We start from the raw sequence: 115,343 nt of genomic DNA, 5'->3' as shown, positions 1-115,343 counted from the left end.
CACAACGCTGGTGCCGTCAAGCAAATGTGCTCGCGATGCATCTGGCTCCGAGACGGATCCGTCCACGGCGATGGTGACCCGCAATCAGTCCTCAACGATTACATGTCTCCCGACCAGGGAGATCTTTACCACTTGCCTGTGAAGGGGAAACTCGGTGTCGAGGTTCGCTCGATTTCATTGAACGACACGCCCGTCAGCGTTGATCGTCGTGTCCGCTTTTCGTCCCACTTCCATTTGAAGTTTGAGATCGGGGCCGATTCCCCCATTCCCAACCTCCAATTAACGGCACGCATCGCCCAGCGCGGAAACGCCCTTTGCGAACTCAATACCTCTTACAACGGAATGAATGTATCGGTTGACCAGGGCGAAGAGATTTCTGTTTCGTGCGATATCGAGTCCCTCCCCTTGCTCCCAGGCACGTACGATCTGCTGCTTCAGCTTCGCGGAGCAGGGATGCGAAGAGATTTGCTTTCCTGGACCCCAGTCGGGCAGATCGAGATCATCCCCAACATCGACCTGGAGCATGACGACCATGGCCAGTTTCATCAGTCGTTTGAGTTGCGGCCACCGGTGCTTTGCCCCCAGAAGTGGACCGTGCAGCGTGCCGAACAGGTTCACGCAGGCACAAGACCTCCCAGGTGAAAGCCTCCTGAAATCGCCAAAAACCAAAGCAGCCATTCCTTAAAGACACCCCTGGTACCTCATGACCTTGATTGAAATTACCGCCGGCATAGGAGAGCGATAAGTCGATGAACGACTCGCCTCCGTCCCAGGTAGGTGCCGTGGTATTGGCACGGACCGACTCGACACGGTTTCCTCGGAAAGTCTTCACGGACTTTATGGGACAGCCGATGCTGGGGTACCTGCTTGAGCGTCTGACACATTGCTTTCCGAAACAGCAGATCGTCGTTGCGACTTCGGATCGGACGATCGACGACGACATCACTCGGTTTTGTGAAGAATATCAAGTTCCCTGTTTCCGCGGAGATCTCAACAACGTTTGCCATCGAGCCATCAGCGCTGCGAAGTCGCAAGGCTGGCAGTGGTTCGCCAGAGTCAATGGAGACAGCCCTCTGTTTGACGAGTCCTTGACTAGGCGCGCCATCGACGTCTGCCTAACCAAACAGCTCGATCTGGTGACGAACCTGGTTCCGCGTTCGTTTCCCTACGGGATCAGTAGCGAAATCGTTCGCACGTCCACCTTGGAACGAATGATGCCTCTGGCCGAAGAATGCGAACTGGAACACGTCACCAAAGTGCTTTATGAGCATCTCGATTCGATTCATTGGGAGAACATCTCCCTGGACGAAGACGTAAGTTCCATCCGGATGACCGTCGACACCCCCGACGATTTACGCCAGTTAACCGAGCGCATTACGCGCTGCGGAGTCGGATCCTCCGCCGTTACCTTTCGAGACCTGATTCCTACTTAATCTTAGAAACACGTCATGTACACCATTTTCAATATCCGACCGGTTGGCTTTAACATCGGCAACGATGCGATTCATCTAGGGATCCGGTCGTTTCTGGAAAAGGCCTTAGATAGCCACGTTAACCTGATTACCATTCCTGCCGTTTCGCATTACGAATCCCATGCGAAAGCGGGGCTGACTGCCAGAACTATTTTCGAAATCAATCAGTTTGGCGATGGCGTGATCGTGGGAGGGGGTAACCTCTTTGAGAACGGCGAGATTTCCGTATCACCGCAAGCATTGCCCTCACTTGAACCGCCACTGATGATCTACTCGGTCTCGCGCGGTCGCATTTACAATCGCCGAATGGAGCTTGTCGATCGAACCGACGTGATCACCGATCATGTCTTGAAGGCGCTCTCGGAAAGAGCCGATCTGAGCTATCTGCGCGACCAGGCGACGGTTGATTATCTGCATTCCATCGGCTGCACCAAAACTCGGCTTGGCGGCTGCCCGACTATATTTCTCAATCAAATTAAGTCGCAATTGCCACCGCTATCACCTGAAATGCAGAACGAAGTCCTGATCTCAATTCGTAACCCGAATCTGATGAACATTCCACTCGGGCTTCAGGCACGGGTTCGTGATGACCTGCAACGACTGATTCGACTGTGCCAAGAGCGATTCGACAAGCCGGTTCGACTACTGTGTCACGACCATCGTGATATTCCTTTTGCGGCATCTTTGGGGCAGATCGAATACATCTATACAAGCGACATTTACTACTACTTGTCGCTGCTGGCGAACACGTTTCTGAATGTTTCGTATCGACTCCACGCGACGCTTCCGACGCTGTCCTTTGGGAAGCCAAGCGTCAGCATCGTCTATGACGAACGGGCCAGCAGTTTGTTCCAGACCTTGGGACTCGAAGACTTCTACGTCGACATCAACACCTCGTCGGACATTTGCGAAGACGTGATTCAAAAAAGCGAGGCGCTGCTGAGCAATAACGACCTGATGTCCCAGCTTCCAGAGAAGTGGGCAAAGTTTCAAGACATTTCCGAAACGGCATTCGGCGGGTTTGCTCAAAGAGTTCGCGATTATCAGGCCAGTTGCACGTACTAACGTTCCCCGACGTTTCATTCACGCGCGATTCAGGCCGTTGAGAACTAAAAAACATTCCACTGTCCCATCGAGAAATCCATGAAAACGAATCGAGACAACCTACACATCATTGCGGAAGCAGGAACCAATCACGGTGGAAAACTGGAAACGGCAAAATCTCTTGTCGATATCGCCGTCGATGCCAAGGCAGACTCGGTGAAGTTTCAGATGATCTATCCGGAAGGCCTGTATATTTCCAAACTTCTCAAGGATGGCGAACTTCAAGAAAACGAAGTGCTTGAGATTCGACGCAAAGGGATGCTCTCCGACGACGAGTACCGGGAACTGGCCAAGTATTGTCGCGAAAAGTCCATGCCGATGTCCGCTTCGGTTTTCGACCGTCAAGGGTTGGACCTACTCTCGGAGCTGGATCCACCCTATATCAAATTGGCATCCTGTGATCTCAACAATTATCCCTTGATCTCCCAGGCCTCGGAACTGGGAACGCGGCTTATCATTTCCACCGGGATGGCTTCCCTGATGGAAGTCGAACGCGCGGTGGATACCGCGGTGAAACACGGCGTCGGCGAACTCGTCATCCTGCACTGCGTGTCCTCGTATCCGGCTCCGCTCTCGATCATGAATCTGAATATGATCGATGTCCTGCGAACGGCTTTCGGAATGCCGGTGGGGCTCTCCGATCATACCGAATCGAGCATCGCAGCCGCCATCGCCATCAGCAAAGGGGCGACTTGGGTCGAAAAGCACTACACGTATGACCGCGGCGCGGAGGGATTCGACCACGTCTATGCCATGGAGCCTGAACCCATGAAGCAGTACATTGCCGACCTCAGAGCGACCCAAGAAGCCCTTCAGGCTCCCCTTCCCCGACATCGCTCGGAACAAGAGGCCAGCGTCATGCCGCGTGCTCGACGAGGTCTTTACGCAGCCCGCCCACTGGAACCGGGACAAGAAATTACTGCCGACGACGTCCTCATCGTCCGTCCCCAGAACTCCATGACGCCTGGCGACCTCGATTCGGTGGTAGGACGCAAGCTGACCGAAGCGGTTGCCCAGTACTTTCCTCTCGACTGGGAGTTGTTCCGTTGAACTCCAACCTGCGAGGAAAACGATTGGCGCGCGTCGTTGTCGTCTGCAAAGGCTCGGTAAAATCAGGTCTCGGGCACGTCATGCGCAGCCGCACATTTGCGAAACACGCCAGCCGCTGCTGCGAAGTCCATTTGATCGTGATCGGAGATCATTACCTTGATGCACTGCTCTCCGGGCTGGTGATCAAACATCACCTGTTTCGTGACGAAGCGGAGGCGATCGAAGCGATTCAGCAAATCTCGCCGGACCTCGTTTTCCTAGACATGCTCGAGTGTTCGGACGAGTTTTTCGCAGTCGTCAAACGATCAGAGGCCACGTTTTCACTGTCCCCGATCTTTTCGCATCTCAACAAAGTCGACTTGGTTTTCCATCGCACGTCCGTCCTGAACCCGAGATGGAGCGACGAAGGCCTGACGGACTCCCTACGTTGTGGCCTGCAATACAACATCATTCGAGAAAGCTGCGAGTCGATCCCCACCGAAGTTTATCTCCAAAATGCACAGCAGTTTCCCCTGGCAGTTGCTATTTCGATGGGTGGGACGGACGCCAGTAACAACACCTTAAAATTGCTGCAAGCAATCCGCGACATCCCGCGTCCGATTCTCTTCTGGGTACTGCTGGGCGAAGGCTACGGTCACTCCTACGAGGAGTTGGTTGAAGCGGTCAAACAAGATACCAATCACGAGATCATTTTGGCCAAAACAAGTGATTCGATGTGGCGGATCATGCGCAATTGTGCTCTGGCGATTCTTGCCGGCGGCACGGTTACCTACGAGTCCGCGTTCGCAGGTCTTCCCTCGATCAATTTGTTTCATTCGCCGGACAACTATTTTCTGGTGGAAGAATTAGCGGAAAAGGGAGCTTGCCTTTCTGCTGGGTATCCGATGGATGCGGCGGTTCACGTGGCCGCCGCCAATCTGGAATTCCTGGAATCCAATCGTGATTTGCTCGTTCAAATGCACACGGCCAGCAAGGACCTGATCGATAAGTCAGGCGCTCAGCGAATTATCGCCGAAGCATTGAATCACTATTGGTCACGCCAAGCTTCCTGAAGGTCTGTTAGCCATGATGACGTCGCTTGAGTTTTCTGATGAAAAGGAACTGGCGTGGCTTATCGAGAGGCTGCCTCCCATCGTGACGGTGCATCCTCGCTCGGAAGCGCAGTACTACGGAGCCGCCTGGGAGATTGCCCGTGCCCTTCATGATCCCCCCAAGCCAATCCATTCCGGGGCGTCGTGGGTCCACGGTTGGCGCATCGAGCCTAATACGTTCTGGCAGCAAGTCACCTCCATCGAGATTCGCAGTTTTCGCCACCTGGTCGCCACGCAAAAACAAGCCGATCTGTTGACCAGCTTTGGCTTCAAGGATGTCCATGCCGTTGGCTCGCCCTATATCTACGCGACGCCCCTGCCAACGACGCGCGTGCCTAATTCGCTGCTGGTGATGCCAACACACGCGCTTGCCCACACGATCCACAACTTCGACGAGGATATCTATGCCCAGGAAATCGCCGCGTTGAAGAGCCAGTTCGACGTGATAGTAGTCTGTATATCCGGAAACTGTCTCAAGCGAGGCATGTGGCACAAAGCCTTCGAGAAACATGGAATTCCATGGATCCGCGGTGCAAAAGTCGACGACCAAAATGCGTTGTGCCGCATGGCGACACTGTTCCAGTCGTTCGAGGCGATGACGACGCACGTCCTGGGATCGCATGTCCCTTACGCAGGCTACTCGGGTTGCCGGGTGTCCATCTTTGGAACCTATAACCATTTAGATTCCAGCGCATTGCGATACGATCCGAACTACAACAAGAATCCCCAACTGCTGCATGCAAACGTCCAGAAGCATGAGTTGGAATGGGTTCAATCCCAGTTTCCGCAACTGTTTACCGATCCCAAACAAGGCTATTGGAACCCCGAGTGGTACGGGGACCTGCTGGGTGAGCCATTCCGCCGACCTCCAGAAGAAGTCGCCCAATTACTGCAGTGGCAACCTTCTTTGGCTACCTACCTGCGAAGTCGTGCAGAGTGGGTATCCAACGACCTGCGAGCATCCACCAAGCGGATGTGGCACCGGATTGTCGGCACTCCCACGACATGATCGCGTGGAAGTTTACGGCGAAGCGGTCGATTGTAGATTCGCCGTGCCGTTAGCATCCGAAGGGGAATCCGCCAGGCCCCGATAGAGATTCTCCAAGTCGTCTACCACTTTGTCTAACGAGAATCGTTCCACGGCCAGCCGTCTCGCATTCTGCTGGCAGTTGGCTCTCTGCTGGGCATCTTCAAGAAGTTTCCTGAGCGCCTGCTCGATCGGTTCGACTTCGGCCTCCACGACGTGCCCTGCATTGTAGTCCGCAACCTCAGGCACGTTGCATCGATGGGTCAACAGCATCGCCAAACCATACCCTAGCCCTTCAATCACCGCGTTCGGCAAGCCTTCGGAATGACTCGTAAGCGCGAAAATATCAGCGGACCGCAGTGCATTCGTTTTTTCTTCGCCGGCGATGATGCCAGGAAACCGAACTCGCTTTTCAAGCCCATGTTTGCGTACGAACTGTGTTAGTGCGGCCTGAATCCCTTCGTCGGGTCCGGCAACAATCATTTGGGCCTGGGGAAACTCGTTACGAATCCGCTCAAAAGCGGTGAGCAGCAAGTCAATTCCCTTGATCTGGGATATCCTTCCCATGAACAGAATCACGACGTCGTCGTCAGCGTAGCCTAACTGTTGGCGACTTGCCTGTTTGGCTTCCTCGGAAACGACCGGCGGCAACGAAAAGCCGTTGGGAATCACCGCGATTCGTTCCGGGTGAACGCCCCACTCAAGCAACGTATCTCGTTCGTATTGTGAAACAGCCTGGCAGGCAGCTGCCTCGCGGACAATTCGGTTTTCATAGAAGTACCGAAAGAGCTTCTTCTCGAATGATTTGATTTGTAGTCGCTTGGGACAAAGTGCCCCTTCCGCGTTGTAGACGTAGGGAACCCCAGCTCGCCTGGCCAGTTTCCGCACCATGTCATTGGTTAACGTCAGGCCAATGTTGGTTTGAACAACATCCGCGGTTTTTAGCGTTTCTTGCAGCGGCCGACGAATGCCCGGCGTGTAATAGGGTGGCATTCGATGGTGCGGCGACGTCGAGCTGTAGCAGACGTGATAACCATCGTTCTCAAGCCACTGATCGCGAGGAATATCCGCGGGAAGATCAATATCCGTCGTCACGACGCGTACTTCATGCCCTCGGGCCGCGAGTTCCCGACAAACGACTTGGGCCTGAACGACCGGGCCACCAAATCGTAGGACCGGCAACGGATAAGGGATGACTTTGACGATATTTAAAGGACGATCCACAACGAAAACCTGAGATTTTTGGTCGATTCGAAACGGGACCACTAACTTATCAGACGCGGACCGAAGCATGCCAATCCCTCAGTATACTAAGCTGCCCCAGTACAACGCGTTAAGCAACTGGTAAGAAACCGTTAACTCGCAATTGGCTGGAATCAAGCAAGCCAATCGGCTGGCCACGATATTTTACTTGCCAAATGACCTCGATACGTGGCAAACTTGAATACTGAAAGGCCCTCAGGGCCTTCTTCTTCGACACAAAGTCGAAGCCCCTGCCTTAAGAGCCCGCCTATGTTACGTCTATTTTCCCAATTCGTTCGAGCAGCCAGTCTCTTCCTATTGTTCCCCCTTGGCGGCTGGACTTACGCCCAGGAAGCGAACTTGCCGCAAGGCTTTTTCCAAGATTCGGTCGCACCGATCCTCTCCGCCAACTGCGTCACATGCCACAATGACCAAAGGACGGAGGGAGGCCTTTCGCTCTCGAATAGCCTATCAGCCCTACGCGGGGGTGATAGCGGCGAGTCGATCGTTCCTGGAGACCCCACTGCGAGCTTCCTGCTCGAATACATCACCGGCGACCCACCTGAGATGCCTCAAGGTGGGCAACCCCTCTCACAGCAAGAGATTGCCATGATTCGCCGTTGGATTGCCAGCGGCGCCACTTGGCCCCGTGATCTGAAGTTGAAGGCTCAAGATAATTGGTGGTCTCGCAAAGCATTAAGTCGGCCTCCCGTCCCGGAGATCCCCGAGACGTCCCAGGCACGTGTCAGAACTCCCATCGACGCGTTCATCCTGACTCAGCTTCTTGAGCGCGGCATGAACTTTTCCCCCGAGGCCGATTCAAGAACGCTTGTACGGCGTTTGTACTATGACCTGATCGGCCTTCCTCCGACGCCTGAGGAAATGCGTCAATGGATGGCGAAACTCGATGAAGGAGAACACGGATACCAACAGTTGGTCGAACACCTGTTGGCTTCGCCTCATTATGGTGAACGATGGGCCCGGCACTGGCTCGACGTGGTGAAGTACGCCGACACCTGCGGCTACGACAAGGACAAGCTCCGCCGCAACGCGTGGCCGTATCGAGACTACGTCATCCGATCTTTCAACGAGGACAAACCGTATGCCCGCTTCGTCGAAGAGCAGATCGCTGGAGATGCCCTGTACCCGGGAGAACAGGATGGGATCTTGGGACTTGGCTTCATCGCGGCAGGGCCTTGGGATTTTATCGGGCACGTCGAGGTCCCGGCCAGCAAAATCGATGGCAAGAATGCTCGCAACCTCGATCGTGACGAGATGGTTTCGAACACGCTCAACACGTTTTGCAGCGTAACGATTCAGTGTGCCCGATGCCATGATCACAAGTTCGACCCATATACGCAGCAGCACTACTACGGTATTCAAGCGGTATTCGCAGCGGTCGATCGGGCCGAGCGTCCTTACGACATTGATCCTCAAATCGAGAAAAAGCGATTACAGCTTACCGACGACAAGCAATCTGCCGAAAAGCAACTAGCCAACCTGCAACGGGAAATCGCCGCGGCGGGTGGTAAGCAGTTAGTGGAGTTACGCACCAAGATTCAGACGCTTCGACAACAGGCAAAGCCCGAGACAACGGTTCCCCAACATGGTTACCACAGCCACATCGAAAAGACGATCGATCAGGTCAAATGGGTGCAAATTGATTTAGGAGATCCCACCGAGATCACCAAAGTCGTATTGCATCCCTGCTACGATGATTACGCAGGAATCGGTCCCGGCTTCGGATTCCCGCTTCGTTTCAAGATCGAAGCCGCCAGCGATGCCGCTTTCAGCGATTCTCAAGTAATGGCGGATGAAACGACCGAGGACTATCCCAACCCACTTTTGGCAAGCTATCAAGTCGAAGTCCCTGTTACCGCCAGGTTCGTCCGTATCACGGCGACGAAGCTGGCCCCGCGGCAGAACGACTTTATCTTCGCGCTATCGGAACTGGAGGTTTTTGACAAGCACAACAAAAACGTTGCTCTCAACAAGAACATCCAGTCGCTTGACTCCATTGAAGCCCCCATCCGCTGGCGACGCACCAACCTTGTCGATGGTCTTTGGCCCAAGTCCATTTCAGCCAACGTCTCCCAGGAGCTTAACCAAGCCAGGCAGTCCTTGGCGCTTCTAGAAAAGCAGATCGAAACGCCGGAGCGGATTGCCCAGCAGGCCAAGTTCAAGAGCCGTATAAACGCACTCGAAGCACAACTCAAATCATTGCCTTCCGGTAAAATGGTCTACGCGGCGGCAACTCATTTCAAGCCACAAGGATCGTTTCAACCGACCCAAGGCATCCCGCGTGAAATCCACGTTCTCCATCGAGGCAACGTAACGGACCCACGCGAGGAAGCATTGCCAGGCACTTTACCACTACCAGGGCAAGATGCTTACGCATTAAATCTTCCGACCGATCACGATGAATCGGAGCGGCGTGCGGCATTGGCCCAATGGATCACGTCCCGCGATCACCCCCTAACCTGGCGTAGCATCGTCAATCGGATTTGGTACTACCATTTCGATCAGGCCATCGTCGGCTCACCCAATGATTTTGGACGCATGGGGCAGATGCCAACGCACCCAGAACTGCTTGACTGGTTGGCCGTCGAGTTCCGAGACCACGATCAGTCTTTCAAACACCTGCACCGACTCATCGTCACCAGCAGCGTCTATCGCCAGTCGTCTCGGCATCATGAAGCGTATGATGCGAAAGACAGCAGCAACCAGTTTCTGTGGCGCATGAACCGTCGACGACTGGAGGCCGAAGAGATTCGCGATTCCATTCTTTCGGTAAGCGGAAAGCTCGACAAAACGATGGGCGGCCCAGGCTTCTTCGTCTTTAAATTGGAAAAGGAAGCCCATTCTCCTCATTACGAATACCACAAGTTCGATCCGCGTGACCCGGCAACCCACCGGCGAAGCATCTATCGGTTCATTGTCCGTTCGCAGCCCGATCCCTACATGACCACCCTTGACTGTGCCGACTCGTCTCAAAGTACGCCGAAACGAAGCGAGACGCTCACGGCACTTCAGGCCTTGTCCATGCTCAACAACCCATTTCAGTTGGTCATGGCAGAATCATTCGCCGAGCGACTTGAGCAACAAGCAGTAACCTTGCCGGAGCAGGTCGAACTCGGCGTTCAATTGACGCTCGGGCGCGCACCAACCGATTTCGAGCGAGAGAAGTTCGCCGAATTTGCCCAAGAGCACGGGCTCGCCAATTTGTGCCGGGTGCTCTTCAATCAAAGTGAATTTCTCTACCTCGACTGACGCAGGGTAACCCTATGTTTTCCACACGACGCGAGTTCTTGCAGCAAAATGCCTGGGGGTTTGGAGCCTTGGCCCTGTCCTCGCTGCTCATGCGCGAGGATGCCCAAGCCGGCCCTGGTCAGGATGGCGCGCTGGCGGCACTCCACCATCCGCCCAAAGCGAAACGCGTGATTCAGCTCTTCATGAGTGGAGCGGCAAGCCCGATCGATACGTTTGATCACAAGCCGATGCTCGACAAACACCATGGAGAAGCATCGGATTTTGGCGAGCACGTCGAGGCCTTCCAGAATGGTCTCGGACCATGGATGAAGTCCCCCTTCAAGTTCTCGCCGCATGGTCAGTCAGGCAAGATGCTCAGCGAAGTCGTTGCTCCGCTGGGTGCGTGCGTCGACGAGATGACTTTTGTTCATAACATGGTCGGGAAGAGTGGCGTCCACTCGCAAGCAACCTATCTTCAAGCGACCGGTTTCGATACGCCCGGTTTCCCAGGCATGGGGGCATGGGTCAGCTATGGCCTGGGGAGTATCAGCGATAACTTGCCGGCGTTCGTCGTACTTCCCGATCACCGCGGTTTTGCCAGCAATGGCCCCAAAAACTGGAGCAGTGCCTTCCTACCGGCCAGTACCCAGGGAACGGCAATCTTCCCACAACGAGAGAACCCGATCGAAGACCTGACGCCCAAGTCATCCTATACTTCCGCCTCGGGTGACGATGCCAGTCTGCGTCTTCTCGAGCAAATCAATGGCCGCTACCAACAACAGCGCCCTGGCGACTCGAGACTCGAGGCGCGGATCCGCAGCTACGAACTCGCGGCGAAGATGCAGTTGAGCGCTCCGCAGGCCATGGATATCTCCAACGAACCCAGCCACATTCTCAAGATGTACGGGCTCGATCGGATGGGAGCTGAGTATCCTTCCGAAATCAATGCCCCGGAAGAAGCGGAATACTTCGGCCGTAAGTGTCTCATCGCGCGTCGACTGATCGAACGGGGCGTCCGTTTTATCCAGATTTGGTCCGGGAACGACAATGGCTTCCCTCGGCGCAATTGGGACAGCCATGAAGACATCCGCCGAGACCACGGCCCATTGGCCACCGGCATGGCGGTCGGCACGGCCGCGCTGATCCAAGATCTCAAGCAGCGTGGTCTGCTGGACGACACGATCATCCTTTGGACGACTGAATTCGGTCGGATGCCCTCAACCCAGGGAAGCAAGGGACGTGATCACAATCCGTACGTTTTCACCAATTGGCTCTGCGGAGGAGGTATCAAGCCGGGCATCACCCATGGCCAGTCAGACCAATGGGGCTACAAGCCGCTCGATCGCGATCACCCCACGCAGGTCTACGACATTCACGCCACAATTCTCCACCTACTAGGGATCAATCACGAGAAGCTGACCGTCCGCCACAACGGCATCGATCGCCGGCTCACGGACGTTCATGGTCATGTCATCCGCGAAATCCTAGCGTAACGTGACACATTTCTCAGCCGAATTCCATTTTTGCACATTGGGCAAACTGGTACTCTCCAGATATAATAGAGGTTCCTACCTAATGCCCTGACCTTAGTATTCTCATGAAATCATTCCTCGTTGTAGCCTTCGCGTTCGCGTTTCCATGCATCGCTCTTGGCGAAGAGATCGACTTCGCTCATCAGATTGTCCCTTTGCTCAAGCAGCAATGCGGCAAATGCCATAGTGGTACGCAAAAAGAAGGGGGATTCTCGCTGAATACCCGTGAGGCGTTGCTGGCTGGGGGTGAATCAGGCGAAGCTATTGTTCCTCGAAATGGGAGTCAGGGCGAGTTGATCGCGCGGGTCACAACCGAGGACGAATTCACCCGCATGCCGCCAGAAGGGGCCCCGCTCTCCAGCGAACAGATCAAGCTCTTGAAGCGCTGGATCGAATCGGGCGTTCCCTGGGAACCAGGCTTCACGTTCGGAGAGAAAATCTACGAACCGCCACTCAAGCCGCGTCATCCAGAATTGCCGCCCGTCGTTGCAGGCCGTTCGAACCCGATTGATAGAATCCTGGATGCCCAGTTAGCTGAGCAAGACGCGCCCCCGTTACCGCCACTGGATGACGATGCGTTTTTACGTCGCGTCTATTTGGATCTTATCGGGCTATTGCCGACGCCTGACGAGCGAGAGGCCTTCTTGCGCGATGCTTCGCCTGATAAACGCGCCACTTTAGTGCGAGAACTACTGGATCGTGACGTCGAATATGCGGAACACTGGCTCACCTTCTGGAATGACCTGCTGCGGAACGACTATGCAGGCACCGGCTTCATCACCGGCGGCCGCAAGCAAATCTCCCGTTGGCTATACGAGGCACTCGTTACCAATAAGCCATACGACCAATTCACTCGAGAGCTAATCGCCCCGCCCACACCAGAAAGTGCCGGATTCGGCCAAGGCATCAAATGGCGTGGGGAAGTCAGTGCCGGGCAAACGGTTGAAATCCAATTCGCTCAGAACGTCGGCCAGTCTTTCCTGGGAATCAACTTGAAGTGTGCGTCATGCCACGACAGTTTCATCGATCGATGGAAGCTCAAGGACGCTTACGGTCTCGCGGCGATCTACGCTGAGCGATCACTCGAGCTCCACCGCTGCGATAAACCCATTGGTGAAACAGCCGAAGCATCGTGGCTCTTTCCTGAATTGGGACAGGTCGATGCCGCCGCCCCACAACCGCAACGATTACAACAGTTGGCACGCCTGATGACTCATCGCGAGAACGGGCGATTTACGCGAACGATCGTCAATCGCCTGTGGCATCGCATGATGGGTCACGGGATCGTCCACCCGACCGATGCCATGCAGAATCCACCATGGAATGCCGATCTGCTTGACTATCTGGCCGAACATCTGGTCGAGAATAACTATGACCTTAAACAAACGCTCCAGTTGATCGCTACTTCGCACGCCTATCAAACACAAGCCGAACGGGTCTCCGAACAAATTGACGCGGGTAGTTACCAATATGCCGGCCCCCGTAGCAAGCGAATGACGGCGGAACAGTTCGTCGATTGCGTGTGGCAAGTGACTGAGACGTCTCCGAAGAACTTCGATGCTCCTGTCATACGAGGCAATCTCTCAACGGACGCGGCCAGTCGCATTACCATCGCTGGTCAGTGGATCTGGAATCAAGCCGATGTTTCCCAGGCCGCAGCCGGCGAAACCATCACACTCCGGAAACAATTCGAGCTTTCCGAGGTGCCGACGGATGGGTTTGCACTGATAACCTGCGACAATGAATACACGCTTTACGTCAATGGAAAGAAGCTGGCTGCTGGCAATAATTGGATGGAACCGGATCTTGTTCGACTCACCTCGCTCAAAAAGGGAGCGAATGAAATCCTGATCGTGGCCAAGAATGCTGGTAGCGGTCCCAACGCCGCGGGAATGCTCTTTGAGGCACGTCTCGACGACCAGGTCATTGCGTCGGATGAAACCTGGCAGTGGACGGCCCAGGTGCCCAAGGGGTCTGGGAAGTTCGAGAAGTTGCCTGACGATTGGCAACCTGCCGCCGTTACGAAAGCACAGGAGGTATGGATGGCCCGCCTACGCCCGGTCATGGCTCAGATGCTTTCGCAGGGGATCGACGGTCAGCGTTACATGGTTCGGGCATCGCTGTTGAAGAGCGACTTTTTGATGCGTTCGCTGGGGCGTCCTAATCGAGACCAGGTCGTCAGTGTTCGGCCTTTGGAACTCACCACGCTCGAAGCGATCGACCTCTCAAACGGAGAAGCCTTGGCCAACACGCTTCGACAGGGGGCCAAGCGACTCAGCCAGCGAGAATGGGAGTCGCCACGGCAATTCGTTACGTGGCTGTATCACTTCGCCTTGAGTCGAGATCCCACCGAAGCGGAATTGGCGACGCTCGTGGACTCCCTTGGCCCCGAGATGCCTGCCGAGGCCATGGAGGACGTCCTGTGGGCGGTCTTCATGCTTCCAGAATTTCAACTCGTTCATTAAGTAAGGTTCCCCATGGACCGCGCACGAATACGACGACAATTCTTGAAACAAATGGCTGCCGCATCGACAGCAACCATGATGGCCGGCGCGCCGCGTCTGGTCACCGCCAATGATGCACCGGTCGAGCACCCAGCCGCAAAGGCCGATTCCTGCATCCTGATCTGGATGGCCGGAGGCATGGCTGCGCCCGATACGTTTGATCCTAAGAAGTATGTCCCATTTGAGGTTGGCCTGCCGGTTGCCGACGTCGAGAGCACGTTTCCGGCAATCGATACCAACGTCGACAACATCAAGATCTCGCAAGGGATGGAAAACATCGCCCAGGTCATGGATCGAGCCACGCTGATTCGCTCGCATGTCCTGCCAGACCTGGGAAGCATTCTTCATTCTCGTCATCAATATCACTGGCATACCGGGTACGTTCCTCCGCAAACGGTGGCTTGTCCCCATATCGGGGCGTGGATGGCCAAGGTCCTCGGCCCTTTGAATCCCGTGATGCCGGCCTTTATTAACATTGGTCAGCGTCTGGAAGGTGTCGGCGAACAGGAAGAATTGAAAGCATTCACCACGGCAGGTTTCTTCGGCAGTGAATTCGGTCCGATGAACCTGCCTTACCCGGAACAGGCCGCTCAGTCAGTGCGTCCTCCGGAAGGCATGAAGTCGGAACGATTCGCCAATCGCAATAGGCTCTTTCAGAAGCTGATCGACCAGTCACCGCAGCGCAACTTTATCGGCGACTTCCAGCGCGAGTCGCAGCTTCGCTCGATGGAGAACGCTTATCGACTTCTATCCGCCAAAGAACGTGAAGCGTTTGATATTTCGTTGGAACCGAAAGAGTCGTACGAAAAATACGATACCGGTCGATTTGGCCGTGGATGCCTGCTGGCGAGACGCCTGGTCGAAAATGGGGCCCGTTTCGTCGAAGTCACGACCGAATACGTTCCGTTTCTCAACTGGGACACGCATGCCAACGGCTTCACGACCCTGCAGCGCATGAAGCAGGAAGTCGATCGACCGATTGCGCAGTTGATTCTCGACCTGGAAAGCCGCGGCCTGCTCGATCGCACGCTCGTCATTCTGGCCAGCGAATTCAGCCGCGACATGATCATGGAAGGCAAGCCTGGCTCGAATGCTCGCGATCAAGCCACCGAAAAGGTCGACGTCTTGAAAGAACTGAAGCACTACGGACAGCATCGCCACTTCACCGGCGGCTCGTGCGTGGCGATGTGGGGAGGCGGTGTGAAAAAGGGACAGCTATACGGCAAGACCGCCAACGAACGTCCTTTTGTTGCCACCGAAAACCCAATCTCGGTGACCGACCTCCATGCAACTATCTTCACGGCCATGGGCATCAGTCCGAAGACAGTATACGAGGTCGAACGCCGACCGTTCTATGCAACCGAAGATGGCAAAGGCAAACCGGTCATGGACATCTTTGCCTAGAAACAAAAAAACCGCCGATTCGATTGAATCGGCGGTTTTTTTCTATTGGTTCAAACGTCAGTGGCAATCCTAGTTAAGGATCGACTCCAGACCCTTTACGACAGCGTCGACCTTCAGGTCTTTCGCGGAAGCGGCAGCGTAGTTACCCTTCACTTCACCACCCTTGGCCAGGATGACGGTCACTTCGGCATTCGGATTGATGCCGTAGTCTTCTGGGCCGTTTTCATATTCGTTCGGCAGCACGAAAGGAACGTTCTCGGTCTTGGCGGTCTTGGCCAGCTTTTCAGCGGCGGCCTTGGCAGCGGCCTTGTTTTCGCCGAGGTAGTTCACGAACGTACGAAGTTGCTTCTCTTCGTTCTTGGCGATTGCCTTGTCCAGTTGTTGCACCAGATCCACGACTGCCTTGTCACCACTACGGGTGAAGATGATCACCTGAGGACGACCGCCGTTTTTGCAGCGATAACACAGGTTCTTGCCGACTTCGACGCCATCTTCGGACGCACCTGCCAGCTTGGTCACGTAGAAAGCACCAATCATTTCGCCTTCTTGCAGACCGCTCTTGGTTTCTTCGGCCATCAGCAGCGAAGAACCAACCATCAAAGCGACCGCAGTCAAAGCCATTGTCAAAAATTTCATTGAGAGTCTCCTGGGACAAACCAAGGGGAAACAAAACGGGGGAGGTAACGGAAGGGATAAACGCCCCTATTTGGGCGTCGAGGTTGACCGGGGAGTTTTTCCCGATCAAATGCAGTATCCGCAATCCGGAGTCACGCTACAAGTCTTGGAAATGATTATCCTATAGATTCCGCAAATCTGTTATGCTGCTAACAAACCCCGAAAATGCCTGCTGGTTCTCCTCAAACAGGGCCATTATTCGATGAAGTTCCGCCATCTGATCTACCTCGGCATTGCCCTCTGCGTCGCAAGTGTCCCGGTGCTAGCCGTTCCGGCCCCTCCCCTTACGGCCGAATACCGCTCGCCGGTCGATGTCGTTTTGATGAAGAACGACACTTGGTTAGTTGTCGCCAATCAAGCATCCGACAGCGTCAGCCTGATCGAGACCGAAAGTGGCGAAATTCTCGATGAAATTCCCTGCGGTGATCATCCCACCTCCATTATGGCCTGCCTGGACGGAAAATACGTACTTGTCAGCTGTGCTTACAGCGGCCAGATCTCCCTCATTCAGGTAGAAGGGGGAAAGCTGCGCGAAACACAATCGATTGACGTCGGCTTTGAACCGACAGGCCTGGCCGTTGCTCCCGATGGTCAGACCGCTTACGTGGGCCTCGTCGCGACAGGCGAAGTCGCCCAACTCGACCTGAAGGAAGCCAAGGTCGCTCGCAAGTTCTCGGTGGGTGCCTGGCCCCGCTATCTTGCCGTGTCCCCAAACGGCGAGCGACTGGCAGTCGGCTGCAGTGGCGAAAGTAAGATCGTCGTCATAGACCTAATCAAGGGGGAGGTCGATTTCTCGTCGAAACTTTCCGGCGGGATCAATATTGGCCACATGCAATGTTCGGCTGATGGAAAATACGTCTACTTCCCCTGGATGATTTATCGCAGCAACCCGATCAATCGAGACAACATCCGACGTGGCTGGGTACTGGGAAGTCGCATCGGCCGTGTTCGCCTCGACAAGCAGGAATACCGCGAAGCCATCACGCTCGACGTGCCAGGCACGGCAGTCGCCGATCCCCATGGGATTGTCATGAACCGTTCCAACAAACGACTGGTCGTCTCAGCATCCGGTTCGCACGACCTTTTAATCTATCGAAAGGATGACTTACCTTGGGAAGGAGTCGGCGGCCCAGGCGATCTGATAGACCCGAAGCTGATGCGGGACCGCGACCTCTTCCAACGCATGGACCTTGGCGGCCGTCCCATGGGGCTCGCCATGGCTCAGGATGATCGCACCGTTTATGTCGCCGATTACCTGCGAGACGTGATCCAGGTGGTCGACATTGAAGATCGACACGTCCTTCGTCATATCCCCTTGGGCAAGCGTCCTCGTCCTTCCCAGGTTCGTCACGGAGAAGAGCTTTTCTACGATGCTCGTAGAAGTCTCGATCAGTGGTACAGCTGCCACACGTGCCATTACAACGGCGGCGTGAATTCCAAAGCCATGGATACCTGGAATGATGGTTCTGCTTTAACGATGAAGACCGTCTTGCCGCTGGAACACGTCGACAAGACAGGCCCCTGGACCTGGCATGGTTGGCAAGAAGATCTCCACGATGCCATGCACAAGTCGTTCACGACAACGATGCAAGGACGGCCTGCGAGTCCCCGAGAAGCCGACGCAATATTGGCCTACCTGAGAACCCGTCGCACTCCGCCCAATCCGTTTCGCGAAGAAGATGGTTCGTTAAGCGCGGCGGCGAATCGCGGACAAAAAGTCTTCGAAAGTGCCGATGCCAATTGTTCCAGTTGCCACAGCGGAAGGTACTTCACCGACGGCAAAATCCACGACGTGGGACTTGGCTCGCAAGAGGATGAATACGAAGGATACAACACGCCGAGCTTAACCGGCATCTATCGCAAAGTACGTTTTCTCCACGATGGCCGAGCTGGCAGCCTGGAGGAAGTCCTTGTGGACTATCATTCTCCGGAAGAGGTCTCCGGTACGCGGGCCCTGACCGATAGCGAAGTGACCGATCTGATTTCGTATTTGAAATCACTGTAAGCAAATGCCCTGGCCAGGAATCGAACCTGGTCTACGACCACTATCGCGCACATGGACGAACCGGCGGCCACGAAAACTACCGAGAGCCGTGGGAAGAAACTTCATGTTGTCTGCCGTTAGATTATGGAGGCCCTCGTCCTTGGATGCGTTTCCAAGTGCGCAGCCGGCGCTGACACGATGGCGTAGCAGACTTTCGATGCCAGCGAGTTAGAACTCCGATCGCTTGGGATGCCATGCTAACGTGTGCGTGGGCATCACTTTGCCGGGCACGTACGGACGATCTCCTGGCACGCCCAAGAAGACTTGGGCGTGGCACCCGTGAATGTTTCTGGAGATCAGCTCGGTCCAGGATTGCATGGTCGGTCGCTGCCCTGCCGTGTTGCCCGCGTTGTTTCTTGAGTAGCTTTCTGAGCCGATTGAATTCGGTCCCTTGCCGGTCGAGCACCGTCAGGTGAAAAGTAACCCAGGAAAGCGCGCGATCGAGCTTCGCGGCCGCGGGAACGATCAGACCGTCGATCGTTTGGCCGGTGTAGCTGTCGCGCAGTGGCGTCTTGGGACGTCGGGGCCTTGCCGGTTTCGGCCGCTGGGTGATCGGCGCGAAACACGAAGCAGACGTAGCGCGACCACCACCGCCATTAGGAGAAACCCATGAGGATGCCCATCGCGGCGTGTTTGCGGGAACTTGCGGCTTGTCGACTGAGGCACCCTCTTTTTCCGCGTCTTCCTGGGGCGGATCGCCCTGGCTTGGCTGGTCTGGCTGTGGTGAAGAATCGACCGCGATGACCCACTGACCCACGACGTCAGCCGGAATCTCAACCCACGTCCCACAGGCCGAGCACACATAGTGCCTGCCGGCGCGCACCACGACCTGCGACCTGCGCTCGGTCGAGCGCTGATCGCTGGTTTTTGGTTGTGCAGGGGACGAGGACATGGCGAACTTTCTGGGAGAAAACAACCACCGCGTGCGAGCCAGTTGCTCGAGAAACCACGCGACAAAAAGAAGGTAAACGGGGAACGTCTCCGGGCATGATCTAGATATACCAGCCTGGTGCCGCCTGAAGATAGTGCGCGCGCCATTTTTTTGAAGCGGCCCCCGTGGAAGCAACGCAGGCTGGGTCGAGACCCAGCGATATCTATCCAGGGTGTCATTCCGATCGGAGGTTCGTCGTATCGCGTCGGTTGAAGTCGGGGAGCTGCTATCCGCCGATTCTCTTTCGCTGGTTCTCGACCCAGCCTAGATGCTGACTTCGTATTTGAAATCACTGTAAGCAAATGCCCTCGCCAGGAATCGAACCTGGTCTACGAGCGTCGCAGGCTCGCGTGCCAATCCATCACACTCCGAGGTCAAAACAGTAGCCTGTCCAGGAATCGAACCTGGTCCGACAGCTTCGGAAGCTGCTATGCCAGTCCAGCACACTCACAGGCCATGGAGGGGTAACTGAGGAGATTCGAACTCCTTCTTCCTGCTTCACAGGCAGGCGTGCTTACCGAGTACACTTCAGTCACCAAAATGGGGCGGCCAGGGCCCTATGCCGAGGAGTCCCCTCCACTTCCGTGGACTCGACTCGGCAATCAATCCCCAGGGCTGCGGCCCCGGCCACCCATACGCGTCTAGTCGATAAACGCCACGTGACGCATGGCTACCGATTCGGTCTCGGTATTCATGATCACTTGATGCCATCCATCCAGGCAGATCGTCTTGTGATCGGCATGGCGAACCTTGCCGCGGACGAAAACGCCTGGGTTACGACGCTGCGTAATCCACGAAAGCTTCTTCAGCTTCGGCTTCTTACTGATCAGCTTTTCGTATTGCCGCTCGGTCAATCCGTTGGGATGTTGCGGACTTACGTAAACCAATTCGCCGCCTTGGCGGACCAGCTCTTCACAGATGTGAGGCTTTCCGCCGCCGCGATTAATCGGCTCGTTCCGCAGTACCCACCGCAGATCGATGCGCTGCCACGGCTGGACAGGCACAAAGAACCATTCGCCTTGGCGAACGAACGCATCGTTCTTCCGGCGATTCCGCTTCTTCGGCTTTACCTTCAACTGACGCTCACGGATGTGAACATCACGTGGCTTCAGTGCGTCGAAGGCGGTGATTACGTTGGAGACGGTTGCCCGCTCCGGCACGGCAGCGACGAACCAATGGCGTTCGTCATGACCGCACAGGAACTTGTGCTTTCCGTCCTCTTGTTCCGTCAAGAGCAGCAAGTGGCGAATATCAGGCCGTACATCGATCACGCGCAAGTCGGGTTCCGCCTGGGACCCGAGCGAGATCTCGAAGAACTCTCCCTCGGCGTCGTGACCAACGTCGATGGAGACGTCGCTTCGTACGTTGCGACCGCGGGCCGGAACGAGCTTTACCCGTCCGCCCATTCGCTCGAACTGCCGCTCGATAACATGAGCGTCCATCGTCGAGTCTCCTTCAAAAACAAATACTTGGCGATCACACTATGTGATCACCTCAGTGGACCGACTGGGAATCGAACCCAGATTTCTGCCCCGCCAGAGCAGTGTCGTCCCTTTGGACCATCAGCCCTTGAATGGAAAGTGGACCTGATCGGAGTCGAACCGATCGCACCGATCTTGCAAGGATCAGTCGCCTCCATCGGCATGCAGGCCCATACCGTTAACAAGGTCCGTTCGGGAATCGAACCCGATCCGCGTCCTTACCACGGACGTGTGCCGCCAGAACACCTACAGACCAAAAAAGTAGCGGGTCCGGGAGTCGCACCCGACCGTCCAGGCTTATGAGGCCCGAATGAGCACTGGCTCACCCGCGTCAAAAAGTTAAGTAGCCAAGGGGAGACTGGCACTCCCACGCCCTCCAGGCACGACGTTCTAAGCGTCGCGCGTCTTCTGATTCCGCCACTTGGCCAGGTTGTTCTATCGCTCGGAAATTCGGTGTTCGATCTCATCGGTTTGATCAACGATCAAAGCTTTTTGGTCGAACTGGTAAATCTCCAGCTTCTCATTGACCAGCACCGACGGGAGATCGAGGGTCACATAGTTCTGAATCCGCTTTCGCAAGCCAATCTTTCCCCGAGGGGGAATGTTTCGTGGTACGATCAACCAGGCCGTACCATCGGAATCCAATTGCTGCTCAATCGCTGAAAGCACTTGGTTTCGCGACGAGCGTGTAAGCATATTCAAAACGTGATTACACACGATCGTATCGTAACCACCTTGTGGGGGAGTTGGCCGATAGTAGGGATCGAACGCGTCCCATCCGAAGTAATCCGCATCGAATCCAAATCCGCACCCATAGTCGAGTACTCGACCGCGAATCAAATCGGACTCCACCAACCAGGTTGCAGCGAAGCTAATCGACTGACGCCGTATCGCTCCTCCCAACTCTTTGATGTATCGGTAACCGCGCGAACACTTAAGCTTGGGCACACTTCGTCTTTCCGAATGCAGTCCATTGAGTGGGCCGTGAAGGAATTGAACCTCTCGTCGCCCACCTCGCTTCTTTTATGACGGCGGCTTTACAGGCCGCTGCGAGGAGCACAACCCTATTTCATTTCAGTGGCACGCGAGGGATTCGAACCCCCATCCACCTGGGTTTGAGCCAGGTCGCTCTGCCTTATTGGCGTAGCGTGCCATCCTTAAAAAGCGTTCCCGACCGGATTCGAACCGGCGATCTCTTGCGTGACAGGCAAGCGAGCACTCCGCTGCTCCACGAGAACTTTTGATGCGCGATGACTCGCGAAATACTATTGAAAAAAATCGCCAGGATCGCAGCTTACGCGTGCCAAGGATGGCACTTCGAAACAACGACGACAGTCGTTTTTCGGAGCCGCGAAGAGCTTGGCGAGGGCACACTGGCGGCATGATGCCGCCAGCGCCCCAGTAAAGTAGTCCTGGAGGGACTCGAACCCCCGATCGACTCTTTGTAAGAGAGTTGCCGTCGCCGCTGGGCCACAGGACTATTGGTTGAACTAAGCACGCCCCCAAGGATTTGAACCCTGACCTGACTGGGTTGGAACCAGTAGTGCTGCCGTTACACCAGAGACGTATTTCAAAAAGGTTGCGAGGGTTGGAATCGAACCAACGACCTCCTGGTTCAGAGCCAGGCGATACTACCAACAGCGTCTACCTCGCAGTGCTGCCAGAAAGAGACTCTTCGTTTCGAGCAAGGTTCGCTCTAATTCATCGTTTCTTTCTGGAAAGGAGTGCTCTGCGGGAATCGAACCCGCCTCGCCAGGTTGGAGGCCTGGAACCTTTGCCGCTCGGCCAAGAGCACAAAATCTTAAAGCTGTGGAGGCAGGAATCGAACCTGCGACGAAACGGTTAACAGCCGCCTTCCCGTACCAACACAGGACCCACCACAAAGTTAAAAGTCAGGATGGCTGGATTCGAACCAGCGTTCTCATACTCCCGAAGTATGCGGATTAGACCAAGCTTTCCCACACCCTGAATGATTTAGAGCGCCCAGTGGGAGTCGAACCCACACATCCGCCATGGCAAGGCAGTAGGCTGCCGCTACATCATGGGCGCTGATAGTTTGTTTTCGATTGTCAAAGAACGGCGAGTCTATGGAGACTCGAAGAGCACCGGGAGGGACTCGAACCCTCGTAGCCGCATTACGAATGCGGTGTCTTTGCCGCTGGACGACCAGTGCTTGTTGGTAAAGTGGGATCGGAAGGACTCGAACCTTCACCCGCCTGGTTAAGAGCCAGGGATGCTGCCGTAACACCTCGGTCCCATGTTGTTTGGTTTGGTCGGAGCGGTGGGGTTTGAACCCACGACTCACGTCTTATAAGGACGTCGCTCTCACCACTGAGCTACGCGCCGTATAAAAAGTGAGGCCGGTAGGATTCGAACCTACGCCCACCTGATTAAAAGTCGGGGATGCTGCCGTTACACCACAACCTCAATTTGAGTTTGTGCTATGCGTTTACAGCGATTTGCATCGTTCATGTGACTTTTCCTTTTCCTGATCAGTGGTAGCCCTGGGAATCGAACTCAGCGCGGCCTGAGTATCAGTCAGGCATGGACAACCAGTCCTCGACTACCCTACTAATGCACCATCTCTTCTCGCGACACAAAGCAGCCCGTGTGAGAGTCGAACTCAACCTGCACGGTGTGAAAGACCGCGGACCTCACCCGAAGTCGAACGGGCCAAATAGTTTGGATATGGGCACAAAAAAAGCCCGGCGTCGCTTATGACACCGGGCTTGAAAAGCCGTCAGGGATAGTTTCCCTAAGTCATAAGCGCAGAGGATGAGCCGCATAACCGCTGCCTGCCTGCCCAGGCAATCGCTTACCAGCTTCATTTTGATTTCGATCGTTGTGGTTTTTGATCAACATCGAAGGTTATTAGCTCACACTCTTAAATGGTTTGGGTTTCAAACGTCTGTGTGTTTAGACGAGCCACTCAGGAAATGGTTCGCTGAAAACTTAGCATTCTTGAAAAAAGAATGGGCCCACTCAATCACGGAGGATGCGTTTTGACTTGAAGTTGGCGACTTGAACCTTACTCACGCCACTCAAAGAACCCCAACTTTTTCAAGTCGCCTTCCAAAGTTCTCTTCTCCTGTGCCGTCAAATCGCGCCAAGGCAAACGCGGAGGACCAACCGGCAAGCCAACCATTTCCATGATCGCTTTCTGAGCCGGCAATGCCGGATAGCGCACGAAAGCTTGGACCATTTCGACGGAAAGCAATTGTAGATCTTGCGCCGCTTCGTTTTCGCCTTGTCGGTAGGCTTCGATCAAGCGGCGATAGAGTCCCGGTGCGAAGTTATAGGTACTACCGACGGCCCCGCTCGCTCCCGCGGCAAGACCGCAAAGCAGCATTTCATCACAGCCATATAGCAGATCGAACTGGCCGGCAAAGTGTGCTCGACAGGCCTGGAACTCATGGATCGACTGGGCCGTGTATTTCACGCCATTGAGTTCCGGTAGATCCTTTGCCGCATGCGTCAGCAGTGCGTGCAGATCGAAGTCGACGCCTGTGATCCGTGGGATGTGATAGTAGTAAAACGGCAACCCAGGCGCGCCGCGCATGATCTCTCGTAACGAATCGAGAAGCAGTTCGATACTCGCCGGCTTGAAGTAAGTGGGCGGTGTCGCACTGATGGCATCGGCACCGATCGCTTGAGCATGTTCGGCCAGTTCGCGTGCTTCTCGCACGCTGTTATGCCCAACCTGAACAATGACCTTAATCCGCCTGGACGCCGCTTCGACAAACGCTTCGGCCATCTGCCGACGTTCCTTGCCGGTCAGCGAAACGCCTTCCCCGGTGCTTCCGTTGACGTATAGGCCAGCCATGCCCGATGCAACGAGCACGTCGACCATCGCGCCGATCGGCTCGCGGTTGATTTCTCCCTCAGCGGTAAGAGGAGTGAACGTGGCCGCGACCAGCCCTTCCAATTGCATGGGACGTGGTTCCTGCGTTTTCGGCAACGGCTCTGTCGTTTGCCCGCAGAGCGTTACCGCTTTCATGGTGTCTGAATTCATCGATTCTTCGCTTCCGATTTTGGCAGGTCGAACAGGAAAAGGGAAATCGTCTCGTAGGGGTTATTCTCGCCGACTTCGGCCAAACACCCCACCTGACCGGCACCCGCTGGAGCCAGGCACGAATAGGCCGTGTGGCTGGGGTACAGGGTCTTCTTCCAGGGCCAGGTCTTGTTGTCGTCGAAACTGGCAAGCACTGTCAGGTTTCGACGTTTGGAGGGATCGCGAGGACTAGAGAATAGTAATATGCCAGGGTCGTCGGTTGTTGGCCATCGGTAACGAACCAGGCTGGCCTGACAGACGGGGGAAACCAACTCACGGGCATCCGTAATCTCAGACCAGGTCTGTCCGCCGTCGTTGCTGATCGACTGGGCTCGGCACCCCTGACCGCGATAGGATCGCATATCGATAACCATCTGTCCCTGGTCGCCGATCTCGACGATCTGACATTCGTTCATATTCGGATGAATCGTTCCACCCAGTTGCCATGACTTGCCGTGGTCATCGCTGAAAATCACATGCGAGCCAAAACCGTAGCCCTTCTTGTCCACTGCGGGGTCGATCGAATAGCTATGGTCGCATGGAATGACCAGGCGGCCCTTGTGGGGACCATGCTTAAGTTGAATGCCGACGCCTGGGCCGGTGGCGTACCATCCCCAGTCAGGGTTCTTCGCCGTGTCGGTAATTTCCACCGGATCGGTCCAGGTTTGGCCGTTGTCGTCAGAGTGACATACCCAGACGGTCCGCGTTCCCTTGGCTTTCTTCAGCTTAATGGCCGACTCGTGATCTTCACCCAGGTTATGTGTTAGCAACAAGTGAATGCGCCCCGTCGCTTCATCCACTACAGGACAGGGATTTCCGCAGGTGTTGTCTTTATCTTTCCATACGACGACCTGATCACTCCAGGTCTTTCCCTGATCGACCGAGCGTTTCATCACAAGATCGATGGCCCCAGTGTCACTTCGCGAATGGCGGCGTCCTTCGCAGAATGCCAACAGCGTCCCGTCTTGCGCTGGTATCAGTGCCGGGATGCGGTAGGTGTCGTACCCATCGTCACCACTCTTCCAAACGGTGACTGGCTGAAGTTCCTTCGCGAGACGATCGAGTTCATCGACCATGAATCTCACCGAGACGACTGAATTCCTTTCGCCACGCCGGTAACCGACATAGGTCGTCGCGACAAACGTTCCGTCCGGCAGTCGTTCGAGACCGGGATAACCGGTGTCGAGTGGCCGGCCGTGATGTTCCAGCAGGCGAGCCCGGTATTGCCCCGGTTTGCCGGCGAGGATGTCAGCATACTTTCCGACCCAGACAACAAAGTGCCCGTAGGTCGGGCTTTTCTTAACGACGTCTCGAAACGCAATGACTAACCGGCCATCTTCGGTATATCTGGCACAGTGTCGATCACCGGTCAGAGCCGCATTCACTTCCTGGGGATCTGACCAGGTTTCGCCTTCATCATCCGAGGCCATCACCAGCGAGTTGAGTCGTCGAGCATTTTCCCGCATCAGGCACATGAGCTGCTTCCCGTCGGGCGACCGTAGGAGGAATGGCTCGCAGGGATTGGCTCCTTCGACTGCGGCCACCATGCGTTGATCTTCCCAAGTAAGTCCGCCATCGGAAGAGATTGCTTGCCAGATCTGTAGCGGCGGGCGGTCCCGGTCCCCTGCCCCGCGATGATAGATGGCCAGGTGCTTGGTGCCATCGTTGATTGGCAGGATCGTAATGGGCGCGACAATGCATTTCAGGCCGTTCTTCTGCATCGGCGACCAGGTTTTGCCTTGGTCGAGAGAAACGGACTGGGTCATATCGCCGCGACCGGCAAATACGAACAGGCGTGCCGTACCGTCGGCATCGACCAAACGATGGAGGCATGGGCAATTCTGGACGTCGCTCCAGTTTTCTGGAACGTCGATCAGCTCGCTCCAAGTCAAACCACCGTCATCGCTCCGCTTTAAAGGACCACATCGACCACCGTGATTGTAGGTCCATGCGGCGAAAATCGTTTTGCCGTCTGGCATCAAGAGTGTCGTGGGATGCCCTTGGTATATATCCTTGGTTCCCCTGGCGATCACCGTCTGGCGTGAGACGTCCTGAGCGAGATCGATGGTGGGAACTGCGATCTCATCGCCAAGCTTTTTAGGCAACCAGGCTCCCTCACTGAGATCTCCTTCGATCGTAAATTGCTGGACGGTCATCGTAGAACGCCAAGGTCGTAGGCCAACCAGGCCAAGTGGTCCTTTCAAAGGGCCTTCGTAAACCTGTTTGCCATCGATCGCGATATTCAAGCGACCATCGGAAGTCATCAACTCGACCAGAAACATCTTTCCAGGCTGAATCTCAGTAGTGGCCGAATCCAGAAATCTGGTTTCACCACCAAACACAGGTCCTTGGAGAAACAGCCGCTTGCCTGACCCGTCAAAACCAAATTGACTGCCAGGCCCTAGAGAAATCGACGCAGCGGTATGGTTTAATTCATTAAGAGCCAGTTGGATCTGCACTTTGGCATTGGGGCCAGTGATTCCGCGAGCTGCCCATGCGACGTTGCCGACCCCTTTTCCTTGCAGGCCTTCCTCTTTGGCAATCCATGCCGGACCGTCAAATCGCAGCTGCTGCGCGACGCCACTCTCAACAGCGTGAAGCACCTCTGCGGACAAAGGAAAGAAAAGAACGCCAACGCTTAAAAGCGCCGCACAGCAACTCGTGATGAAGTGAGTCGGACGCATGGGCGGAAGGATCTCGAAGAAGGAAAGGAAATGGCAGGAATACAGAGGCAATCTCTGGTTGGTGACATTTCGCCACCTTAGAACAATCTAGTGTCCCAGATAAATATTTTCAATCCACATAGAAATATTCTGGTGATTTAGGGAAATAAATATTGCAATCCTCGAACTCGGCGATAATCTTAGAAGCATGGACAGTTCAACCACACCTCGCGTAATTCAGTTGGCCGAACAGATCATGGCCGATATCGCCGGTCGCGGCCTTCAATCGGGCGACCCCTATCTGGGTACCGCCGATGCCGCACGCATGCTCGGCGTTAGCACCACGTCCGCCAATCGCGCTATGCAGTTGCTTGTCCAGCGGAATGTCCTGAGTCGACGGCAAAAAAGAGGGACGTTCGTCGCCGATGGCATTCACGGGGAAACGCAGCGGACCATCGATCGTGTGCATCTTGTCGTCAACAACACGTATCTCGCCACCGAGGGCATGATGGCCGATGGGGTGATCGTTGGAATTCAAAGCGTGCTTCCCCATGCTGAGATCGAATTCAATCACCTTCCCGGTAGTGATGATACGGCATGGGTTTCCGAACTGATCGCCAAGACGGCCCGTTCGCAGCAGGCCGAGGGGTTCGTCCTGGCCCGCTCTTCCCTTACCTCGCAGCGGCTGTTTCAAGCGAGTGGCCTTCCGACGGTCATTTTCGGTTCGCGATTTCCTTCAATTCAAGCGCTGCCGTCAGTCGATCGTGATCATATTGCTGCAGGCAGGTTGCTCACTACGTCACTGATCGAGCAAGGCGTGAAAAAGCTGGGCGTGCTCATGCGTAGCCAGGTCCTCCCAGGCGACCACCCATTTCTGGATTCGATCTGGCGGACTGCCGCCGAGTTGGGACTGACGCCAAGCGACCTGACGATCCGTTTTTTGCCGACGGATGATCAGGCCGTCCAGCATGCCACGCGTGACCTTCTTCACCAGCAAGGTGCCAATGGGCTCATCTGCCGTTCACAACCCCTCGCTGAATCGGCCTCCAAGACAATCAAGGCCTCCAAACAGAAAAGAATTCAAGCGACGCCAATCGTCGTTTCCGACGTCTATAGCCGGAACCAGGCCAAGCTTCCTTGGGCAACAATACGTACGGTTGATTCTTCAGAATCAATCGGGGCGAAACTAGCGGAAATCTTAGTCGAACAAGCTCAGGGAAATGCCCCCGAAATTGCCGTCCGGCGCCTCGATGTTCAATTGAGCAATCCCCCTACGTAGTCACGCGATCAGGATACATTACTTCTCCGCTATCTTTTCTAATCATCCCCTAAGAGGCTGCGTCATGCAAAAACGAACCGGATTTACACTCGTCGAACTCCTTGTGGTGATCGCGATCATCGGAGTTTTGATTGCACTTTTGTTGCCCGCCGTGCAGCAAGCACGCGAAGCGGCTCGCCGGATGCAGTGCTCCAATAACATGAAGCAGCTCGCGTTGGGGCTACACAACTATCACGATACGTTTGGAACGCTTCCACCAGGGGCGCTTAACGACAACACCCTTGGTTGGCACTCTTTTATTCTTCCGTTCATCGAACAGGGGGCCCTGCATGACCAGTTCAATTTCAACGCGGGTGCCTGGAATGCCGGTACCAACAAGGAAGGTCCCAACAAAAACATCCATGGTTTGTTGGAAATCGACATGTTCATGTGCCCCAGTTCCCCACGCCTGCTGACCACTCACGGCAGCAGTACGCTGGGCGATGGACGCAAGACCTACACAACTCACTACTATGGCGTCATGGGGCCCTACGGCACGAATCCCGTTTCCGGCACTGCCTATCCCCATGAACCCAACCCTTCGGGGCATGGTGGTTTCTGCGAAGGGGGAATGATGATGCTAGATAAGAGCGTCAGGTTCCGAGACGCAACGGATGGGTTATCCAACACCTACGCACTGAGCGAGATTGGGGGAGAGAACGGTAGCTATGCCAGTTGGGTTCGCGGTGTTTATGGCAACGGCATGGCTGCATCCAAGAACATTCGCTACGGCATTGGCCTCCAGAACGAGTCCGGCGGAAACTTCAACAACATCAGTTTCAGCAGCGAACATCCAGGCGGGGTCATGTTCACGATGTCGGATGCTTCGGTTCGATTCGTTCCGGAAACGATCGACTTCGAAGTCTATCAATCTGCGGCGAGTAAATCCGGCGGCGAGACCAGTGGCCAATAACCTTGAGTCTCAGAGTGTTAACCGAACCGTGAAAGCATTCATAATGCCCCAATCCTGCTGCTCCCTTCGTTTCCTCATCTTCGCGGCCGCATTGCTCGCGGGACTGACAGGCTGTTCCGGCAACAATGAAAGTGCAACCGCCTTTCATGTTCGTGGACAGGTCCAATTCGATGGTAAACCGCTTCCTGCCGGTAAGATCTACTTCACCCCAGATGCTTCTCAGGGAAACCAAGGTCCCCAGGGAACCGCGACGATCGAAGATGGAAAGTACGATACTGAAGAATCTCGCTTCGGTATCGTCGGTGGCCCCTACATCATAAGAATCGAGGGATACGACGGAATCCAGCCACCCAATGATGAAGATGGCCTGTTTCCCGACGGACAAGTCATTTTTCGTGACTACGAAATCAAGCTCAACTTCCCGAAAGCCGATCATGTCGAAGATCTGGATGTCCCGGCATCGGCCTCTAAGCGGAAATAGCCATCTCCTCTCGCTCAATCCCAATCGAAGGCTTTTCCATTTTGCTCCGTCGAGCCTTCAATCATCGCTGAACGAAAAGAACGACTTCAACGATCAGGAAAGGTCCGAGAAAAGGGAAGACTTCACCGTCCGTTGGAAGCTCGTGGCCCTATCACCTGGCAAAGCGGTGTCAACTGGCAGTCGCCGAAGTTTCCCATGACTTGGGATTATCTGTTGCCTGAGACCGCTCGGACGTTGCCAGCTTCATCTCTTCTGCCTTAAATTAATACAGGCTCTTGGATGTCGCGTATCACGATTTCCTATCTGCGAGATTGTGTGACTATTCTCTCCCAACGACTTGTCTGACTACTGCATGCGTATCGTCCATAAGTTGCTGTTGGCGACGGTTCTGCCTGCCCTGTTAATTTGGGTCGTTGGCTACTACGCGGTTGCCGTGAGCGAACGCAGCCTCACGAAAGTGATTGAGGCCCGATCGGCGGCTCGAGCAGCGGCTGTGATGGATGAAATCGATCGTGCCCTGCGTTCCCACATTGCCAACCTTCAAGCGCTCGCGCGCAGCAAACAGGTTCGCGAAACGCTTGCGGAGTCGAACGCGACCTTTGCCGAGTTGGCCGATCCCGCGGCGGAGGTCGAGAACTTGGACCAGATCTGGCAAACCGGTGACATCCGTCAACAGCAGGAGCTACTTGCCGGAATCATTGATAACGACCTGTCGCAGGAACTTCGACTGCGTAATGCGAAACTGCAAGAGGCGACTGGCTACCAGGTATACGGCGAGATCTTTGTTACCAACCGCTACGGGGCTATTGCCGCGTTGACAAGTCGCACGTCCGATTTCCGCCAGGATGATGAACTATGGTGGCAGGAAGCCGTGCAGAATCATATTTACGTGGGCGACGTCGCATTTGACGATAGCGCGCATGTCTACTCGGTGGATATCTGCATCGCGATTGAATCACCCGATGGAAGACTGGCTGGCGTGATGAAGGCGGTTCTGAACATTCAAGATGTCTTCAGCATCATTGACGGTCAGTCGCGGGCGGACAGCAATGCTTACACCGAGTTCTTTCTCTTTACGCAGGACTATCGAATCGTTCGCGGACCGGCCGGGCATTCCGAACCTCTTTCCGACGGCAGTCGGTATTTTGAAGACCTCGAGCAAGACTTCACACAAAAGGGAGTCATCGCGACCAGGCATCGCCCCGATGGAAACGGAGAAGTCCTTGCCGCCTACGCAACTTCCATTGGCGAAGGGGACCAACGTCATAATCTGCATTGGATTGTGATGGTTCAACAGGAAGCAGCACTCGTATTTGCCCCGATTCATGCGATGCGGCAGAACATCTGGTCGCTGGCCTTGTTTGCGACACTACTCACATTGGCCGTCGCCGGAGGGTTCTCCTGGTCTTTGTCTCGTCGCATTCGCGAAATCACCGACGCATCGGTCGCAATCGGTGAAGGTGACTGGGAGGCCAAGGTTCCAGTAAGAGGGAGCGACGAAGCAACGCAGCTCGCGCGGCAGTTTAACTTGATGACGGATCAATTGACCGAGATGAATCGGCAACTGGTCTCTGCCAAAGAGCAAGCCGAATCGGCCAATCGCTCGAAGAGCGACTTCCTTGCCAACATGAGCCACGAAATCCGCACGCCCATGAACGGCATCATCGGCATGACGGAGTTGCTGCTCAACACGAACCTGACAAGTGAACAGCGGGAGTATCAGAAGCTTGTCCAGAGTTCAGCCGATGCCTTGTTGGTCTTGCTGAATGACATTCTCGATTTCTCGAAGATCGAAGCCGGCAAAATGGAGTTGGAAGAACTGCCCTTCCGCCTGCGAGACACGCTTGGATCGACACTACACACACTTGCCGGAAGAGCGTCGAAAAAGGGGGTGGAACTGGCCGCTCGAATCTTGCCAGAAGTACCCGATGAACTGACCGGTGATGCCGGTCGCTTGCGGCAAATCATTGTGAACCTGGTTGGCAATGCCATCAAGTTTACCGAACATGGCGAAGTCGTCATGAAAGTCGAGAACAAGTCGTTCTCTGGAGATATGATCACGCTACACTTCTCCATTCGTGACACTGGCATTGGCATCTCGCAAGAAAAGCAAACTCAAATATTCGAAGCGTTTACGCAAGCGGACGCATCGACGACGCGGCAATATGGGGGCACCGGACTTGGACTGGCCATCTGCTCTCAGCTGACGAAGATGATGGGGGGCAGAATCTGGGTCGAAAGCTCGCCAGGCCTAGGGAGTACCTTCCACTTCACCGCGAAGTTCAAGAGATCTGAACAACAGCCTGATTCAATGCCAGCAGCGGTCGACACGCTCTACGACCTCCGCGTGCTTGTCGTCGACGACAATTCCACGAATCGCGTCATCTGCGAAGAAATGCTTAACAATTGGGGCATGAAACCTACCGTGGTAGGTAGTGGCTCCGAAGCCCTGAAAGAATTGCAACTCGCCTTCCAATCCGATAGCCCGTACCAGCTTGCTCTGGTGGATGTGATGATGCCTGAGATGGACGGCATCGAATTGGTCCGTCACATTCGACAATTTACCGATAGCTCCTCTTTGACGATCGTAATGCTTTCATCAGCCGATCGTCCCACCGACCCTGATTTTGCCCGAACTCTGGGCGTGGCCAAATGCATCAGCAAGCCCATTACCCAATCGATGCTCCTCAATGGAATTGCATCGGCCATGGGAACCTCACGATCCGATTCAGTCCACGGCGGAAATATTGCCTCGGATCCATCTCAACGCTTTATTCCCCGCAACATTCTTCTGGCCGAAGATGGCGCCGTGAATCGCAAGGTCGCCCAAAGTCTCTTGGAGAATCGCGGGCATCATGTGACCGCCGTTGAAAACGGACAACAGGCAGTCGACGCGTTTCGTAGTGGGACCTTCGACCTGATTCTCATGGACGTCCAGATGCCGGTGCTGGACGGGTTTGCCGCCACCGAAGAGATCCGCCGTCTGGAAGAAGGCGTTTCCCAAAAGATTCCGATCATTGCTCTCACCGCCCATGCCATGAAGGGGGATCGCGAACGCTGTCTTGATGGAGGCATGAATGATTATGTTTCCAAGCCATTTCGCCCCGAAGAACTTTTCGGTGCGGTCGAGCGCGTTCGGCCGATTGTCGTTTCGTCTCAAAATGAGGAGGGCGCCCCGGAAAATCACTCCGAAGAAAACCTTCTCCCATTTCATCGTGCAAGAGCACTCGAAAACGTCGGAGGCAGTGAAGAGATCCTCGATGAAATGATCGATCTGTTTACGACAGAATGTCCCAAGCAGTTAAACGATATCCAAGCCGCGTTTGCATCCGGTGATAATGAAAAATTCATTCGTTCCGCGCATACTCTGAAGGGATCCGTCTCGTTATTCGCGGCTGATGCGGCGACGGCTGCTGCCCGACGCATCGAGTTCATGGGGCGAGATAACGAGTTGGGCGACTTTCAGGATGCCTGGGATGACCTAAAACAAAACATCAACGAGTTAATGTCCGCACTTGCGGATACAAAAGCACACCGTCATAGACACTCCTCGTGAAACCGATTTCACGCCGCATCCTGCAGACGCCGCCTGATTTCTGATGCGAGCGATGAAAACCCACCAGAAGACGATTGCGTTTGTCATTGAACCCAGGAAGATGGACCAGGGACTGTTGAGACGAGAATTGCATGAGAGTACTTGTTGCCGAAGATGGAATGATGATGCGACGGATTCTCGTCCGGGCGCTCGAAGGCTGGAAGTACGAAGTCACGGAAGTCGAAAACGGTGCTCAGGCCTGGGAGGCATTTGAGGCCGAACCCTTTCGTATGGTGCTCACCGATTGGGTTATGCCGGAGATGGACGGTTTGGATCTGATACGTCGGATTCGTTCGGCCAATCTGCCGTTCTATGTTTACATCATCTTGCTGACCGCCAAGAGCGAAAAGGAAGATCTTGTCGTCGGCATGGAAGCCGGAGCGGATGACTTTCTGGTCAAACCAGTCGACCACAATGAACTGCGTGTCCGGCTTCGCGAGGGAGAGCGTATTGTTCGTCTGGAACAAGAACTGGCCGAGCAGAATCGTCAACTGCGTGAAACCCAAGCCGCCCTGGTGCAGAGTGAGAAGTTGGCAAGCTTAGGCCAAATGGCTGCCGGCATGGCCCACGAGATTAACAATCCAATCGCCCTGGTAGCCAACAACCTGGCGGTACTCAAGCGGGACGTCTCTTCGGCGCTGGAACTCTTGGATATGTACCGTTCGATTCATGAGAAGATCGCCCAAATTGATCCGGAATTAGCCAAGAAGGCGGCCGAACTGGAAGAAGAGTGCGACTACCAATGGATTCGAGACGAGTCGCCAGAGTTGTTCAATCGCTCGTTAACCGGTCTCCAAAGAGTCCGGGACATCGTCCAGAACTTGCGTTCCTTCGCCCGTTTGGATGAGGCGGAGCTCGATCATATGGACGTCAACGCGGCCTTATTCGCCGTCTCGCAAGTGCTGCACCATGAGATCGAGGCTCGACAAATCGAACTAATCGTCGACCCCGGAGACGTTCCTTCGATTCTCTGCGAACCGGTCAAAATACAACAAGTACTTCACCACTTGCTTTTGAACGCGATTCAAGCCAGTGACGTCGGTGGAAAAGTCACTCTCAGTTCCTCACGCTGCGACGAAGGTGTCCAAATTGACGTCCAGGACTATGGATGTGGCATGTCAGGAAGCGATTTGGCCCATATTTTTGAGCCTTTTTTCACAACTCGTGCCGTGGGTAGCGGCCAAGGCTTAGGGCTCGCGGTCAGCTATGGAATTGTTCGGGACCATGGCGGATCGATTCAAGTCCGCAGCCAATTGGGCCGCGGCACCACTTTTAGTGTACAATTGCCCGTACGACCGCTCGATAATCAATCACCGGGAGGTAGTCATGAAAGCTAAGCCAGCAATTCTGTTGGTCGACGATGAACCGGACATCTTGCATTCCCTCATTGGCTTGTTGCGGCGCCAATTCACGGTGCACACGGCTCAGTCCGGAGAAGAAGCTCTGCAGATCATGGCCGAGCACTCCATTGCCGTGCTGATGACCGACCAGCGGATGCCAGAAATGACAGGCGCCGAACTGGCACGACACTGCTGCCGTCGATTCCCCAACACGACTCGCATCTTGTTCACCGGATATGCCGATATCAAGTCGGTCGTCGAAGCCATCAATACCGGCGGCCTCTACCGTTACGTTACCAAGCCTTGGGATCCTGACGATCTGATTGACTTGCTGACCGAAGCGGCTGAAGTTTACGAGAAGGAAGCAGCCCACCAGAAACTGATGCATGAGATACAGCGATACGTCTCGATGGGTCAACAGATTTCACAGCAGCTTCGCCTAGGCAACGATGGTCACCAGGTCGACCCTGACCTACTTCAGCAGTTCCATCAATCTGGGAACCTGCTGGAGGATTTGACCAACGATACCTGTAAGCCTGCCGCTGGAGACTAGCGCCCTTGCCTAACAAACAACCCGTACTTCTAACCGTGCTTATCGAAACGGCCACACTCCGTTGGTACGTCGCCGGCATCGACCAGGAAGGCACCACCACCCCCCTGCTCTGCTCTCAAGAAGGAGACTTGTCTCCTTACATTGGAGAATCCTTCGACGAGCAAGCCAGCTTTCTCCGCCATCGGCTTTCAGGCGTCCTTCAACGTGGCTGTGATCGGCTATGGGGCAAGATGATGAAACCGTTCGAGATTGTCTTTGTCGCAGACAATCCTTTCCCTGAAGCCGATGAAGATCTGACCCAAAGGGTCGCCGATCATTTTGACCAGTGGATGACGAGCCCACCGGTCGTTTTCTTTTTGATCGAAGCCGAATCAAAACCATGCAGCCCCAAGCTTTCGACGGTCGCAGGGCAAATCCCTGCCCAGTGGCGAGAGGCGCTCGACAAAGGCTTCCCTTCAATGATCACCAAGTGCGGTGAGAAAGATCCGTGGGAATTGGTCGTCTCGAAGCCTCACGCTACCTGACGGAAGTCAGGCAGCCTCCAGGCCGCGCATCGTCCCGGTGCTCGTGGCAAACTGATCGACTTCCAGACCCGATTGTTGAAGTACCGACAGAAATAGGTTCGGCAACGGGTAATTGTTCTTCTTGTCGAACGCCAAGTGCTGGCCATGTTTAAATCCACCACCAGCAAACAGAACAGGCATGTTGCGGTTGTCGTGACTGGAGGCATTTCCCAGGTTACTCGTCAGCAACACGGAGGTATTCTCGAGCAAACTGCCCTCTTCTTCCTGAATGCCATCGAGACCTCGCAGGAAGTCCGCCCAGGCATGAATGATGGCCGTCTCAATGAGTGCTAGTTGCTCCAGCTTTTCTTCATCGAGACCATGATGACTCAATGAGTGGTAACCTTCATCGACCCCTTCAATCGGAACCACGCCGCCACTTCCACCCAGGTGAAAAGAAACAAAACGCGTCGAGTCCGTCGAGAGGGCCAAGCGAATCATGTCACTCATCAGACGCTGGCGACCAATGAAGTCATTGGGGTTACTGATATCGATGGGCTTCTTCGCATCGATCTTGGGCTTGGGTAAGTGGGCCCACTGCTCAGCCTCGACCATGCGTTTTTCCAGTTCCCGAACGCTATTAAAGTACGCGGCCAGACGATCTCGGTCGCCTGCCCCGAGCTCTCGCGACAGCGACTTCGCATCTTCGGCAACCAGGTCCATGATGCTCTTACCTTGACGAGCACGGTGCAGTTGTTTCGCCTGTTCTTCTGGCGAATCGTTAACAAACAGCTGCATGAACAAGCGTGCCGGCGAGCTTTCCGCCGGTATCATCGATCCGTTTTCTGTGTACGAAGGACTATTGTTTCCGGACGAGCTGAGCACCAGCGAAGGAAACCGGGTGTGATGTCCCATGTGCTTGGCCAACAACTGATCAATCGAGATCGTCGTCCGTGCCTGGGCTCCCTTACCCATTGGGGTGGCTGATAGAAGACTCGCTTCGGCGCGGTGACCGCCAGAAACGTCGGGGTGCGACGTGCCAGACACCACGGTGTACTTGTCACGGATATCTTGTAGCTTTTCCAAGTACCGCGATGGCTTATAGTCGCGACCCGCTTTTTCTGGATTAAGGTTCTCGGCATGCAGACCTAGCCCCAACGTCATCGCGACGAACCGCTTGGGGGCCTTTGGCTGTTCACTTCCGGCAAATGCCTTTTGCATGGCGCTCAGCCATGGAATGGCCATCCCGACACCGGCGGTGCTACGCAAGACGGTCCGGCGATTCAGCTTCTTCCCGAAGTTGAAATGAACTTGGCGCGACATGACTTGTCTCTTTCCGTTTTTGGTGAGGATGGTTATTTGCTTAGGAATAGATCGCTGGTGACAACGTGCTCGATAATCGAGCGGAACCCATATCCGTCCGCGGCAGCCTTATTGGCGATCGTTTCAACTTGCGGTCGATCGGCGAACTCAATCGTCGCCCCCGTTCCATACACCAAGAGGTGTTCGGCTACGTTGGCGGCGAGCCGATGCGGATGGCTGGTCACGATCTTCTGAAAGCCTTCGATGTTTTTGAACTCCTGCCCGCTGGGCAATTCATAACTGGCGTCGATCGCAGGACCATTCTTGACGCCACGCCCCGAAACCTGCGGATAATAGTCTCGCCACTTGCCAGTCGGATCAAAATTCTCGAGTGCAAATCCGGCCGGGTCGATTTTCTTGTGACAACTGGCACACTCGCCTTGACTACGGTGCTTGGCCAACTGTTCGCGAATCGTCTTGGCACCGCGGATGTCTGGCTCGACCGCGGGAACATTGCTCGGTGGCGGTGGCACGTCGACACCCAGCAAACGCTCGGAGACCCAGACTCCACGAATCACCGGCGAGGTGTTCGAGCCGTTGGCGGTCACTTTCATGATCGCGCCCTGGGTGATCAGACCGCCACGTCGACTTTGGGGCTTCAGCTTGATGCGTTGCAGTTCGTCCCCAGTGATGTCATCAATTCCATAGTAGCGGGCCAGCCGACTATTGAGGTAGGTAAAGTCAGAATCTATCAGGTGCGAAACGTGGAGATTCTCTTTCAGCATTTCACCGAGATAGGTCTCTGTTTCGTTGAGCATGGCCTGTTCGACGATCGGGTCGAAGTCCCGGTATAGCTTGGAATCAGGCTGGGTGAAGTCGATCTGATCCAGGTCGAGCCATTCGGCCGCCCAATCGTGAAGAAACTTCGTGCCGTTGCTGCCGGACAACAGCCGTCGTGTTTGCTGCTTCAGAGTTTCGGTGTCACGCATCTTACCGGCCGCGGCCAACTGCATCAGCTGATCATCCGGCGTACTGCCGGTCAGAAGATAGCTGAGGCGAGTAGCGATCTCGTAATCGTCGAGCGAGCCCGGTTCTTCCGCAAAATAGATAAACCGAGGCGAGCACAAGAGCGCACGGTAACCCAGACGAATCGCGTTGACAAAATCGGCTTTGCCATCGATCGCTGCATTGACCTCGGCAAGATACGGCTGCATCTCGTCGGAGGTAACCGGACGCCGGAAGGCACGGCTGGCAAATCGCGTCAGCAGGCGTTCCGCGTCTGCCTTGGGGTTCGAGCTCGTCACCTTCCATGGCTTACGTTTATCTTTCTGCGGCTCGACCTTCAAGTCACCAAATAAGAATTCGCGAACCTGATTGTCGTCACCGTTCAGGTGAATCTGTTTCATGGTCACGCGATCAAACGCGATACCGGGAAGGTCTTGTGGTTCCCCTTCGCCGACACCTACCTGACCGCCAGCGAAACGTCCCTTCTTTAAGGTCGTGTCTCCTGGGCGAATCTCGAGCATGTGCCCCTTGGGAAGCCATGTCGTGAACTTGACCACCTTAGGCTCTTCCATCGCCTCGAACGTTGTCACATTAGCAAGCAGCGGAGCACTCGAAACGCACGGGCCACTACGAACGGTCGACCAGACGCCGCCTGTCTTTGGCAACTTGACCCCGGAAACGGTCACTTCAAATTCAAACCATCCATCGGTTTTCGCCGTAGTGGCCGGCAGACGGCCGTAGTAGATTAGGCCTGAACTCCATATGACCGCCTTGCCCTTTCGCATTTCCGGCTCGCGGCAGCGTCGTTGAGGGCTCGTTCGAGCAACCCCTTGAGCATCGAAGTCCCGTTCGTATTCATCTTCAGGACTAAGTGCGCGGCGAAACGCCTCATCGAGCGCCACATCGACTGTCTCAAGATGAGCAGCCAACTGAAAATGTGACATCCCTTGTCCTGAGGCAACGGTCGTGAATCCTTCCGTCTTTTGCTCTTCCGGCAGATAGTCCAATAGCGGAATGTCGATGCCCAGTAGATCTTGCATCGAGCGTTCAATTTGCTTTCGGGTCAGACGGCGTCCGCGAACACGTCCATACTTGGCATGGATGCTCTTTTGAAAATTGGTCAGTCCATGAAAGGTGGCCGCCAGGAATGCTTGGCGCTGTTTTGGGTCCGCCTCGCCGTAATCGGCGGGAGGCATCTCGCCCTGGTGAACTCGATCGTAGATACGAACCCACCGCTGCAGATTGCTGCTATCTCCCAGGTCAAAAGAAAGCTTCTCAAGATCGAGTGCCGCCTCTGCTGAATCGCCTTGGTGGCAATCGTAACAACTATTTTCCAGGAAGCTTCGGACCGCATTGGGCGAGGTCGATTCGGCGGCATGTAGTGCGATGGTTGACGTCAGCAATAGAATCAGACCCGTCACACCAGCAATGTACGTGTGATGCGCGCATGTCGAAGCACGTAGGGAAAGTTTCATGGCAGTCGCTAAGCAGGTAGGAAGGGGCCGCAATGCGTGGTCACGGCAGGTATTGGGAGGGTGTCGATACCGGGGGTAGGCCTCTCTATTCCTTCGGCATCTCCCGTGAATTCTAGCCAATATGTTCAAGAAAAGCGAGAAGCTTTGCGGCAGCTAACAGGTAATTCCAGCCCCATACAGCCCAATCGGGTGGACTACTCAGCCAGGTACAAATCATGCGCCGGAGGCAGATCGACCGATGGGAATATGTCCATGTCTCGCAAAGTGATAATTCGCAAAGCGTCCAAGGCAATCAGCGTCGAAAACTTGCGGCACGCTGAACTGGTTGTCAAACTGGGGAAGAGAACTTGGCATCCGCACTTATCCTGCAAGTCAGTTTTCAGGCATTCCAACGACCGTTCCCCCAAGACTCGGGACACTCCCAACTGTGCGTCATCTTCATCTGGTTACAGCGACCGTTTTATTCACGATAACCTTCCTTGGCTCACTCGCGGCTGCCGATTGGCCTGGGAAAGAGTCCCAGTGGAACGGGTACGCCAAGGTTGACTTCACCGTCGATCAGCGGCCCGCCTATGTTGTCGTCCCCAAGCAAGCGGCTGAGGGTAACCCCTGGGTATGGCGAGCCCGCTTCCCTGGCTTTCACGCGGAGGCTGACTTGCTGTTATTGGAACGAGGTTTCCACGTCGCTTACATCAACACGAATGACATGCTTGGTAGCCCGAAAGCAATGAAGCACTGGGACAACTTCTACGATTTCGTGACCGAAAAGGGACTTGCTAAGCATGTCGCCTTGGAAGGTGTCAGCCGCGGTGGTTTGTTCGTCTACGGCTGGGCATCCCGACATCCCGATCGTGTTACGTGCATTTACGCGGACACGCCAGTCTGTGACGTCAAAAGCTGGCCCGGCGGCAAGGGAAAGGGAGTCGGAAGCAGTGGGACCTGGCAACGTTTGCTGAAGGAATATGACTTCACGGAAGCGGAAGCCCTGGCATATGACAAGAATCCGATCGATGTTCTAGCCCCAATCGCCGAGGCTAAGATTCCCATCCTGCACATTGTTTCGCTGAACGACGTCGTTGTTCCCCCAGCAGAAAATACCTTCATTCTGGCCGAGCGATATCGCAAACTAGGTGGAAATATCGAGATTATTGAAGTCCAAGAGGGGACCGAAAAGTCGCAAGGACACCATTTTACTCATCCCGACCCCAAACGGGTTGCCGACTTCATTGAGAAGTATGAAGCCAAGCCATAGGGCAGCGGCGTCGTTTTTTGACCAGCGGCTACCTTTCCGCTGGGACGAGATAATTTGACGGGGTGATCGATAGCGAGGACAATACAGGTCCGCGCTATCACTCCCCTTGCCTTCTAATCCGGCTTCCCAAAGCACTGGAATCAATCATGCTAAACCGGTTCGCCCTGCGCGCGCTGCCACTAGCGGCTGTCTTTTTACTGGCATCCGTCGCACCTTCGCTTGTCATTGCTCAAGAGAAGCCCAACATCGTTTTAATGATGGCCGATGACATGGGCTTTTCGGATCTCGGTTGCTACGGCGGCGAAATCGAAACACCCAATCTCGATCAACTGGCGGACAGCGGCATTCGCTTCACGCAGTTCTATAACACGGCTCGCTGCTGTCCGACGCGGGCCGCCTTGCTGACCGGCCTCTACCAACACCAGGCCGGTATCGGTCACATGGTAGGCGACTATGGTGTTCCGTCTTACCAAGGCTATCTGAACGACCAATGCGTCACGATTGCCGAAGCACTTCGTGGGGCAGGATATACGACCCTCATGACCGGCAAGTGGCATGTGGGGTCGAAACCGGAACACTGGCCGACCAAGCGAGGTTTTGATCGCTACTGGGGAACGCCGTCAGGCGGTGGTGTCTACTTTAAAGACACGCTTGAGATCCGGAACACCGTATTCTTCGTCGACAACGAGGAAAAGATCGAGCTACCAGACGACTTTTACATCACCGATGACCTGACCAATCGTGCGATGGAGTTCATCGACGAAGCAGTCAACGAGACCCAAAAGCCGTTCTTTCTTTACCTGGCACACATTGCTCCCCATTGGCCACTACAGGCAAAGCCGGAAGACATCGCTCGCTACGAAGGCAAGTACGATCAAGGATGGGATGCAACCCGTGACGCACGATTCACTCGACAAACGAAAATGGGACTTTTCCCAAGCGGCACCAAATTGAGCGATCGCGACAAAGACGCCAAAGCGTGGGAAAAGATGCCCCAGTCTGCTCAAGAAGATCTGGCACATCGCATGGAAATCTATGCCGCCCAGATCACTTGCATTGATGAAAACGTTGGCAAGTTGATCGCCAAGCTCAAAGAGTTGGAGCAGTACGAGAACACGCTATTCGTCTTTCTTTCCGACAATGGCTGCTCGGCCGAAGGGGGACCAGGCGGCTTCAGTCGCGGTAAGAAGGACGCTCCGATCGGAACTGGTCTCTCGTACGCCAGTGTCGGTCTAGAATGGGCAAATGCCAACGATACTCCGTTTCGCAAGTTCAAGATGGACACGCGCGAAGGAGGAATTTCTTCGCCGCTGATCATTCACTGGCCGCGGGGCGTACGAAACGACGGACGCCTGGTTAGTGCTCCCAGTCACGTCATTGACGTCATGCCAACCCTTTTGGAAGTTGCCGGAGCGACCTATCCGGACAAGCGAAACGGCAAGACGACGATTCCTCTAGAAGGGCAAAGCTTCGCCAATCAATTCTCGTCGACCAAAGCTGTCCCGTCTCGCGATCTGTTTTGGGAACACGAAGGAAACCAGGCCATTCGTCGAGGCGACTGGAAAGCCGTTCGAATCAAGAATGGCCCCTGGTCGCTGTACAACCTGAAAGATGATCGTACGGAAACGACCAACCTCAACCAGTCTCATCCAGAGAAAACGCAGGAGCTTGCCGAAGCATGGGAGGCTTGGGCCGAGCGATGCGGAGTTTGGGATTGGAATCAGCTTCAGAAACAGCGCCGCGGAAAATAATCTCACCCATCGATTTCACCCTAGGGTTTTCCATTATGAAACAGCTATTCCTGGCCGCATTCATCGCGGCATTCAGTTGTACCAGCCTGTCAGCAGCCAAGCCTAATGTCGTCCTTGTGATCACCGATGACCAAGGCTATGGCGACTTGGCCTGCCATGGCAATCCGGTCATCAAGACTCCTAACATCGACCAGCTTGCTTCCGAGTCGTCTCAGCTATCGAATTATCATGTCGCCCCGACTTGTTCACCGACGCGTGCCGCGCTTCAATCGGGTCACTGGACCGACCGGGCTGGTGCCTGGCACACCATCATGGGACGTTCGATGCTTCGCGCTGAAGAGACGACGCTTGGACAGCTCATGAAAGACAACGGCTACGTCACCGGCATGTTCGGCAAATGGCATCTTGGAGATAACTATCCTTATCGCCCCGAAGACCGCGGCTACGACGAAGTTTATCGTCACGGCGGAGGGGGCGTCGGTCAGACGCCTGACCTTTGGGACAACGCCTACTTTGACGGCCAATACTTCCACAACGGCAAGATTGCTCCGGCCAAGGGTTTTTGTACCGATGTGTTCTTCCGCCAAGCCAATCAGTTCATTCGCGACAGCGCCAAGGCGAACAAACCGTTCTTTGCCTACATTTCTACCAATGCCCCCCACGGTCCGCTGCACTGTCCTCAGAACTACATGGATATGTATGCCGATCAAAAGGCGGGGATCGCTGCATTTTTTGGAATGATCACCAACGTCGACGATAACGTCGGCAAAACACGAAAGCTACTCGACAACCTCGGCATCGCCGACAACACCATCTTCATTTTCACGACCGACAACGGAACCGCGACGGGTGGATCCGTTTTCAACGCTGGCATGCGAGGCAAAAAAGGGAGCGAGTACGACGGCGGCCATCGTGTGCCGTTCATGTGCTACTGGCCGGCGGCTGGAATGAACAAGAAGCACGTGAGTGATCGCCTGACCCACGCGGTCGATATCGCCCCCACGCTACTCGAACTGACCGGTGGATCGGCCCCTGAGAACTATAAGTTCGATGGAAAGTCGATTCGTGCTCTTCTCGATCCCGCGGCGACTGTCGACTGGGAAGACCGCTACCTGGTAACCGATTCGCAGCGAGTCCGAGACCCACGCAAGTGGAAGCAAACGGCCGTCATGTCGCAGCAGTGGCGACTGATCAACGGCAAGGAGCTTTACGACATCCAGAAAGATCCAGGCCAGAAGAATAACGTCGCCAAGGACCACCCGGACGTAGTCGCCAAGATGACCGCTTTCTACGACAAGTGGTGGGCGGAGCTTGAACCAACCTTTGCAGAGCCTACTGAAATCTACATCGGACATCCTGCCGCTCCTGAGGCATCGTTGACCGCGCACGATTGGATCCAGGACGCTTATCCTCCATGGAACCAAGGTCACATCCGCAATGGCGACGGCTACAACGCGAAGAAGCAAAACGTCAAGCACAAGGGGCACTGGGCGGTAAAAGTCATTCGTGACGGCACCTACGAAGTGAGCCTCCGACGCTGGCCGGCAGAAGCGGATCAATCGATCCTGACCGACTTGCCACCAGGAACGGACGTACCTGGGGCCAGCAAAGCGATGCGTGCCCGCCCAGGCGTCGCCTTGCCGATCGAATCCGCCACGTTGAGAATTGACGGGAAAGACCTGGAGTCCAAGCCCGTCTCCCCCAATGCTCATGAAGTAACGTTTACGACCAAGCTCAAGTCAGGCTCACGCCAGTTGTCTCCCCTGTTCGTCATGGACGATGGTAGTGAACTGGGAGCCTACTATGTCGTGGTTCGTTACGTGGGAGACTAACGTGAAGCGACTTCTTTTTGCTGCGATTTTTTCGATCTGGCTCGCTGGGTCGATATACGCCGCTGAGCTGCCCAACATTGTCATCCTCTACGCGGATGATATGGGCTTTGGCGACTTAGGTGCCAACAATCCCGATTCTAAGATTCCCACGCCAAACTTAGATCGGTTGGCACAAGAAGGGCTACGATTGACAGACGGGCACAGTTCGTCCGGTATCTGTACACCAAGTCGCTATGCCCTTCTAACAGGGCGATATCACTGGCGAAAGTTTCATGGAATTGTCCAGGCGTTCGGTTCACCAGTCATCGACCAAGACGAACTGACGCTGGCCGAAATCCTGAAGGCAAAGGGATACAAAACGGCATGCATCGGCAAGTGGCACTTAGGTTGGAACTGGGATGAAATCCTCCGACCAGATGCCAATGTCAAATCAAATCGCGGCAACCGGGTCATCCAACCAGAAGCGTTCGATTGGTCGAAGCCCATCTCGGGTGGACCCACCTCGCACGGCTTCGACGAATATTTCGGCGACGACGTCCCCAACTTTCCGCCCTATGCCTGGTTCAAGAATGATCGAGTCGTTGATCAACCCTCGGTCATGTTGACGGAAACTCCCAAGACACCTGAAGGCAGCTGGAGTGCGCGACCTGGTCCGGCCGTTAAAGATTGGGACTTCTGGGCGGTCGTGCCAAGGCTGGCCGAGGAAGCCGTCGACTGGATCGCCCACCAAAAAGGTAAGCAAGAACCCTTCTTCTTGTACGTGCCATTCAACTCGCCTCATTCACCGATTGTCCCGACCAAAGAGTTCGTTGGCAGTTCCCAGGCAGGGCCCTTCGGTGACTTCGTTCACATGACGGATGCGATGGCCGGCAAGATCCTCAGCGCGCTTCAAGAGAATGGCTTGGAAGACAATACGCTTGTGATTTTCACGGCCGACAACGGCGCGGAACATTATGCGTACGAGCGAGTCAAAAACTTCAACCACTGGAGTTCCGCCCCGTTTCGAGGCGTGAAACGCGACCTTTACGAAGGCGGACATCATGTCCCTTTTGTCGTGAAGTGGCCAGGGAAGATCAAGCCGGGCAGTACCAGCGATGCCCTGATCAGCCAGGTCGATTTGATGGGGACGATCGCCGCGATCGTCGACTACCAACTGCCGGAAGATACCGCGCACGACAGCTACAATCAGTTGCCGGTCTGGCTATCCAATGAAGCGAGCCCGCGCGAAACGATCGTTCACAACACAGCCGCCAAGGCTTACGCGATCCGTGACGGCGACTGGCTTCTGGTCGATGCCCGGTCTGGCTCACACAATCGAATCCCCAAATGGTTCGACGAAGAGCGCGGCTACAAGGAAGACGACCTGCCTGGTGAACTTTATGATTTGAAAAATGATCCGGCTGAGAAGAAGAATCTATACGGAAGCAAGCCGGAACTTGTGCAACAATTGAAGCAGAAGCTGAAATCAATCCAGGCCCGTGGCCAGGTTCGCTAGTTTCCTTTTGGACTTATCAACGACGAAGAGTGCTCCTCATGATGCGCATCGCAGTTCTTGCCGTAGCTTTCCTGGTTTCGTCTGGCTTGTCCGTTGCCAACGCGCAGACGGGTGATTCTGAAAAGAGGCCTCACATCATTTTCGTGATGGCGGATGACATGGGCTGGGGGCAAACCGGATATCGAAATCATCCCGTTTTGAAGACACCCAACCTCGACCTGATGGCCGCCAATGGCCTTCGACTGGAACGGTTCTACGCTGGCTGCTGTGTTTGCTCGCCTACCCGGGCGAGTGTGCTTACCGGTCGTTCACCGGTCCGTTGCGGCGTTCTGACGCACGGTTACGCTTTGCGACACCAGGAAAAGACACTTGCCCAGGCACTCAAAGATGCCGGGTATGTCACCGGGCACTTCGGCAAGTGGCACCTTAATGGCCTCCGCGGGCCTGGTGCGCCAATCCTCGCGGAAGACACTTATGGCCCAGGGCACTTCGGCTTCGATGAGTGGGTCTCAGTCACGAACTTCTTTGACGTCGATCCACTGATGAGCCGACAAGGCAAATTCGAGCAAATGGAAGGAGACTCATCGGAAGTGGCTATGGCCGAGGCCATCAAATTCCTCGAGAAACACAAAGACGGTGACAAACCGATGTTCGCAGTCGTATGGTTTGGTACGCCTCATAGCCCCTTCAAAGCACTCGACGACGACAAGATTCCTTTCGGCAATCTCAAAGCCGACTCCGAAAACCACTATGGCGAACTCGTTGCCATGGATCGCAGCATCGGTACGCTGCGTTCGGCTCTGCGTGAAATGAAGATCGCCGACGATACCTTGTTTGTCTTCTGCAGCGATAACGGTGGGCTACCGCGAATTGAGCCTGACACGGTCGGTGGATTGCGAGGCAATAAAGGGAACGTCTACGAAGGGGGGCTCCGCGTCCCGGCCATCATCGAATGGCCGTCGATGATTCAGCCACGAATCAGCAGCTATCCAGCATGCACCATGGACCTCTTCCCCACGGTTGCGGACGTGCTTGGTCTTCCGGAAGACGTCTTCGTTAAACCACTGGACGGCGTCAGTCTAAAGCCGCTTTTTACGGATGAGATCGGGCCTCGCGAGCAACCGATTGGCTTCCGATTCCAGAAACAAGCTGCCTTGGTTGACAACGACTGGAAATTGGTGACGTCCAACCGAGAACAAGACAACAAGTTTGAGCTTTATAACCTGAAGGACGATCCGCACGAAGAGAAGGACCTTGCCAAAGCGAAGCCTGACCAACTCGCGAAACTCAAGTCGGCCTACCAGGCCTGGGACGCCGCCGTCGAAGCAAGCTTTGCGGGTAAAGACTACGCAGCCGGTAAGCTGACCGAGCCTGACCCCGAACCTCACTACTGGACGATCGATCCCCGGTACGAGAAGTATCTCCCAGAGTGGAAAGACCGCTGGGAATATCGATCTTACATCCAAAAAGTCTTGAAAAAGTGAGGATGCCTGATCGCCCGCTACACTAGCTGAATGCCCTATTAAGGGCACATGGGAAACATTACCCTGAGAGGTGCGATCTTTTTTTCTTCGTTTCCCCAAGAAATTATAGTAAAGCCTCCATTCGACGTACGACTAGGTTATGGAGAGTGTTGCCTCGTCATGTTCCCACCCTCCTCAAGTTCGCCGTAAGCTCTTTTCTCTAATGCAGTTACAGTCCCTGCACGCACTTGTTGGCCAGCGCATGCGGCTTTAGTCAGGGACCCTTGATCTGCGAGAATGCTCTCGCTTCACCCCTCATTTCTCATCCATCTATTTTCTATTCAGGAAACGCACTATGGCTCTTCGATCTCCCACGGTCATCAAGGGTGGGTTTACACTTGTCGAACTCTTGGTGGTCATTGCAATTATTGGCGTTTTGATCGCCTTGTTGCTTCCTGCGGTTCAGCAAGCGCGCGAATCCGCTCGCCGTACTCAGTGCGTCAACAACTTGAAACAGGTCGGACTCGCCGTCCATAACTTCCACGACACTTACGGCGAACTGCCTCCTTCGCGGATTCAATATGAGTACCTTGGCTGGTCCGCCTTGCTGCTGCCCTTCATGGAACAAAACAATCTCTTCGATCAACTCGATCTGAAAAAGAAGTACAAAGATCAAACGACGGCTGCCCAACAAGCCAGTGTTGCCGGTTACGTTTGTCCGAGTCGCCATCAGGAAGGTGATTTGACGAAAGTCGTTCAGTCCATCAACGCCGACAATGGTGCCGTCTGGGACTATGCCACCGTCAGCGGCCCAAGTGGCGACAACTCCATCATTCGCCAACTGGGCAAGGAAAAGGGCATGCTCATTGTGGCCAAGGGCAATAAGGACAAATACAGCAGTCAGACGAACTTCGCTTCGGTCACCGACGGCCTGACCAATACGATCATGATCGGCGAACGACATGTTCAAATCGACAACCTGAAAGACGAAACGACCGGCCACGACGGCCCCATTCTTAGTGGCTGGGCCTATACGACCATGCGAGCAGCCGGCCCAGACTACCCGCTGGCCAGCAATATGAGAGATGACGTCGATGGAGTTGCACATCTGGTATTTGGCAGCTTTCATCCAGGCATCACCAATTTTGTCATGGGAGATGCAAGTGTACGCCCCATCCAGGTCAATATCGATGAAGACAATCTCGGGCGACTGGCGAGCCGCGATGACGGTGAAGTGATTAGCGTCGAATTCTAATCGATTGACAACCTCTTCTCTTTACAATCCCGCATCGGAGGCAAGCCACACCGTGAAAACCTCAACACCTCGTCTCGCTCTTTGCATTGGGATGGTTGCCCTGGTCTTGATGCCCCTTGCTGGTTGCGAAACGCCGGTCGCCACCCATCCTGTTACCGGCACGGTCATGCTTGCCAATGGATCGCCGGCGGGGGGCGGTATTATCAAGTTTCGCACGACGTCCGAAGATGGCGAAATCGTCAAAGCTCACGGGCAAATTCAATCGGACGGTTCCTTTCGGCTCACTACCTTTCAGGATGGTGACGGAGCCCTGGAAGGAGACCACGAAGTGATCCTTTTCAGCCCAGCGACCGGAGATGGCGGCGGCGCGGTGGCCGTCCCGAATTTCCCCAACAGATACCGAAAGTATGAAACGTCCGGACTCAAATTTCACGTGAGTCCAGGCGAGAACGATTTCGTGATTCAACTGGAAACCCGCTAACGAGGTTTCCCAGTACTGCCGCCCCTTAAGGTGCGGGGATGCCCCTTTATTCAATCGGTTTCATCGAGATTTCCGTAGTAAACTAACCATTAGGCGTACGATTAGAGGGTAAGAGCCCCGTGAAGCTATTGGCTGCTTCATACCCTTCCCCCATAAAACGCCTGCCTTAGCAATATGTCTTACGAGTTTTCAGAACGTTCTCCGCTCGACGACGAATCGCAAGATCAGCGATACGCGGACTTTCTGGCGTATTTCTCGGCAGACTGCGACCGGCTGCATGCCTATATTTATTCATTGCTGCCGCATCACGCGGACGCCGACGACGTTTTCCAACGCTGTAGTCTGCTGCTTTGGAAGAAGTTTGACACGTTCGATCAGCAGCGAGACTTTCTGTCGTGGGCATGCGGCGTCGCCTTTTACGAAGTGAAGAATTTCCTGCGAACGGCTCAGAGAGACCGCCTGCAATTCAGTGAAACGCTGTTAGACCTTCTAGCAGAGCAGCGAAGCGAGGATTTGGGGAGCGTCCCCGATCACCTGGCCGCACTCCGCCTGTGCGTCAAAAAACTGACCGATCATCAACAGCAATTAGTCTGGAAAGCATACGGCGGCGCCACTACCGTCGCCGACCTGGCGGCCGCCACCGGTCGTTCGGCCCAGACGCTTTACAATCAGTTGGCAACCATTCGCCGCAAGCTGGCCCACTGTGTCCAGATGCGACTCGCCGCCACAGGAGAGGACGCATGACAATCGAACCCAACAAACGACTCGCGGAATTAGCACATCGCAGTGTTCACGAGAGCCTGACGGCAGAAGAGCACGCGGAGTTGGAAGCAATGCTCTTGGCCAGTCCCGAAGCACGGGAAGAGTACTTCCTTTTCCTGGACCTGGAGTATGGCCTGGCCAAACTTGCGGCCGAAGAAACCGGACGCCAAACGCTTAGCTTACCACAGGCCGTAGTTCGCCCTGCGAAGCAGCTCAATCAGCCAACACGTACGCCTAGCCTGATTGGTTACTGGCCGCTATTGGCGCTAACGCTACTCGGAATGATTACTCTTCCCATGGTGTATTGGATCGCCAACCAGAATCCGGTCGCCCAGAGTGATCCTCCGGTAGAAGTAAAACCAGAAGACGATCAACCAGGACCTGAGGCCAACCCGGAAATGCAGATCATGCAACTGGCGCGAAGCCGCTTCTTTGGCGAGCCAGAAGCATTCGCTCCCGGGGATACGCTTGCCCTGGATCACGACTACGCCCTGGTCGAAGGAAGCGTTCAGCTTCGTAGCCGCACCGGGGCCGAGATGATCGTCCAGGCACCTGCCGTTTTTGCGGTTCAGTCTGCCGAACGCGTGCTTTTGAAAGTAGGCCAGTGCTCGGTCTACGCTCCCGATGGCGCCGAAGGTTTTCGCGTCCTGACTCCTCAGGCCGAAGTAGTCGATAAAGGAACGCGGTTCTCCATTAGCGTCAATGAATCAGGCGAAGCGGACGTTGAAGTCATCGAAGGAGCCGCCGAGGTATTTACCGCCGAGCAGGCCAGCAAGCCGATTCATGGAGGCCTTCTTCTCGAAGCGGGGGAAGGACGCGTCATCAACTCGATGGGTGAAGTCGCCGCCGGCGATGCCTCGCAGTTCGGTCGCACCTACAAGTCGATCCTGCCTGACCGAATCATCTCGTTCGACGTTTCTCCCCAAGGAGATCCCGAGCCTGACAAGCTGTTGGCGGTCACTGCCCAGCGGGGTGGTAAGACCGTGACCTACGACGTCGACCAACTCATTGGCTTCGATTTGATTCACTTTAAGGTCAACAAGAACATCAACAATCTGACGACTCCTCTTCTTAGTATTGATCCCAAGAGCGGTGATGACACACGTCGCCGCGCAGAATACTTGGATCGCGATCATTGTCTTTGCACTGGCATCCTGAACCCAGGTGGTAGCGAAATCCCGTTGACTTCAGATCCCGATATCAGCAACGAAGACCTGGGCAAACGGACGCCAGGCCTGGCGGTTCGCTTCCACGAGCCAATCGTGAATGCTCCCGGCCCGGACATCATCTTCTTTGATCTGCACGTGGTCGTTCATCCGGAAGACGGCGATCCATTCCACGTTTCCCCTACCCACTTCGAGCCTGGTCTGAAGTCTCATACCATTCGTGAGTACGACATCTCGCTCGTCGATCATGGTTCGCATCAACTAAGCAACTTTCGTTTGTACGGATTCGACCGACGCATTCGTAGCGTGGACGAACTTTGCCAATCGAATCACAACGGTGGTGTCCCTCATGCGGTTCCTGCCAAAGTGATCGCCGCCGGTATTGATCTTTCGGATCTTGGCTATCCGGAAGGTGCCGAAGTTCACGAATTGTTCATTCAAGATGCCATGGACGACGAGAACTTAATTGACCCCGTTTTTATCGGGGGCTTCCCGCCTGTTTTCTCCGCCTCGCCCGAAGAGCCCACCTCAACGGAAGAGTAAGTTATGCCAATTTCCCTTCGCCCACTCACGTCACTGGCACTGCTGCTTTTGACGGGACTGATTTCACCCGCAATTGCTGCGGATGACAATAAGCAAGCGATCTTTTTCGAAACGAAAGTTCGCCCTTTATTGGCTCAGCACTGCTTTGAGTGTCATGGTGCGAAAGAGCAAAAGTCAGACCTGCGTCTCGACCGCCGCAACCACTTCATGAAAGGTGGCAGCAGCGGTCCGATTGTGGTCCCCGGCAAGCCGGACGAAAGCGAACTCCTAGCTGCGGTGAAGTACGAAAGCTACGAGATGCCCCCTTCGGCTCCGCTCCCAGACGAGCAGATCGCCATCCTCGAGACATGGATTAAGAATGGTGCCTACTGGCCTGAACACCCAGGCGAAACGCGAGAGGACGAACTGTTCACCGAGGAAGACCGTGCCTGGTGGGCATTCCAGCCGGTCGAACAGCCTGACGTTCCTCAGGTCGCCCCAGAAGCAATCACCCACAACCCGATCGACAATTTCATTCTCGCCAAATTGAAAGATCAAAAGCTGTCCGCGGCACCGCCAGCCGAGCCGCGAGACCTGATCCGGCGTCTCTATTTCGACATGCTCGGCGTACCGCCGACTCCGGAAGAAGTGAGTACATTCGTCAGCGACCCGAGCCCTGCGGCATACGAAGAGCTGGTCGACAAGGTCTTGGCCGATCCCCGTTATGGACAACGCTGGGCGACCCATTGGCTGGACGTCGTTCGCTATGCCGACTCCGATGGTTATCGCCAGGATGCCTATCGGCCGCTGGCGTACCGCTACCGCGACTACGTGATCAAGAGTCTGAATGAAGACAAGACGTACAAGCAGTTCATGACCGAACAGTTAGCTGGGGATGAGGTTGCCCCGGACGATCCGGATGCCCTTGTCGCCACGTACTTTCTGCGCGGCGGTGTGTACGAGTACAACAGTCGCGACGCTGAAGGGCAACAGGTCCTCATCAATGATGAACTGACCGATACCGTGGGCGATGTGTTTCTGGGGATGGGCATTGCTTGTGCTCACTGCCACAACCACAAATTCGATCCGATCTTGCGGGATGACTACTATCGTCTGCAGGCGTTCTTCAAGCCGTTGGTCTGGAAAGATTCACACCCATTGGCCACCGACGAAGAACTTAAGAAGTATCAGGACGAGTTGGCTAAATGGGAGGCCAAGCATCGGGATCTATTGGACCAGATTGCCGAGATCGAAAAGAAACCGCGCGAAAGTGCCCGGCGAAAAGCAGTCGAGATGTTTCCTGAAGAAGTCCAGGAAATGTACTGGAAACCGGCTGACCAGCGGACTACGTACGAAAACCAAATCTTTTACCTTGTCGAAAAACAGGTCGAGTTTGAGTACGACCGCCTGCAAGGCCGAATTCCCAAGGATAAGCAACAGACATGGGAAGACCTGAAAAAGAAGCTACAGGATGTCGTCGGTAGCAAGCCCAAGCGACCTCCCGTCGCCGACATTGCCGGGGATGCTGAAGGGACGATCGCTGCGACGACCATCCCAGACGAACGTTCGCAACGCGAGATCAAGCCCGGCTTCTTGACCATTTTGGAACCTGGCGACGCAGAGATTGATCGTTCTTCGATTGCTAACGCGAAAAGTAGTGGACGACGTGCCGCGCTCGCCAAGTGGCTTTGCCGAGACGACAACCCTCTTTCGCCGCGAGTCATCGTCAATCGGGTTTGGCAATATCACTTTGGCATGGGTCTCTCTTCCAATGCCAGCGACTTCGGTCGCCTGGGCGAACCCCCCACGCACCCTCAGCTGTTGGACTGGCTGACAAGCCAATTTATCGAGAACGGCTGGCGACTCAAACCAATTCATCGCCAGATCCTGCTATCGGCGACTTATCGTCAGTCCTCGTTGATTGAAGTTCCGGAAGTCGCCAAAATGGTCGATCCGAAGAATCGGTTGCTGTGGCGATTCCCTGCCCATCGTTTGGAAGCCGAACAGATTCGCGACGCGATGCTGGCCGTCAGTGGCGAACTTCAAAACAAGACCGGAGGCCCAGCATCGTCCAGCAACAGTGCCGTGCGTACCGTCTTCACCAAGAAGATGCGTAATTCTCCGGACGCACTGCTGGAAAGCTTCGATTCCCCCACCGGGTTTGCCAGTGTTACCCAGCGGAATGCCACCACCACCGCGACCCAATCGCTGTTGATGTTCAATGGCGACTGGACTCTGAAACGATCGGAAGCGATGGCGAGGCGACTCAACCGCGAGCATGGCACCGACTACGAAGCCATCGTTCGTGAAAGCTTCCGAGAGTGCTTCGGTAGAATGCCCCGGCCTGAGGAACTTGAAGCGGCTGTGTCATTCATCGAAGAGCAAGTCGCCTACAACCGCGACCTCACCAAGGCTAAAGATGGCAAGCTCCCTTCCACGGCGTTGCTTGATGAACCTCAGATGCAGCGCTGGAGTACGGCGTTCAATATTAGCGATGAAACGCCTCATCAGTTTTTGACGCTCCCGGACACCAAGGCTCTCCCTTCGCACAACTTTACGATCGAAGCGTTGGTTTTCAATCGAACCCTATTCAAGGATGCCTCGGTTCGTACGATCGCGGCTCATTGGAATGGATCGCAATCGACGCCTGGCTGGAACTTTGGAATCACCAGTGACAAGTCAGCGTATCGCCCCCGAAACCTGATCCTGCAACTGATCGGCAAGGATAAGAGCGGCAAGGTGAAGTACGAAGTAGTTCCGTCCAATATTCGTATCCCTTCCGACAAGCCCTACTATGTTGCTGCTTCGGTCGACTTTGACGCCGGCACGGCCACGTTCTACGCACGCGACATGTCGTATGACGAATCGGAACTGGAAACGGTTGTCGTCAAGCATTCCATCGTGGGCGACTGTGGTTCCGATTCGCTTCGCTTCAGTGTCGGCGGCCGCGATGCCCAGAGCCCGCACAATTGGGACGGTCTTATCGATGACGTTCGATTGACGCGAAATGCAATCAACGAGGAATCTCAAATCCTGATCAATACTCCGAATGATCCTGTCACCGACGATACGGTCGGCATGTGGCAATTCGTTCGCTCCAATCCCAACGGTCCGTTGGCCGACACCGCCAATGCAGAGCGAGAACTGGAACTTTCGCGACGCTCTGATCGACGCGGCCTGGGGCCGATTCTGATTGCGTTGAGCGACTACTGCCACGTTTTATTGAATTCCGGCGAATTCCAATTCGTCGACTAGCCCGCTTAGTTCGTGCCTTATACCGAAACTCCGGAGGGAGAATCGCCATGAACAATCAACCTCATATTGAAGTCCCAACCACTCGCCGCGAATTTTTGGCCAAGTCGGGCGGTGGCTTTGGCGCGATGGCTCTGGCCGCCCTTATGGCGCAATCCGCTTCTGCCGCGCCGGCCGATCCCCGGGCTCCGAAGACGACCCACTTTCCCGCCAAGGCGAAGAATGTGATCTTCCTGTTCATGGAAGGTGGCCCGAGCCATATCGACCTGTTCGATCCAAAGCCCCTGCTCAATGAACTGGCCGGCCAGAAGCTTCCCGAAAGCTTCGGGAAGGTGATCCTGGCGATGGGAGAAAACGATGCTCCCTTGATGCGTTGCCCTCGCAAGTGGAAGCAGCACGGAGAAAGTGGCTTGTGGGTTTCGGACTGGTTCCCTGAAATTGCGACCTGCGCCGATGACCTGTGCGTGATTCGATCGTGCGTATCGGACGGCATCAACCACTCGTCCGGCGTTTGTCAGATGAATACCGGTCACGTCATTGGTGGTCGCCCTTCCCTGGGTGCCTGGGCAACATATGGCCTGGGAACGGAAAACCAGGACATGCCTGCTTTCGTAGTACTGACCGACGGCAAAGGCCAACCGGTCAACGGGTCGCGAAACTGGGGCAGCGGCTTCATGCCGGCCGCCTATCAGGGCGTTCAGTTCAAGTCAGGCGCCGATCCAATCTTGAACCTGAATCCGCCCAGCCACATCACATCCAAACGTCAGAAGGCGAAACTCGATTTCCTCAGTCAGTTAGATCGCGAGCACGCCGCGGAGCGAGAAGACTACTCGGAGCTGGAAGCTCGAATCAAGTCGTACGAGCTAGCCTTTCGCATGCAGTCTGCAGCACCGGACATTGTCGACCTGAGCAGCGAAACAGAAGAGACCAAGCAGCTTTACGGTATCGACCAGAAGGAAACGAACGTTTTCGGCAACAACTGCCTGCTGGCTCGTCGGCTCGTCGAAAATGGAGTTCGTTTCGTTCAACTCTACAGCGGAGCTGGAAGCGGCTGGGATGCCCATTCCAATATCGAAGGCAACCATGGCAAGCTCTGCAAGGAGGTCGACAAGCCTATTGCCGGCTTGCTGAAAGACCTCAAACGTCGAGGTCTCTGGGATGAAACGCTTGTGATCTGGGGGGGGGAGTTCGGTCGTACTCCCATGTCGGAAAAAGGGAATGGTCGGGATCACAACCCGACTGGGTTCACCATGTGGATGGCCGGTGGCGCCATACCAGGCGGTCGCACCATTGGTGCCACGGATGATCTCGGGCTGAAAGCGGTCGAGAATCCGCTACACGTTCACGATCTTCATGCAACCATCATGCGTGTGCTTGGTGTCGACCACACCAAGCTCATCTATCGCCACAAGGGTCGACCTGAACGAATCGACATGAACGAAGGACGGGCAGAAATGAAAGTCCTTGGGCTCGGTTAAGTCGCTAACGGAAAACCTCTCGCAGAGTCCGCTCAGACTTATGCACCTGGACTCTGCTGGCAGCCGCATGCAGGCACTTTGCGACGTGGCCAATTTCTTTCCAACCATGTCCTCAGTCCGTATCGTTTTGCGCGAGGGTGACTACAAGATAGCCACCTTTTGTTCAGTCTCGATGAATATCAGACATTGTGAAATTTTTCCCATTTACAGTTTCTCTGGCAGCTGAGAAACTACCGAGATAAGGAGTATTCGTCGCAAGGAAATAGCGACGATGTCGCAACGTTCTAGGCGGAAATTGGGACGCTCGGCATTTGGATTTGATTGTGCATCTGTTCTCACAAAGGAGTCCAACATGGTCCGTTTTGCCATCATCGAGGTGAATCAAAGCCTCACCATTGCCCAAGTCACGCCAGGACAACTGCCGGAAGATACGGCTCGCCAAGAGCGCGGTTATCTGATCGATCCCGCCACCTACCGGTCCTACGATCAGGCTCGTGAAGCATTATTCAAGATGCTGCCCGAGAATGCTGACCAAACTCTCCTTCAGGCTTAACAACCCAAGACTAATTGCCCTGGTTGATGTCCTTTCGGCAATTGGTTTTCCCGAAAAAATTCACCGCGACAGTCGCGTTTCTACCACATCCCTCAAGGCAACTCTGGTCCAACGGAAGAGGGATGATCTTCCGTGCAATCGATTCAGACGGAACGGAACTACTCAGATTGTCGCGGGTACCCGCTGGACAACTACTTCGACATTCCTCGCCTGGCTTGCCTCTCTCAGGGATACGTGCGGGGAATCAAGTTGGAACTGGTCATCACGCTGATTACGATGACATTCGTTCGCGCATCGCTGGCATTCAATCCTCGGCCAGCTTGGCCGTGGAAACGATTTCCGACGCCGACAATGTCGTGAAGCAAGTTCACAACATTTCGACCACGATCGCAGCCGCCGTGGAAGAACAACGTTGCGTCGCTCAGAGCATCTCCGAGCAGTGAACCGCGGTCGCTGGCGGAGTTCAGTCGGTCTCGCACAGCCTCGATCAGTCGACGGAAGCCCGTGCCGAGGTCAGCCGCAACATCGCCCAAGTAGAAGACGTCGCCAAGCGAACGTCGAGCGATGCCGCCAAGACGGGCAGCGTCGGAACTCGCATGACCTCGCTGGCTTCGAAACTGAACGAGACGTTGAGCGAGTTCAGCTACTAATCGTCACCAGCGAGAAGAGCATCACCTTGAAGACTCGATCGGCATGCCGATCGAGTCTTTCCGTTTCTTGTTCGCGTCAGTCGCTATTTGGCACTAAATCGAAATGCCGCGAATCCGACCTTCTCCAACAAGCACTCCCAACGCACCCATTGCCCAGGCACTCGTTTGATCCGCCAAAGGTAGTGCGCACTGGGAAAGCAGAACATTTCCCGACAACTCGACATGCAGATCGCCTGTTACTTCTTTCGGAGTTCCCAGTCGTATCACGGCAAACGCCGAGTCCTCCGCATGCTGGTATTGAACAATGGCCGCGTGCGCTAGTGCATCCCAACGTGCCTGCAGATTGGCGCCGGCGAAGAGTCCCTGTTTCTTCCACGTCTTGCGAAGACGAATCAATTCACGATACCACTGAAGCGTCTCCTCACTCCCTTTCTCTCGCGGGCCGATCTGCGATTTCCTAAACGCTGCTTTGGACAAACAAGATACCGTGTCGGTCCAGTCGTGCTGCGGGTACTCACGACGACGCCCTTTCTCAACCGCATCGCGAAGGTGTGCGTCGCCAAAGTCGGCAAAGAAGTAGAAGGGCTTATCACAGGCAAACTCCTCTCCCATGAACAGCATGGGGATCGCCGGAATCAGACACATCAAAGCGGCCGCCGCGCGGTGGGCTTCGTGAGAGGTGACCTGATGCAAACGCAGACCATCGGGATGGTTGCCAATGAAGTCGTGATTCTGAATGGAAAAGATCAACGACTCCCAGTCCGCCGCCGCGTCATCTTCTGCCAGTGGTATGCGTCGTCGTTTTTCTTCAAACGTTCCCCGAAACACATACCCACGGCGCAGAACCATATCGATATCTTCGCCAGCGAGGTAACGACGATCGGACATATGTTCGTCGGGGCGCGTCTCCGCGGCGACTGCATGCAGAAAGTCGTCACACCAGATCGCACCAAAGCCATATCCACCTTCGTCGAGCGGACGCAGGAGTTCCGGATCGTAGACGTTGCTTTCGGCAATCAGATGCAGCTTACGCCCTAACTCCACTTGCATCTCGGCGAAGGCTTTACCAACATCGGCGACAATGTGCGATTCCGATTCGTCCAGAATACAATGCGTCGCATCTAGCCGGAGTCCATCGAAGTGAAATTCTTCAATCCAGTACCGGACGTTCGCGACAATATAATCTCGCATCATCGCACTGCCATCGCCGTCCAAGTGCGGAGCATCTCCCCACACCGTTTGATGCCTCGGCGAGACATAGCCTCCGAAAGGATGCAGATAGTTGCCCTCGGCACCGAAGTGGTTGTAAACCACGTCCAGAATCACCGCGATTTCGCGTTGATGGGCCGCGTCGACCAGTTGCTTCAGCTCGTCCGGTGTGCCAAATGTGTTTCGCGGCGCGAAGAAGTTCGTTCCGTCGTAGCCCCAGTTCCATCTGCCCGCCGACTGCGCTAAGGGCATGATTTCAATCGCGGTAACTCCAAGATCGACGAGCTCTGCCAATCGATCGATCGCGGCCAGGTACGTTCCTTCCTTGGTAAACGTGCCAATGTGGAGTTCGTACAGAATCATTTCATCCTTGGGCAGGCCGTGCCATGCTTCATCCTTCCAACAATAAGCGGCAGGATCGATCCACTGCGAAGGGCCGTGAACACCATCCGGTTGAAATCGGCTGGCCGGATCTGGGCGAGGATTTCCGTCCGGCACACGAAACCAATAACGCGTCCCAGGAGGCACCTTTGCGATAGCAGTGAACTCGCGATCCTCTGTCGCGTTCATTGGCAGTTCTTGCTCATGGTCCCCTTCAATCCGCAGAGTAAGCTTCTCGCACGCTGGTGCATGAACCGTAAATAGAACGTTGCCATCTTCCAGACGACGGGGACCAAAGGTACGAAGCATAGCGAACTCAATTCCAGTGCAAAGGATTTCAACGGCCGCAAAATCTCTAAAATCACGAGTCGATTATTTCGCGGCTCAGTCGATTCGACAAGGATTCGTTTTCTCGACAATTTGTGGTTCGTGTTTTGGTTTTGTTTCGGCTACAATCAGAGCCACCACTCTCAACTCTGCTTTTCGAGAACTCACCATGCCTAAGCTTTCCACCTGGGTCCCTACGTGGACTTTCGCCCTGATTGCCTTCTCGACCGCTGCACTGTCTGCTGCTGATAAGCCGAACATCATCGTCATTCTTTCCGACGACATGGGCTACTCGGACATAGGCTGCTACGGAAGCGAAATTCAAACGCCAACACTCGACACCTTGGCCGATAACGGCTTGCGATTCTCGCAATTCTATAACACGGCCCGCTGTTGTCCGACGCGTGCATCGCTGCTGACCGGTCTTTACCCGCACCAGGCTGGCATCGGACATATGGTGACTGGTAACTACGACATCAGCAAGTTCCCTGGTTTTCAGATGGGCTTGAACCAGCGCTGTCAAACGATTGCCGAAGTCCTGAAGCCAGCAGGCTACAAAACCTACATGACCGGCAAGTGGCACGTCTGCAATAACATTCGGCCTGAAGGTACCAAGAAGAACTGGCCGCGTCAGCGTGGCTTCGACCACTTCTATGGCACCATCACCGGAGCCGGTAGTTTTTATGATCCCGCTGCTTTGTGTCGCGACAATACGCTGATCACCCCAGAAAACGACACCGAGTATCAACCCGAGACGTTCTACTACACCGATGCCATCGGCGACAACGCGGTGCGCTTTCTCAAGCAGCATCACGAGCAATCCGCCGATGCTCCCTTCTTCCTTTACGTCGCTTTCACGTCCGCCCATTGGCCTATGCATGCGTTGCCCGAAGACGTCGCCAAGTATGACGGATTCTACGACAACGGCTTTACCGAGATCCGTGAGAATCGTCTCGCTAAGCTAAAGCAACTCGGCCTGATTGATGCCTCGTGGGAAATGTCGGAACAGGCCGGCGACTGGGACAGCCTTAAGCACAAAGAGTGGGAAATTCGCAACATGGAAGTCTACGCGGCGATGATCGACCGCATGGACCAAAACATCGCGAAGATCACTGCCCGACTAAAAGACTCAGGCGACTTCGACGACACGGTCATCTTCTTCATGCAAGACAACGGCGGCTGTGCCGAAGGGGTCGGACGTGCCAAAGACAAGAATTTACCGGCCCCACGTCCGGCTATGGCAAGCGACGAGTTGCAGTTGGATATCATCCCCAAGTTCACACGTGACGGTCGACCTGTTCGTCATGGGCCAGAAACCATGCCAGGAGCCGACGACACCTACATTGCTTACGGTCGTGATTGGGCGAATGTTTCCAATACGCCTTTCCGTGAATACAAGCACTGGGTTCACGAAGGAGGAATCTCAACGCCATTGATCGTCCATTGGCCCAAAGGTATCGCGGCTTCGCAAAACGGTAAGCTGAATCACACCCCCAGCCACCTGATCGACATCATGGCAACCTGTGTCGATGTCGCGAAAGCCGACTACCCCAAACAGATCAACGGCACCGATATCACTCCACTTCCAGGCATTAGCTTGGCGCCAGCGTTTGCCGGCAACCAGCCACAGCGGAAGACACCAATCTTTTGGGAACATGAAGCGAACTGCGCCGTTCGAGACGGCAAATGGAAAATCGTTCGCTACGGCAAGATGGGCTCTGGCGAGACCACGCCGTGGGAACTGTACGACATGGAGGCAGATCGTACCGAACAACACGACCTGGCCAGCCAACATCCCGAACGCGTCCAGAAAATGGCCGACCAATGGCAAGCCTGGGCAGAAGCCTCCGATGTCCTTCCGTGGCCTTGGGGTCATCTTGGTAAAAAGTAACGTCCCTCGAGAACACCCCCGATGAAGTTCCGTTTTCCCTTCGCCTGCCTGTGCGTTCTATTTCTTACCGCAATCGTACAAGCCGACGATCGCCCTAATATCGTCGTGATCATGCTCGACGACTTGGGGTATTCCGATCTCGGCTGTTACGGCGGCGAAATCCAAACGCCCAACATCGATGCGCTGGCTCACAATGGCCTGCGTTTCACCTCCTTTTACAATTGTGCCCGCTGCTGTCCGACGCGTGCGGCTCTGCTCACCGGTCTGTATCCACATCAAGTTGGTCTCATCCGCAATGGACGTTCGCTTACCAAGAACGGCGTCACCATCGCCGAGGCTCTGGGGCAAGCAGGCTACCAAACCGCCATGGCGGGAAAGTGGCACCTAAGTCAAACCAACCCGATCGACGATCGCCAAAAGCAACTCGACTGGCTCAATCATCAAGCCGACTTCGATCGCCCGTTCGCTCCGCTGGATACCTATCCGGCCAAGCGAGGTTTTCAACATCACTTTGGGCCGGTCTGGGGCGTGGTGAATTACTTCGATCCGTTTTCCTTGGTCGACGATACCAAGATCGTGAAAGATGTTCCTGATGACTTCTACATGACTGATGCCATCACCGACAAGGCCGTTGAGTACATCGAGACGATGTCGAAGAAGGACACTCCCTTCTTTCTTTACGTCGCTCATACGGCCCCACATTGGCCCCTGCATGCCAAGCCAGAGGACATCGCCAAGTATGAGAAGACCTACACCGAAGGCTGGCAGAAGCTACGCGACGATCGCTATGACCGCATGCTTGAAATGGGATTAATCGATCCCCAGACCTTCCCCAAGCCACGGCTTCAAGGAGATGGCCCCGACTGGCAGGCCCTGGACGACGAGCACCGCAAACACATGGCCCAACTGATGGCCGTCCACGCCGCCATGGTCGATTGCGTCGACCAAGGCATCGGGCGAATTATGGCGACACTCAAGACGACTCAACGGTTTGATAATACACTGATTCTGGTCATGGCCGACAACGGGGCATCGCCCGAACGTTATCTCAACCCTGGATTCGACCGACCGAACGAAACGCGAGACGGCCGCAGCATTCAGTACGAGGGCCTCTTCAACCCCGGCAGCGAAACCACCTGGGGCTATATTGGCTCGTACTGGGCCAATGCCGCCAATACGCCATTTCGCTACTGGAAGGCGCAGTCGTTCGAAGGCGGGACCCATACGCCGATGATCGCTCATTGGCCCAGTGGCTTGAAAACAAAGCCGGGTTCGCTGACCGATCAACCGGGCCATGTGATAGACGTCATGCCGACCTGTCTCGAAATCGCTGGGGCCGAATACCCCAAGAGTTACGACGGCCACGACATCACGCCCCTGGAGGGCCAGTCCCTTTCGGCGATCCTCCGCGGCGAGAAGCGTGATGGTCACGACCAACTCTTCTTCGAGCACGAAGGAGGCAAAGCCGTGATTGCCGATGGCTGGAAGCTCGTTCAGCCCAAGCAAAATGGCAAATGGGAACTTTACCATCTGGCAGAAGACCGTACAGAAACCAAGAACCTTGCTGGCGACCACCCCCAGCGGCTAAAAGACATGAAGCAGCATTGGCAAACCTGGTTCGACCGGGTGAAACCAGCCAACTAGCTTCCTACCTCATCCTCGAATTGATTCTCCCTGCAAGGAGCCTCTTCATGCGCAGCGTTCTTCTCAGCCTTTTGGCAATCGGCTGCTCGGCCAGCCAACTTTTGGCAGCTGAGCTTCCCGATATCGTGGTGTTTCTTTCGGATGACCACACCATCGTCGATTCATCGTTGTATGGATCGCCCGACTTGAAGACCCCCAACATGGAGCGCGTCGCCAAGCAGGGCCTCACGTTTGACCGGGCCTTTGTGGCCTCTCCGTCGTGTGCTCCCAGCCGTGCGGCACTGCTGACCGGGTTGATGCCTTCACGAAACGGAGCCGAGCCGAATCACTCGCGTCCTAAGGAAGAGATCAAGAAGCTACCGGCCTATTTTCAAGAGCTGGGGTACGAGGTCGTTTCGTTTGGCAAGGTGGGGCACTATCGCCAGACGCCTGAGTATGGTTTCGATATCGCCCGGCATTTTAATTACCACGAAGACGTCGCCGTGCCAGAAGCGTTGAAGTGGCTCGATGCACGCGAAAGTGACAAACCGCTCCTCCTTTTCGTCGGCACTAACTGGCCGCATGTCCCCTGGCCCGAACCGGAAGACATTGATCCCGAATCGATCAAAATTCCGCTGCACCATGTTCATACGCCCCAGACTTGCATAGCTCGTGCGCGCTATTATCAGGCCATCAAAACGATGGATCGTGAACTGGGCGAAGTCTTCGACGCGGCATACAAAAAGCTCGGAGACGATACTCTGTTTTTACACACCAGCGATCACGGTGCTCAGTGGCCCTTTGGCAAGTGGACCCTCTACGACGAAGGAATTCGCACGCCCATGATCGCTGTCTGGCCAGGCAAGATCACCCCTGGCAAGCGTACCGAGGCGATGGTTTCGTGGATCGATATTCTGCCGACCCTCTACGCCGCCGTCGGCCAAACGGCGCCAAAAGAACTAGACGGGCAGTCTTTCCTGCCGGTCCTCCTTGGCGAAACGGATCATCATCGCGACGTCATTTTCACCGTCCACAGTGGCGACGGAAATAAGAACGTCTATCCCACACGCAGCATCCGTACGACGCGTTGGAAGTACATTCGCAACCTTCACCCTGAGTTCAAGTTCACGTCCCATATTCTGGGGGACAACCGTCCTCAACCGTACTGGGGCAGTTGGGTCGCGAAGGCCAAGACGGTCCCCGAGGCAGCCCGTAAGGTCAAACGATACCTGCAAAGGCCGGCGGTAGAACTCTACGATTTGGATGCTGATCCGACCGAGCAAAACAATCTGGCCACCGATCCCCAATACGCAGTAACCCTGGCCAAGCTGAGCGACCAGCTTGATGCCTGGATGAAGGAGCAAGGGGATCCGCAGAAGGTTTACGGGGAACCGATACTACTCAGTGCTGAATAACGTTGACGCCTTGCCTGATTACCGCATGCTCAAGACGTTCGCCAAGATGATCGACCCCAACGGGATAAAGATGAACCCGCGGGAACACGTCTCGCAAACGGAAGCAACAGCCATCGGCAGGTTATCCAGTCCATAGATCGCCCCCACGCCAAAACCCACCGACATGGCAAACGCGGCCACGGTAACAAGCGCCATCACCTTGCGTGGCGTCCCCTCCCTTGATTGGAACATCATCGCCATCGGAATCGCCGGGAAGCCAACACACATCGCGAGTATGATGCCGACTTCATTTTGAAGAACGATTTCGCCGGCAAGCGCTGCCAACGTGAGTACGATCGCCGCGCCGACGGCTAGTCCGCCAAAGCGTTCCCACGGCGTCAACACCAGACGACCAAAAGGGTGCAAGACGAGAAACGCATCTGAAATGGGGCCGGCAAACCAGGTCGTTACGCAGAACAACAGGTACAACGCCATGAACGCGTAGGCAAGCCCCTGCGTCGCTGGATTGGCAGCCAAGGTCAAATAGATGACCTTGTAGCCCAAGTAAAGCCCGATGATGATCACCCACTGCATTCCAGCTGTCTTGGTGGCCATCCAGATGAAGTAGCCCAAGATCCAGCGATAGATCGGCACCTTGGCTTTGAGCGTTTCCAATGCTCCTTGGCGTGCCCAATCCAACTCGGGATTGATCCGCAGCGCCTCGCGAAAGTGAGTTTCGGCTTTGTCTAGCTCCCCCTTTTGCAGATAGGTCCATCCCAGGTTGGCATGCGACGTGGCATCTTCCGCGTCGACCTGCAGCGAACGCTTCAGCTCTTCAACCGAAGCCCCGGCTTTGCCTTGGCTACGCAGGGCGAGAGCCCGGATGTTCATCGCTTCGGTATCGTCCGGGTCATGGGAAAGGGTCATTTCCGCTGCCCGGAGTGCCCCCTCCCAATCCTTTTTATCGGCGCAGACCATGGCGATCACGTTGGATGCCATCGTGTCGGCCGGGTCTAACTGCAGCGCGTGCTCGGCGCCGAGTCTGGCATCTTTGTACTTGTGCGCCTTCATGTAGATCCAAGCGAGCATCGAGTGGCTCTTCGCCCAGTCCGGAGCCATTCGTACGGCTAACTCGCCATGCTCGATCGCTGGTTCGTTCTCCTTAAGCTCACTATGGCAAAGCCCCATCAGCATGTGGTTGCTGGGATTCTCGGGGTCTTCCGCCATGCTCAGGGTAAGTTCGCGCTTCGCTTCATCGTAGCGACGCATCTGGATCAGCATGGTAGCACGCTGGAGTCGTTGGCTCATTTCAATTTCATGTAGCTAAGGATGTCGTCGTACAGCCCGCCTTCGTTGGCATACAGGGCATAGTTTCTCGCCGTCGCAAACCACTCCTTGGTGGTTGGTCTATGCCGTTTGGCCGCCGCGAGCAAATCCTTGCCAGACACGGGCACCGGCTTACCGGTCTTGAGCGCTTCGCTCAATTTCGATTCCACGGCCAGGTCGACGACCGCCTTCATATCGGCCCCAGAAAACTGATCGGTCTTCTTGGCCAGGTAGGCGTAGTCGACATCCTTGGTCGGTTTGCCCTGGCAAAGAACCTGCAAGATCTCAGTCCTCGATGGCTGGTCAGGCGGTGGGACGAAGATCACGCGATCGAAACGTCCTGGTCGGCGAAACGCGGAATCGACGTGCCACGGAGCGTTCGTGGCAGCCAGAATCAGCACCCCTTCGTTGGAATGCTCGGCGCCATCCATCTCGGCCAGAAACTGATTGATCAGTTGCCGGGCACTGCCTCCGTTCATATCGCTACGACGCCCCCCCAGTGCGTCGACCTCGTCAAAGAAGATCACGCAGGGGCTGCTATTACGGGCAAGCTGAAACAGCTGATGCAAGTTGCGCTCGCTGTTTCCCATCCACATATCCAAGACATCATTGATGCCGATGCTGATGAAGTTCGCGTTGATCTCGCCAGCGGTGGCCCGAGCCAAGTGCGTCTTGCCACAGCCTGGCGGACCATACATCATGATGCCGCCTCCGATCGTCTTCCCGTAGGCCTTGTAGATCTCGGGGTTCTGCATCGGGTAAATGATCTTCATGCGGATCTCTTCCTTGAGATCCTCCATGCCGCCGACATCGGCGAACTTGATCTTGGGACGCTCTACCGAGGCACCGACATCCCCCTGGGCGTCACCCGATCCGACACGAATTCGCCCGTCGACGACTTCGCTCTCCTCGAACTGAGCCCCCACGCCCAGGCGTTCGCTGAGTTCCTCATCCTCAAGTTCCGGATCGAGATCGATCGCCGTTTTATAGTGATATACGGCCGAAGATGTGTTGCCTTCCGCCATCGCTATTCGCGATGCCAACAGATGTGCCGCTGCTGACGCGTCTTTTCCATGAACTACGCGTTCGATGACGACGGCGGCTTCACCGATTTGATTGTTTTGCAGGAAAGAGTCAGCCAGACGAAGCGGCCAGTCGCGATTGTGGGGCTCGATCCGCGACAACTCTTTGAAATGGTCAATCGCCGACTCAAATTTCCCCAAGCGGTAAAGCGTGTCGGCCAGGTGAGACCGCAAAGGGATGTTATCCGGGCTAAAACGCAACGCCTCTTCCAGCGCGCGGAGCGATTCTTCAGAAGAACTCATAGACACCCATCATCTGCAGCGAAAAGTCAGTTCCGTAAGACTCCCCTATCATGCCACGTGGGGGATGTCTTGCCCACTCTCCCTCGGGCACTTTTTCCAAGAACATCGCCGCGAGTACCGGTCAGCTCAATGCTGCTTGGATCCTCTGGACAAGCCGGTTATCGGCCCGCTGCGAGTCCCGCAGCAGGAAGATATTCGAGGCGAGGTACGTATCGCGCCATTGAGGTGACACGTGATAGTAGTCCTCTAAGATCGCGGAACTGAACTTGTAATCGTGGGCATTGTCTCCCTTGCGGAAAACGAGCACCCGGGCCGCATCGATCAGTTGCTTGGCCTTGGCCGCGTGGTTTTCCTTGTCTTGGAGATACCCCAGCGTCATTTTCGCCGCGTTAAATGGGTTGCTCCCGAGTTCCGCGAAAATGTTTTCGACTGCCTCGGCCGCATCTCCTTCTGGCTGCTGCGGATCAAGCGTCGCGATGCTGACATCTTGGACGCCACCTCGCCCCCGCATGCCACCACGGAACATCGGCAGGAACGCGGCGTTTTGCAGCAGCAATAGTCGACGCGTCTCATCATCGCCGCATGTCTCGTAGGCATAACGCAGGGCATTGGTCGTGGTGACGCTGTGCAAAGGAACAATTGCCGGCTGCTGCATGACCATCTCGCCTGCCACCACATGCAAGGCATCCCAGATCGATTGAGGATGGGCTCCTCCATTGATCAGCTGAACGACCTGATCGCAGGCATCGTCGTTGGACCCGCTACGTAGCGTCTCGATCATCGTCTGCGTCGCGTCCGCGTCGAGCTTCCCGGTGGTCCAATCGTCCCGCATCTTCGCGGCGATCTCTTCGTTGCGCCGGAATGGGCGATCGGCTTCATCGTCTCGCTTAGCCGGGTTACTTCCTTCGTGCATCAAAAGTGCATAGGTCAAACTGCGAAGGACCGGCTCGGCATGTTGCCAGCCGATACAACCCAATGTGCGATAGCTGTTGGCTACGTAGATTGCCTTGTGACCGATGCTGCGATAGTCGCGCGATCCATAGCGAAACAGCAATCGGTAGATCTCGTTCGCGCCTCCAGTACGTGCCAGGCTGGCAGCGGCAACGTCCGCTTTCTCTTCATCCCAGTCGTCCATTGCTTCGATGAACTGAGCCCTGGCCTTGCCGTGCGGAAGGATCTTGCTGTCGTCCATGGCCGACATCGTCCAGTCACCCCGCTCTTCGACGTCGCGCTGCGCGGCCGACTTGTAGTGATCCAGCGCCCAGAAGATCGGCAACCAGCGGTGTTCATCCGGCGAGGACATGCTCGCGAGGTGAGCTGAGTTGACGACCAACACCGCGTGGAATTTGTGCCCGACGCTTGGTCGCGGTTCGACGTTCTTCACCCCCACCAGCAGCAACGCCGCCATCACTTCACGGTAGCTGGTCCCCTTCTTCACCTTCGACGCGATCTCTTCCAGCAAGGCTTCCCGCGGCGTCTCTTCAATCAGCCGGACCAGGGGCTCAATACTCGAGTCAAGCCGCACAACCTTGGGATCCAACTTCGCTTCCTCGGCCGATACCGGACGAAGTTGCGAGAGGAGACCGAGGTCTCCCAGCGAAAGCAAACCACCGGCAACTGCCGTTGACTGAAGCATCTGGCGACGAGATAGGGACATGACGTTTCCTCCGGAAACTGAGGACGGGTGGGGCATCCGCGCACTTATCTTTGTATCGCGCCACGATTCGAAAACAAAACGAATTCAGTGACGTGACTCCCAGGACGATGCCGTCGTGGGAGTCGGGTTTGCATCCGCAAATGCTTATTTCAATTGCAGCGTGACCGCTTTCGTCTGTGTGTACAGCTGAATCGCTTCGTGCCCCATCTCGCGGCCCCAGCCTGATTGCTTGTAGCCACCGAAGGGAAGCGAGGCATCGAACACGTTGTAGCAGTTCATCCAGACGGTGCCTGCCTTGATCCGTTTGGCGATCCGGTGTCCCAGACTGATATCCTTGGTCCAAACGGCCGCAGCCAGCCCATAGATGCTGTCGTTAGCGGTGGCGATGACTTCCTCGATGTCGTCAAATGCCACCGCGGCAACTACCGGACCGAAGATCTCCTCCTGAATTACTTTCATGTTGGGATGGGTATCGATCAGAACGGTTGGCTCGACGAAGTAGCCTTCGCTTTCGGCCCGCTTACCACCGCAGACGGCTGTCGCTCCTTCCTTTGCTCCAATGTCGAGATAGCTGCAAACTCGATCTTGCTGAATCTGAGATACCATCGGCCCCATGTTCGAATCGGGATGCATACCGGGGCCGAGCTTGATCTTCTTCGCTTCTTCGGCCACCCCTTCGACGACTTGATCGAAGTGCTGGCGGTGAACGAACAAGCGGGAACCGGCACAGCAGCACTGGCCATGGTTAAAGAAGATCGCGTTAGCCGCCCCAGCAATCGCGGCCGGAATGTCGGCATCCGGCATGATGATGTTGGGACTCTTACCACCCAGTTCAAGCGAGATCTTTTTCAAGTTGGTTTCGCCCGCCGCTTTGACGATCAGCTTGCCGACTTCGGTCGAGCCGGTGAACGCCACCTTGTCGACGTCGGGATGGGCCGAGAGGGCAGCCCCGGCGGTTTCGCCAAAGCCTGTAATCACGTTCACGACGCCTGGTGGGAAGCCAGCCTCTTGGACCAAGTGAGCGAGACGCAGGGCGCTGAGCGGCGTTTCTTCCGCCACCTTAAGCACGACGGTGCATCCCGCGGCCAGTGCTGGCCCCAGTTTCCAGGCCGCCATCAACAAGGGGAAGTTCCAAGGGATGATCTGTCCGACCACGCCAACCGGTTCCCGAAGGGTGTAGCTGTGGAACTCTGCCCCGTCGAGATACGGGACCGAGATTGGAATGGTCGTTCCTTCGATCTTGGTGGCCCAGCCGGCCATGTATCGAAACAGATCGATTGCCAGAGGAACGTCCGCCGCAGCGGCAACTGCTTTCGGTTTTCCATTGTCGAGCGATTCGATCTCTGCGAACTCTTCGATGTGCTGCTCCATCAGGTCGGCCAGACGCCACAGCATTTTACCTCGCTCGGAGGCGGTCATCGCTGGCCAAGGTCCGCTCTCGAATGCCTTACGAGCGGCGGCCACAGCGTTGTTGACGTCTTGCTGGCCACCTTCGGCTACCTGGGCAATCACCTTGCCATCAGCCGGGTTCACGACATCAAACTTCTTTCCGTTTACCGCAGGTACCCACTGTCCGTCGATGAGCAGTTGATGGTCCTGGTCGATAAATGCTTGCGTTTCAGGACGCGCGACCGGGGCAGTCGTCGTCAAAATCATAGATCTCTCCTTAGTCGATGGGGGAAGCAGCTTGGGTAGTGCTTGCTTGAAATTCTTTTTATTGACTCGCTGCACCAGGCACGCAAGCCTCATCTCATTCTACGCGTTTATGGCAAACGCCAGAAATATTTGCTTTTCCAGGTTGTGGACGATCTCTGCCAGTCGGTCTACCTCTTGTGAGCTAAGAAACATCCCACGCATTTCTCGAAGAACGAGGTTCAGGGCTATGGAAACGCTTGCCCAACTGAAGCGCACCTATGACGCGTTTCACGCCGAAGCCGTCCGTCTTGCTGGTACGACACGGCAGCTATCACAACGTGCCGCCACCTATCATCACGTTTACGAAGACTCCGGTCGCAATCACATCTTTCCCTTGATCGCCGCCCATGGTGCCTTGTGGGCAAGAGGTTATTTCGCCTTCGGCATGCGACTTGGTGGCATGCTCTCCCTACAATACTGTCTCACACCATCACGACGAAAGCAAAAGCTCGACGCACTAGAAGCATTCGCCGAAGCATTTCGCGAGGTCAACCGCCTAGTATGCGTGCAGATCTACACGACCTACCACTTCACGAAGCTTCACGGCGATCATCCGGATGCGGAAAAGCTGGTAGCTCCCCACTTACTTGCCTCATTAAATCGAGTCCACGAAGCCAACCGCAACGGCGAGCAACTCTCCGATCAGGCGAAGCGAAACATTTTTGAAACGCACTTTCTGGACGAACAGGACACCGTGGTCGGGCCGCGAATCGAAAAGGCGGTCGATCAATTCGACTGGCCTCTGATGAAATCACTAGCCTTGATGCCGGCGGTTCGCTTTGCCTACTTTCCGCCTGGCTACTGGCTTCAATTCTGGAAGTTTGACCGAAAAGGGGAACGCATCGATCGAGGGCTCAAGGCGTTCGATATTGCCGCCGGCATGGGCTGGAAACACACTGAGGCAACTCTTGACCGCTATGCGATCCTTCCCGAGGAATTCTTTGCCGACTCCATCGGACATTTTTCACATTTGAAAAACGAGATCCTGGCCGCGGCCTAAACGAAAGCTTGTTTCGTCCACCAGAACCGCTATTCTGAAACGCACCTACCTGAATTCATCCTCCCCTTTTCCGAGATGGCTTCCATGCGTGCGTTGATGGGAATTGTTCTGCTACTTCTGCCTAACGTTTTGCTGGCTGCCGAGCGTCCGGCCAATGTCGTGTTGATCGTCTCCGACGACCAAGGCTACCACGACTTGGGATCGTTCGGAGCGACCGATGTCCGCACGCCCCACTTGGATCGACTCGCCCAGCAGGGAACACGGCTTACCAGCTTCTATGTCGCTTGGAATGCCTGTACGCCATCGCGGGCCGCTTTCCTGACGGGACGCTATCCCCAGCGCAATGGCACCTACGACATGATCCGCAACGATCGCGTCGATGACGGGTATCTTTACTCGCCCGAAGAATATGCCGTGTCGCCGGAGCACATCCTGGGGATGGACGAGCGGGAGGTCTTTTTATCGAACGTACTAAGCGATGCCGGCTACGCATGTGGGTGTTATGGCAAATGGGATGGCGGCCAATTGAAGCGGTTCCTGCCGCTGCAGCGCGGGTTCGACGACTTCTATGGCTTCTGTAATACCGGCATCGACTACTTCACCCACGAGCGATATGGTGTGCCTTCGATGTTCGCGGGGAATGAGCCCACGACCAAAGACAAAGGGACTTACTGCACGACTCTGTTTCGAGACCATGCGCTCAAGTTTATCGATCAGAATTACGAGCGACCGTTTTTTCTCTACGTGCCGTTCAATGCCCCTCATAGTGCTTCCAATCTTGATCCTGAGATTCGCGGCAGCGTGCAGGCTTCTCCTGAGTATCTGGCCATGTATCCCGAAGGCAAGAGTCGATCCGAGAAGCGGAGACGCGGGTACATGGCCGCCGTCACCGAAATGGACGCGGCCATCGGCGCGATCTTCGAACGACTCGACCGCTATGAAATCTCCGACAACACTTTGGTGATCTTCTTTTCCGATAACGGCGGAAGCGGCACGGCCGACAATCAACCCTTGCAAGGTCGCAAGTCGACCATGTGGGAAGGGGGCAACCGGGTTCCCTGCCTTGTCCGTTGGCCAGGGCAAGTTCCCGCGGGAAAGACGAGCGATGCCTTTCTTACGTCCCTGGAAGTCTTCCCTACCGCCTGCGCGGCCACTGGTACATCTCTTCCCAGTGGAGTGACCCTCGATGGCTTTGACATGCTGCCGGTGCTTCAAGGCAAAGTCGATTCGCCTCGAAAGGAAATGTTCTGGCAACGGCGAGACGAGGTTGCCGTTCGCTTAGGCGACTGGAAATGGATCGACAGCAAGAAAGCCAAAGGCCTGTACTACTTGCCGGACGACATCGGGGAAGAGAACGATCTGTCTGAAAAGCATCCCGACAAAGTCCTGACGCTGAAGCGGCGGCTAACCGAGTGGCAGCAGGAAATGGAAGCCGCCGAGCCTCGTCGGCCATTTCGAGACTTCTAGGCGATTCGGTCACTTCCTTAGCTTGCAAAGCAAAAAACGAAAAACTTGCGATTCTCCCAGCCTTTAACTCATTGACATATCGCGAACTGACGATATATTTAAGACAGGAGTCTCGAATATGGCAAAGAAAACCACCAATAAACCCCCTCTGGAAATGGATGCCCTGGGCCAAGCGGCCGAGTGCTTAAAAGCATTGGCGCATCCGGTACGCCTGAGAATGGTCCAGCTTTTGCTTCATGGTAGGTATACCGTCGGCGAGATTGCCGAGGATTGTGGCATCGCCGAGAACCTGGCGTCCGAGCATCTTCGATTGATGCAACGATGCGGTTTCTTCACAAGTGAAAGAGATGGTCGACGAGTTTACTACTCGGTCGCTGAACCCCACTTGGAAGACATTATGAATTGTATCGAAAGTCGATTTCTGACAGAGGCTGGCAAGTAGCTCGCCTTTTTTTACCCAAACATATCGTCACATCACGATAATACAAACAAAATATTAAAGGAGGGAATGATGAGCGTTAATAAGATTTCTCCCCAAGAACTAAACAAACTCTGTGAGTCGGGCAACTGCGACTTGATCGATGTACGTACCCCGGCAGAATATGAGGAAGTACACGCAACCAAGGCCGTGAATGAACCGCTTGATCGTCTCGCTCCCAAAGAGATTATGGATGCCCGCAACGGTTCGGCAGACCAGCCATTGTACGTGATCTGCAAGTCCGGTAATCGCGCCGGAAAGGCCTGCGAAAAGTTCATTGCTGCCGGGTACGAGAACGTCGTCAACGTCGAAGGAGGAACCGATGCCTGGGCCTCGGCAGGGCTCCCGGTCGTTCGCGGTAAGAAGACGATCTCTCTGGAACGCCAAGTACGAATTACGGCAGGCTTCCTCGTACTGGTGGGCGCACTGCTCGGTATGTTCGTCCACCCTTACTTCGCCGGACTCTCGGCGTTTGTTGGTGCAGGACTAATGTTCGCAGGCATCACCGACACCTGCGGAATGGCGATGCTGTTGGCCAAGATGCCTTGGAACCAAGGTCCGAGTTGTTCGAAGTAGCGTTCAGCTAGGGGGCAGCGGAGCAGCAAACGTTATGAGCAATACCACCCATCGCTCACTCGTCCTGTTTCGCTGCCCTTCCCTCCCTTCACGCTACTTCACGTCATAACACCAGAGCGTCCCATGCTGACGTAGATAGAGCTTACCATTGGCCAGCACCGGATACGCCCACTCTTTGCCGGTTCCTTCGGGTTGGTCGGGCAAAGTGAACTCGCTGACGATCTCCATCTTCTCTGGCGTTGCAGCAACCATCATCACTTTGCCATCTTCCGTATGCAGATAGAGCCTCCCATCTGCGTAAAGGATGGAAGCAGCCGCGCTGATACGTTCCTGCCACTCGATCTCACCGGTCAAAAAGTTAACACATAAAAGAGTTGAACCACTGCAGCCATAGAGATAGTCGTCGACCTTGACCGATCCGCCAATCGCATTGGGCAGCTTGGGATTGAAGTATAGTTCTTCCGGTAAAACGCCCAGTTGTTTAGCAATCAGACGGACGGCACCTCCGCCTGTCCGTGAACCGCCGCTGTAGACGATATCGCCAGCGATCACCGGCGTGGGCATATTCGCAATTCCTTTAGTACGCTTATAAGACCAGAGAAACGTCCCATCTTCAGCGTCGACGCCAGCGAGACCATTTGCCATGAACGCGACATACTGCTTTTTGCCGGCGGCAGTCACCTTCTGGATCGAGGCATAGGCGGCAGCCCCCATCTCTGGCGTCTTCGCTTCCCAGATCGTCTTGCCGTTCGACTTATCGACGGCCACGATTCCTACCTCGGGGCCACCTGGGGTCACGATTACCTTGCTCCCATCGACCAGGGGCGACTCCGAATAGGCCCATGTGCCAGGCTTGCCATCGTAGTCTTGGCGAACGTTCTTTTGCCAAACGACTTCACCACTTTTCGCCTTTAGGCAAACCAAGTCGCCGTCCGAGCCGAGTACGTACACCATCTCGCCATCGACTGTCGGAGTGCTGCGAGCGGCTGGGTAGCTGGGCTTTTGATTGGGATTACCCACTTTTCCGATTCGGGTCGCCCAAAGCACCTGCCCGTTGGTCGCGTCGAGCGCCTTCACGGACTCGTCATCCAGTCCCTCGTTCACCACCAGAAAAATCACGCCATCGGCAACCGAGACTGCACCATACCCATCCCCTAAGTCATTCACTTGCCATGCAAGGTGTGGACCTTCTTCTGGCCATGTAGCCTTTAACTGAGTCTCGTTGGACACGCTGTCGCGGTTTGGACCTTGCCATTGCGGCCAGTCTTCGGCATGAAGACCGGTGCAGGAGATTGCCAACATGGTAGTGCAAAGCAAAAATCGATATGAAGCGGACATCGGATGCTTTCCCTGATTAAGAAATTGCGAGGATACGCTGCTCAGAACTCATTCTAACGGCCTGACGATGGGATTCTCAAACTTTGCCAGGCTTCCCTTAGTTGCAGAGGACCGCTTGGCAACCTAGGGTGATGGTTAGTTGCTTTCGCCGTTTCGACGAAACCTGCCTTTCCCACAACTTTTGCATGACGCATTCACCCCCCTTAATCATTGGCGCAGGCCCGGTCGGCATGGCTGCCGCCTCTTTTTTGTCACGGCACGATATCGTACCGAGGATTGTGGACAAGCGTGCCGAACCGTCGAAATATTCGAAGGCGCTCGCCGTCAACCCACGCACGCTGGAACTGCTCGAGGCCTCCGGAATAACGGACAAGCTTTTGGCGTTGGGGCGCAAGATTCACGGAACCACCATTCATCGTAATGGCCGTATCGTCGCGGAAGTCGATTTCGAGGATCTTGAGCACCGCTTCCCTTTTATGCTCGCCCTATCCCAGGCAGCAACCGAACGTGTCTTGCGCGAAGATCTTGCTGAGCGGGGGATCGAGATCGAGCGTCAAATCGAATTGGTCGACTCCCCGAATCTGACCGAAGGAAAAGCAGAACTGGTCCATGTCGAAACGCAGGCCAACGAGTCGGTAACGGCTCCCTGGATTTTGGCGACGGACGGGGCACACAGCATGGCCCGCAAGTCGGTTCATGTTCCCTTTCCAGGAGACACCTACGATCGCGCGTGGGTACTTGACGACATTCCGCTGGCGACCGACTTCGCCCCCGACCGAGCCCATATCAAGCTGCAGGACGATGGCTTTCTTTTCTTGATGCCCATCTATACAGGGGAAGAAAAACCGGGCGAGCCAACCGTTTGGCGGGTCATGGGCAACTACCCCGAACCCCTCGCCCAGTTGAGCGAATCCAATCCGATTGGCGAATCGCTATGGAACTCTTCCTTTCATATTGCCCATCGGTTGGTGGAAGCCATGAACGTGGGCAAGGTTTACTTCGCCGGAGATGCCGCTCATCTTCACTCGCCGGTGGGCGCGCGTGGGATGAATCTTGGAATTGAAGATGCCTGGGTATTCGCGGAATTGGCCAAACGGGACGAGCTTTCCCTCTACCATCAACAACGATGGCCGGTCGATCATTCGATCGTGCAGCGCATCCGCACGATCACCGGTTTCGTCAAGGCCGAGTCATTTGTCAAACGAAAACTTCGAAACTTTCTCGCGCCCAAGATGCTCCACTGGAAAGGGGTACGGGAAACGATGCTTAAGACCGTTAGCGGACTCGACCACCCCCTTCCGCTGTTCCACTCCGAGCCCACAGGGCCACCCGCCGAAGAGCGACCACGCTCGAGACGGCGGGAACGAAACTAATACCTTGGCCACTTGTCGGTATCTACTCGGCCGGCAAGCACATACACGCCGAGCTCATCTTCACATCGGCGTCTTTCCAGGCAAGCTCGAATTTCGCTTGAACTTTCTCGGCTTCATCGAACTTGCCTTGCATCCGCAGGCTACGTGCCAGGTCGTACAATGCCCAGCCATTGTGTGGATGGACTTGCAAGTCGCTTCGCAGGACCGTTTCTGCCGCTTCGTAGCGTTTTGCATCCATCAAGGTGGCTGCCAGCGCATGGCGCACCGGCTGAATCCAATCGGGTGGCTCCGTATAACGCAGCGAGTCTTCCAGTTCGACGGCTTTCTCCAAACTGGCAATCGCTTCGTTGGTCTTCCCCTCCCGATAAAGGATCTCCCCTTCGAGCATATTGTCGGCAATGTCCAGCACCACCGATGCCGGGTTCTGAGCGAAGAACGCCTCTTCCGGAATCGCCGCTTTCAGCTCGCGAAAAGTTGCTTGCTCTTCACGCGCTTTCGCGGGCTTTTTCTTGGCAGCATAAGCTATCCCACGAGCAAAATGCCGCATTGCCCGACAGATGGGAAATTGCTCGGCCGGTTCCGGTTCCTCGAGGATCGCGTCCCAACGCCCAAAGCGAATATGCATCTCGTAGGGCATGCTATGCATTCCATCGACGAACGGAGCATTCGCGACCACCCAGTTCTCAGGCATTTCCGCAAGCATCAGGTTGATTTGCTCAGTGGCGACTTTCTCCTGCCCGATCATCATCGCGGCGAATGCCAGCATATGACGATTGTGGGCCATGTAGATTCGGAAGAAGTCCTGCTCCGGTGATTGCTGCTTATAGGCAGTGTCGGCATTAATAGCCTTTTCATTGGCTGCAATTGCTTTGCGCCAAGCCCCCAAACGAACATCGATGTGGCTGGGCATGTGAACCATGTGCCCTAGCCCAGGCTGCAAATTGCGGAGACGATCGGCTTCGTCGGCAGCTTTCGCGACCTCGCCTGAGGCCTCAAGCGTGTGGATGTACAGATGCAATGCCAATGGATGGTTAGGCGACTTCTTGAGGACGGCTTCGAGCGTCTCCATGACCTCTCGGGTATCTGGGTTGGCCGTCCCTGCTTTCTGCCAGAGGTCCCAGGGCCAAAGATCCATTAAACTTTCGGCAAACATGGCCCCTACGTCAGGCTCGTCCGGGTATTTCTCCCAAAGCTTTCGCATCGCATCGGCATAGGCCTGATCCAAGGGCTTACGATCCTCTGGCGGTGGCTGGGCATAGCGTTTTTCGAGTGCCGCGATCAGATCCTGCTCAAGGGGCGATCCATTGCTGGAGAGTTGTTTCGCCTTCTGCAACGCTTCCCAGGCCAGTGGGGCGTGCTTTTCGTCAAGCAACGGATAGTTGATGTTGGGTCCGTTGGCCAGCGCGATGGCCCACCAAGGCGCAGGACAACTCGGATCGAGCCTGGCGGCCTCGTGAAAGCTCCGGATCGCTTCGTCATGGTTAAAGCCGTACATGAACGCCAGCCCCTGATTGAAGTACGCTTGGGCCTGAGGGCTGTCGCTGGAAATCTCCCAGCGATGTTCTCCCAAACCGGAAAACAGTGGGACTTCGGAACTTGGCTTGGCGGCCAGGGCGCAAAAGCAGACGGTCAACGACATCGCCAGAGCCAGGCCCAAAGTGGTGGGCGGTGAATAGCAAACTTTCATCGATTTGATCCCCCGAGATAGTTTAGCCCCTTAAGCCATTTGGCTGATTTGCCTACTTCACAGTTGGTGGTAGGCGCTTTAAGTTTAGCGAACGTGGCCGTTGAATATAGAGTTTTCAGCGGCGGGAATGTTCGGTCTGAATTATGACTTTGCAGAGATGTAGGTCTATCGCTTACGGAAAGTGGGCAAAAAATGATCTCCCTCGCTAGTGCTATCGGCACCTTATTTGCAAAGTTTAAAAAACAGGCCTCGGCAAGTCTTTTTTGCTACATTTCTATGCAGGTCACGCTGCTTTTGCGCGCAGACGATGCCCCCAATGGGGTCATTTTCTAGGGATTTTACGTCTTATAGTGACGCGGCACGGTAATTGCTATCAGTCCGCACCATGCTTTCGCAGGGATCGCGAAGCGAAAGATCGTAAGGGAATTTCAACAACGAAAAGCGTGAAGCGGATCCCTGATGGGGCTCGCCGTTCGCGCTAGGCTTTGGAGGTCACACACTAGTGAGTACGGTATCGAAAGGTAAGGCGGGTTCCAACGGAACAACTACCACAGGCAACGGTAGCGGGTACGCTGGCGGATCGGCGCGAATGGCAGCCATCGCGGCGGTTACCAACTACAAGCCCTCCGCCCCTGCCATGAACTTCTTGGAGACGCCAACCCAAGAGCTTTTCAGCGCGAACGTCTTCAGCAAATCGGTCATGAAGGACCGTCTTCCTAAGCCAATCTTCAAGACGCTGATGAAGACGATCGAAACGGGCGAAAAGCTCGACACGACCGTCGCCGACTACGTTGCTTCCGCAATGAAGGATTGGGCCATCGAAAAGGGTGCTACCCACTATGCCCACGTCTTCTATCCGCTGACCGGCTTCACCGCGGAAAAGCACGATAGCTTCCTAAGCCCAGATGGCAGCGGTAGCGCGGTTGCTGAATTCAGCGGCTCGCAGCTGATTCAGGGCGAACCAGACGGTTCCAGCTTCCCATCGGGCGGTATTCGCCAGACGTTTGAAGCTCGCGGTTACACCGCTTGGGACGTTACCAGCCCTGCCTACATTATGGAAAACCCGAACGGAACTACGCTGTGCATTCCCACTGCGTTCGTCTCGTGGACTGGCGAAGCTCTCGATAAGAAGACCCCGGTTCTGCGTTCGATGCAGGCTTTAAACAAGCAAGCTCAACGTATCCTGGCCCTCTTCGGTCACACCGACGGCGCAATGGTCAGCTCGACCGCCGGTCCTGAACAGGAATACTTCCTGGTCGATCGCAATTTCTTCTTCGCTCGTCCTGACCTTTTGAACGCCGGTCGCACCTTGTTTGGTGCCAAGCCACCAAAGGGGCAGGAATTTGACGATCACTACTTCGGTGCGATCCCAGATCGCGTCCTGGCATTCATGCTGGAAACCGAACGTGAACTGTTCAAGCTGGGCATCCCAGTCAAGACACGTCACAACGAAGTGGCTCCAGGCCAGTACGAAATCGCCCCGATGTTCGAGTTCGCCAACGTTGCGACCGACCATCAGCAGATGATCATGATCACGCTGAAGCGAGTCGCCGAGAAGTACGGCATGGCCTGCTTGACCCACGAAAAGCCATTCGCTGGCGTCAACGGTAGCGGTAAGCACGTCAACTGGTCGATGGGTAGCTCCTCGCAGGGCAATCTGCTGGATCCAGGCGACACGCCACACGAAAACGCTCAGTTCCTGGTCTTCTGTGCCGCCGTTATTCGTGCCGTACACAAGTTCCAAGGCCTGCTGCGTGCTGTGGTTGCTTCGGCCTCCAACGATCACCGTTTGGGTGCCAACGAAGCTCCTCCGGCGATTATCTCGATCTTCCTGGGCGACCAGTTGACGGACGTCTTCGAGCAGATCAAGGGTGGCGGTGCCAGTAGCTCGATTCCTAAGGGCACCCTGGAAATCGGCGCCGACGTTCTCCCACCTTTGCCAAAGGATGCTGGCGACCGTAACCGAACCAGCCCGTTCGCGTTTACGGGTAACCGCTTCGAATTCCGCGCTGTTGGTTCTAACCAGTCGATCGCTGGTCCGCTCGTTGCGATGAACACCATCGTTGCCGAATCGCTGGACTACTGTGCGACCAAGCTGGAAGAAGCCACCGGCGGTGACCCCTCGAAGCTGAACGCTGCCCTGACCAAGCTCATGACCGACATCATCAACGAGCACGGCGCGATCATCTTCAATGGCGACGGTTACTCGGAAGAATGGCACCAGGAAGCTGAAAAGCGTGGCCTTCTGAACCTGAAGACCACCGCGGATGCTCTACCATTTTTGGAGAAGCCAGAAGTCAAAGAACTGTTCACGAAGTACAACGTGCTTTCCGAACGCGAGTTGGAAAGCCGCCTGGAAACTTACCTGGAACAGTACTGCAAGTCGATCGCGGTCGAGACCAATCTCACCATCGAAATGGCTCGCACGATGATCTTCCCAGCTGCGGTCCGCTATCAGAATGAACTCGCTTCGACTTGTGCGAACCTGCAGGCCCTCGGCTACGAATTCGACAAGGACACCCTGGACAAGGTGACCTCGCTGGTCAAGTCGCTCCAGGACAGCATCGCGACCCTCGCATCCCTCGCCGTCAAAGCCGAAGAAATTGAATGCTGGCACAAGAAGTCCGAATGCTGCTGCAAGGAAGTTTTGCCAGCGATGAACGAAGTTCGCAAGTACGCCGACGAACTGGAAGATTACGTGGCTGATGACCTGTGGCCATTGCCAACCTACCAGGAAATGCTCTTCATCCGCTAAGCGGTTGACAGCATTCGCTGATTCAAACTTTCCCTAGAGAGCGGACCAAGACTTTACATCTTGGCCCGCTTTTTTTGTCTTTAGGGAAGGTGGGCTGTCGGTCGGCTCTGAATAACCCGAGGGTCGTCGTTTCCATCAAATTCCAGTGACTGGAAAACGACAAATCGCTGGAAAACTCGATCGCGACGAAGGGGCTGATCGAGCGAATGACGACTTTTGCTTGTCGTTGACGGAGGGTTTCCTATACTGCACCTTTATTGGCTTCGTGCAGTTCTCCTCCTCATCATCAGGCTCGTATCATGCAACATGACGTTTCTAGCCTCGGGTTCGTCAAAACGTATGTCTATCCGGCACTGGCCCTTTTCCTGATTCCGGTCGCTTGCCTCTTCTTCTACGAATACGTCCAGTCGAGCTATGATCAAGAGTTTCTTGATGCGGCGATCGCTGAAATCAATGCGAACGCGCAAATGACCCCCGAGGAGAAAGCGCAAAGCATCGAGGGGGCTCGAAACATGCCGTTATCATGGCTACTGGTCAACGACGACCCAGAAGTAGCCGCCTGGCGAAACCAGCTTCCCACAGAATACCTCTACTACAACCTGTCGCTTATCTGGGCGATTCGTATCTCTTGGTTCTGTATTCTCGCCGGCATTGGCGCATTCGTGCTGACGGGGCTGACCGTCCTCCTGTCACTCAAATCTCAGTGGATGCAGTACTACAGCCTGTTGATTGGTTGGCATACGTTGCGTATCTTCTGCACGCTGGAGGTCATCGCTCAGGCACTGCTTGTGTTTTCCCTTTCCTTCTGGATACCTGCATTCTTCTTCAACATCTTCATCGTAAAATTGCTGTTTATCATTGGTCTCATTGGTCTGTGTGCCGTGGGTGCCGTGATCGCAGCCATTTTTAAGAAGGTCGACGATGATTTCGTGATCGAAGGAGAAGAAATCACGCGGGAGATGGCGCCAGCCTTGTGGCATGATTTGGAGCGGCTGAGTGACTCGATGGGAACCGCTCCGCCAGATCATGTGATCGCGGGAATCGATGACAACTTCTTCGTCACCCAGATGCCGGTTCAAGTTACCGGCCATGAAGATCACCAGCCACGTACGGTGACCGGCCGGACCCTGTTCGTCAGTCTTTCTCTTCTCAAGAAACTACCCCACCAGGAAGCGGATGCGGTACTCCTGCACGAGTTGGCCCATTTCAGTGGAAACGACACTACCTACACGCAAAAGATCGCTCCACTCTTGTCAAGATATGGCCATTACCTTCAAGGACTTTACGAAGGAGGCATTTCGCGACCGATCTTCTACTTCGCCGTCATGTTCCGGGCTTTGTACGAGTTGTCGCTGGGCAAGCTGAGCCGCCAACGTGAGTTCAGGGCCGACCACCTCGCGTCGGAAAAGACTTCGCCTGAGTCGATGGCGCATGCGTTGCTCCGCATTACGGCGTACTCTCAGTATCGTAACGAACTCGAACAGGAGTTCTTCGAGGCCGAAGAGGCCCACGAGCAAGTGAATCTGTCGCAGCGAATTGATGGCGGCTTCCAGAGCTTTACCACAGCCTTCGTCGACAAGCGAGACGTGGGACAGTTGGCCACCGCGCATCCCTTCGACTCGCATCCACCACTTCAACAACGCCTGGAAGCTCTTGGATTCCGAGCATCTCCTGATGCGATGCGTGACGTCCTGTACGACGATTCACCAGGCCCTTGGTTCGAGAAGATTGACGGAGCCGACGCACTTGAGCGTGCCCAGTGGGACCATTACGAAGAACGCTTCCGTCAGTTCCACGAACAGGTCCTGGCCTACCGCTACATTCCCTCGAACGAATCGGAACAGGAACTCGTGGAGAAGTTCTTCCCGCCTGTCGAGCGGACCGCCGCGAAAGACCGCCCGGTCCGCTTTGACTTCGAGAAGGTCGTCTACGAGGACTGGGACCAACCTCTGTTCTACCGAGAGATCGAAGGAATTACCCTGGAAACGGAATGGGGAACGCGCCTTGATATTACGGTGAAGCGGGACGGAAAAAGTAAGACGATCAAGCTGCCCGTCAGCAAAAAGCAAATCGAGATGAATGAATTAATTGGGACCATGGAGCAGTATTATGGTCGCGCGGCCACGGCGATCGCCTACCAGGCAAGCCTGCAACAACAGGACAATCCTTTGCCTGAGGAACCACTGAGCAACGAAACCTTTTCCATGGAGTGAGGGGTATCAAGAGACTTGCGAAGGCTCTTTCACGTCGATCTTCAAGAAGCTCATATGCATCTCGCAGTGTCGCAAATGGAATTGCGTCCACTCATCTTGTGTGAGATTGCCCAGAAGCGGATGTTTCGCTCGCTGCGGCTCGACAAGATACCGCCCAACGGCATCCTCGAAGTGCGTTAGTCCGTCCTCAACTGCTACTTCACCCGGCATGACATGGCCGTTGGCCTTGAAGCCTGTAGGGACACCTTTGTTCAGCAGGCTCTTCTTTAGAAACGTCTGGGCAACCCATCGCAGCGGAAAGGGTGCCTGAAACGTGGCTCCATCAAGCGACATCTCCACCGTTTTGGCCAAGTGTTCGAAAACCTGCCCTGGCGTCCAGTTTCCCAGCGATTGAACCGAGTCAGCCGCGGCAAGTTCCTGTGCGTCTTTCAGAACCTCCTGAAGCGTCGAGTATCGCATCTCTCGACGTCCTACCACGGACTTCGTATTGATTGCCATAACTTTTCTTCCCCGAACCAAGAAACGCCTTGCCCATTGATTTCAGGATCGCCAGGAGTCGCCCAATCGTCTGTTACCCAAGATACATTTCTCGACGAACTAAGCGGGGCGAGAGCCGTCTATCGTGGTGAAATTGTCTGGGCATCCCACACCATTCTTGTCGCTAGTTCGCGACGATATTCGATTGGGTAAATAGCTCGTTCGGCCATTTCTGGATCGTAAGCTGTCCACGTTTCGCGGCGCTGAGCGGCAACCACTTTGCGCAGCAATTCTGCGTCGAACCAGCGAGACACGTAGACTCTTCGATTCCAATCATACCAAGGAAACTGACCAGGCGATCGCAACAGACGCCAGGCAATCACCTGGTAACGGGCATCGGCGCGACTCCACTGATAAAAGATGACCTGATCCAAAACGGGACGCCCCGAACGGTCATAAACATGATTCACTTCGACAAGATCGACCTGGTCCAACAGAGCAGGATCGGTGGGAACGACACCCAACCAGGCACAAACTAAAAACAGGGGAACCATGACAGAGCCTCACGAAGATGAGCGTGTCTGTTGAATTTTCCCCCTTACCTAGGAATTCTTCGTCACTGCCCCATTCAAATCAATTGTCGGCAATGGACGGGGGCGCATAAAAAAAGCGAGGATGCCAGTGGCAACCTCGCTTCGTTGTTTATCCAACCAATGATCGGGCGATCATTAATACTCTGGAATGACGGTGCCGTCTTGGCGGTTGGCCAGGCTGACGAGGACCTGGTTAGCAACCGTTTCCGAGATGAACTGACACGAACCGTCGGTTAGAACGGTCAGCACGCCGCCTGGGTGAGCGGAGGTCAATGGAATGGAAACTTCGGTAGCGGCACCATTTGCTGGAGCGGTGCCGTTGTTGGCCGAGTTGATCCCACCGGTATAGGGCGTGGTAAAGCTCGGATCGACATCGATCGTGGTCACGTTCTGGGCGGTTCCAAAGTCACCAGCGGTCGAGTTGTCTTGCCAGGCAACACCGTTCCAGGCACCACCACCGGACGCGCCGCCGGCACCGTAGCTGGTACGGATGTTTGCGGACTGCTTAACACGGGCATTGTCGTAGAAGTAGTTGCTGCATTCGCTGATCATCATGGTGTTGCTCGTACCATCGGTAGCGGCAGCCATGTTGATCGGGTTCGAGCCGTCACCGCGGGCGACAACCATACCGTTGTAGTACTGTGCCTTCTTGGTCGAGTCGATGTTGACGACGGCCGTACCGTTCCACTTCTGAGCCGTACCACCGATACCGGTGTAGCTGGTCAGCTGGAAGTTGTTGTCCAGTTCCGGCAGTGGGCTGGAAGGACAGTACAGACCATCAACACGCAACGTGACCAGCACTTCGTTCGTGCCTGCGTTGTCAGCGATGAAGGTACCGTTGTTGAAGCCGCTCCAATCGAGTTGATCGTAAGCAGCGCCCTGTTCGATGAACGGCAGAAGGCGGACGAAGAACGATGGGGACGTGCTGCCCGAGCCGGTAGCACAAGCATTGAACGGCATCTTCAAGTAGGTGTCGTGGTAGTTGTGCATTGCCAAGCCAAGTTGCTTCAGCTGGTTGTTGCACTGGATACGACGAGCGGCTTCACGAGCCTGCTGAACCGCCGGCAGAAGCAAAGCGATCAGCACGCCAATAATGGCGATCACAACGAGTAGTTCCACCAGGGTAAAACCCCGGCGGGCATTCCAAGAATGAGTCACGTACGTCTCCTTCTCTGTTCCCAGAGAGATACAAGAAAATAGGACTGAGATGTGGAAATGAGTCCTCGCGAAAACATGTGCGAGAACCGGCGTTCCGACCACGAAAGTCAAAAAACTTTCGTGCCTCTATTGGCCGGTCAACCCAGCGAAAAGCAGCTAGATTGATAAGGAATCTTACTGCATGAAAAGCGCTGCGTGATTCTTTATACTCGAGTTTCTTATCTTATCGAGTAGCAATCAGCCAACTATAAAAAACTATTTTCCCTAACACTCCGACTAACCGCCTAATGGAGAAGTTGCCCTCTTAAATGCGATCCTTGGCGTTTCCTAAGATGGTTGTGAATTCTTGCGACGGCTTTCTTGCTAATCGTTACGATTTTCACCTTACACCAGCAAAGCCGCTTTTTGGACTATTCTTCATGATATCCCACTATCTATGGAATGACAGCAATTAAGGAAGCAGAATACCTCATTGACAACATTGCGCATCTGCGACAGCGAGCTTCTCCCGACGCCGAAACACGTCGAAACAAGCATTGGGAAGAGCCTTTAGTCGACGACCTGCTTAATGACCAATCACGCACCCTTCGATCCTTTGCGATCACGGGGCGTCACACTCCTTAAATCGAGCGCGTCGAGCACACAGGGAGAGCACTCTTTCATGAGGTGTACTCATAATGCCGCCCCCCAACCAAGACACCACCCGGAGGTACTGCAAGGCGGTCTCTGGCGCCTCATGGAACATCGGCAGATAAGCTTTCTGCAGAACCCAATACCCTATGAAGACAATCGCCGCCGCCGGAAGCACGCGCACAAAGAATGGGGTCGCGACGATCGTCGTCGTACTCAGTGCCAACAGAAAGATCGGGATCAACAGGTACATCACGGCCCCGCCAAACAGGTCTCGCAGTTCGGCTTCTACCTGGGGCAGGTTCATCATATCGACCGGCCGGCGATACGGCTCGTCCGGCTCAGGGACATCCGGAAGAGGCTCTTGTTCTTCAATCATTGGCAATCCATGCAACGGCTTTACGAGTTCGCTCCATCCTAATACCCATGGGCAAGAAAGAGAAAGACGCCTTGGCAACAAAGGCCAAGACGTCTTCGTTAGTGGACGCCCATCATTGCAGGCTTTTTATTTGGAGGTCAGTTCAAAGTCAAACTCGTTGACTCCCAACTGCACAGTCCGACTCAACTCGCTACGGCGGTTGTACCGCACCGGAATTGGATCCTTGAACTTGGGACCTTGATAGCTATCATCAACCGTCGGTGGTTGCGTCGAAATGGTAACCTGATGCTCGCCAGGCTCCGCTCCTTTTGTGGTACGGATGTAAACGAGTTCATAATTTCCCATTTCATCGGTTAGCGCGGTCGAAGGACGTCCTTTCTGTGGCGAGAACGTAACAATGGCATTCGCGTATGGTTCGCCATCCAAAGTCACTGTGCCGGTGACCTTACCAAGATCTCCGTAGTCTTCTTGGCTGCATCCCGCAACGAATGAGACCATCGCCAACGCCGCACATAATCCGAATCGACTAAACGAAAATTGCATGTTGTTCAATTGACTCCCTCGCAACCTCAGCTTTAATACTCGCCCAGAACGTTTCCATCCTGGCGATCTGCCAGGCCCGTCAAAACTGCAAAATCAACAGTTTCTGCGAGAAAACTGACCGAGGCATCACCCAGCGTCATTAGGACGCCCCCGGGATGAGCCGAGACTAGGGCGACGTTCACATTGTAGTTTGCCGCGTTACCGGTACCGCCTTCGGTTGCAATTGGATAACGAATGGTCGTGACGTTCGAAGTCCAGGTTCCCGCACCGCCACCGTTGGCCCACGTGCGTCCCGCATGCCCCGAACTGCGGCGATAGACCTGGCTGCCTGAGGAGTTGTAGAAATAGTCGCTCTGTTCGCTCACCATCATGGTGTTGCTGGTCCCGTCCGTTACTGATTCAAGACCGATCGCGTTGCTTTTGCTGTTGAGCGGAACGATCATCCCGTTGTAGACCGAATCGCCATAGCTGCTGTCTTGTGGAGAGGTAGAAACGGTTGTCGTCGTTCCGCCCTGGTAGTAGGAACCTGTGATGCCAACATAGTTGGTCAACTGCAGTTCCACGCTTCCATTCGCATTGGTGGACTGCGTTTCCACGGTCGGTAGAGGACTGGAAGGACAGTTATACCCCGGCACGCGCAGTTGTCCGAGAATCGCCGCATTGGGACTCGGTCCGTCTTGCATGGTCCAGTCGCCGGTGAACTCGAACTGATCGTAGGCTGCATTCTGCTCCATGAACGGTAGCAATCGAGTCAACCAAGAAGGTCCACGTTGACGATCACCCACGCTTCCCGATTGCGGGATAGCGTTGTACGGCAGCTTGCCGTACGTGTCGTGATAGTTGTGCAGCGCCAAACCAAGCTGCTTCTGATGATTGGTGCATTGAATGCGGCGGGCTGCTTCGCGAGCTTGCTGAACGGCTGGCAACAGCAACGCAATCAAAACGCCGATGATGGCGATCACCACCAACAGTTCAACGAGCGTGAAGCCTTTGCGGCTTCGCTTGAAGTGGGACATGTCTCTTCTCCGGATGTAGGAATAATGGCGAGAACTCAATGGCGGACGCGGATCCCAAGAGGGGATCAGCTGTTTTCTCAGTATTCAAATCTCGTACCTTAGAGAAAAAACATCCTTACAACTTGAGGAATCCCGCAGAGACAACTCGCCAAAGAGCAAAAGGCTGTCCCTAAAGCACCATTAGAGGACGCCAAGACTCCATTACTGTTACACAAATCACAACAAATTTCCCAAAGAACTCTTAATAACAACACTTGCCAGCGCGAGGCATGCATAGGACAAAAGCACCAACCGTAGACGACTGCCCAAAAACAATGCTTCCCCGAGATATCATCGAGGGAAAAACAGTTCCTAAGCGGGGGACAGGCCCATCCGCAGCCTCATAAACCGAGGTTGCGAGACGTATTTTCCAAAGGAGGGGCCATGGAAGGTCTGTACCCTCTGGAGAATCACACGGATCGGTAAGTGAACGGATCTTATGCGCGTGCTTACGCAGTACCACCGTTGACCGGAATGACCTGCCCCGTGATCCAACCACTATCTTCACTGGCCAGGAAAACGATGACCGGTCCCATGTCTTCCGGCTTTCCAAGTCGACCGAGCGCGGCCAGCTTTCGCATGCGATCGATCTTTTCCTCCTTATTGTTGCCAAGAAACATTTCCGTCTCGGTCGGCCCTGGCGAAACGATATTCGAAGTGATCCGGCGTGGCCCCAACTCCTTGGCCAAGCTTCGTGAGAGCTGTTCGATTGCTCCCTTCGATGCACAGTAGGGACCATACGTCGGCAGAAACATGAGTGCGGCGGAGGTCGAAATGGAGATCACCCTTCCCCCATCCGCCAGACGCTGGGAGGCTTCTCGCATGCCATAGAAAACGCCGTTGACGTTGATCCGCATGATTCGAGCAAACTCGTCATCAGTGGTGTCCTCGATGGTCTTGTAATGCACGACGCCAGCATTGTTGACCAGAATGTCGACTTTCCCGAACGTCTCTTCGGCAACGTCAAACAACTTCCTCACGTCCGCAGACTCCGCGACGTCTGCTTGAACAGCCAAGGCCTTGCCGCCAGCCGATTCGATCTGCGAGACTACTTCCGCAGCTGCGCTCGCGTTGCTGGCGTAGTTAACTACCACACTTGCGCCCGCGGCCGCCAGGCTCGTGCACAAATTCGCTCCGATCCCACGTGAACCACCGGTGACGATTGCCGTTTTGTTCTCCAACTTGCGCATTGCCAACATTTCCTTGCTTCGGGATCGTGAGCTATTTTCAGAATAATGGACTTTGCGGATGACGAATCAACCCATGTCGTAGGTCTCGTACCCGCCGCATCGAATCACAGCCTGGACACGAAAGAAGACACTTTCTTCGTAGTCTTCGGAGTCGTTTGTCGGCATATACACCGTCATCGGCGGATCGGTATAGAAGCGGAAGTAGCGATCTTTCGGCGGATGAAACCAATCGCGATCGGCTACCAGCATGCCAAACGGCTTTGCTCCGCCGAGCCGCCTCATGAAACGCATGATCTCAGACTCTTGGATTTTGCCGATTTCCTCGAAACGGAACTCTTGCGTTCCATCAGCCGTTTCCACCTCCAACTTATTTGGCCATACGGTCACGGAACTCACTTCCGTCATCCCATCGACTCGCGAGGGGGTAAACGTGATCTTGAATGCTGGTTCGTGGGACAGGTGCTCCACTGGCTTTGAATCCTTAACAAACTGCTAGTCTATATCCATGGGCACCTCGTCCCACGGTTCCTCACAGAAAAGCCATTCCAGCGCATGCCTCCGGTTGATGAGGATGTACGGACGCAGTCGCTTGGGCTTCTTGGGCAGTTCCAGCTTGTTTTCGGTCTCGTGCTGAATTGCCCAGTGGATGCAGTAAGCCAGGTCAAGCTTCGGTGCGATCTCTTCCACCGATCGCATCTGACATTGATGGCGAAACCGTTCACTCGATGCCGACGCCTTCAAATTGGGAAACAGGTTCACCATATCGTTGGTGCACGTCTGATTGAACTCCAAGGTGTCGTGAACTTTTCCGATCCAGGCCAGCGTCCAAACCGTCTCGACGTGCGGTGCGTACTTATCAAGGTCACTGTTATCCTTGTTTCGCAAGTACAGCGATTCGTCTGGCGTGACCCTCTCGAGCAGCCCTTCCTGGGCCAGCCACGACCATCCCAACTGTTTGGGAAACCCAAACGAACACGCCACGCAGGTAAACAAGCACAGCATCCGATCGAGCAGTTCCTCTTGAGATCGACGGATTTCGATATCGCCTAACAGCGGCAACTCCGGGTTGATCGGATAGCCCAGTTTCTTTGCCTTGGACAGGCTTTGCTTGCGGATGGTCTCAGGTTCCATAGGTCGTTCCATCTTCGGGAATTGAGAAAGCAAGGGGCGTGAACAGGCAATCATCCATTGGCCATACAATACTTCGCTTGAAGCAGGACCTGCGGCGAGGTCGGCAATGCCCGGAAACATGCTATCAGAGCGATCCGTTTCTTGTAAGATCGCTAGAGCGTGATCCGGTGCTCACTAACCCCAACAGAAACCGCAGCAAGCGACACCGATATTTGATCGCTTTTGCACAGCAGTAGCTCTGCTGGTCAGTTTTCGTGCGTCAGCCCCTTCAGATAGGCATGAAGCTGCCGACTGAATTCAGCGACACGGTCGGCGTGCGCCGCTTCATCCGCCAGGTTCTTCGCTTCGATCGAGTCAGAATTCAGATCGTAGAGTTCGCGAAAAACGTCACCGCCGCCCAAATCGGTTTCGATGTATTTCCACTGCCTGTCGCGCACCGCCCACAGCGGCTTGCTCCCCAATTGCGGCGTGGGGGCTTCGTAGAGAAAACTGGTTCGCCAGTCGCTGGGGGACTTCCCTTGCACGATCGGCAACATGCTGCGGCCATGCAAAGACCCCGGCACTTCCAGGCCAGCAAGCTCGTAGATCATCGCGGTCAGGTCGATGTTCAGCACCAGTTCGTCGCGAACCTGGGCCGGAAGTCCCGGCCCGACGACCGCCATGGGGACGCGCATCGATTCTTCGTAGGCGAGCACCTTGCTCGTGAAGCCGTGTTCCCCCAGCATCCAGCCGTTGTCTCCCATCAGAATGATCCACGTGTTCTCGCGCAGACCACGTCGATCGAGTTCATCCAAGAACTTCCCCACGGCGGCATCCATTTGCTGGACGCTCGCGTAGTAGTCTCGGGTATGCTTCCGAATATTCTCAGGGTCGTCGTAGCCGTAGCTCAGTGCCTGAGTACGGCTGCGCGAGGTCGCCAGGTACTGCGGCTTGCCCGACAGATCATCATTCCAGGTTTCCGCCAGCGGCATGGCTTCTGCGTCGTATTGATCCAGATACTCCTGTTTCGCCGGCCAGGTATGCTTGTGATCCATATGCGGAACCTGAGTACACAGCCAAAGGGCAAACGGCTGATTGGACTGGGCAGCTTGATCTAGAAATCGCAACGACTCATCGACCGTGACGTCATCGACAAAGCCCGGCATCTTACGCTTCTTACCGTCGATCGTGAACTCGCGGTCGTACCAGGTGCCGTTCGACCAACAGGTAGAAGCAAAGTCGAAGCCGCACGATTTGGGCGAATTCCCCAAATGCCACTTCCCAGTCACACCGGTCGCGTAGCCTGCCTCATTGAGAGCCCGTGCGAATGTCGGTTCCCCCTTCTTCAAAGAGGCATGCCCCACGGCGGTTACTCCATTCTGGCTCCCATAACGCCCTGTCAAACAAGCAGCCCGACTCGGCGAGCAAATGGCCAGCGTGACAAAAGCGTTTTCAAAGCGAGTCCCCGCCTCGCACAGCTTGTCGAGATTGGGTGTCTTGATCTTCTCGTTCCCGGCCGTAGAAAGCCCGTCCCAGCGATGGTCGTCGGTGAGGATGAAAACGACGTTGGGCTTGGCATTCTCGGCACGCAAAGAGCCTGTGATCAACAGACAGAGAACAAGAATGGACAAACGGAATGCGTTGGAAAAGTAGAACATGGCAAGGCTGGGAAACGGAGGTGCGAAGAGAACTTAGGGGCATTGTAGTTCTAGAGCGTGAATTCGCCGAATTGGACATAATTCAGCCCGAAAAATGGAGATTCAGCGATGAAGAGCATACTTCCGTTATTCCCTTTCCCAGCAATTTACTTTCAACGCAATTGCGTGTCTCGCGAGATCTCACTTACCACATGAAACACCGACAATAGAATGTCCTGTTTGAATCAAAGAGCAAAATGAGAGACACGCGCAGTGGACGCCCCTTAGAATAAACCTTTCCTGCGATCGCAGCCAACGTTATGCCAATCGCGAGAGCAACAGACGCACATGTCGATATCTGAAGAAGTCTTCCAGCCCTACAACGCGCAAATCACGGAAGCCCTCGGGCTTTCCGAGCTGCGTCTCGGGCGCTGGAAAGTCCCGAACTCTGACCACCACTGGCTGATGTACTTCTGGCAAGCGGCGATCAGGCCGACCTTTCACGGCATGGGAATCTTGACGGTCATTCATACTCAGCGATTCGATGACTCCGGCGAACTGGGGCGAGGCAAATGGAAAGGTTTGTTTGCCATACCCAACAGCCAACGACAAGAGCTTGAAGAAATTGCCGTGGCCACCATCCCGAATGATTCGCTCTGGGCGGAACTCAATCAGATGGACCTGACCGAGAACACCGGTACCTATTCACTCGACGGCATCAGTTACCACCTCGCAGTTACGAACAACGACTTCCAGGCCGAGTTCACTTTCAGCAACCCAGAATCCCTTTCGCTAAAACGAATTGAGCGAGCCCTGCTGCATCAGATGGAACGCATCGCGAAGACGTCGCAAAGCCATGCCGCGCTTAAGTATCTTGCGATGTGGAATGAGTACGCTGCAAGATAAGCAAAGGATTAGCACTTCTTTCGCCTAAGAAGAAAAGAAACATCCCCAAAAAGAGCAAGTGGCTTCCTTGCCACTTGATCCAGGTATGCAGGCAGATCGGTGGCAGCGAGGTTACTTCTATCATTACGAAAAACGGGTGCCGGGTCGACTTTTTTGACAGTCATCCCGACACCCGGATATGGTAAATCGACCTTTGCGTGGGTCGTTACTTGCAAGTTCGCATGGCTTCGAAGCCGGACTGCGTCAGGCTGTAAGCGCCCTTGAAAGATTCAGGAACCAAGTATTCCCGTTTGACCAGCTTGGTAAGTGAATTCTTGTGAGTGGCCAGCATGGGCCCGGTGAAGCAGAGCATTCGGCCTGGATCCATCAAATACTGGCGGAATGTTCTGAGGACTTTCTTTTCGCCTTCGGTCAGCATGGGAAGCTCCTATGAGAAGGATTCGAAGAGCTCAGCCTCCTGCTATTAAATTGGCGACTTTCTCCGTAAAGTCGAGGTTGCTGCTGCCAAGCAATCAACAAGAAGCATCAAGCGACTGCAAGCAGGACCCAAAGAACGCCGCACCCCCAAGTTAGCTTCGTGCCTTTGGTAGGAAAGCGCCAGTTTTTCCACAGCAACTTGTATCGTACCATTTTTCACAGGCAAACGCCAGTACCCCGAAAGGGTGAAGACCTCAATCCAGGGCAATCTGGCCACGAGAAAGCTACTTGAGTTTCTCGTTTTCCTGGTGCCGCGTCGCGTCGCGGTGCGTTTTTTTTTCGAGGTTTCGACGAAGCGCTTCGGTCAGATCGACACCTGTTTGATTAGCCAGGCAGATCACCACGAATAACACGTCGGCAAGTTCGTCGGACAGTTCGACCTTCTTGTCCGATGCTTTGAAGCTTTGCTCGCCATAGGTCCGCGAAATGACGCGGGCCACCTCCCCCACTTCCTCCATCAACTGGGCCAGGTTCGTCAGCTCTGAAAAATACCGTACGCCGATCGTCTGAATCCACTGATCGACGTCTTCCTGGGCCTGGCGAAGCGTTAAAGAGTTTTCCGTCTGTGTCACTGGGCAATCAGTTTCGCAAAGGTTTTCTGAGCATATTCCCGGCCGACCGTGTGGGCCTCGACCGCATCCATGGTATTAGGCGATTTCCCTTCGACGGCTTGTTCCAACACCAGCAGTGGTGGAGTCTCCAGGTCCAATAGCATCTCGGCCAGTTGATCGTAGTCAATGTCGCCAGCGCCGAATGCTTCGTCCCATATGCCGTCGTGCGATTGCCGCAGATGCAGTTCGACGATGCGGTCCTTGTAAAGCCGAGCCACGTCAAACACGGCCACTTCGGAGTTGCCGCAGCCTCGAAAGACCCAGTGGGCATCCAGGCAGAACTTCACGTTGTTCGGGTCGGTCGATGCCAGCATGTGATGCAGTTCCCGGGCACCCTCACGCAGTTCAATATCGTGGTTGTGATATGCCAATTGCTGTCCCTGCTTCCGCAGTTGAGCCCCCAGCAAGTCAAGTGCTTTGGCCTGGGTTCGCAACTGCTCGTCCGACTTGTTTTGGCTGCCGCCCCATTGAATAGGACTCGGGTTGGTCACGATGATCCGCGTCCCACAGGCCTCGTTCGCGGCGGCGGCGATATCGAGAACCGCTCGAATGCTCGCCGCTGCTTGGGCTGGGTCGTGAAGCGTACTGTTGACGTACAGCGACTTGATTTGCAGGTCATGCTTCTTCGCTGAGTCCGCGATCGTTTTGATCTGCTGAGGTGAACCAGCGATCGGTTCGTAACCGACCAGCCCGCACGATTTCACTTCGCCCAGCAACGCGTCCAGATCGCCAGCGTCCCGATTGCTGCGACGATAAAACGTGCCCCAAGGATATTGCTGCGTAATGATAGGCACATTAGCCGCTTTGGCTGCCTGCAGCAAAGAACTCGTGGCAAGAAACGGAGAACAAGCTGCCAGGGCGGCAGCTTGCCTGGTGAATGCACGACGACTGAGCATGGGCTTCTCAATCTTGGTGAGAGGTGAGCAAGACGCCTAAGGAACCATACCGCCAGGAATCCCTTTGACGACGATCGCAACCGCGTCGTGAGGGTGAAGACTTTCAAAGTGGCTGGCCTGAATGCGGTAGTCGACGACGCCGGGCATGGGGTCGATAGCGGACTTCATGCGTCGGGCCGCGTCTTCGCAAAACATGAGATTCTCGCCATTGAGCCGGGCAAACTCTTGCTCGTCGGCTCGCTTCACGGCGGCTTGGACGGCCGTATTCAGGACGCCTTCGACGCGCTGGATGATCTCGTCGATCGGCAAGTCTTCACGCGTGTCGTCCAGGTCGACCGTAATATCGGCGTGGCTGCGCTGGCTGTGAGGAACCGCGATCAACGTACTGTTCGAGCCCAGCCAGTTGAGCACGGTCGCGGCACTCATCCAGTTGTGCCCGTAGAACTGCTCTTCAAACTGCTGTTGCAGCAGTTGTCGCGAAAGCGCCGCGGAGCACGGACAGGCACTCGAATAAGTCAAACGCACGTGAACGCGATACTTGACCGTGTTACCCTGCCTCAGCGCCTCGACCTGAACCGGATAGCTTCGCCACGCGGTGTTTTCCGAAAGGAGCGAGGCCCGCTGGATCATGTGCTCGAACGAGAACTGCAAGTAAGCCGACTGGCTCATCTCGCTGTGCGTTTCCAGGAAGCGTCCCAGGATGCGTTCGAGCTGCTTGCGAGAGAATTCCGTGTGCAGTTCATTCTGCAGGCTCAAGTAGAGCCGAGACATGTGGATGCCTTTGGTTTGTGGGTCGTCGAGACTCACGTACGCATCGACCTTGGCCGGGGTGCGCATCAGCACGTCATCTTCTCCGCGAATCAGAATGGCGACCTCGATGCCGGACATTCCCACGCGATCGATCGACGATTGAAACTGCGGAGCGGTGTCGTTGGCGACATCCGGCAGTAGTCTCGGGGAAGTATTCATAGCCAGTGGCCTGGTCCCTTCGGTAGCCAGTGGGGTGGCCGAAGGCGATTGCGAAGGCATGGGCGAGTCGGTGGACATCTACGTTTCCTTAGCGGAGTATATTCGTATGCGGTCGGACTATTCCAAGTGCAAGACCGGGAATTTCAAGTTGGGGTAACCGCTAATTCTCGGGAGTTCGCTCAGATGGCAGCCTGGGCCAGGCGGGGCTCTATGATAACCAATTCCAGGCAACCCATGTTAGGATGCCGACCCCAATCCGTGCGTTACAAGGTAGTAATGCTGCCCGACGAGTGAAAACTGAGTACACTAAGCAGTATCCCAGCTCCAACCTACGATTGTTGCCTGCGGCCCGGCTGGGCTCAACAATTCCTTTCGTGGCCGAACAGCTGAATTGTCGATAACTTATTTATTGACAATCGTTTCCAACCAGCCGCAAAAGTCAATCCACCCCTGATAACCTCACGCACAAGATCGCCATTATGACTGCCACGGGCCCGCTCGGAGATTACCCCCACTATCGCCCTCGCCGGAACCGGCAAACCGAATGGTCGCGGCGACTCGTGCGGGAAAACCACCTGACCGTCGACGATCTGATTTGGCCCATCTTCGTTCAACCCGGGAAGACCACGCGAACGCCGATCCCGTCGCTGCCAGGCGTCGACCGGGTTACGATCGACCTCGCCGTCGAAGAAGCCCAGCGTGCCAAAGAGCTAGGCATTCCGGTGATCGCATTGTTTCCGGCAACTCCCCACGAACTGAAGACGCCGCAGTGCCAGGAAGCAATCAACCCGGACAATCTCGTCTGCCAGTCGGTTCGAGCGATCAAAGAGCTAAAGCTGAACCTGGGCATCTTGTGCGACGTCGCGCTCGATCCCTATTCCAGCCACGGGCAAGATGGGCTGGTCAAAAACGGCTACGTGGTCAATGACGAAACGGTCGAGATGTTGTGCCAACAGTCGATCGTCCAGGCAATGGCCGGCTGCGACATCATCGCCCCCAGCGACATGATGGACGGACGCATCGGCGCCATCCGTAAAGCCCTCGATCACGACGGCTACCAGCACGTGCAAATCATGTCGTACGCTGCCAAGTATGCTTCGGCCTTCTATGGCCCATTCCGCGATGCGGTGGGATCTTCCGGCAATCTGGGAAGTGGCGACAAGAAGACGTACCAGATGGATCCGGCCAACACCGACGAGGCGCTGCGTGAAGTGGCCCTCGACATCAAAGAAGGGGCCGACATGGTGATGGTTAAACCAGGGATGCCTTACCTCGACATCGTGCAGCGTGTGAAGGAAACGTTCGGGCAACCCACGTACGTCTATCAGGTCTCGGGCGAGTACGCCATGCTGCACGCCGCGGCCGGCAACGGCTGGCTCGACCTCGACAAGACGATGCTGGAAAGCCTGATGGCATTCAAGCGTGCCGGAGCCGATGGCATCCTGACTTACTTCGCCCCCAAAGCAGCAGAAATGCTAAAGAAGGGTTAGGCATTTCACATCCGGCAATGGGAACTCACGCAGCATCCGCTTACGACCTTGCTTTGTGGAGTTTCAAGATTTAGGCTAAATGAGATGCCCCGACGCTGACCGTAGCGGCAAGGGAATCATCATATGACGATCAGGGCAACCCTATGTCTTACACCCCAGTTCAATTGTTAGAGAATTGGATTCTGCGTCAGGCTTCTGATGCGGGCCAAGCTTGGCTCGATACGCAGCGCGAAGCGGTCGCCACTAGCGATCTCAAATCGTTGTACATGGCCTTTGGTTTCGCTCCGCGGAAGGTTGGCAAGGCCGATCTTCAGTTGACCGAGCGCGACTTGAACGATGCTGCCGAAGCTCGCCCAGGCTGGATGCCGCATGCATGGACGATCGACCAGGCGGCCCGCGTTCTGCTGCTGATGTCGCTTCCATCCGAAGATGACGCGGCATTTCATGCCACGCTGGAGAAGCTGTTTCAAACGGCTGAGATTCGCGAACAGATTTGCCTGTACCAGGCCTTGCAGCTATTGCCCCACCAAGAGCTGTTTGACGATCGCTTGTCCGAAGGCATCCGCACCAACATCAAGTCGATCTTCGAGTCGATCGCCCACAACAACCCGTTGCCGATGGAACTGATGTCGGAACAGGCCTGGAATCAGATGGTTCTCAAGGCACTGTTCATTGGGGCGGCGCTCGATCCGATCGAAGGGCTCGATCGTCGCGTGAATCCGGACCTGGCCCGCATGCTGATCGATTTCGCCCACGAGCGCCGCGCCGCCAAACGTCCGATTCCCGTAGAGTTGTGGCGAGTGGCCGCTCCGTTTGCCGATGAAGTAGCATTAGAAGACATGAGAGCGTTGTTCGCCTCCGGCGAGCAGCTTGAACAATCGGCCATTGCGTTGGCCCTGGTTTCAACGGCATGCGACGAAGCCGACGTCATCCTGAAAACGAATCCCGAGATTGCCAAGCGTGCTGAAAGTGGCGAGATCACCTGGCGCGAGATTGCCCAGCAAGCGTACTAGCATTGGCAGGCAACCACTGCCAATGCATTTTCTTGCTGAAAACTGAACACTGACAACTGAAAATCAACCATGAAATTCATCGACCCCCACATTCACGTTACCTCGCGTACGACCGACGACTACGAAGCGATGGCCAAAGCTGGCGTGGCGGCGATTATTGAGCCGGCTTTCTGGCTGGGCCAGCCGCGAACCAACGTGGGCTCTTTCCAGGATTACTTCAGCAGCCTGGTGGGCTTCGAGAAGTTCCGCGCGGCCCAGTTTGGCATTCGTCACTACTGCACGATCGGGCTGAACTCGAAAGAAGCCAACAACGAAGCCCTGGCCGAACAGGTCATGGAGATCATGCCGCTGTTTCTGGCCAAAGAGAACGTCGTGGCCGTGGGTGAAATCGGCTTCGACGACATGACCGCCCTGGAAGAGAAGTATCTGCGTCTGCAGCTGGAGATGGCCAAAGAAGTCGATCTGCCGGTGCTGATCCACACGCCCCACCGCAACAAAAAGCAGGGCACCTACCGCAGCATGGACATCATCGAAGAGCACGAGATCCCACCTCATTTAGTGGTAATCGACCACAACAATGAGGAAACCTGCGAAGAGGTTCTGCGGCGTGGCTACTGGGCTGCATTCACCATCTACCCCAAGACGAAAATGGGGAACGAACGCATGGTAGAGATCGTAAAGAAATATGGTCCGGAGAGAATCATTGTCGATTCATCCGCCGATTGGGGTGTTTCGGATCCGTTAGCCGTCCCCAAAACTGGCAATTTGATGCTAGAGCGGGGTGTCCCTGAAGAGCACGTTGAGTTAACCTGTTACAAGAACGCTTTGGCTGCTTATGGTCAGAGCGGTCAGTTCGAGGAATCGGATTGGTTAAACCCAGAGCCCATCGATCAACGTACGTTGTTCGAAGGGAATAGCGTTCTGCGGGGTGGCCAGACTCCTCGAGTCGATAAGCCAGAAGACGATCGTATCATTCAATAAGCTCATACGTCTTTTAGCTTCAAGAGGAACGGTTTCCTACAAGGGAACCAGCAGAACAGAGACGCCAGGCACCAAAGTAAAGCAAGCGCGTTCGGAACCGCGCCCGCTTTCGCTATCCAGAGGCACCCAGCACTTTGCCTAGGGGATCGCAACGTTTGCGACCCCACGACTGGACCAGCTTACTTACGGTGTGTTATGAGCTTTCATCGCAATGGCGCAAGCGACAAGTTGTCGCGGCGCGAACTTCATTTCGAGAACTTCGAAGACGTTCTTGGTGAAACCAGAAGTCTTTCTCGTGTCGGGTACCACCGGGTTTCCAAGTGGTCGCTTGGGCAAATCTGCGACCACCTATCGCGATTCATGGATGCGTCGCTCGACGGATTTCCGCCGGCACCTTTCTATGCTGCGATCATTCGTCCGTTTGCCCGCATGATGTATCTTGGCAAGATCCTGCGGAACGAGCATTTGCCGGCTAAGATGCCAACACTCCGGGAATTTACGCCTGGGGAGTGGTCCGAGGATCAAAAGGCGATTGCTCAACTTGAAGCCGCAATCGCCCGCATCACGGACCCTAGCGCCCAGTTTTTACCGTCACCACTTTTTGGCAATTTGACAGTCGAAGAGTGGCGCAAGGTTCACCTGTGGCACTGTCAGCACCACCTGGAATTTCTTATTCCAGCCGCCAAAGACTCCTCCGCCTAGGCGGACCGGACGTTTTGATTTGACTCGATTGACCAACATGCGCGGCACAACGAATCGCGCGCTATTCGTTGTGCCGTTATTCAGGTTGATCCCCCTTCGGACCTTGCCATTTGGCAAGGAGCGTCGTATCCTGCGCGACAAACCTTGTTCTGTCGTTTCCGGAAAGACCCCACTCATGTCCGAAGATATGCAAACCCCTGAGCCTGCCTGGCGTCCCCTTTCCAAAATCCAGCGCCGCGTGCTCGGCGTGCTGATCGAGAAAGCCAAGACGACGCCGGATGCCTACCCGATGTCGCTCAATGGCCTGACGACCGGCAGCAATCAGAAGAGCAATCGCGATCCTCAGCTGAACCTGGAAAGCTGGGAAATCGAAGAAGCCCTGGAGCAGCTTCGCGACATGGGGGCCGTGGCCGAAGTCCATGGAGACGGGCGAGTCGTCAAGTTTCGGCACTACGCCAAGGATTGGCTGGGCTGCGATGGAAATGAACTCGCCGTAATGGCCGAACTGCTTCTGCGCGGCACTCAAACCGTGGGTGAGCTGCGCGGCCGCGCGGCGCGCATGGGCAAGATTCCGGACATGGGCTCTTTGCAACCAATCCTGGACGATCTGCAGCGGAAGAAGCTGGTCGTTCCTCTCACTCCCAAGGGGCGCGGGCAAGTCGTCACGCACGGCCTGTTTTCCGAGAAGGAACTGGCCGAGCAGCGTAATCAGCATGGTGGCGTCCGTGTCGTCGAAGCCAACGTAGAACCACCGGACGCAACTTCGATCGCCGAGCCTGTCCAGCGCCCGGTGAACCCCGAGCCAACCGCCCCTCCGCCGGCAGTCGCGTCCTCGACATCTTCTTCCTCCGATAGCGCCGCGATCGCCGAGCTTCGGGCGGAAGTCGCTGCCCTGAAAGCGGAACTCGAGCGAATCAAGAAGGACGTCGAAGACCTCTGGTCGAGCATGACCTGAACGGGGCACTGCATTTACCCCGCTGTGGAAAACCGCCACGCATAGGCATGATATAAGCACCCAATAGTGGTTCAGGCATGCCCCAAGCCGATGTGGCTTCACCTTGACCACTTGAGATTCATCGGCCCTTCTCAATCGTGCCCAGTCTCAACACGGAGGCCACGATTCGCGTTGTCTTGAGGGCTTAGAGCCCGTGAAGCGGACGCAATCTTGCGCGATCGTAGAAACCCACCCCTTTTGACACCCTACCAAAGGTGGCAAGACCCCAGTTGCGCGTTAACTTCGCTTGAAGGTGGGTTTTAGTTTTGACGAATCAGCCAGCATGCATCGCTGCAACGATTGCCTAAAGCGAGACACTGATTGAGAATGGTTCTCGCTGTGAAGCGTTCCGCTTGGGTCGGCACCGTTGTTTGCGGTGTCGGCCTTTGTTTATGCGCTGGCAGCCACCGCAGGTTCGTTTGGGCCGAAGCCGATTAGTACTCGACCCACTTCCAACCGATGGGCGTTTCCAACTCTTTTTCGGCGAAGTAGGCCCACGGCGTGTCAGGGTGCTCCTTGATGATACGCTCCAGATATTCTTTGGCCTGCAGACGTGTCTTTTCCAGTCGGCTACCGGCTTCTTCCAGCGTATCGGCTGGCTCGAGGTTCCACGTATCGTGCGAAGGATCCTCGAACTTTCGGCCCCCCTTCAAGATCGCCAGCATCTGGTTGTAACCATCGACGCGTGCCTTGACGGCGGCGGCTCGCCCCAGGGCCAGGTCGTAGCTGGCCTGCCAGCGTTTGTCGGTAATCTTGTCGCGATCCTTCTCCCCTTCGGCCAGCGGATCGTAGACGGCATTGATCATGGGTTCCAAGCGAGCCGCAATTCGCTGGGCACCATCCAGTGCATTCTTCAGCCGCGCTTCATCTTCCACCACGAACTGAGAAGCCGGATAGGTCATCGCTTCAACTTGACCTTGCGAAGCCGCTTGATGCAGCGCGGCGAGTGCCTTGTTCTCGGAAAGCTTGGCTTGATACTGGGCTTCGGTCAGGTACTGCGGAGGATACTTTCGCATCACCTCGTCATCAAACCGCATCGCACTGCCAGGCCAGGGAGCCGAGCGAAGCCGCGACACAAGAAACGATCCGCGCGTTTGATACGCCAGGTACGTCAAGCCGAACGGACCATACCCGCTGTCGACGTCGTCGCCACCAAATCCGCCACTGTTAAACTTCATATCAACACGCTGCGAGTAACGCGTTTCCGGTCCTTGCAGCATCGCAGGCATGCCGTCGGAACGCGATTCCTGCGGAGCGACTTCCGCCATCATGCGTCCCATCGGGGCCGGCACGCCAATCGCATAAACGCGCACGCCGGTCGAGTTCGCCTTTTCGACGATCGAGTCGACTTGCTTCCAGTCGTCGCCTGCCTCGTCGGTAACGACCACGACCATCAGTTCGCGACCTTGCTGCTGCTTGATCGGGCCATACTTGTCGAAAACCTGACCGATCGTCGCGAACGTCGATTCCTTGCCGGAGTTGTCGGTCTGAATCGCCGCAAGCTTGCCGATCACTTCGCCAAAGTTAGTCGTCGGCTGCTCGATCACGAAGTCGGTCTTTTCACCGAAGCTGACGATCGCCGTCGAGAGGTTATCGGCCGGCTTGCCGCCAGGCAGGCCATTGGTCTGAAAGTCGGTATAAAGCTTCTTCGCCCCATTGGCCCAAGAGCTTCGCAGTTCGGAAGCACTCAACGTCGAGTCCACGATCCAAACGATCATCGTGGGTGCAAAGTCGATGCTGCCGGCGATTTCGGTACGTAGGCGTTCGACGTTTTCCTCGACGCTGGAATTCGCCCCGACCGTTTTACCGTTACCGAATCGGCTGGCACCGCCACCTCGTAGCGAAGTCGTGCGAATCATCGTATTGCGTGCCTGGGCTTCCTTGGTTTGAACCGGCTTGGGATCCGCTTTCGGCTTGGCGGCCGTCTGGGCAGGTGCTGCCTGCTGCTTCGGCTGATTCTTGGCCAGTGGATTACGAAACTTGACGTTTTCTCCACAACCAGCCAACATCACCACGCCCATGAGCGTCGCGGAGATCCATCTCATTGCGGCGTTATTCCAAGTTGTTTTTCGGCGAGGCATGTCAGTAGGGGCTCCCAGGGAAGAGAAATACGGCAGGACGAACCGACTTTTATTCTACCCCTCATTTCAGTCGGGTCGAGTCGATGTCCAAGATTCCCGGTGCCAGCATCCCCCACCACAGCGCTGATTCTCTAGGGACTGGCAATCGAGACCAATATTCGAAACAATAAGCGGCACCCAGTACGAATAAGGATTTTTCATGCCCTCTGAGCAAACCCTCTCCGGAAAACGAATTCTCATCTTCGTAGGTGACATCTACGAAGATCTTGAACTGTGGTATCCCCACCTTCGCTTGAAAGAGGCCGGTGCCCAGTCGGTGCTGGCAGGTCTTACCGCAGGAGAAACGTACGCTGGCAAGCACACCTATCCGGCGAAAGCGGATATCGCGATCGAGGATGTCGATCCGAATAACTTCGATGGCGTGATCTGCCCCGGCGGCTTCATGCCTGACAAGCTTCGCCGCGAAGACAAAGTGAAAACGCTCATCCGGCACTTTCACGACAAAGGCCAGTTAGTGGCCGCCATTTGTCACGGGGGCTGGTTGTTGGCTTCGGCCGGCATCTGTCGCGGAACCCGTCAAACAGGCTCGCCAGGCATCAAAGACGACATGATCCATGCCGGCGTGACCTGGGAAGATGCCGAAGTCGTCGTCGATGGTAACATCGTCACCAGCCGACGCCCCGACGATCTGCCGGCGTTCTGCCGAGCGCTGGTCGACGTGCTGGAGAAACAAGCCTCATGACGCTCGCTCACCTGACCATCGCCACGCAAGACTCGGCCGCGACGGCTAAGTTCTTTCAAGAGATCTTCGACTGGGGCGAAGTGCGTCGTCCAGCCAATGTCGACCTGACGACCTACTGGCTCGACATCGGAAAGGGACAACAAGTTCACGTGCTCCAGGTCGACGGCTTCGAGGCGTCCCCATTCGAAAAAGAATTCGGCCGTCACTTTGCCTTCCTCTTTCCTGCCGCGAAACTTGCGACCATACGCGAGCGGCTCGCGGCAAGAAACGTCGAGGTCATTCCACCGATTCGCCCCACGCCGTTTGAGCGGTTCTTCTTTCAAGACCCCAATGGGTACATGTTTGAAGTGATCGATCAGGATAAGTTCGTCCCGGAAAAGTAACATCGCGGTACTGCAGTGGAAGCAACGGATTGCCAAAGTGTTCACGGATGGACATCCCTGCAGAAAGGTCTCTTCGCGGCCCTGCTGGTCGCTGCGTTTCTCTTTCAAATTACCTTGATGCGCGAGGGGCACGACTGGGGTGGTGACTTCGCCCAGTACTTGAGCCACGCTCGGAATCTGGCTACCTATCACGACTACGCCGATACCGGGTACGTCTACAATCCCGATGCCGCCGTTATCGGACCGCGCGCCTACCCGCCGATCTTTCCGCTGTTCCTAGCGCCGATCTACGCGATCTTTGGCGTCAACTACACCGCGTTTCGCGTCGCGATGATCTTGCTCTTCGTTCCGATGGTGGGCGTCTCGACGATTCTGTTTGCGCGGCGACTGTCGGCGACGGCGTCCCTTTGCTTTACCGGCTTGATCGGTTTTTGTCCGATCTTCTGGGACTTTCATCTCTCCATCCTTTCCGAGCATCTGTTCGTGCTGTGGTGGATGCTGACCTTTTACGTCTACCAGCGCTACCGCGGAAACACGGATCAACCTTCCCAGCACTTAGGTCCGGCGATCCTCACAGGCCTGCTGATCTATCTTGCCATCGGCACACGGACCGTCGGGATTGTTCTGCCCCCTGCCCTGCTCGTGACCGAGGCCATCCTCTATCGTCGGCTGACTCGCTTCGCCGTGATTAGCATCACGGCTGCGATTGTCTTTTATGCGATCCATAAGTTTCTGCTGCCGGTCGGCGGCTCCGGGTATCTCGATCAGCTTTCCGAAATCAATCTCCGCTCCCTTGCTTCGAATCTATTTTCTGACTCGGTCTCCTTTGTTTTCTTCTGGAAGAACGGCTTCGCCAAGTGGCTCACCGCGGCAACCGGCCTGGTCCTTACCGTTGTCGGCCTCATTGGCTTCTGCAAAGAAAGCTGGCCCAGGCCGCAGCTGCTGGCGATTGCCAGCGTGTTCTATTTTCTGCTGATCGTGGTTTGGCCTGGTGCCAATGGCATTCGCATGATCTGGCCCCTGCTTCCAGGCTTCTTGTTTTGGGTTCTTTACGCGCTCGAGAATGTTCCGACATCAACCCAGTGGCGAAAGATCTGCCTGACTGTTTTCGTTATCTTCACGCTGGCCTGCTATGCCGGTCAGTACAGCGCTTCCGAATTCGGACTCTTGGAAGGGCCAGAGATCCCTGCCGCGCAACAGCTGTTCGCCGAAGTCACGACCAGCGTCAAGCCGGAAGAGGTGTGCCTGTTCTTCAAACCACGCGTTCTGGCCTTTTACACGCGTCGCAGTTCGATCGGGTATCCCATTCAATTAAGCCCCGAGTCACTCGATCGGACGCTGGAGACAGGGCCGGTCGACGTCGTCATCACCAAGAGCGAGCAGCTAGTAGAACTCGAGCCGCTTCTCACGCAGCGTGGCTTCCACGTCGACTGGTCGAATGCCGAGTTTCAGCTGTGGCGAAAGAATGCCACGCCTTAAACGGCCGCCAGTTGGTCTTGCTGTTCCCAGAGAACTTCTTTCACGATGTAACGCAGACGAGGCTCCGCGGCCTGGGCGGCTCGGATAACGTCGTACTTGCCGACACAACCCAGATTATCTGGCAGGCAGATGTTGGTCACCGTCGAAAGGGCCAGCACGCGCAAACCAACCTGGGCCGCGACGATCGCCTCCGGCACGGTGCTCATGCCGACCACATCGGCCCCGATCTTCTTCAAAAAACGATACTCGCTCCGCGTTTCGTAGTTCGGACCAGTCATGGCCGCGTAGACCCCGCGATGATGCTTGATCCCTTCACGCCGGGCAATGCGAGCGGCCGCGTCGAGAAGCTCTTTATCGTACGGGCTCGACATGTCAGGGAATCGTTTGCCGAGATTCGGATCGCCGTGCCCGATAAGCGGATTGCGCCACATGAAGTTGATGTGGTCTTCCATCAGCATGATGTCGCCGCTTTGATACGTCGGGTTCATGCCGCCGCTGGCGTTGCTGACCACCAGGATACTGGCCCCCAGCGCCTTCATCACGCGAACCGGCAGGGTAATCATTTCCAACGAGTACCCTTCGTAAACATGAAAACGGCCCTCCATGACCAACACTGGGACCGTGCCCAGTCGTCCACATACGAGTCGCCCTTTGTGGCTCAGGGCGGTAGAAGATGGAATGTGCGGTAGGTCTTCGTAGTCGATCGTTACTTCAACATCGACGCCGTCGGTCAACGTACCGAGCCCTGTCCCTAAAATGATTCCAGCCAAAGGACGTTCGTTCCATCGACGCCGGATGGCAGCCGCCAAATCCTCGACCTGGGCTCTAAGCTTGAACAAACATCAACTCCTGTCCCCCCTCACCTGGCCCTCTTCCCGACGCAGCGAGGGGACCAGAGGAGCGGAACGCTTGCGGCCAAGTTACTTCCCGGCATACTCCGTCAGCACACCTTTGACCAGCGTTCGCAGCTTCGGTTCTGCTTTGTTGGCGATTGCAATGATTTCGGCCACGTCAGCTGGCTTCAAAGCATCCGGCAGGCACAAGTCGGTAACGATCGAAAAGCCAACCGTCTTCAGCCCGCAGTGAACCGCGACGATCACTTCCGGAACGGTACTCATGCCGACCAGGTCCGCCCCGATCCCCCGCAGAAAACGATACTCAGCTCGCGTTTCGAGGTTTGGCCCGGCAACCGCGACGAAAACACCACGATGCGCGACGATGTCTTCCTTGCGAGCAATCCCCAAGGCTTTGTCGATCAACTCGTGATCGTAAGGGGCACACATGTCAGGGAAGCGTGGCCCGAGCCGATCGTCGTTGATCCCGATCAGCGGGTTATCCCCCATCAAGTTGATGTGGTCGTCGATCAGAACGATGTCGCCGCAGTTGTAAAACGGGTTCATGCCGCCCGCCGCGTTCGAGCACAACAGCAGTTCGGCGCCCAGGGCCTTCATCACGCGTACCGGCAGGGTTATCTGCTTCAACGAGTACCCTTCGTACATGTGGAATCGACCTTCCATCGCCACGACGGGAACACCACAGAGGGTGCCGCAAACCAAACGGCCGCGATGGCTGGTGGCCGTGGAAGCCGCAAAGTGCGGGATGTCGGTGTATTCAAACGAGGCTTCTTCATCGATCTCTTCGACCAAGCCGCCCAACCCGGTGCCCAGGATGATGCCAGCCTTGGGGGTCTTGTTCCATTTCGCTTGGATAACTTTCAGCGCATCCTGGATTTTGTCGTACAGATCGAGCATGTGCGGGCGTTCCCGTTTTAGATTCGATAGATGGGCAAACGTAGCCTCCGATTATGCCACGTTCCCTTCGAGCGACAAGTCCCGGCATGTTCTGGAGGGGATGAAGGAAAAAAGTAAGAGATTTCAACCACGGATTACACCGATGGGCACGGATGAAAAGTCAATAAACTTCTAGTTTTATCCGTGCCCATCGGTGTAATCCGTGGCCCGTCTTTTTCCTTCTTCTCTCCGTGGCTAGATCCGCACGCGGTCGAAATCCACGGCGAACTGTTCGCGAGAAAAAAGAATTCCCGCGTCATCTTCCGAAATGCGGCCGTACAGACTTCCGTCGTAAATCATAAATTCCTTGCGCTCGCCATCTTCAAACTCAACCGTTGCGAAGTAGGCCGTGCTGGCGGAACTATCTCCGCTTCCGCCGGAAACCTGGGTGCGTTTGCCAACGATAATCGCCGGAACGGCTTCCACTTTCCCGCTGCTCATCGATTTGAATCGCTTGAACATCGTCACCGCCATGAACACGCCAAATGCGCACATGCCCAGCGGCACGAGTCCCATGCAAAACGGAAAGAGCGCGAAGGGAAAGGATTGTTCACTCAGGCTGAACATCCCCCCCACGCCGATCACCATGATCGACATAAAGAGCGCACCACCGCAGAACAAGGTGAAAAATACGCCGATGAAGATCAGCGGAAAGATGCCAGGCTTAGGCAGTTTCTCGATGCGCTGCGCCGAGAGACGATCGGCATACAGAGGTGACTGCTTGACGCGCCGGAAAATGTCCTGATCGTGCTGCTGGCTGGGTGGGGTCGTGCGTGAACCGCAATACTCACAAGTGAGTGAGTCTTCCGGCAAACTGGCTCCACAACTTGGGCACTTCATGGGGGTGATGGCTCCTGATCGGCATACGACAAGTAGGATGCTGGGCAAGCGGGTATTCGTTTCAAGTTAGCGAATATTGACGTTCAATTCGATGACAGGCCCCGATTTTTAGGAACGCCCGGTTATACTGGCAAAAACAAATTGCATCTGCTTCACCCCCCAAACATGCCCAATCGGATGACCGAAACGGAAACTGCAAAGCTTGAGCTTCATCACGACGTCCCCTGCCCTGGCTGTGGATGCTTATGCGATGACCTGACGATCGGTCTGGCTGCCGGCGCGGTGAAATCAATCGAGCCTGCCTGCGCGATGGCGACGGCATACTACCGGCAGAAGCACGTTTCGTCAGACGACTGCCGCATCGACGGCAACATGGCCACGATCATGGAAGCCTACCAGCGCGCGGCCGAAATCCTGCAAGCTGCCAAAGCTCCCCTCTTCTTCGGGCTTGGTGAAACGTCGAGCGAAGCCGTTCGCAAAGCGATCGACCTGGCCGACCTCACCGGCGGGATCGTCGATGCTTCGCACCCGACCTTCTACGATCCGACCGGACGCACGATTCAAACGACGGGACTGGTGACCTGTTCGCTGGGTGAAATCCGTCAGCGCGCCGACCTGGTGGTCTTCTGGGGATGCGATCCGCTGACCACTCACCTGCGTCACTGGGAGCGGTACAGCGCTGAAGCAACCGGACGCTTCGTGCCTGGCGGAAGAAGCGATCGCACGCTGATTGGTATCGGCAGTCGGAACAAAACAACCGACGCCTGCGACGCGTTCATCCCGCTTGAACCGTCGCAGCAAATCGCGGCGCTGCATCATTTGATATCGCTCGCTCAAGGGAAGCCTGAGAACCAGAGCATCGTTGATGCGAAGTTGGGAGACGCAGCCGAGCCTTTTGGACAGCTCTACGAGCAACTCCGCAGCGCGAAGTATTTTGTTTTCGTGCTGGGTGAAGCGTTCCTCCGCAAAGAAGCAGGCCGGATTCCGTTGGAACTGCTTGCCCAGTTCGTGCGCCCCATGCATGAACAAACGCGAGGTGCGATCTCCATCTTGCGGCCAGGCCCCAACTGGGTTGGTGCGGGCGGCGTGGTTGCTTCACGAACCGGCTACCCTGGCGGTGCCGCGCTGACGCAAGGCATTCCCCAGTTCGATCCCGACAACCTTTCGGCCACCAGGCTACTCACGCAAAACCGCGTCGATGCGGCGGTGCTCTGGGAAGGTCCTTGGCTGGCCGATCTGCCAGAGGCCGCACGCCTGGCGCTGGCGAAGATACCAACGGTGGTCTTGGGACATCGCCTGCTGGGAACCGACTTCACGCCGAGCGTGTTCATTCCCATTAAAAGACCAGGCTACAGCGATGGCGGAACGATGTCTCGCATGGATGATATGCCGCTTCCGGTGCGAGTTCTCATTCAGGAAGATCTTCCGGCGGCAGAGGAAGCAGTTCAGGCCATCTTGGAGAGGGCGTCGGCCTGATGAAGAAGGAGCTTCTGCTCTAAGGCAATAAGGCAATCGTAAAACCAATCCCGTAAACCAACGCGTGAATCACGAGAAACGTTGCGTATTGGCGAACTTCCGGCTTTTGAGCAAGCTGAGTAACAGGACGCAATGTGTTCTCCTTATCCAAGAGAAAATCCGAGGGAAGCCGTTTCCTTGAAATCGCTTCCTGAGGGGTAGGAATCGCGTCCTGCGACATGGCGAAAGGTGGGTTGCTGATAGCCAACTCCACTATAGGCATCTGCGTCTCCAAGTTAAGGCCCTTTTGCACTTCGGCGGTAATATTTCTGTAAACGACTTCGCTTTCGCACTTTTACACCAAGTATGCAACTTGCTCTTTGTACGAAAGACACTGAATATGCCCCGGTTTTTCCGCTTGTAAGGGGGAAATACCGCACGCTGGGGGAAGATGCATGAACTTGCAAATTCACACCTGCATGCTGGACTCGTAGCACACCCATTCGCCGCAGCGCTACAAGAGGCAATCAGGTTATCGCGTCTCGACGGGATGCGTTGCGAAAAAACAACGCGCGATTCCCCGATGTTCGTCGCGCGAAACTGGGCAAATTGCCCAAGAGAACTCAACCTCCCTATTAGGATGAAACCGCCAAGATGGGCAGTTATAATGAGCCGTCCATCGAAAACCCTCCTCCCTTTCCGCAAAGGATCAACCATCATGGTGCTCTCTCGTCGTCAATTCCTGGCCACTGCTTCCGCAGCCATCGCCGCGACTGCCATCCCCGGCCGAAGCGCGTGGGCCAAGTACGATCCCGATCGCTTCCCTGGTTTCAAGGTCGGGCTGCAAAGCTATTCGCTGCGTGGATTCGACGTCGACAAAGCCATCAACACGGCCGGTGAACTCGGTTGTGCTCACCTCGAGTTCTACGGCGGTCACTTCTCGCCTGGCTCTTCGGCTGACGACATCGCGGCCATGAAGAAAAAGATGGCCGACCATGGCATGATCATGCTGGGGCATGGCGTCCACGGCTTCAGCAAGGATCACGCCAAGAACGAAGCCCTCTTCAAGTTCGCCAAAGCCGCCGGCATCAAGAACCTGTCGGCCGATCCATCGCCTGACTCGTTCGAGAGCTTGAACAAGCTGGTCGATCAGTACGACATCCGCATCGCCATTCACAACCATGGTCCGTCGCATCGCTACAACACGGCCCTCGACGTTCTCAACGCGGTCAAAGATCACGATCCCCGCATTGGCGCGTGTGCCGATCTGGGCCACTACATTCGTAGCGGCGAAGACCCCGTGGAAGTGATTCGCCTTTTGAAAGGTCGCTTGTTCGGTATCCACCTGAAGGATTTCGCCGAACAGAAGGAACGTACCAAGGGGGTCATCCTGGGCGAAGGGCATCTCGACGTCGTGGGTGTCTTCCGCGCCTTGAAGCAGGTCGAATTCCCAGCCGACGGCTGCTTGTCGTTGGAATACGAAGAGAACCCCAAGGATCCGGTCGAAGACATTCGCCAGTGCCTGACCATCGCTTCCGATGCCTGTAAGACGGCTGCATCGTAACGCTTCCGGCTGACAACTTTCAGGCCGCCGATGGCTATGACCTCGGCGGCTTTTCTTTTGGGAGCGAAGCGAAGATGAAGGTACAGAGACTGCCCATCGTCGGTGTGATGGGCTCTGGAAAGGACGACCATCTTGAACTCTCCCTGGAGTTGGGCTGGCTGCTGGGAACGCTAGGCGTCCATCTGCTCACCGGCGGAGGCCGCGGTACCATGGCCGCCGTCAGCGAGGCCTTCGCGCGAACGCATGACCGCCGCGGCATGGTATTGGGAATCCTTCCGTCCGACCATTCCCGCACGAAGCCCAAGGCAGATTATCCCAACGATTGGGTCGAGATTCCGATCGTCACGCACTTGCCCCACAGCGGCGAGCGCGGAACCGAGTCAACATCCCGCAACCACATCAATATCCTGACGTCCGATGCCATCGTTGCCTTGCCCGGCGGGCCAGGCACCTCCACCGAAGTGCAACTGGCCATACGCTACGGCAAACCGATCATCGCCTATCTAGGCACGACGGGCGGCATCCCAGACTTGCCCCAAGATGTTGCCGTCGCGACCACCATCGATCAGGTTGAAGCCTTCCTGCGATCAGTTCTACTCGATTGACTTCAGCTTCTTGTCCAATCGCGACTGCAGTTCCGCCAGCGTCTGGGCGTGCTGAGAATCCTTTGCCAGGTTATGAAACTGCTGCGGATCGTTCTGCATGTCGTATAGCTCGACGCTATCGTTGCCATAGCGAATCAGCGCCCAGCGATCGGTTCGCAGCAGGTGATCGTCTCGATTTCGCAGCGTGTAAACCTCGTCGTGAATCGTTGACGTAGGATCGCTCCAAACCGAGGCCAAACTCTTCCCCTGCACATGCGCGGGAATGCTGAGGCCGCATAGCTCGGCAAGAGTCGGATAGATGTCGATCTGCTGGCTCAACGCTGCCGTCGTCGCCGCGTCCTTGCCAGGCACGCGAACGATCAGCGGGATGCGCGTCGACTCCTCGTGCAGGCTCATCTTCTGCCAGAACTCATGCTCGCCCAGATGATACCCATGGTCGGCGGTGAAGACGACGATCGTATTCTTATCCAGGCCCAACCGATCGAGCGCGGCAACCATCTTGCCAACCTGAGCATCCATGAACGTGACCGCAGCGTAGTAAGCTTCCAGCACCTTCTGCTTTTTGAGCTGCGTATCGAGACCACTGCCGGCGCTGTTCTTTACGATGCCGGCCCTGGGGATATCGTCCCAGTCGCCGTCGAGTTGCTTCGGCAAGTTCATCTTTTCGGCCGGGTAGTCTTCAAAGAACGAGGCCGGGGCAACCAGCGGAACATGCGGACGCACCAGGCCGACCGCCAGAAAGAACGGCTGCTTGTCCTTGGCCCGTGCTTCCAGAATCTCGATCGCCTTGGCCGAGGCCTTCATGTCGGCCTGCTCGGCACCATCGCCCGGCGTTTTGACGACATAGAACGCCCCCCCATAGCCCAGCCCATAGTGAATGTCGCGGTTGGGATCTGGCTTCAACCGTCCTTTGTCCAGGTGCGCGTGCTCTCCCTCGCTCCACTGCTCCGGGGCCTGGCAGTTAAACCGCTCGGTCCACGACGCGGCATGATCGGGGCCATCGACGCCAGCGGTAATATCACCGGGCACACGCATGTGATAGATCTTGCTCACGCGAGCCGTGTAGTAGCCGTTGTCTCTGAAATGCTGAGCCAACGTCGGCCGATCCCCTAAGTTCTTAGTGAACTTATCGGAAGCCCCATTCGAGGTCACCCCAATTACTTGGGCATACATGCCTGACATCAGCGAGGCCCGCGAGGGACCACACACCGGATACTGCGTAAAGGTTCGCCCGAACTTCATCCCCCGCGAAGCCAACGCATCGATATTGGGCGAATGACACTGCTGGTTTCCATAACACCCCAGCGACTGACTGCCGAGGTCATCGGAAATGATGAACAGCACGTTGGGCTTCTCGGCCCGCGCAAACTGACTGAGCAACGTGAAGACCAGAAGCAAACTGAAGACGAGCGATGGAAAGCGAGTCGCAGGCATGATTCCTCCGAGATGAGAATTGGGTGGTAGGCAGCCTGATTATAGTTGTCTGTTTTGCGGCGGTCCAAGATTACACGATGCGAAGTTCCCGGCTTGGCAAAAAACTTTGTTTTCGCCGAACGACTTCTTTAGAATCTACGCAGCCTGCTCTTAACGCCTTCCTTCTTATCGCCCCTCCCATCGTAGGATTCAACGCATGCCCACTCCTCACTCATGGCTTTTTGCGAGCTGGTTCGTCGCTTTGCTCGTGCTCTGCTATCAAGCCGACTCCTTTGCCGAAGAACCTCTTTCGGCCCAAGCTATCACCGTCGAAGGCAATTTCCTAAAGGCCCCGCAGAAGCCATCAACGACAACCGATTACACGATCGCCAAGACTAAGCCCACGGTGCGATTCGTACAAATCCCACTTCCCAACACGCCGGCCGATCCGTGGTCGATTTGGGGATATGGCCTGTTGCATTCTAGTGGCAAGTTCTACGTCCCGCTGGGCGATCACCTGGGGATCGATGCCAACTCGTACCTGTACCAGTACGATCCGTCGACTCACTCCATTCGCCAGGTTGCCGACCTTCAATCCGCGGTCGCGTCTTTCAAGTCAGGCAACTTTGGTTTCGGCAAAATCCATGGCCGCTTGAATGAAGGAGCCGACGGCAACATCTACATGGCAACCTACTGGGGGCAGTGGCGTAACGAGAGCGATCGTTACGAGGGAGATCGCGTTTTTCGATTTAACCCCCAAACCGGTGAAATGACCGACTTGGGCATGCCCAAGTATGGCTGGGGCTATCCATCGACACACTATAGCGCGAAGCACAACCTGCTGTACGCCGAAGCCCATCAGCGCAAAGGCAACTCGAAAGGGGATCCGAAAAACGATTACGTCGCTGCCGACTACAAGAGCTATAAAGATCCTTACCACGTCGAGTTCCTGGTGTACGACACGGCGACACGCAAGGTCGTCTTCCATGGCGAACACCAAGGTCTGAGCTACGGGCGAGACTTCTTCGTCGATGCCGACGGCAACGCCTACTGGAACAACGGCGACGGCTCGCTGCAGAAGTACGATCCCGAAACGAACCAGGTCACGAAGTCCCAGGCCAAGATGCCAGGCTCCAAGATCCGTCGAACGGTCGGCCCGGACGAGAACGGCATGCTGTACGGGGTAACCAACGACACGCACGAGATCTTTCAGTTCGATCCTAAACGTGACAAGGTCCGCACGATCTGCAAGGCGTGGGCCGATAGTCCCGCGATGGATGTGACTCGCGACGGCAAGTTCCTCTACACGATTCCCGGCGGGCATGGCCCCTCGTCAGGGACGCCTCTAATTCAGGTCAACGTACAGGATGGTTCGCAAAAGGTGATTGCCTTCCTGCACGATGCCGTTTGGAAGCAAACCAACTTCAACCTCGGCGGAACCTATTGCCTGCAACTGAGCGAAGATGGATCGAAGGCGATGATCGGCTTCAATGGTAAAGTCGATTCCCTGAAGAAGGCCTGGGGGGAACTGGCCGTGGTCGAGATCGA

At 55.4% G+C, this 115,343-nt stretch carries 90 protein-coding genes and 17 tRNA genes (2 of these 107 only partly in view); 54 read left to right on the top strand and 53 right to left on the bottom strand.

All coding sequences use genetic code 11. The annotated features are described in order from the left end of the window. The 6 genes from Pan97_RS03100 to Pan97_RS03075 all read left to right on the top strand — a co-directional run. On the top strand, positions 1–642 hold the end of the coding sequence (locus tag Pan97_RS03100; protein WP_144970648.1) for an ABC transporter ATP-binding protein. It extends 681 nt beyond the left edge of the window; the window shows 642 of its 1,323 coding nt (coding positions 682–1,323); its start codon lies beyond the left edge, outside the window; its stop codon occupies positions 640–642. A 107-nt stretch (positions 643–749) separates the two neighbouring features. After that, positions 750–1,433, top strand: a complete 684-nt coding sequence (locus Pan97_RS03095; RefSeq protein WP_144970646.1) for a cytidylyltransferase domain-containing protein — start codon at positions 750–752, stop codon at positions 1,431–1,433. A gap of 15 nt (positions 1,434–1,448) precedes the next feature. Then, entirely contained in the window at positions 1,449–2,537 is a 1,089-nt protein-coding gene (locus tag Pan97_RS03090; RefSeq protein WP_144970644.1) for a polysaccharide pyruvyl transferase family protein, read from the top strand. Between the two features lie 78 nt (positions 2,538–2,615). Beyond that, positions 2,616–3,626 (top strand): N-acetylneuraminate synthase family protein, encoded by a 1,011-nt coding sequence (locus Pan97_RS03085; RefSeq protein ID WP_144970642.1) that lies wholly within the window; start codon positions 2,616–2,618, stop codon positions 3,624–3,626. 23 nt (positions 3,627–3,649) lie between these two features. Then, entirely contained in the window at positions 3,650–4,678 is a 1,029-nt protein-coding gene (locus tag Pan97_RS03080; protein WP_144970640.1) for a hypothetical protein, read from the top strand. Positions 4,679–4,691: 13 nt separating this feature from the next. Further along, a complete protein-coding gene (locus tag Pan97_RS03075) occupies positions 4,692–5,726 on the top strand; it encodes a hypothetical protein (RefSeq protein ID WP_144970638.1) in 1,035 nt (344 codons plus the stop codon). A 12-nt stretch (positions 5,727–5,738) separates the two neighbouring features. Here the strand turns inward: Pan97_RS03075 and Pan97_RS03070 are convergent, their stop codons facing one another. Continuing rightward, the gene (locus Pan97_RS03070) at positions 5,739–6,968 is read right to left on the bottom strand and encodes a glycosyltransferase (protein ID WP_165698585.1); all 1,230 of its coding nucleotides are present in this window, start codon (positions 6,966–6,968) and stop codon (positions 5,739–5,741) included. A gap of 288 nt (positions 6,969–7,256) precedes the next feature. Between Pan97_RS03070 and Pan97_RS03065 the strand changes: the two genes are divergently transcribed. The 4 genes from Pan97_RS03065 (at position 7,257) to Pan97_RS03050 (ending at position 15,675) form a co-directional block, all read left to right on the top strand. Further along, entirely contained in the window at positions 7,257–10,256 is a 3,000-nt protein-coding gene (locus tag Pan97_RS03065) for a DUF1553 domain-containing protein (RefSeq protein WP_144970634.1), read from the top strand. Between the two features lie 14 nt (positions 10,257–10,270). After that, entirely contained in the window at positions 10,271–11,728 is a 1,458-nt protein-coding gene (locus tag Pan97_RS03060) for a DUF1501 domain-containing protein (protein WP_144970632.1), read from the top strand. A gap of 104 nt (positions 11,729–11,832) precedes the next feature. Beyond that, positions 11,833–14,232 carry a DUF1549 domain-containing protein gene (locus Pan97_RS03055; protein ID WP_144970630.1) on the top strand — a complete coding sequence of 800 codons (2,400 nt, stop codon included), beginning with the start codon at positions 11,833–11,835 and terminating at the stop codon, positions 14,230–14,232. A 12-nt stretch (positions 14,233–14,244) separates the two neighbouring features. Continuing rightward, positions 14,245–15,675: a DUF1501 domain-containing protein gene (locus Pan97_RS03050; RefSeq protein ID WP_144970628.1), complete on the top strand. Its 1,431-nt coding sequence runs from the start codon at positions 14,245–14,247 to the stop codon at positions 15,673–15,675. Positions 15,676–15,744: 69 nt separating this feature from the next. Here the strand turns inward: Pan97_RS03050 and Pan97_RS03045 are convergent, their stop codons facing one another. Beyond that, the gene (locus Pan97_RS03045) at positions 15,745–16,311 is read right to left on the bottom strand and encodes a hypothetical protein (protein ID WP_144970626.1); all 567 of its coding nucleotides are present in this window, start codon (positions 16,309–16,311) and stop codon (positions 15,745–15,747) included. A gap of 241 nt (positions 16,312–16,552) precedes the next feature. On the opposite strand from Pan97_RS03045, the gene Pan97_RS03040 reads away from it, so the two are divergent. Further along, positions 16,553–18,355 carry a beta-propeller fold lactonase family protein gene (locus Pan97_RS03040; protein WP_144970623.1) on the top strand — a complete coding sequence of 601 codons (1,803 nt, stop codon included), beginning with the start codon at positions 16,553–16,555 and terminating at the stop codon, positions 18,353–18,355. Positions 18,356–18,476: 121 nt separating this feature from the next. Here the strand turns inward: Pan97_RS03040 and Pan97_RS03035 are convergent, their stop codons facing one another. From Pan97_RS03035 to Pan97_RS26165, 22 genes are all read right to left on the bottom strand, one after another. Next, positions 18,477–19,286 (bottom strand): hypothetical protein, encoded by an 810-nt coding sequence (locus tag Pan97_RS03035; RefSeq protein WP_144970621.1) that lies wholly within the window; start codon positions 19,284–19,286, stop codon positions 18,477–18,479. A 422-nt stretch (positions 19,287–19,708) separates the two neighbouring features. Next, positions 19,709–19,781, bottom strand: a tRNA-Arg gene (locus tag Pan97_RS26185). A gap of 7 nt (positions 19,782–19,788) precedes the next feature. Beyond that, a tRNA-His gene (locus Pan97_RS03030) sits at positions 19,789–19,861 on the bottom strand. 105 nt (positions 19,862–19,966) lie between these two features. Then, positions 19,967–20,767, bottom strand: coding sequence for a hypothetical protein (locus tag Pan97_RS03025; RefSeq protein WP_144970619.1), 801 nt, complete (start codon positions 20,765–20,767; stop codon positions 19,967–19,969). Positions 20,768–20,823: 56 nt separating this feature from the next. After that, positions 20,824–20,894, bottom strand: a tRNA-Ala gene (locus Pan97_RS03020). Positions 20,895–21,241: 347 nt separating this feature from the next. Then, positions 21,242–21,754 carry a methyltransferase domain-containing protein gene (locus Pan97_RS03015; protein ID WP_144970617.1) on the bottom strand — a complete coding sequence of 171 codons (513 nt, stop codon included), beginning with the start codon at positions 21,752–21,754 and terminating at the stop codon, positions 21,242–21,244. Between the two features lie 130 nt (positions 21,755–21,884). Next, positions 21,885–21,959: transfer RNA gene (locus Pan97_RS03010), tRNA-Leu, on the bottom strand. 12 nt (positions 21,960–21,971) lie between these two features. Further along, positions 21,972–22,044: transfer RNA gene (locus Pan97_RS03005), tRNA-Asp, on the bottom strand. Between the two features lie 169 nt (positions 22,045–22,213). Then, positions 22,214–22,286: transfer RNA gene (locus Pan97_RS03000), tRNA-Val, on the bottom strand. 15 nt (positions 22,287–22,301) lie between these two features. Continuing rightward, positions 22,302–22,373 (bottom strand) — tRNA-Trp (locus Pan97_RS02995). Positions 22,374–22,385: 12 nt separating this feature from the next. Further along, positions 22,386–22,460: transfer RNA gene (locus Pan97_RS02990), tRNA-Gln, on the bottom strand. Positions 22,461–22,529: 69 nt separating this feature from the next. Further along, positions 22,530–22,601 (bottom strand) — tRNA-Gly (locus Pan97_RS02985). A gap of 12 nt (positions 22,602–22,613) precedes the next feature. Next, a tRNA-Asn gene (locus Pan97_RS26180) sits at positions 22,614–22,688 on the bottom strand. Positions 22,689–22,698: 10 nt separating this feature from the next. After that, positions 22,699–22,774, bottom strand: a tRNA-Pro gene (locus Pan97_RS26175). Between the two features lie 10 nt (positions 22,775–22,784). Next, positions 22,785–22,855: transfer RNA gene (locus Pan97_RS02980), tRNA-Gly, on the bottom strand. 52 nt (positions 22,856–22,907) lie between these two features. Further along, positions 22,908–22,979 (bottom strand) — tRNA-Thr (locus Pan97_RS02975). Positions 22,980–22,991: 12 nt separating this feature from the next. Continuing rightward, positions 22,992–23,063: transfer RNA gene (locus tag Pan97_RS02970), tRNA-Lys, on the bottom strand. Between the two features lie 13 nt (positions 23,064–23,076). Continuing rightward, positions 23,077–23,152, bottom strand: a tRNA-Ile gene (locus tag Pan97_RS02965). A 9-nt stretch (positions 23,153–23,161) separates the two neighbouring features. Continuing rightward, positions 23,162–23,233, bottom strand: a tRNA-Lys gene (locus Pan97_RS02960). A gap of 175 nt (positions 23,234–23,408) precedes the next feature. Further along, a tRNA-Glu gene (locus tag Pan97_RS26170) sits at positions 23,409–23,481 on the bottom strand. Positions 23,482–23,834: 353 nt separating this feature from the next. Next, positions 23,835–24,818, bottom strand: coding sequence for a dihydrodipicolinate synthase family protein (locus Pan97_RS02955; protein ID WP_196782266.1), 984 nt, complete (start codon positions 24,816–24,818; stop codon positions 23,835–23,837). Continuing rightward, the gene (locus Pan97_RS26165) at positions 24,815–27,541 is read right to left on the bottom strand and encodes a sialidase family protein (RefSeq protein ID WP_165698584.1); all 2,727 of its coding nucleotides are present in this window, start codon (positions 27,539–27,541) and stop codon (positions 24,815–24,817) included. The genes Pan97_RS02955 and Pan97_RS26165 overlap by 4 nt, the downstream gene beginning before the upstream one ends. A gap of 187 nt (positions 27,542–27,728) precedes the next feature. Between Pan97_RS26165 and Pan97_RS02945 the strand changes: the two genes are divergently transcribed. The 7 genes from Pan97_RS02945 to Pan97_RS02915 all read left to right on the top strand — a co-directional run bounded on the left by Pan97_RS02945 (position 27,729) and on the right by Pan97_RS02915 (position 36,244). Next, positions 27,729–28,799: a GntR family transcriptional regulator gene (locus tag Pan97_RS02945; protein ID WP_144970615.1), complete on the top strand. Its 1,071-nt coding sequence runs from the start codon at positions 27,729–27,731 to the stop codon at positions 28,797–28,799. A gap of 64 nt (positions 28,800–28,863) precedes the next feature. Beyond that, positions 28,864–29,751 carry a DUF1559 domain-containing protein gene (locus tag Pan97_RS02940; RefSeq protein ID WP_144970613.1) on the top strand — a complete coding sequence of 296 codons (888 nt, stop codon included), beginning with the start codon at positions 28,864–28,866 and terminating at the stop codon, positions 29,749–29,751. 43 nt (positions 29,752–29,794) lie between these two features. Next, the gene (locus tag Pan97_RS02935; RefSeq protein ID WP_144970611.1) at positions 29,795–30,232 is read left to right on the top strand and encodes a DUF4198 domain-containing protein; all 438 of its coding nucleotides are present in this window, start codon (positions 29,795–29,797) and stop codon (positions 30,230–30,232) included. Between the two features lie 352 nt (positions 30,233–30,584). Next, positions 30,585–33,788 carry a hybrid sensor histidine kinase/response regulator gene (locus Pan97_RS02930; protein WP_144970609.1) on the top strand — a complete coding sequence of 1,068 codons (3,204 nt, stop codon included), beginning with the start codon at positions 30,585–30,587 and terminating at the stop codon, positions 33,786–33,788. Between the two features lie 131 nt (positions 33,789–33,919). Continuing rightward, positions 33,920–35,164, top strand: a complete 1,245-nt coding sequence (locus Pan97_RS02925; protein ID WP_144970607.1) for a sensor histidine kinase — start codon at positions 33,920–33,922, stop codon at positions 35,162–35,164. Further along, positions 35,154–35,720, top strand: a complete 567-nt coding sequence (locus tag Pan97_RS02920) for a response regulator (protein ID WP_165698583.1) — start codon at positions 35,154–35,156, stop codon at positions 35,718–35,720. Before Pan97_RS02925 ends, Pan97_RS02920 begins: the two co-directional genes overlap by 11 nt. A gap of 5 nt (positions 35,721–35,725) precedes the next feature. Next, the gene (locus Pan97_RS02915; protein WP_144970603.1) at positions 35,726–36,244 is read left to right on the top strand and encodes a hypothetical protein; all 519 of its coding nucleotides are present in this window, start codon (positions 35,726–35,728) and stop codon (positions 36,242–36,244) included. Positions 36,245–36,250: 6 nt separating this feature from the next. Here Pan97_RS02915 and Pan97_RS02910 read toward each other — a convergent pair whose 3' ends face one another. Then, positions 36,251–37,546 carry a DUF1552 domain-containing protein gene (locus Pan97_RS02910; RefSeq protein ID WP_144970601.1) on the bottom strand — a complete coding sequence of 432 codons (1,296 nt, stop codon included), beginning with the start codon at positions 37,544–37,546 and terminating at the stop codon, positions 36,251–36,253. A gap of 32 nt (positions 37,547–37,578) precedes the next feature. Further along, on the bottom strand, positions 37,579–40,005 hold the full coding sequence (locus Pan97_RS02905) for a DUF1592 domain-containing protein (protein WP_144970599.1): 2,427 nt from the start codon (positions 40,003–40,005) through the stop codon (positions 37,579–37,581). A gap of 427 nt (positions 40,006–40,432) precedes the next feature. Between Pan97_RS02905 and Pan97_RS02900 the strand changes: the two genes are divergently transcribed. The 13 genes from Pan97_RS02900 to Pan97_RS02840 all read left to right on the top strand — a co-directional run bounded on the left by Pan97_RS02900 (position 40,433) and on the right by Pan97_RS02840 (position 57,710). Beyond that, complete coding sequence (locus Pan97_RS02900) at positions 40,433–41,257, top strand: alpha/beta hydrolase family protein (RefSeq protein ID WP_144970597.1); 825 nt, start codon at positions 40,433–40,435, stop codon at positions 41,255–41,257. A gap of 146 nt (positions 41,258–41,403) precedes the next feature. Next, positions 41,404–43,008 carry an arylsulfatase gene (locus Pan97_RS02895; protein WP_144970595.1) on the top strand — a complete coding sequence of 535 codons (1,605 nt, stop codon included), beginning with the start codon at positions 41,404–41,406 and terminating at the stop codon, positions 43,006–43,008. Between the two features lie 35 nt (positions 43,009–43,043). Next, positions 43,044–44,840, top strand: coding sequence for an arylsulfatase (locus Pan97_RS02890; RefSeq protein WP_144970593.1), 1,797 nt, complete (start codon positions 43,044–43,046; stop codon positions 44,838–44,840). Between the two features lies 1 nt (position 44,841). Next, positions 44,842–46,335 carry a sulfatase-like hydrolase/transferase gene (locus tag Pan97_RS02885; protein ID WP_315861155.1) on the top strand — a complete coding sequence of 498 codons (1,494 nt, stop codon included), beginning with the start codon at positions 44,842–44,844 and terminating at the stop codon, positions 46,333–46,335. 38 nt (positions 46,336–46,373) lie between these two features. Further along, positions 46,374–47,819 (top strand): sulfatase family protein, encoded by a 1,446-nt coding sequence (locus tag Pan97_RS02880; protein ID WP_196782265.1) that lies wholly within the window; start codon positions 46,374–46,376, stop codon positions 47,817–47,819. 334 nt (positions 47,820–48,153) lie between these two features. Then, positions 48,154–49,053, top strand: coding sequence for a DUF1559 family PulG-like putative transporter (locus Pan97_RS02875; RefSeq protein WP_144970589.1), 900 nt, complete (start codon positions 48,154–48,156; stop codon positions 49,051–49,053). 52 nt (positions 49,054–49,105) lie between these two features. Next, positions 49,106–49,534 (top strand): hypothetical protein, encoded by a 429-nt coding sequence (locus Pan97_RS02870; protein ID WP_144970587.1) that lies wholly within the window; start codon positions 49,106–49,108, stop codon positions 49,532–49,534. 174 nt (positions 49,535–49,708) lie between these two features. After that, the gene (locus Pan97_RS02865; RefSeq protein ID WP_144970586.1) at positions 49,709–50,278 is read left to right on the top strand and encodes a sigma-70 family RNA polymerase sigma factor; all 570 of its coding nucleotides are present in this window, start codon (positions 49,709–49,711) and stop codon (positions 50,276–50,278) included. Continuing rightward, entirely contained in the window at positions 50,275–52,005 is a 1,731-nt protein-coding gene (locus Pan97_RS02860) for a FecR domain-containing protein (RefSeq protein WP_144970584.1), read from the top strand. Before Pan97_RS02865 ends, Pan97_RS02860 begins: the two co-directional genes overlap by 4 nt. A gap of 3 nt (positions 52,006–52,008) precedes the next feature. Next, entirely contained in the window at positions 52,009–55,239 is a 3,231-nt protein-coding gene (locus Pan97_RS02855) for a DUF1553 domain-containing protein (RefSeq protein ID WP_144970582.1), read from the top strand. 47 nt (positions 55,240–55,286) lie between these two features. Then, complete coding sequence (locus Pan97_RS02850) at positions 55,287–56,714, top strand: DUF1501 domain-containing protein (RefSeq protein WP_144970580.1); 1,428 nt, start codon at positions 55,287–55,289, stop codon at positions 56,712–56,714. Positions 56,715–57,066: 352 nt separating this feature from the next. Then, complete coding sequence (locus Pan97_RS02845; protein WP_144970578.1) at positions 57,067–57,267, top strand: hypothetical protein; 201 nt, start codon at positions 57,067–57,069, stop codon at positions 57,265–57,267. 122 nt (positions 57,268–57,389) lie between these two features. Next, a complete protein-coding gene (locus Pan97_RS02840) occupies positions 57,390–57,710 on the top strand; it encodes a hypothetical protein (RefSeq protein WP_144970576.1) in 321 nt (106 codons plus the stop codon). A gap of 300 nt (positions 57,711–58,010) precedes the next feature. On the opposite strand, the gene Pan97_RS02835 is transcribed toward Pan97_RS02840, so the two are convergent. Continuing rightward, a complete protein-coding gene (locus Pan97_RS02835; protein WP_144970575.1) occupies positions 58,011–59,816 on the bottom strand; it encodes an alpha-amylase family glycosyl hydrolase in 1,806 nt (601 codons plus the stop codon). A gap of 187 nt (positions 59,817–60,003) precedes the next feature. On the opposite strand from Pan97_RS02835, the gene Pan97_RS02830 reads away from it, so the two are divergent. The 3 genes from Pan97_RS02830 to Pan97_RS02820 are packed head-to-tail and all read left to right on the top strand — an operon-like array spanning position 60,004 to position 64,763. Further along, on the top strand, positions 60,004–61,725 hold the full coding sequence (locus Pan97_RS02830) for an arylsulfatase (RefSeq protein ID WP_144970573.1): 1,722 nt from the start codon (positions 60,004–60,006) through the stop codon (positions 61,723–61,725). A gap of 21 nt (positions 61,726–61,746) precedes the next feature. Further along, positions 61,747–63,369: an arylsulfatase gene (locus Pan97_RS02825; protein WP_144970571.1), complete on the top strand. Its 1,623-nt coding sequence runs from the start codon at positions 61,747–61,749 to the stop codon at positions 63,367–63,369. Between the two features lie 47 nt (positions 63,370–63,416). Next, entirely contained in the window at positions 63,417–64,763 is a 1,347-nt protein-coding gene (locus tag Pan97_RS02820) for a sulfatase family protein (protein ID WP_144970569.1), read from the top strand. Positions 64,764–64,781: 18 nt separating this feature from the next. On the opposite strand, the gene Pan97_RS02815 is transcribed toward Pan97_RS02820, so the two are convergent. The 4 genes from Pan97_RS02815 to Pan97_RS02800 all read right to left on the bottom strand — a co-directional run bounded on the left by Pan97_RS02815 (position 64,782) and on the right by Pan97_RS02800 (position 70,706). Beyond that, positions 64,782–66,050, bottom strand: a complete 1,269-nt coding sequence (locus tag Pan97_RS02815) for a tetratricopeptide repeat protein (RefSeq protein WP_144970567.1) — start codon at positions 66,048–66,050, stop codon at positions 64,782–64,784. Continuing rightward, positions 66,047–67,393, bottom strand: coding sequence for an ATP-binding protein (locus Pan97_RS02810; protein WP_144970565.1), 1,347 nt, complete (start codon positions 67,391–67,393; stop codon positions 66,047–66,049). The genes Pan97_RS02815 and Pan97_RS02810 overlap by 4 nt, the downstream gene beginning before the upstream one ends. 121 nt (positions 67,394–67,514) lie before the next feature. Further along, a complete protein-coding gene (locus tag Pan97_RS02805) occupies positions 67,515–69,050 on the bottom strand; it encodes a hypothetical protein (RefSeq protein WP_174819535.1) in 1,536 nt (511 codons plus the stop codon). Between the two features lie 144 nt (positions 69,051–69,194). Continuing rightward, positions 69,195–70,706: an aldehyde dehydrogenase family protein gene (locus Pan97_RS02800; protein ID WP_144970561.1), complete on the bottom strand. Its 1,512-nt coding sequence runs from the start codon at positions 70,704–70,706 to the stop codon at positions 69,195–69,197. A gap of 226 nt (positions 70,707–70,932) precedes the next feature. Between Pan97_RS02800 and Pan97_RS02795 the strand changes: the two genes are divergently transcribed. From Pan97_RS02795 to Pan97_RS02780, 4 genes are all read left to right on the top strand, one after another. Beyond that, positions 70,933–71,745 carry a hypothetical protein gene (locus Pan97_RS02795; protein ID WP_144970559.1) on the top strand — a complete coding sequence of 271 codons (813 nt, stop codon included), beginning with the start codon at positions 70,933–70,935 and terminating at the stop codon, positions 71,743–71,745. Between the two features lie 84 nt (positions 71,746–71,829). Beyond that, positions 71,830–73,212: a sulfatase-like hydrolase/transferase gene (locus tag Pan97_RS02790; RefSeq protein ID WP_196782264.1), complete on the top strand. Its 1,383-nt coding sequence runs from the start codon at positions 71,830–71,832 to the stop codon at positions 73,210–73,212. A gap of 118 nt (positions 73,213–73,330) precedes the next feature. Beyond that, positions 73,331–73,654 carry an ArsR/SmtB family transcription factor gene (locus Pan97_RS02785; protein WP_144970555.1) on the top strand — a complete coding sequence of 108 codons (324 nt, stop codon included), beginning with the start codon at positions 73,331–73,333 and terminating at the stop codon, positions 73,652–73,654. A 66-nt stretch (positions 73,655–73,720) separates the two neighbouring features. Then, entirely contained in the window at positions 73,721–74,266 is a 546-nt protein-coding gene (locus tag Pan97_RS02780; protein WP_391529976.1) for a rhodanese-like domain-containing protein, read from the top strand. 93 nt (positions 74,267–74,359) lie between these two features. Here Pan97_RS02780 and Pan97_RS02775 read toward each other — a convergent pair whose 3' ends face one another. Further along, positions 74,360–75,604 carry a PQQ-binding-like beta-propeller repeat protein gene (locus tag Pan97_RS02775; RefSeq protein WP_144970553.1) on the bottom strand — a complete coding sequence of 415 codons (1,245 nt, stop codon included), beginning with the start codon at positions 75,602–75,604 and terminating at the stop codon, positions 74,360–74,362. Between the two features lie 131 nt (positions 75,605–75,735). Here Pan97_RS02775 and Pan97_RS02770 point away from each other — a divergent pair, with 131 nt between their 5' ends. Then, the gene (locus Pan97_RS02770; RefSeq protein WP_144970551.1) at positions 75,736–76,977 is read left to right on the top strand and encodes an FAD-dependent monooxygenase; all 1,242 of its coding nucleotides are present in this window, start codon (positions 75,736–75,738) and stop codon (positions 76,975–76,977) included. A 22-nt stretch (positions 76,978–76,999) separates the two neighbouring features. Here the strand turns inward: Pan97_RS02770 and Pan97_RS02765 are convergent, their stop codons facing one another. Then, a complete protein-coding gene (locus tag Pan97_RS02765) occupies positions 77,000–78,664 on the bottom strand; it encodes a tetratricopeptide repeat protein (protein WP_144970549.1) in 1,665 nt (554 codons plus the stop codon). 589 nt (positions 78,665–79,253) lie between these two features. Between Pan97_RS02765 and Pan97_RS02760 the strand changes: the two genes are divergently transcribed. Both Pan97_RS02760 and Pan97_RS02755 read left to right on the top strand, forming a co-directional pair. Further along, on the top strand, positions 79,254–81,419 hold the full coding sequence (locus tag Pan97_RS02760; RefSeq protein WP_144978095.1) for a glutamine synthetase III family protein: 2,166 nt from the start codon (positions 79,254–79,256) through the stop codon (positions 81,417–81,419). 299 nt (positions 81,420–81,718) lie between these two features. Beyond that, positions 81,719–83,632 (top strand): M48 family metalloprotease, encoded by a 1,914-nt coding sequence (locus tag Pan97_RS02755; RefSeq protein ID WP_144970547.1) that lies wholly within the window; start codon positions 81,719–81,721, stop codon positions 83,630–83,632. 6 nt (positions 83,633–83,638) lie between these two features. On the opposite strand, the gene Pan97_RS02750 is transcribed toward Pan97_RS02755, so the two are convergent. The 10 genes from Pan97_RS02750 to Pan97_RS02705 form a co-directional block, all read right to left on the bottom strand. Next, entirely contained in the window at positions 83,639–84,130 is a 492-nt protein-coding gene (locus Pan97_RS02750; RefSeq protein WP_144970546.1) for a DUF1569 domain-containing protein, read from the bottom strand. A 119-nt stretch (positions 84,131–84,249) separates the two neighbouring features. Further along, positions 84,250–84,663: a hypothetical protein gene (locus tag Pan97_RS02745; RefSeq protein WP_144970544.1), complete on the bottom strand. Its 414-nt coding sequence runs from the start codon at positions 84,661–84,663 to the stop codon at positions 84,250–84,252. Between the two features lie 174 nt (positions 84,664–84,837). Next, positions 84,838–85,860: a DUF1559 domain-containing protein gene (locus tag Pan97_RS26460; protein ID WP_165698581.1), complete on the bottom strand. Its 1,023-nt coding sequence runs from the start codon at positions 85,858–85,860 to the stop codon at positions 84,838–84,840. Positions 85,861–86,461: 601 nt separating this feature from the next. After that, positions 86,462–86,869, bottom strand: a complete 408-nt coding sequence (locus tag Pan97_RS02735; protein ID WP_144970540.1) for a hypothetical protein — start codon at positions 86,867–86,869, stop codon at positions 86,462–86,464. Between the two features lie 126 nt (positions 86,870–86,995). After that, on the bottom strand, positions 86,996–87,412 hold the full coding sequence (locus Pan97_RS02730) for a transthyretin-like family protein (RefSeq protein WP_144970538.1): 417 nt from the start codon (positions 87,410–87,412) through the stop codon (positions 86,996–86,998). A 32-nt stretch (positions 87,413–87,444) separates the two neighbouring features. Then, on the bottom strand, positions 87,445–88,428 hold the full coding sequence (locus Pan97_RS02725; protein ID WP_144970535.1) for a DUF1559 domain-containing protein: 984 nt from the start codon (positions 88,426–88,428) through the stop codon (positions 87,445–87,447). Positions 88,429–88,916: 488 nt separating this feature from the next. Continuing rightward, positions 88,917–89,657, bottom strand: a complete 741-nt coding sequence (locus Pan97_RS02720) for a glucose 1-dehydrogenase (protein ID WP_144970533.1) — start codon at positions 89,655–89,657, stop codon at positions 88,917–88,919. Positions 89,658–89,723: 66 nt separating this feature from the next. Next, positions 89,724–90,125: a hypothetical protein gene (locus Pan97_RS02715; RefSeq protein ID WP_144970532.1), complete on the bottom strand. Its 402-nt coding sequence runs from the start codon at positions 90,123–90,125 to the stop codon at positions 89,724–89,726. A 24-nt stretch (positions 90,126–90,149) separates the two neighbouring features. Beyond that, positions 90,150–90,788, bottom strand: a complete 639-nt coding sequence (locus Pan97_RS02710) for a DUF4272 domain-containing protein (RefSeq protein WP_165698580.1) — start codon at positions 90,786–90,788, stop codon at positions 90,150–90,152. A 245-nt stretch (positions 90,789–91,033) separates the two neighbouring features. Beyond that, positions 91,034–92,398: a sulfatase-like hydrolase/transferase gene (locus Pan97_RS02705; protein ID WP_196782263.1), complete on the bottom strand. Its 1,365-nt coding sequence runs from the start codon at positions 92,396–92,398 to the stop codon at positions 91,034–91,036. 354 nt (positions 92,399–92,752) lie between these two features. Between Pan97_RS02705 and Pan97_RS02700 the strand changes: the two genes are divergently transcribed. Then, complete coding sequence (locus Pan97_RS02700) at positions 92,753–93,310, top strand: hypothetical protein (protein ID WP_144970526.1); 558 nt, start codon at positions 92,753–92,755, stop codon at positions 93,308–93,310. Between the two features lie 205 nt (positions 93,311–93,515). On the opposite strand, the gene Pan97_RS02695 is transcribed toward Pan97_RS02700, so the two are convergent. From Pan97_RS02695 to folE2, 4 genes are all read right to left on the bottom strand, one after another. Next, positions 93,516–93,728 carry a hypothetical protein gene (locus Pan97_RS02695; RefSeq protein ID WP_105349912.1) on the bottom strand — a complete coding sequence of 71 codons (213 nt, stop codon included), beginning with the start codon at positions 93,726–93,728 and terminating at the stop codon, positions 93,516–93,518. A 283-nt stretch (positions 93,729–94,011) separates the two neighbouring features. Further along, positions 94,012–94,359, bottom strand: a complete 348-nt coding sequence (locus Pan97_RS26600) for a nucleotide pyrophosphohydrolase (RefSeq protein WP_144970524.1) — start codon at positions 94,357–94,359, stop codon at positions 94,012–94,014. Continuing rightward, on the bottom strand, positions 94,356–95,294 hold the full coding sequence (locus Pan97_RS02685; RefSeq protein ID WP_144970522.1) for a sugar phosphate isomerase/epimerase family protein: 939 nt from the start codon (positions 95,292–95,294) through the stop codon (positions 94,356–94,358). The genes Pan97_RS26600 and Pan97_RS02685 overlap by 4 nt, the downstream gene beginning before the upstream one ends. Positions 95,295–95,330: 36 nt before the next feature. Then, a complete protein-coding gene (gene folE2 / locus Pan97_RS02680; protein WP_196782262.1) occupies positions 95,331–96,341 on the bottom strand; it encodes a GTP cyclohydrolase FolE2 in 1,011 nt (336 codons plus the stop codon). A gap of 401 nt (positions 96,342–96,742) precedes the next feature. On the opposite strand from folE2, the gene hemB reads away from it, so the two are divergent. The 5 genes from hemB (at position 96,743) to Pan97_RS02655 (ending at position 101,404) form a co-directional block, all read left to right on the top strand. Next, the gene (gene hemB / locus Pan97_RS02675) at positions 96,743–97,753 is read left to right on the top strand and encodes a porphobilinogen synthase (protein ID WP_144970520.1); all 1,011 of its coding nucleotides are present in this window, start codon (positions 96,743–96,745) and stop codon (positions 97,751–97,753) included. 143 nt (positions 97,754–97,896) lie between these two features. Continuing rightward, positions 97,897–98,766 carry an EboA domain-containing protein gene (locus tag Pan97_RS02670; protein WP_144970518.1) on the top strand — a complete coding sequence of 290 codons (870 nt, stop codon included), beginning with the start codon at positions 97,897–97,899 and terminating at the stop codon, positions 98,764–98,766. 69 nt (positions 98,767–98,835) lie between these two features. Next, the gene (locus Pan97_RS02665) at positions 98,836–99,747 is read left to right on the top strand and encodes a TatD family hydrolase (RefSeq protein ID WP_144970515.1); all 912 of its coding nucleotides are present in this window, start codon (positions 98,836–98,838) and stop codon (positions 99,745–99,747) included. A 195-nt stretch (positions 99,748–99,942) separates the two neighbouring features. Continuing rightward, positions 99,943–100,449, top strand: a complete 507-nt coding sequence (locus tag Pan97_RS02660) for a DUF1569 domain-containing protein (protein WP_144970513.1) — start codon at positions 99,943–99,945, stop codon at positions 100,447–100,449. A gap of 175 nt (positions 100,450–100,624) precedes the next feature. Further along, positions 100,625–101,404 carry a DUF480 domain-containing protein gene (locus tag Pan97_RS02655; RefSeq protein WP_144970511.1) on the top strand — a complete coding sequence of 260 codons (780 nt, stop codon included), beginning with the start codon at positions 100,625–100,627 and terminating at the stop codon, positions 101,402–101,404. Positions 101,405–101,877: 473 nt separating this feature from the next. Here Pan97_RS02655 and Pan97_RS02650 read toward each other — a convergent pair whose 3' ends face one another. Then, positions 101,878–103,488 (bottom strand): vWA domain-containing protein, encoded by a 1,611-nt coding sequence (locus Pan97_RS02650; protein WP_165698579.1) that lies wholly within the window; start codon positions 103,486–103,488, stop codon positions 101,878–101,880. Positions 103,489–103,723: 235 nt separating this feature from the next. Here Pan97_RS02650 and Pan97_RS02645 point away from each other — a divergent pair, with 235 nt between their 5' ends. The 3 genes from Pan97_RS02645 to Pan97_RS02635 are packed head-to-tail and all read left to right on the top strand — an operon-like array spanning position 103,724 to position 106,128. Continuing rightward, on the top strand, positions 103,724–104,266 hold the full coding sequence (locus Pan97_RS02645) for a type 1 glutamine amidotransferase domain-containing protein (RefSeq protein ID WP_144970507.1): 543 nt from the start codon (positions 103,724–103,726) through the stop codon (positions 104,264–104,266). Further along, positions 104,263–104,649: a VOC family protein gene (locus Pan97_RS02640; RefSeq protein ID WP_144970505.1), complete on the top strand. Its 387-nt coding sequence runs from the start codon at positions 104,263–104,265 to the stop codon at positions 104,647–104,649. The genes Pan97_RS02645 and Pan97_RS02640 overlap by 4 nt, the downstream gene beginning before the upstream one ends. Before the next feature lie 15 nt (positions 104,650–104,664). Next, positions 104,665–106,128 carry an ArnT family glycosyltransferase gene (locus Pan97_RS02635; RefSeq protein WP_144970503.1) on the top strand — a complete coding sequence of 488 codons (1,464 nt, stop codon included), beginning with the start codon at positions 104,665–104,667 and terminating at the stop codon, positions 106,126–106,128. On the opposite strand, the gene Pan97_RS02630 is transcribed toward Pan97_RS02635, so the two are convergent. From Pan97_RS02630 to Pan97_RS02620, 3 genes are all read right to left on the bottom strand, one after another. Continuing rightward, complete coding sequence (locus Pan97_RS02630) at positions 106,125–106,967, bottom strand: purine-nucleoside phosphorylase (protein ID WP_144970500.1); 843 nt, start codon at positions 106,965–106,967, stop codon at positions 106,125–106,127. The two genes, Pan97_RS02635 and Pan97_RS02630, sit on opposite strands and share 4 nt — an antisense overlap. 81 nt (positions 106,968–107,048) lie before the next feature. Then, complete coding sequence (locus Pan97_RS02625; RefSeq protein WP_144970497.1) at positions 107,049–107,879, bottom strand: purine-nucleoside phosphorylase; 831 nt, start codon at positions 107,877–107,879, stop codon at positions 107,049–107,051. Between the two features lie 234 nt (positions 107,880–108,113). Next, the gene (locus tag Pan97_RS02620; protein WP_144970495.1) at positions 108,114–108,758 is read right to left on the bottom strand and encodes a DUF2500 family protein; all 645 of its coding nucleotides are present in this window, start codon (positions 108,756–108,758) and stop codon (positions 108,114–108,116) included. Between the two features lie 177 nt (positions 108,759–108,935). Here Pan97_RS02620 and Pan97_RS02615 point away from each other — a divergent pair, with 177 nt between their 5' ends. Next, on the top strand, positions 108,936–110,234 hold the full coding sequence (locus Pan97_RS02615; protein ID WP_144970493.1) for a molybdopterin-binding domain-containing protein: 1,299 nt from the start codon (positions 108,936–108,938) through the stop codon (positions 110,232–110,234). 19 nt (positions 110,235–110,253) lie between these two features. Here the strand turns inward: Pan97_RS02615 and Pan97_RS02610 are convergent, their stop codons facing one another. Beyond that, positions 110,254–110,496 (bottom strand): hypothetical protein, encoded by a 243-nt coding sequence (locus Pan97_RS02610; protein WP_144970491.1) that lies wholly within the window; start codon positions 110,494–110,496, stop codon positions 110,254–110,256. Between the two features lie 435 nt (positions 110,497–110,931). On the opposite strand from Pan97_RS02610, the gene Pan97_RS02605 reads away from it, so the two are divergent. Continuing rightward, on the top strand, positions 110,932–111,777 hold the full coding sequence (locus tag Pan97_RS02605) for a sugar phosphate isomerase/epimerase family protein (RefSeq protein WP_144970489.1): 846 nt from the start codon (positions 110,932–110,934) through the stop codon (positions 111,775–111,777). A gap of 74 nt (positions 111,778–111,851) precedes the next feature. Beyond that, positions 111,852–112,382, top strand: coding sequence for an SLOG cluster 4 domain-containing protein (locus tag Pan97_RS02600; RefSeq protein ID WP_144970487.1), 531 nt, complete (start codon positions 111,852–111,854; stop codon positions 112,380–112,382). On the opposite strand, the gene Pan97_RS02595 is transcribed toward Pan97_RS02600, so the two are convergent. Continuing rightward, complete coding sequence (locus Pan97_RS02595; RefSeq protein ID WP_144970485.1) at positions 112,371–113,816, bottom strand: sulfatase; 1,446 nt, start codon at positions 113,814–113,816, stop codon at positions 112,371–112,373. The genes Pan97_RS02600 and Pan97_RS02595 overlap by 12 nt on opposite strands. Positions 113,817–114,012: 196 nt before the next feature. Here Pan97_RS02595 and Pan97_RS02590 point away from each other — a divergent pair, with 196 nt between their 5' ends. Next, positions 114,013–115,343 carry the 5' portion of an NHL repeat-containing protein gene (locus Pan97_RS02590; protein WP_144970483.1) on the top strand. It continues 22 nt past the right edge of the window, so 1,331 of the gene's 1,353 nt are visible here — the first part of the coding sequence; it begins with the start codon at positions 114,013–114,015; its stop codon lies off the right edge, out of view.

The organism is Bremerella volcania, from assembly GCF_007748115.1.
GTDB lineage: Bacteria > Planctomycetota > Planctomycetia > Pirellulales > Pirellulaceae > Bremerella > Bremerella volcania.
This window is presented reverse-complemented; position numbering and strand designations above follow the sequence as displayed.

Excerpts from the sequence above, each read along its gene's own strand:
- Pan97_RS03095 (WP_144970646.1), top strand. The coding sequence starts at position 750 with ATGAACGACTCGCCTCCGTCCCAGGTAGGTGCCGTGGTATTGGCACGG.
- Pan97_RS03090 (WP_144970644.1), top strand. The coding sequence starts at position 1,449 with ATGTACACCATTTTCAATATCCGACCGGTTGGCTTTAACATCGGCAAC.
- Pan97_RS03085 (WP_144970642.1), top strand. The coding sequence starts at position 2,616 with ATGAAAACGAATCGAGACAACCTACACATCATTGCGGAAGCAGGAACC.
- Pan97_RS03075 (WP_144970638.1), top strand. The coding sequence starts at position 4,692 with ATGATGACGTCGCTTGAGTTTTCTGATGAAAAGGAACTGGCGTGGCTT.
- Pan97_RS03065 (WP_144970634.1), top strand. The coding sequence starts at position 7,257 with ATGTTACGTCTATTTTCCCAATTCGTTCGAGCAGCCAGTCTCTTCCTA.
- Pan97_RS03060 (WP_144970632.1), top strand. The coding sequence starts at position 10,271 with ATGTTTTCCACACGACGCGAGTTCTTGCAGCAAAATGCCTGGGGGTTT.
- Pan97_RS03055 (WP_144970630.1), top strand. The coding sequence starts at position 11,833 with ATGAAATCATTCCTCGTTGTAGCCTTCGCGTTCGCGTTTCCATGCATC.
- Pan97_RS03050 (WP_144970628.1), top strand. The coding sequence starts at position 14,245 with ATGGACCGCGCACGAATACGACGACAATTCTTGAAACAAATGGCTGCC.
- Pan97_RS03045 (WP_144970626.1), bottom strand. The coding sequence starts at position 16,311 with ATGAAATTTTTGACAATGGCTTTGACTGCGGTCGCTTTGATGGTTGGT.
- Pan97_RS03040 (WP_144970623.1), top strand. The coding sequence starts at position 16,553 with ATGAAGTTCCGCCATCTGATCTACCTCGGCATTGCCCTCTGCGTCGCA.
- Pan97_RS03035 (WP_144970621.1), bottom strand. The coding sequence starts at position 19,286 with ATGTCCTCGTCCCCTGCACAACCAAAAACCAGCGATCAGCGCTCGACC.
- Pan97_RS03025 (WP_144970619.1), bottom strand. The coding sequence starts at position 20,767 with ATGGACGCTCATGTTATCGAGCGGCAGTTCGAGCGAATGGGCGGACGG.
- Pan97_RS02955 (WP_196782266.1), bottom strand. The coding sequence starts at position 24,818 with ATGAATTCAGACACCATGAAAGCGGTAACGCTCTGCGGGCAAACGACA.
- Pan97_RS26165 (WP_165698584.1), bottom strand. The coding sequence starts at position 27,541 with ATGCGTCCGACTCACTTCATCACGAGTTGCTGTGCGGCGCTTTTAAGC.
- Pan97_RS02945 (WP_144970615.1), top strand. The coding sequence starts at position 27,729 with ATGGACAGTTCAACCACACCTCGCGTAATTCAGTTGGCCGAACAGATC.
- Pan97_RS02940 (WP_144970613.1), top strand. The coding sequence starts at position 28,864 with ATGCAAAAACGAACCGGATTTACACTCGTCGAACTCCTTGTGGTGATC.
- Pan97_RS02935 (WP_144970611.1), top strand. The coding sequence starts at position 29,795 with ATGCCCCAATCCTGCTGCTCCCTTCGTTTCCTCATCTTCGCGGCCGCA.
- Pan97_RS02930 (WP_144970609.1), top strand. The coding sequence starts at position 30,585 with ATGCGTATCGTCCATAAGTTGCTGTTGGCGACGGTTCTGCCTGCCCTG.
- Pan97_RS02925 (WP_144970607.1), top strand. The coding sequence starts at position 33,920 with ATGAGAGTACTTGTTGCCGAAGATGGAATGATGATGCGACGGATTCTC.
- Pan97_RS02920 (WP_165698583.1), top strand. The coding sequence starts at position 35,154 with ATGAAAGCTAAGCCAGCAATTCTGTTGGTCGACGATGAACCGGACATC.
- Pan97_RS02910 (WP_144970601.1), bottom strand. The coding sequence starts at position 37,546 with ATGTCGCGCCAAGTTCATTTCAACTTCGGGAAGAAGCTGAATCGCCGG.
- Pan97_RS02905 (WP_144970599.1), bottom strand. The coding sequence starts at position 40,005 with ATGAAACTTTCCCTACGTGCTTCGACATGCGCGCATCACACGTACATT.
- Pan97_RS02895 (WP_144970595.1), top strand. The coding sequence starts at position 41,404 with ATGCTAAACCGGTTCGCCCTGCGCGCGCTGCCACTAGCGGCTGTCTTT.
- Pan97_RS02890 (WP_144970593.1), top strand. The coding sequence starts at position 43,044 with ATGAAACAGCTATTCCTGGCCGCATTCATCGCGGCATTCAGTTGTACC.
- Pan97_RS02880 (WP_196782265.1), top strand. The coding sequence starts at position 46,374 with ATGATGCGCATCGCAGTTCTTGCCGTAGCTTTCCTGGTTTCGTCTGGC.
- Pan97_RS02875 (WP_144970589.1), top strand. The coding sequence starts at position 48,154 with ATGGCTCTTCGATCTCCCACGGTCATCAAGGGTGGGTTTACACTTGTC.
- Pan97_RS02865 (WP_144970586.1), top strand. The coding sequence starts at position 49,709 with ATGTCTTACGAGTTTTCAGAACGTTCTCCGCTCGACGACGAATCGCAA.
- Pan97_RS02860 (WP_144970584.1), top strand. The coding sequence starts at position 50,275 with ATGACAATCGAACCCAACAAACGACTCGCGGAATTAGCACATCGCAGT.
- Pan97_RS02855 (WP_144970582.1), top strand. The coding sequence starts at position 52,009 with ATGCCAATTTCCCTTCGCCCACTCACGTCACTGGCACTGCTGCTTTTG.
- Pan97_RS02850 (WP_144970580.1), top strand. The coding sequence starts at position 55,287 with ATGAACAATCAACCTCATATTGAAGTCCCAACCACTCGCCGCGAATTT.
- Pan97_RS02845 (WP_144970578.1), top strand. The coding sequence starts at position 57,067 with ATGGTCCGTTTTGCCATCATCGAGGTGAATCAAAGCCTCACCATTGCC.
- Pan97_RS02840 (WP_144970576.1), top strand. The coding sequence starts at position 57,390 with ATGATCTTCCGTGCAATCGATTCAGACGGAACGGAACTACTCAGATTG.
- Pan97_RS02835 (WP_144970575.1), bottom strand. The coding sequence starts at position 59,816 with ATGCTTCGTACCTTTGGTCCCCGTCGTCTGGAAGATGGCAACGTTCTA.
- Pan97_RS02830 (WP_144970573.1), top strand. The coding sequence starts at position 60,004 with ATGCCTAAGCTTTCCACCTGGGTCCCTACGTGGACTTTCGCCCTGATT.
- Pan97_RS02825 (WP_144970571.1), top strand. The coding sequence starts at position 61,747 with ATGAAGTTCCGTTTTCCCTTCGCCTGCCTGTGCGTTCTATTTCTTACC.
- Pan97_RS02820 (WP_144970569.1), top strand. The coding sequence starts at position 63,417 with ATGCGCAGCGTTCTTCTCAGCCTTTTGGCAATCGGCTGCTCGGCCAGC.
- Pan97_RS02815 (WP_144970567.1), bottom strand. The coding sequence starts at position 66,050 with ATGAGCCAACGACTCCAGCGTGCTACCATGCTGATCCAGATGCGTCGC.
- Pan97_RS02810 (WP_144970565.1), bottom strand. The coding sequence starts at position 67,393 with ATGAGTTCTTCTGAAGAATCGCTCCGCGCGCTGGAAGAGGCGTTGCGT.
- Pan97_RS02805 (WP_174819535.1), bottom strand. The coding sequence starts at position 69,050 with ATGTCCCTATCTCGTCGCCAGATGCTTCAGTCAACGGCAGTTGCCGGT.
- Pan97_RS02800 (WP_144970561.1), bottom strand. The coding sequence starts at position 70,706 with ATGATTTTGACGACGACTGCCCCGGTCGCGCGTCCTGAAACGCAAGCA.
- Pan97_RS02795 (WP_144970559.1), top strand. The coding sequence starts at position 70,933 with ATGGAAACGCTTGCCCAACTGAAGCGCACCTATGACGCGTTTCACGCC.
- Pan97_RS02790 (WP_196782264.1), top strand. The coding sequence starts at position 71,830 with ATGCGTGCGTTGATGGGAATTGTTCTGCTACTTCTGCCTAACGTTTTG.
- Pan97_RS02785 (WP_144970555.1), top strand. The coding sequence starts at position 73,331 with ATGGCAAAGAAAACCACCAATAAACCCCCTCTGGAAATGGATGCCCTG.
- Pan97_RS02780 (WP_391529976.1), top strand. The coding sequence starts at position 73,721 with ATGATGAGCGTTAATAAGATTTCTCCCCAAGAACTAAACAAACTCTGT.
- Pan97_RS02775 (WP_144970553.1), bottom strand. The coding sequence starts at position 75,604 with ATGTCCGCTTCATATCGATTTTTGCTTTGCACTACCATGTTGGCAATC.
- Pan97_RS02770 (WP_144970551.1), top strand. The coding sequence starts at position 75,736 with ATGGTTAGTTGCTTTCGCCGTTTCGACGAAACCTGCCTTTCCCACAAC.
- Pan97_RS02765 (WP_144970549.1), bottom strand. The coding sequence starts at position 78,664 with ATGAAAGTTTGCTATTCACCGCCCACCACTTTGGGCCTGGCTCTGGCG.
- Pan97_RS02760 (WP_144978095.1), top strand. The coding sequence starts at position 79,254 with ATGGCAGCCATCGCGGCGGTTACCAACTACAAGCCCTCCGCCCCTGCC.
- Pan97_RS02755 (WP_144970547.1), top strand. The coding sequence starts at position 81,719 with ATGCAACATGACGTTTCTAGCCTCGGGTTCGTCAAAACGTATGTCTAT.
- Pan97_RS02750 (WP_144970546.1), bottom strand. The coding sequence starts at position 84,130 with ATGGCAATCAATACGAAGTCCGTGGTAGGACGTCGAGAGATGCGATAC.
- Pan97_RS02745 (WP_144970544.1), bottom strand. The coding sequence starts at position 84,663 with ATGGTTCCCCTGTTTTTAGTTTGTGCCTGGTTGGGTGTCGTTCCCACC.
- Pan97_RS02735 (WP_144970540.1), bottom strand. The coding sequence starts at position 86,869 with ATGATTGAAGAACAAGAGCCTCTTCCGGATGTCCCTGAGCCGGACGAG.
- Pan97_RS02730 (WP_144970538.1), bottom strand. The coding sequence starts at position 87,412 with ATGCAATTTTCGTTTAGTCGATTCGGATTATGTGCGGCGTTGGCGATG.
- Pan97_RS02725 (WP_144970535.1), bottom strand. The coding sequence starts at position 88,428 with ATGTCCCACTTCAAGCGAAGCCGCAAAGGCTTCACGCTCGTTGAACTG.
- Pan97_RS02720 (WP_144970533.1), bottom strand. The coding sequence starts at position 89,657 with ATGCGCAAGTTGGAGAACAAAACGGCAATCGTCACCGGTGGTTCACGT.
- Pan97_RS02710 (WP_165698580.1), bottom strand. The coding sequence starts at position 90,788 with ATGGAACCTGAGACCATCCGCAAGCAAAGCCTGTCCAAGGCAAAGAAA.
- Pan97_RS02700 (WP_144970526.1), top strand. The coding sequence starts at position 92,753 with ATGTCGATATCTGAAGAAGTCTTCCAGCCCTACAACGCGCAAATCACG.
- Pan97_RS02695 (WP_105349912.1), bottom strand. The coding sequence starts at position 93,728 with ATGCTGACCGAAGGCGAAAAGAAAGTCCTCAGAACATTCCGCCAGTAT.
- Pan97_RS02685 (WP_144970522.1), bottom strand. The coding sequence starts at position 95,294 with ATGCTCAGTCGTCGTGCATTCACCAGGCAAGCTGCCGCCCTGGCAGCT.
- folE2 (WP_196782262.1), bottom strand. The coding sequence starts at position 96,341 with ATGTCCACCGACTCGCCCATGCCTTCGCAATCGCCTTCGGCCACCCCA.
- hemB (WP_144970520.1), top strand. The coding sequence starts at position 96,743 with ATGACTGCCACGGGCCCGCTCGGAGATTACCCCCACTATCGCCCTCGC.
- Pan97_RS02670 (WP_144970518.1), top strand. The coding sequence starts at position 97,897 with ATGTCTTACACCCCAGTTCAATTGTTAGAGAATTGGATTCTGCGTCAG.
- Pan97_RS02665 (WP_144970515.1), top strand. The coding sequence starts at position 98,836 with ATGAAATTCATCGACCCCCACATTCACGTTACCTCGCGTACGACCGAC.
- Pan97_RS02660 (WP_144970513.1), top strand. The coding sequence starts at position 99,943 with ATGAGCTTTCATCGCAATGGCGCAAGCGACAAGTTGTCGCGGCGCGAA.
- Pan97_RS02655 (WP_144970511.1), top strand. The coding sequence starts at position 100,625 with ATGTCCGAAGATATGCAAACCCCTGAGCCTGCCTGGCGTCCCCTTTCC.
- Pan97_RS02650 (WP_165698579.1), bottom strand. The coding sequence starts at position 103,488 with ATGAGATGGATCTCCGCGACGCTCATGGGCGTGGTGATGTTGGCTGGT.
- Pan97_RS02645 (WP_144970507.1), top strand. The coding sequence starts at position 103,724 with ATGCCCTCTGAGCAAACCCTCTCCGGAAAACGAATTCTCATCTTCGTA.
- Pan97_RS02640 (WP_144970505.1), top strand. The coding sequence starts at position 104,263 with ATGACGCTCGCTCACCTGACCATCGCCACGCAAGACTCGGCCGCGACG.
- Pan97_RS02625 (WP_144970497.1), bottom strand. The coding sequence starts at position 107,879 with ATGCTCGATCTGTACGACAAAATCCAGGATGCGCTGAAAGTTATCCAA.
- Pan97_RS02620 (WP_144970495.1), bottom strand. The coding sequence starts at position 108,758 with ATGAAGTGCCCAAGTTGTGGAGCCAGTTTGCCGGAAGACTCACTCACT.
- Pan97_RS02615 (WP_144970493.1), top strand. The coding sequence starts at position 108,936 with ATGACCGAAACGGAAACTGCAAAGCTTGAGCTTCATCACGACGTCCCC.
- Pan97_RS02610 (WP_144970491.1), bottom strand. The coding sequence starts at position 110,496 with ATGCCTATAGTGGAGTTGGCTATCAGCAACCCACCTTTCGCCATGTCG.
- Pan97_RS02605 (WP_144970489.1), top strand. The coding sequence starts at position 110,932 with ATGGTGCTCTCTCGTCGTCAATTCCTGGCCACTGCTTCCGCAGCCATC.
- Pan97_RS02600 (WP_144970487.1), top strand. The coding sequence starts at position 111,852 with ATGAAGGTACAGAGACTGCCCATCGTCGGTGTGATGGGCTCTGGAAAG.
- Pan97_RS02595 (WP_144970485.1), bottom strand. The coding sequence starts at position 113,816 with ATGCCTGCGACTCGCTTTCCATCGCTCGTCTTCAGTTTGCTTCTGGTC.